Origin of the sequence: Bradyrhizobium betae (assembly GCF_050632175.1) — a bacterium.
Taxonomy (GTDB): Bacteria; Pseudomonadota; Alphaproteobacteria; order Rhizobiales; family Xanthobacteraceae; genus Bradyrhizobium; species Bradyrhizobium betae_B.
The window spans coordinates 2,092,430-2,207,772 of record NZ_CP192576.1 but is presented as its reverse complement, the minus strand read 5'-3'; the positions used below and the strand labels follow the sequence as shown (position 1 = coordinate 2,207,772).

Below are 115,343 nucleotides of genomic sequence, written 5' to 3'. Positions count from 1 at the left end.
TACGGGAGAGGGTGGATCGCCGCAAAGCGGCGAGCCGGGTGAGGGGTATCCATCCTTACGAGTAGTCGTGCAAGTGGTGAGAACCCCTCATCCGGCGCCTCGCGCCACCTTCTTCCGCAAGGGGAGAAGGACGAGAGCAGCGCGCGGAGAACAACCTACGATCCCCCGCCCGCCGTCCCCGAATTCACCGGCGCCAGTTCGTCTTCCCGGCAGCGCCAGCCGTCGGCGGCTTTCACGAAGGCGAAGGTCCGCTGGATCCTGAGGCGGCGCGTGACATTGAAGGCTTCTCCCGAGCGCTCCCTGCCGCCGATGCCCGGCCGCGGAAGTCCGGTCCTCGGGTCCCAGCAGGTGCCGGTGCAGGTGGATGCAATCTTGCTGCACGTCGTGAACGGCGCCAGCACGACCATCTCGATCTCGCCGGTGACCTGCGCCTCCTGGTCGGAGACCTGGCTGTCGAGCGCGTAGACGCGGTTGATGCGGAGGAAATTGCCGCAGGAATTGGCGGCGTGAATCCGCGCGGCGCAGAAGTCGACGGCGTCGGTGTCGGGGATGCGGGCCGCGACCTGCCGGCCGAACACTTTCTTCGGATCGCCCTTGGCGGCGGCGATGTCGTTGGCCTTGCGCTTGAGATAATCGGCAAGACATTCCTCCGCCGACTCGAGCTCGGCAAGCGGAACGTTCTCCTTGCCGACCAGATTGCACTTGCGATCGCGCTCCCGCGTCCACCTTCCGTATTCGGCGAAGGCAAAGCGTGCCGCTGTCGAGTCCAGCTTGCCGATCAGGCCGAGCACCTGGCCATTGAGCTCGGTTTCCGCAAGCGCCAACGACGGGTCCGCGCAGATCACCCCGCCCGCAGCGGTGTTGGCTGCCAGACAGTCGAAATCCGGATCCCGCAGGATCGCGGCGCGCTCCTCGGTGACCTTGAGCAGGCACGCCTTGACCCGTTCGACATCGTCGATGCGGATCGCGGTTTGGCCGATGATGCCGCAGCCGAGATTGCGCTGGCGGATCCAGATCGCATTTTCCTCGATTCCAGGCAGGCGGTCGGGCAGGCGGGCCAGCCGTGCCTCGATCGCGGTGTTGAGCTTGTCGGCGGCGGCGGTCAGTTCGGCATCGCCGCAGAACAGTTGATTGCCGGGGTCGCGGATCTGCTGGCAGTTGTTCCTGGCGAACAGCGGCAGCTTGTCGGCGATGGAGCGGTCGGATTGCGCGAAGCCTGGTGCCGCCGGGAATGCCAGCATTCCCGGGAATGCCAGCATTCCCGGGAATGCCAGCAGCGCAAGCACAGTCAGCACGATGAACCGCATTCCAGTCGCCCCCGCATCGAAGACGCCATGCTAGCGTTCCGGCCCGCGCGGTGGAATGGCCTTGTGGCGGGTGTGAGGGCTACAAGAAACCTAACGTGCCTCTGCGGTCGCCATCGACATCCGCACGGGCTCGTCGACATATTTCATCACGGCCGACTGGTAGAGCACGAACAGCGGCTGGTAGGTCTGTGCGGCCTCGTCCTCGACCATCGCCATGCGGCGGTTGTCGAGCATCAGCCAGTGGCCGTCGAGCTTTGCGGCGGCGACCGCGTGCTCTTCGCCGGCCCTGACGTCGCGGACCACGACGATGCGGAGATCCTCAGCCGCGACGCCCGCGAGCCGCAGTGCGGCCAGCTTGGCGATGGCGTAGTCTTCGCAGTCGCCGGCGCCTCGCGCAAAGGTCGCAAGCGGCGAGCTCCAGATATCGTCGGTGCCGTCATTGGCAGCCCGGATGGCAAGGTTGATGGCGCGGTTGGTCTCGCCCAGCCGCGCGCGGCCGTCGCGGCCGCGGGCCTGGTCGACGATGGCGAGCAGCTTCAGCGCCGCGGGCGACGCGCAATTGTCACGGTCGCCGTCGCAGAGCGCCAGCTGCACCATGTCGTCGTCGAGCTTGTGTGTCAGCGCGAGCCATTTCTGCTGCAGGCCGCCGGCGGAGATGGCGAAGGCGAACACGCCGAACGGCTCGGCGGATTTGCGCACGAGCAGGCCTGCCCCCGGCGACAGCAGCGTGCCGGCGCGAAGCTCGGCGGCCGATCCGAACAGGATCACTCCGCACAGCACCAGGATTGCGCGCCAGGCGCGCGAGCGAGCAGCGGTCTCCATCTGACATCCCCTTCCGGCTTCGCCTGGTCCTTCTTTGACCTCGACGTGCCGGGCTTTGTTGCTTTCGCGGAGATAGTGCGAGGCGGGCCGTTTTGTTCTGCTTAACGCGCCCGGCAGGGGGCCCGAAACCGCGGGACAGGCTGAAACGGGCCTGCCCAAATTGCGTAAAATTTTACGATTCGGGGGCTAGGGAGGGTCCCGGCTGCCGTGAAATGGAACCGATTGCAGGCGCAGGTTGTGGGGGCGCTGATTCTGCGCCTCATGGCTAACAACCCGCTATTTCACGGGTTCTGTTAGTTAGGTCACAGATTTAGCTCCGTATTTGCCGCAGGATGCTGCGGGGCACTCCGAACAGAAGATGACACAAGTATCTGCTGTCTTAATGGTGGTGGATATGACTTTGGATGACTTGAAATGCGTGCAGGTTGGACGAATTCAACATCGGTTTATTTGAAGGATTACTTCATATCATCTGTGAGGGTACCGCTCCATGGGGCTCCCCATAGCCAAGTGACGCGAAATCACACAAGCAATAGATGGTTTCGCTAAGGACTTGGTAATGCTATGCAAGCTTAGGCGGTCGATACTTACTTACATTTTAACCCTTTTTACGGTGCCCGGTTGAATTACGCTGGCAAATTTGACGCCGCGATCTCCTTGGACGGCCAGGGTTTCCGCTCGCCCGCCGATGGCCATGTCGATTCCTTTACCGCCAAAGCGCACGGCCACGTGCCTGATGGCGCTTTCGTTGTTCCCGACCCGAACCTGATCTTCAACGGCGAGTTCAAGCGCGCAGGTCTCGACCTCGTGCTGTCTCACGACGGCCACGAGTTCGTCGTTCACGATTATTTCCGGGGCGACAAGCGCGCGGCGATCGCCTCGCCCGATGGCGCCCACCTCACCGGCGACATCGTCAACGCGCTCACCGGCCACGTGCAATATGCGCAGGCCGCAGGCGGCATCGCCGCGGCCCAAATCATCGGCCACGTCACCAAGCTGTCCGGCAGCGCGACCGCGGTCCGCAACGGTGTCGCGGTCATCCTGAACAATGGCGACAACGTCGAGAAGGGCGACGTCGTCTCGACCGGCGGCGACTCGACGCTCGGCATCACCTTCATCGACGGCACCGTGTTCGGCCTGTCCTCCAATGCGCGGATGGTGCTGAACGAGATGGTCTACGACCCCAACGGGTCGAGCAATTCTTCGCTGCTCAGTCTGGTCGCGGGCACCATCACCTTTGTCGCCGGCGAGACCGCCAAGCACGGCGACATGAAGATCGACACCCCGGTCGCCACCATGGGCATCCGCGGCACGGCGGTGCTGACCCAGATCAACTTCGTCGTTCCCGCCGGCGGCGGCGATCCGCAGCCGCAGGCGAGCTTCCAGGTGCTGGTCGAGCCGAACGGCACGACGGGTTCCTACATCCTGTTCGACAAGGTCACGCTGCTGCCGATCGCGACGGTCAACCAGGCCGGCCAGATGATCCAGATCAGCGGCGGCAACGTCTCGATCACCAATGCGCTGATGTCGCCGGACATTCAGAAGCTGATCAGCGACGTGTTCACGCTGAAGTTCACCGACAACAACACCAACACCAAGCTGACCACGAACTTCACCGACACGATCACGCCGACCAGCGACGGTCTCATGTTCAAGACCGCGGGCGGCTACAGCGCGACCGCGGTCTTCACCAACACCACTCAGCAGGGGACGGACCCTGGCCACAATCCGTCGACCAGCAACCGCATTCCCGGTCCGCCGCAGGCGCGCAGCCTCGACGCCAACGGCAATGTGAGGTCGGCGTTCGCGCTGACCGAGCGCGTGGACAAGACCGGCGACACCGTGGATCTCGACACGGTCTCCGGCCGGATCACCTTCGTCGATCAGAACCTGGGCGACCGGCCGACGGTGGGCGTGAATCTCGCCGGCGCGCCGAACTACGTCTACAAGAGCGCCGGCCAGCAGGACGTCACCGGCTCGCTCACCGACCTGCAGAAGCAGGACATCGCGGCAACGCAGATCCAGATCAGCGTGGTCCCGGACGGCGGCAACGCCAACAATGGCTCGGCGGTCTGGACCTACACGATTCCCGACCACGTCTTCGACTTCCTCGCGGCCGGCGAAACCCTGACGCTGACCTACATGGTCCGCGTCGACAACAATTTCTCGGTCAACCCCGAAACGACCTTCATCCCGATCACCATCACGATTACGGGGACGAACGACAAGCCGGTGATCACCACCAGCGTGCCGGTCATCACTTTCGAAGGCGGCACCAGTATTCCGGGTGGCCCGCTGACCAGCGATGTGCCGACCTCGGGGGCGCTGAACTTCGACGACGTCGATCTCACCGACAAGCATACGGTGTCGGTGGTGCTGACCAGTGCGACCCTGCCGGATGGCACGGTGCCGCCGGGCCCGCTCGCGGCGTTCCAGAGCGCGATGTCGGTTGCCATCGCGGCGGGCGCCGACAGCACCGGCGACGGCACCGGCACCATCAACTGGTCGCTGGCCAATCTGCCGGTCTATCTCGCCGATTTCATTCCGGAAGGCGCGGTGCTGACGCTGGTCTACACCGTGACGCTCACGGATGCGCAGGGCGCCACCTCGCAGCAGACCATCACCGTCACGATCACGGGCACGGACGCGCCCGCGGTGGTGTGGATCGCGACCGACAAGCCGGGCGTGCCCTCCGGCGGGTTCTGGAAGGATTCGGGCAACTGGGCGACCGGTACGGTCCCGACCATCAACGACGACGTCATCGTCATCACCGATCAGCTGCGCGGCCTGACGCCGTCCTATCCGGCGACGATCGACGCGGCCGCCTATGCGAAGTCGCTGACGATGAACGATTTCGGTGGCCCGCCGCCGAAGGTGATCGTCCAGGCCTCGCTGACGATCGCGGGCGCGCTCAACATGGGCGCCGATTCGATCCTCAACGTCGCTGCCACCGGGACGATGTCGGTTGGCGGCAAGGCCGAAATCCTCGACACGAGCGTGCTCACCAATGCGGGCTATGTGACGCTCGCCGGCGGAGGCGATCTCGCTGCAGGCACCGCGATCACCAATTCCGGCACGATCGAGCTGTCCGGCGGTACGCTGAAGACGCTGGCCACGATCCACAATGCCGGCGGCACGCTGAAGGCCGATGCCGGCACGACGCTGATCGTCGATACCGGGACGATCGACGGCGGCACCGTCACCATTCTGGGCACGCTCGAGCTCGACGGCACCAGCTTGGTCGAGAACGGCACGCTGAACAATTCCGGTACGGTCAACGTCAAGGGCACGGCCGAGTTCGCCCACGAGACAGTCTCCAACACCGCGAGCGGTTTGATCGAGGTGTTGGCAAACGGCTGGCTGACGATCGACCAGGGCTCCAGCATCACCAATGCCGGCCAGATCACGGTCGATGCCAGCGGCAGGCTCACCGTCAACGGCGCGACGATCGGCGGTCCCGGTGTGGTGATCGACACTGACGGAGGAAATGACGACGAGGGCCCCATCTTCAACGCCGCACTTTTCGTCGCGGGAGGCGTGATCACCAACAATGGTGAGATCGATCTCACCGGCGCAGCCATCCTGAGCGGCGGCACCCTGAACAACAACGCGATCTTCAAGGCGAGCGGCGCAGGCAATGCGCTCAGCGACGAGACCGTCACCAATGCCGGGACCATCGAAGTGCTCGCCGGCGGTGCGCTCGCGATCGACCAGGGCTCGACGGTCGATAATTCGAGCGGCCATGTCGTTGTCGATGATGGCGCCGTGCTGACGCTCAACGGCGCCACGATCAGCGGCGGTTCGATCGACAATTACAGCTTGCTGGGCGGCACCATCGACGTCACCGGCAACAGCACGATCGACGGCGATGCGACGCTGACCAAGGGCACCGTCACGGTCGAGAGCGGCATCGCGCTGACGCTCGACGACGTGACCGTTGCGGAAGCCACAATCACCAATCATGGCACGGTCAAGGTCGATGCGGGCACGCAACTGACGCTGGCAGGCTCGAACCTGACCGGCGGCACGCTCACTCTTATCGGCACGCTGGAATCGACTGGCACGAGCGCGATCCACAATGCCGATCTCGACAATACGGGAACGATCTCCGTCACCAGCGGCACGCTGACGATCGATCTCCACGCCATCACCAATCATGGCCTGATCGAGGCGACGGGCGGCGGCACGCTGAAGCTGACAACCACCACCGTCGCCAACACCGGCGGCACGATTTCGGTCGACGGGACCTCGAAGCTCTATCTGACCGACGTCACGATCAACGGCGGCAGCCTGACCAATGCCGGCAATCTCTACAGCGCCGGCCTGAACACGGTGACTGGCGGTGTTGCCAATACCGGCACCATCGAGGTCCAGAGCGGCATGCTCGACCTGTCCGGCGGCATCACCGGTATCGGTGCGCTGATCATCGACGATACGGCGACGCTCGCGCTTGGCGGCGCGGAAGCACAGACCGTTACCTTCGCCGGCGGCACCTCCACGCTGGAGCTCGACAAGACCAGTCATGCCTTTACCGGCACGATTGCCGGCACGTCGTCGAAGGACGGCACCTTCACGATCACCGGCGCTGCCAATATCTCGACATCGAGCGGCGACGCACTCGACTTCACCGCATCGGGCGGGACCAGCGGCGGCAACATCGTTCTGACGCCGACCGGCGCGCTAACGGGTCACGACAACGGCATCGTCGTCACCCAGAATGGCATCGGCGACATCTCGTTGACGACGGTTGGCGCTGTCACCGGCCAGACCGGCAACGGCATCGTGCTGCACGACGGCGCGACCGGCGCCGGCGATATCACGGCGACCATCGGCGGCGATGTGTCCGGCGCGATCGGTCTTGATATCGTGTCCCATGGTGATGGCGACGTTACCATCACGAATAACGGGCACATCACCGGCGCGACCTCGTTCGGCATCCACGTCGACCAGGACGATGCGGGCGCGACCGGCTCGACGCACATCACCAATCACGGAACGGTGGTCGGCGCCAATGGCGCTGCCGCGATCTCGATCGAGGAGAATGCCGAGGGCACGGCGACGATTGACAATTCGGGCGCCATCGGCCCGAGCGTTACCGGCGCCGTCACTTCCTCGATCTCTGCGATCGTCGAGACCGGTGGTCACATCACGATCAACAACACCGGCGACATCAACGGCAATGTTTCGACCGCCACCGCCACGTTCAACAACGAGGCGGGCGGCACCTGGACTGTCGCCGGCAGCGGCGTGTTCGGCACGCTGTCCACGCTCGACAATGCCGGCACGATCAACCTGCATGGCGCCTCGATCTCGAGTGCGGACGGGCTGACCTTCGACATCACCAATTCGGGCGCGATCAATTCGTGGGGCACGGCGACGATCACCGGCACCATCACCAATACCGGCACCATCGAGGTCCATACCGGCGAGCTGTCGCTGTTTGGCTCGCTGTCCGGCACGGGCTCGGTCACCGTCGATGTCGGCGCGCTCTTGACGCTCGAAGGCGCGGTCACGCAGACGATCACGCTTCACGGCGACGGCGCCAAGCTTCACATCGACACGGCTACCTTTGACGGGTCGATCGCAGAGCTGTCCGCGGATGACACGATCGACCTGTCCACGATCAATTATGGCCTCGGCACCAGCGCGGTCTATGTCGCCAATGCCGATCCGGCAACGGGCGGCGTGCTGACGGTCACCGACGCCGACAACAATCACATCAGCTTGAACCTGACCGGCGCCGACTATCGCAACGCGCATTTCGCTGGCAGCGATGACGGTACCGGTCATACGCTGATCACGATTCACGCAGACGACGACGCGCCGGCGTTCGACGTGGCCCATGCATCGCTGACCGCGAGCTTCTCCGAGCGCGAGAACACCACCGGCTCCGGCGATTCCGACCCGGTGCCCGCCGCGACCGGCTCGATCGGCTTCACCGACATCGACCTGACCGACCGCCCGACGGCGGCGATCACGCATCAGGCCGCGACATGGCTGGACGCCGACGGCCACACGGAATTGAATCTGACCTCCGGTCAGGCGTCGGCGCTCGAGCAAGCCCTGTCGATCCTCGGCACCGGGAAGAACAACGGCACGGTCGATTGGGGCTATTCGATCGTCGACAACACGCTCGATTTCCTCGGTGAGGGCCAGACCGCGACGGTCGTCTCCACCGTCACGCTCACTGACGATTACGGCAAGGCTGCCACCGCCGACGTCACCATTACGATCGCCGGCAAGAACGACGCACCGACGCTGGCGAATGTGACCAAGGGCGGGCTGGTGGACACGGCCGCGAACGACAGTTTCGCGGATATCGAGGGGACGCTGGCCGGGACCGACATCGACAGCGGCGAGCAGGCGATGCTGAAATATGCCGTGCTCGATGGCGCGAGCGCAGTGACGTCGCTCGCGGGTGACTACGGCACGCTGAACGTCAACGAAGACGGCAGCTACAGCTATGTCCCCAACGCGGCGGCGATCAACGCCCTCTCTGGAGGCAATCACCAGGACGTTTTCACCGTCCAGACCACGGACGCGCATGGTGCGACCGGCACGGCGTCGTTCACGGTGAACGTTACCGGCGCCAACGACGCGCCGGTGTTGGTCAATGGCAGCCTCGGAGCGATCGTCGATACGGCTGCGGCGGATCGCTTCTCCGATCTCACTGGCCTCCTGGCCGCGACCGATGCCGACACCGGCGACACGTTGACCTATGCCGTCGTAAATGCGGATGGTCATGGGGCCGCTGCGGGCCTTTATGGCTCGCTCACGGTCAATGCTGACGGCAGCTACACATACGTTCCCGATGCAGCCTCGATCAACGCGCTGCCAGCGGGCTCCTATTCCGATAGCTTCACGGTCCAGGTTTCCGATGCGCATGGCGCCGTCACGACGGCGACGTACACAGTGGACCTAACCGGTGCCAACGACACGCCGACGCTCGGCAATATCAATATCGGCAAGCTCGTGGATACGGCCGCGGCCGATACCTTCGCCAATATCACAGGACAGCTATCGGGCACTGATGCCGATACCGGCGAGACGACGACGCTGGCCTACTCGATCGTGAATGCGGACAGTCCTGGAATAAAGGCCGGTCTCTACGGCTCTCTCACGGTCGATGCCCACGGCAATTACACCTACATTCCCAATGCGGCCGCGATCAACGCGCTGCCGGAGGGGGCTCATCCGTCGGATACATTCACGGTCCAGACCACGGACTCGCATGGTGCGAACGCCACGGCCATGCTCACGGTCGACGTGGATGGCGCGAACGACGCGCCTGTCATCAATACCGACCAGGTCAGCGTCGCGCAGGTCGAGAACCAGGTAACGGTCAGCGGCCTGTCCGTGACGGACGCCGATGCCAATGACACGTTCACCGTCAGTGCTGCCGCCGAATCTGGCAGCGAAACGAGCGCCTCATTGAATTCCGGCGCTCTGACTGTGAATTATTCCGAGCCAAGTGATGCCGCCCCTGCGATCGACAAGGTCGCGGTCATCGTAACCGACAGTCACAATGCAATCGACACGGTCAATCTGATCTTCAACCTGACCGAGACCGGCGTCAATTTCGTGGGGACGACAGGCAAGGACGTGTTCTTCGGGACCGGGGACGATTATCAGGACCAGTTCGCTTTCGCCGCCCACTCCGGTCACGACACGGTATTGAATTTCAAGCCCATGGAAGACCTTCTCGACCTGAGGGCCGTTGTGCCGACCGATATCGACGCCACATGGATCGCGCAGCACGTGGCCGCGTCTCCGGCAAACTCTGCGGACACCCTGATCACGATCGACTCCGCTGACACCATCCTTCTGAAGGGCGTCACGGCAGCCAATCTCCACGCGAACGACTTCATCGTTCATTCCGGATGATCGCGCGGGCGATGCCCATCCGCCCGGTGCTGCCAATCGCCGCCAAAGCGTGATATCCCACCACCATGAAACGTCTCAAGATCCTGCGGCGGTGGTTTGCGCGGAAGCTCGGCTTCGCCCGCGTGATGTGCCTTGCGCTGCTGGTGCTGTTTGCCGGCGCGCGGCTGTGGGATCCGCCGCCGATCCAGGAATTGCGGCTGCGCACCTTCGACATGTTTCAGCTGATCGACCCGCGCCACAAGGCGGCGCGGCCGGTCACCATCGTCGATATCGACGACAAGAGTCTTGCCAAGCTCGGCCAATGGCCATGGCCGCGGACGCGGATCGCAGACCTGATCAAGAACCTCACCAGCAACGGCGCGGTGGTGATCGGCTTCGACGTGGTGTTCTCGGAAGCGGACCGGCTCAACCCCGATCTGGTCGCGGGCCAGATGCGCGATCTCGACGACGCCACCCGCGCCAAGCTGCGCGAGCTGCCGAGCAACGACCAGATCCTCGCCGACGCGATCAAGCGCTCGCGCGTGGTGCTGGGCGAGACCGGACAGCGGGCGATCGCAACCGAGATCGACAAGTCGCTCCCCTTCACCGGCGTGGCGACCGTCGGCGAGGAGGGCGCTGAACGCTTCCTTTTCGAATTCCCCGGTCTGCTGCGCAACGTGCCCGTCATCGAGAAGGTCGCCGCCGGGCGCGGCTTGTTCACCATCCGAACCGAGCGGGACGGCCTGATCCGCAGGGTGCCGATGGTGATGCGCGCCCAGGGCAACATCATGCCCTCGCTCAGCCTCGAGATCCTGCGCGTCGCCACGGGCACGCCGACCCTGCTGGTGCGGACCGACAAGACCGGAATCAGGGCCGTGCGCCTCAAGGGCGTGGAAATTCCGACCGACAAGAACGGCCAGCTCTGGGTGCATTACGCGCGCCAGGATCCGTCGATCTACGTGTCGGCTGCCGACGTGCTCGACAACAGCGTGCCGCCGAACAAGATTGCCGGCAAGCTGGTGCTGATCGGCACCTCCGCGGTCGGACTGAACGACATCAAGACCACGCCGGTGTCCTCGACCATGCCGGGTGTCGAGATCCACGCCCAGGTGCTCGAAAGCGTGCTGAGCGGCGCGATCATCTCGCAGCCGAACTATGCGCTCGGCGTCGAATTGCTCGCCGCGCTGATCATCGGGATTCTCGTCATCATCTTCACGCCGAACCTCGGTCCCGTGCGGCTGGTGCTCGCAGGTGCGACCTTCGCCGCGATCCTGATCGGCGTGTCCTGGTTCTTCTATGCGCAGTACCGCTACCTGATCGACTTCACCTATCCGCTGCTCTCGACCACGGCGATCTACCTGACGCTGATCTTCGCCAGCTTCGTGCGCGAGCAGCGCCAGCGCGTGCAGATCCGCGGGCAATTCGCGCAATACATGTCGCCGGTGCTGGTCGAGCAGCTCGCGCAGTCGCCGGAAAAGCTCGTGCTCGGCGGCGAGGAGCGCGTGATGACGATCATGTTTTCCGACGTGCGCGGCTTCACCACGATCTCGGAGACCTACAAGCACGATCCGCAGGGGCTGATCGCGCTGATGAACCGGTTCCTGTCGCCGCTCACGGACGTGATCATCGATCAGAAGGGCTACATCGACAAATACATGGGCGACGCCATCATGGCGTTCTGGAACGCGCCGCTCGACGATGCCGCGCACGAGATCAACGCCTGCGAGGCCGCGATCCAGATGCTGGAGCGGATCGACGCGGTCAACAAGGAGCGCGAGCAGGAGGCCGCCGACGGCGGCCATGTCTACATCCCGCTCAATGTCGGCATTGGCCTCAACACCGGCATCGGCGTGGTCGGCAACATGGGCTCAGACCTGAAGAAGAACTATTCGGTGCTCGGCGACAGCGTCAATCTCGCGTCGCGTCTCGAGGGCCAGTCGAAGGAATACGGCTTCCCCATCATCGTGGGGTCCCGGACCGCGCTCGCGGCCAAGGACAAGTTCGCGATCCTCGAGCTCGACTTCATCATGGTCAAGGGCAAGACCGAGCCGGAGGTGATCTATGCCATCGCCGGCCGCGACGACGTGATGCAGTCTGCGGCGTTCCAGCGCCTGCGCAACATCACCATCGAGATGCTCGGCTGCTACCGCAGCCGCGACTGGCAGGGCGCGCTCGACGCCATCGAACGCGGCCGCCGCAGCGAGGATGCTGACACGCTGGAAAAGCTGTTCAAGCTCTACGAGATCCGCATCAAGGATTTCCAGGTCAATCCGCCGGCGGAAGGCTGGAGCGGGGCGTATGCGCTGCTGACGAAGTAGGGGCTCCGCTGCCGCCCACACTCCGTCATTGCGAGCGCAGCGAAGAAATCCAGACTGTAGCTGCGGAGAGATTCTGGATTGCTTCGCTGCGCTCGCAATGACGAGTCTGTTGAGGCGATCGTACTCAATAACTCCAGGTGGTCGTCCCGGCAAAGGCCGCGACGACCACCTTCATTGGTGCAGGTACTCGCCGCCTCACTCCACCCCGATCGTCGTCAGGTCCTGGAACCAGTGCTGCGCCTGCACGAACTGCTTGATCTTCGGCGACAGCGCATGCGGGTTGGTGTCGTGCACGACCCACACCAGTGCGGCGTCGTCGACGATCAGCGCGTGCGCCTGGGCCAGCAATTCGTCCTGCTTGGTGGGATCGAAGGTCTGCTTGGCCTCGTCGATCAGCGCGTCCACCTTCGGGTTCTTGTAGCCGCCCCAGTTGACGCCGACCGGTGCGATCTGCCCGGAATGGAAGAAGCGGACGATGGCGTAGAGCGGGTCGGAGGTGACATAGGCGATGTTGTTGGCGGTGATGCCGGCGTTCATCTCGTCGGCCGCGCCCTTGCGCCAATGCGTATAGAGGGTCTCGAGCTCGACCACCTTGAAGTCGATGTCGATGCCGATCTCCTTGAAGCTCTGCTGCAGGAATTCGTTCATCGGCAGCGACAGCATCTGGCCGGTGCCGCCCTGCGCGATGATGAAGGTGGTCTTCAGCGGCTTGGCCTTGGAGTAGCCGGCCTCCTCGACCAGCTTCTTGGCGGCGGCGAGATCATACTTGATGTCGAAGGTGGGCTTGCCGAACCACGGGCTCGACGGGTCGACCTGGCCCTTGGCGGGTTTTGCGAGGCCATTCATCAGCCCGACGACCTCATCGCGGTTGATGGCGAGGTTGAGCGCCTTGCGCAACCGGATATCGGTCCAGGGCGAGCCGGGGAGCACGCTGAGATGATAATTCCAGACGTGCGGGGTGACGTTGTCGACCAGCTTCATGCCGGCGGCCTTGAGCTGAGGCACGGCGTCCGGCGCCGGCGTCTCGATCAGGTCCACCTGTCCGGCGAGCAGCGCGTTGGTGCGCGTCAGCGCTTCGGGCATCGGCACCAGCACGAGCTTGTCGACCTTGGGAATCCGCTTCTTGTTCCAGTAGTCCGGATTCTTCGTCAGCTCGGCGAGCTCGCGCGGCACCAGCTTGGTCAGCTTGAACGGGCCGGTGCCGGAGGGCTGGCTGGCGAACTTGTCCCAATCCTTGCCGAGCTTCTCATATTGAGTCGGGCTCGACACCAGGAACCAGAGCATCTGATAGGGAAAGAAGGAGTCGATCGTCTTGGTGGTGATCTCCACCGTGGAATCGTCGATCTTGGCGTAGCTCGCGACGGACGGAAGCCGCGTCTTCACCTGCGCGCTCTGCCGCTTGTCGAATTGCGGCGCCTTGTCGTTGAGCACCTTGTCCAGATTCCAGATCACCGCGTCGGCGTTGAACTCGCTGCCGTCGTGAAACTTCACGCCCTTGCGCAGCGTGAAGCGCCACTTGGTCTTGTCCTTGTCGTCCACCTTCCACTCGGTGGCGAGCCCCGGCACCAGCTTGCCCGGGCGGTCGGCGACGTCCATCTCCCAGGCCACCAGCGGATCGTAGATCGTGTAGGCGGTGAACTGATAGGCGCCGGCGCCGCGGTCGGGCTGGCCGGTCGTCAGCGGAATGTCCGCCATCGAGATGCCGTAGCGCACCACGGTTTCGGCGCGCGCCGAGATTGCGGAAACCGCCAGCGCAAGCACGGCGAGACAAGTCGATAGTCGGGTACGCATGGCCCAAGGCTCCAGGGGAAAATTCGGGGCGAAGTCAGGGCCAAACTTGCAATCTTGATGCCAGAATAGGCATCGCCGCGGCTTTGCGCCTCGACAATCACAAAGACTTGTCGTCGCAGGGGCAATCTGCAGAAAAAGTTTCTCCTTGGCATAGCCATTGCATACGATTGCATCAAAATTAGTCATCGTAAGCCGGAAAGGAATTGAGGCGATGTTTATCAAGACAACGACGCGCGCGGCGCTGATTGCGGCGCTGGCTCTCGACGACGGCGGCCGCATGGCCGCGCGCCGCGAGCGCAGAGACCGTGCTGCGCATCGGCATGACGGCTGCCGATATTCCGCGCACGCTGGGCCAGCCCGATCAGGGTTTTGAAGGCAACCGCTTCACCGGCCTGACCATGTATGACGCGCTGACCGGCTGGGACCTCTCGTCCGCCGACAAGCCGAGCGTGGTCATTCCCGGCCTTGCCACCGAGTGGAAGGTCGACGATGCCGACAAGACCAAATGGACCTTCAAGCTGCGCCCCGGCGTCACCTTCCATGACGGCTCGCCGTTCAATGCGGACGCCGTGGTGTGGAACGTCGACAAGGTGCTGAAGCAGGATGCGCCGCAGTTCGACGCCAGCCAGGTCGGCGTTACGGCGTCGCGCATGCCGACGCTGGCCTCCGCGAAGAAGATCGACGACATGACGGTCGAGCTCACCACCAAGGAGCCCGACAGCTTCCTGCCGATCAACCTCACCAACCTGTTCATGGCGAGCCCGGCGAAGTGGCAGCATTTCTATGACAAGGCCGAAGGCGCCGATGCCAAGGCGAAGTCGCAGGCCGCATGGACCGCCTTTGCCAAGGACGCCGCGGGCACCGGGCCGTGGAAGATGGCGAGCTTCACGCCGCGCGAACGGCTCGAACTGGTGAAGAACGCAAATTATTGGGACAAGGCGCGCGTGCCCAAGGTCGACAAGATGGTGCTGCTGCCGATGCCGGAAGCCAACGCCCGCACCGCGGCGCTGCTCTCCGGTCAGGTCGATTGGGTCGAGGCGCCGGCGCCGGACGCGCTGCCCGAGCTCAAGCAGCGCGGCTTCAAGATCTACGCCAACGAGCAGCCGCATGTCTGGCCGTGGCAGTTCTCGCGCATCGAAGGCTCGCCCTGGAACGACATCCGCGTCCGCAAAGCCGCAAACCTCTGCATCGACCGTGAAGGCCTCAAGGACGGCCTTCTCGCCGGCCTGATGGTGCCGGCGACCGGCACCTTCGAGCCCGGCCATCCCTGGCGCGGCAAGCCGACCTTCGAGATCAAGTACGACAAGGCGGCTGCGCAAAAGCTGATGCAGGAGGCAGGCTTCGGTCCGAACAAGAAGCTGACGGTGAAGGTCCAGACGTCGGCGTCGGGATCGGGCCAGATGCAGCCGCTGCCGATGAACGAATATCTCCAGCAGGCACTCGCCGAGTGCTATTTCGACGTGAAGCTCGACGTCATCGAGTGGAACACGCTGTTCACCAACTGGCGCCGCGGTGCCAAGGATCCTTCGGCCAACGGCTCGAACGCGACCAACGTCACCTATGCGGCGATGGATCCGTTCTTCGCGCTGGTGCGCTTCCTGCAGTCGAGCATGGCGCCGCCGGTCTCGAACAATTGGGGTTTCATCAACAATCCCAAGTTCGACGAACTGGTGAAGAAGGCGCGGCAGACCTTCGATCCCGCCGCGCGCGACGCTGCGCTCGCCGAACTGCACGCGGCCTCCGTTGACGACGCAGCCTTCCTCTACGTCGCCCACGACGTCGGCCCGCGCGCCATGAGCCCAAAGGTCACGGGCGTGATCCAGCCGAAGAGCTGGTTCATCGACTTCTCGCCAGTGTCGATGCAGTAGTTCAAGCGACACGCTCAGTGCACCCTCTCCCCTTGCGGGAGAGGGTGGCTTCGCCAGAGCGAAGCCGGGTGAGGGTCTCTCTCCGCGGATTCCCCTCGCGCATTAGCAACGATTGTGCCCGCGGACAGATACCCTCATCCGGCGCTTCGCGCCACCTTCTCCCACAAGGGGAGAAGGGAAGAAAGAATCCGACGTGCTCGCCTATATCGCCAGACGCATCGTCTACGTCATCCCGATCGTCATCAGCGTGGCGCTGGTGTGCTTTCTGCTCGTGCACATCACGCCGGGCGATCCGCTCGTCGCGGTGCTCCCCGCAGATGCCTCGCAGGAGCTCGCGGCACAGCTTCGCACCGCCTACGGCTTTGACCGTCCGCTGCCGGTGCAGTTCGGGCTTTGGCTGCTGCGTGCCCTTCACGGCGACCTCGGCAACTCCATCGCCACGGGGCGTCCCGTCCTCGCGGAGGTCATGCGCGCAGTCGGCAACACCGTCACGCTCGCGATTGCCGCGGCCATCATCGGCTTCACCATGGGCATTCTGCTCGGCCTGATCGCCGGCTATTTCCGCGAGACCTGGATCGACAAGGTCGCGACGTCCTTTGCCATCGCCGGCGTCTCGGTGCCGCATTACTGGCTCGGCATGGTGCTGGTCATCATCTTCTCGGTGCAGCTCAACTGGCTGCCCGCGGTCGGCGCCGGGCCGAACGGTTCCAACTCCTGGGCCTGGGACTGGGCGCATCTGAAATACCTGGTGCTGCCGGCGATCACGACTTCGGTGATCCCGATGGGCATCGTCACCCGCACGGTGCGTGCGCTGACCGGCGATATCCTCTCGCAGGACTTCGTCGAGGCGCTCCGCGCAAAAGGCCTGCACGAGACCGGCGTGTTCCGCCACGTCATCAAGAACGCCGCGCCCACCGCGCTTGCGGTGATGGGACTTCAGCTCGGCTACATGCTCGGCGGCTCGATCCTGATCGAAACCGTGTTCTCCTGGCCGGGCTCCGGCTTTTTGCTCAACTCGGCGATCTTCCAGCGCGACCTGCCGCTGCTGCAAGGCACCATCCTGATCCTGGCGCTGTTCTTCGTCTTCCTCAATCTGCTGGTCGACATCGCGCAAGCCGCGATCGATCCGCGCATCAAGCGGGGCTAGCCGATGAGCCGAGCTGTAGCCACCAAGGCAGTGCGCTCCCTCCCCCACCTGCGGGGGTGGGTTGGGGAGAGGGTGTCTCCTCAATCGAGAATCCCCCAGAGGAGAAAGCCCTCTCCCGGCGCTGCGCGCCGACCTCTCCCGCAAGCGGGCGAGGTGCACCGCGTCCTTGGCAGGCATCCTTTGACCCAATATCCAGGCGGAACTGGCCGATGAGCGAGCTTCCGTTGGCCGCCACCGCCGAGGCCGCGCTGCAGGCCGCGCCCGCCACCAGGGCGCGGGGCTATTGGGCGACCGTCGGCCGCCGCATCGCCCGTGACAAAGTCAGCATGGCCTGCGCGCTGGTGCTGCTGCTGATCTTTCTCTCCGCGATCCTCGCGCCGTGGCTGGGACTCGAAGATCCCTACAAGGGCTCGATGATCCGCCGCCTCCGCCACATCGGCACCGTGGGTTATCCGCTCGGCACCGACGAGCTCGGCCGCGACATGCTGGCGCGGCTGATCTATGGCGGGCGGCTGTCGCTCCTCATCGGCATCCTGCCTGTCATCCTCGCCTTCTGCATCGGCACCTCGCTCGGCCTCGTCGCGGGTTATGTCGGCGGCAAGCTCAACACCGCGATCATGCGCACGATCGACGTGTTCTACGCATTCCCCTCCGTGCTGCTGGCGATCGCGATCTCCGGCGCGCTCGGGGCCGGCATCCTCAACTCCATCGTGTCGCTGACCGTCGTGTTCGTGCCGCAGATCACCCGCGTCGCCGAAAGCGTCACCACCGGCGTGCGCAACATGGACTTCGTCGAGGCCGCGCGCGCCTCCGGCGCGGGGCCGTTCACCATCATGCGCGTGCACATCCTCGGCAACGTGCTGGGTTCGATCTTCGTCTATGCCACCAGCCTGATCTCGGTCTCGATGATCCTGGCCGCCGGTCTTTCCTTCCTCGGTCTCGGCACCAAGCCGCCGGAGCCGGAATGGGGACTGATGCTCAACACGCTCCGGACTGCGATCTACGTCAATCCGTGGGTCGCAGCATTGCCGGGCGCGATGATCTTCGCGGTCTCGATCTGCTTCAACCTGCTCTCGGACGGCCTGCGCAGCGCCATGGACATCAGGAACTAGCCCATGAGCGAAGCCAACACCCCCGTCGCGATGCTGGAACCGATCGAGGACCTTGGCGGCGCCGCGCAGCCGCTGCTTCAGGTCAACGGCCTGACCAAGCATTTCCCGGTTCGCGGCGGGCTGTTCGCCGCCAAGCGCACCGTGCGCGCCGTCGACAACGTCTCCTTCTCCGTCGCCAAGGGCGAGACCGTCGGCATCGTCGGCGAGTCCGGCTGCGGCAAGTCGACCACCGCGCGTCTCCTGATGCATCTGATGCCGCGCGATACCGGCGACATCATCTATGACGGCATGACCGTCGGGCAGTCGCTGAGCCTGCGCGAACTTCGCCGCGGCATGCAGATGGTGTTCCAGGATTCCTACGCCTCGCTCAATCCGCGCCTCACCATAGAGGAATCCATCGCCTTCGGCCCGAAGGTGCACGGCATGGCGGACGGCACGGCGCGGGCCCTGGCGCGCGAGCTGCTCGGCAAGGTCGGCTTGCGGCCAGAGAATTTCGCCAACCGCTATCCGCACGAGATCTCCGGCGGCCAGCGCCAGCGCGTCAACATCGCCCGCGCGCTCGCGCTGTCGCCGCGCCTGGTGATCCTCGACGAAGCGGTTTCCGCGCTCGACAAATCGGTCGAGGCGCAGGTGCTCAACCTGCTCGCCGATCTCAAGCGCGAGTTCGGCCTGACCTATCTCTTCATCAGCCACGACCTCAACGTCGTCCGCTACATCAGTGATCGCGTGCTGGTGATGTATCTCGGCGAGGTCGTCGAGCTCGGCCCCGTGGACCAGGTCTGGGACAGCCCCGCGCATCCCTACACGCGCGCGCTGCTTGCGGCGATGCCGTCGTCCGACCCGGATCGTCGCACCGAGAAGCCGCCGATCTCTGGCGATCCGCCCAACCCGATCGATCCGCCGCCGGGCTGCCGCTTCCACACCCGCTGCGCGTTTGCGGAGCCGCTCTGCGCAAATGCCGCACCAAAGCTCACGGCCGTCGATACAATGGGCCACGAGGCGGCGTGCTACATGGCGATCCCGGGTTCAGGCCATAGCCGCGCGCCCGCAGAGGAAACCGCATGACGAGACCAACACCCAAAGAGATCAAGCCGATCGCGCAGATCGCCGGCGTCCCCGTCGATGACGAGATCGCAACGCGCATCTCCAATTCGATCGGACCGGCCTTCGAAGGTTTTGAAGCCATCGCCGGCACCTTGCCGTTCGACCTCGAGCCCGCGCTCTATCCGATCGCGCAGACGCTGAAGGTGTCGAAATGAGCACTGAGCCTGCATTGATGACGCTCACCGCGGTCGCGCGTGCGATCGCGATGAAGCAGGTGTCCTCGCATGAGGTGACGCGCGCGCTGCTGCATCGCATCGCGCAGTGGCAGCCGCATCTCAACGCCTTCATGTCGATCGAGGCGGAGGCTGCATTGAAAGCGGCCGAGGCCGCCGACGCCGAGCTCGCCAAGGGCAAGGTGCGCGGTCCGCTGCATGGCGTGCCGCTCGCGCACAAGGACATGTATTACGATGCCGGCAAGGTCTCGACCTGCGGCTCGCTGATCCGCCGCGATTTCGTGCCGACCGTCACCTCCACCGCTTTGCAGCGCCTGAAGGACGCCGGCCAGGTTCGCCTCGGCACGCTGCATCTGGCCGAATTCGCCTACGGCCCGACCGGGCACAACGCCCATTACGGTCCGGTGCGCAATCCGTGGAATGTCGCGCACATCACCGGCGGCTCGTCGTCCGGTTCCGGCTCGTCGGTCGCCGCGCGCCTGACGTTTGCCGCGCTCGGCTCGGACACCGGCGGCTCGATCCGCATGCCCGCGCATTTCTGCGGCGTCACGGGCCTGAAGACCACCGTCGGCCGCGTCAGCCGCGCCGGCGCGATGCCGCTGTCGCAATCGCTCGACACGGTCGGCCCGCTCGCGCGGACCGCGGAGGATTGCGCGCTGCTACTGGCCTTGATGGCGGGTCTCGATCCCGCAGATTCGACCACCAGCCACGAGCCGCTGTCGGACTATGTCGCGGCGACCAAGGGCTCGCTGAAGGGCCTCAAGATCGGCGTGCCCACGTCCTTCTATGTCGACGATCTCGACAGCGAGGTCGCGCGCGTGCTCGACGAGACCATTGCGGTGCTCAAGCGCGAAGGCGTCGACATCGTCAAGGTCGAGCTGCCGGACCAGCGGCAATTGTCCTCGGCGAGCCAGCTCGTGCTCGCGGCGGAAGCTGCCGCCTTCCACAAGCGCTGGATGATCGAGCGGCCGCAGGACTACGGCCCGCAGGTCCTGATGCGGCTTCAGAATGGTCTCGCCGTGCCCGCCATCACCTATCTCGAAGCGATGCGCTGGCGCGGGCCGGCGCTCGCCGCGCACAATGCCGCGACATCAGGCGTTGACGCGATCATCGCGCCGGCCTCGCCGGTGCCGGCACCGACGATCGAGGAGAGCGACGTCGGCGGCGGACCGAGCGCGCCGGCCATGGTGCAGCGCCTGACGCTGTTCACCCGTCCCGTGAACTATCTGGGCCTGCCGTCGCTCACCATTCCCTCCGGCTTCACCAGGAGCAGCCTGCCGGTCGGCATGCAGCTGATCGGCCGCTCCTTCGACGAGGCGACCCTGCTCACCATCGGCGCTGCGTTCCAGCGCGTCACCGACTATCACGACCGGATACCCAAGCTGCCGTCATGACAAAGCTCGTCGATATCGCAGGTCTCAACATCCGCTTCACCGGCGAGCGCACGGTCTATGCCGTGAACGATCTCAGTCTCTCGCTCGGCGACGGCGAGGTGCTGGGCCTGCTCGGCGAGTCCGGTTCCGGCAAGAGCGTGACATTGCGTGCGCTGATGCGGCTATTGCCGAAGAAGCGCACGCAGATCACGGGCAAGGTCAACGTGATGGGTCGCGACGTGCTGGCCATGAACGACGAGGAGCTCTCGTCATTCCGCGGCCAGACCGTATCGATGATCTTTCAGGAGCCCGCGCTGGCGCTCGATCCGGTCTACACCATCGGCGCGCAGATCGCCGAGAGCGTCGTGCGTCACGAAGGCAAGTCTCAAGCCGAGGGCAGGGCACGTGCGCTCGAGATGCTCGAGGTCGTGCGCATCCCCTCGGCCAAGCGGCGCCTCGACGCCTACCCGCACGAGATGTCCGGCGGCATGCGCCAGCGTGCGATGATCGCGCTGGCGCTGGCCTGCCGGCCAAAAATTCTGCTGGCGGACGAGCCGACCACCGCGCTCGATGCCACCGTGCAGATCCAGATCCTGCTGCTGCTGCGCGAGTTGCAGCGCGAGTTCGGCATGTCCGTCATCTTCGTCACCCACGACATTGGTGTGGCGATCGAGATCTGCGACCGCGTCGCGGTGATGTATGCCGGCCAGATCGTGGAGCAGGGCACGTTGCGCGATATCGTCCGCAGCCCGGTTCATCCCTACGCCAGGGGCCTGCTCGCCTCGACCATCCACGGCGCGAAGCGAGGGCAGCGCCTCGAAACCATCCCCGGCACCCCGCCCTCGCTGGCGGAGAAGCCGAACAGCTGCTCCTTCGCCCCCGCTGCAAGCTCGCCGAACCGCGCTGCCTGGAGCAACTGCCTCCCAATGTGGAGGTCGGACCGGGCCGGGCGGCAAGGTGTGTGCTGGCGGAGCCGGTGGCCGCAACGTAGTCCGTTGGCCGTAAAGATTAGTGGTAGCCCAGAACACGACTCCCCCACCCTCCCCCTTGTGGAGGAGGGTGGGGGAGAGGGGTAGCCACGCACTCAGACCTCGCCTGTAGCCACCCCTCTCCCTGCCCCTCCCCCGCATGGGAAGAGGGAATGAGAGAGAAGCGCGTCACTCACTTCGTAATCGCGCGCGGCTTCAGAATTCCTCCACGACAACACCGACTTGTCACAGTTCACCGCGCGCCAAGTGCCGAACCCGTTTCTACTGTGCATGGGGTTGTTTTCGACATTTTTGTTTCCGCAGGCGCAACCAGCCGATGGGGAACCGCATTCACACCCCGTTCATGCCGGTTCCCGTTCCATGCGGGGCATTCACGCCAGAGGGACGTCACTTATGTACATTTCCAACGAAGGCCTGCTCGTCATCCTGTTCGTCGGCCTGGTCGCCGGCTGGCTGGCCGGCAAGATCGTGCGGGGCGCAGGCTTCGGGATCATCGGCGACATCGTCATCGGCATCTGCGGCGCACTGGTCGCGAGCCTGTTGTTTCCGAAGCTCGGCATTCGCATCGGCACGGGCCTGGTGTCCGAGATCGTCTATTCCGCCATCGGCGCGGTCATCTTGCTGCTGGTAGTGAGGCTGGTGCGGGGCGGCGGCCGGCTCTAGCAGCCGTTTCGGTTCAATCGGAACTTTCGCCGCTCCCCGGCTGGGGAGAGGCCGCCATGTCTGCTATAAAAAGCCGCAAAGACTGTGAAATACCGGACTTGTGTGCGGGGCTGTCAGGGGGTGATGTATCCCATCAGGGTCCGGATTAAATCGGCTGCGCGGAGCGCAGCGGGAAGATCATGTTAATCCGGTTCGCTTACCCCTGAACTGCCTGTGAACTCAGGGGCTCCGGCCCCTCACCTGAAAGAGATCAGACTGATGGCAGCCGTACCTGGCGTCCGCCGTTCAGAGCTCGGTGACGCCTTGCGCGCCTGTCGCACGGCGTTCATCGGCGTCGGCTTGATGAGCTGCATGATCAACCTGCTCTATCTGACCGGGTCGATCTTCATGCTGGAGGTCTACGACCGGGTGCTGCCGAGCCGCAGCGTTCCGACCCTGATCGGGCTGATCGTCCTCGCCAGCTTCCTCTACATGGCGCAGGGCGTGCTCGACATGATCCGCAACCGGATCCTGGGGCGGATCGGCACCGCGCTCGATGAAGCCCTCAACAAGCGCGTGTTCGACACCATCGTGCGGCTGCCGCTGCTGGTCGGCAACCGCAACGAGGGGCTGCAGCCGCTGCGCGACCTCGACAATGTCCGCTCCTTCCTCGGCAGCATGGGGCCGAGCGCGTTCTTCGACTTGCCCTGGCTGCCGCTCTATCTCGCCATCTGTTTCGCCTTCCACGTCATGATCGGCGTCACCGCCTTGGTCGGCGCCATCATTCTGGTCGGGCTGACACTGGTCACCGAGTTCATGTCCCGCCAGCCGGCGAAGGAGGCGATGGGTCTCGCGGCCCAGCGCAACGACATCGCCCAGTCCAGCCGCCGCAATGCCGAAGTCATGGTGTCGATGGGCATGACCGGCCGGATGAACCAGCGCTGGAGCGAGGCCAACGAAAAATATCTCGACGGCAATCAGCGTGCGAGCGACGTCGCCGGCGGTCTCGGCGCGGTCGCCAAGGTGCTGCGCATGATGCTGCAATCGGCGGTGCTCGCGGTCGGTGCCTATCTCGTCATCCACCAGGAGGCGACCGCCGGCATCATCATCGCCGGCTCGATCCTGTCCGCCCGCGCGCTGGCGCCGGTCGATCTTGCGATTGCGCACTGGAAATCCTTCGTCGCGGCCCGCCAGAGCTGGCAGCGCCTCACGCGCCTGCTGGAGCAGATGCCCGCGCAGACGATGCCGACCCAGTTGCAGGCGCCCACCAGCCGCCTCTCGGTCGAGGGCATCGCCATGGTGCCGCCGGGCGACCAGCGCCTCATCGTGCAGGACGTCACCTTCGCGCTCGCCGCCGGCAACGGCCTCGGCGTGATCGGGCCGAGCGGCTCCGGCAAATCCTCGCTGATCCGGGCCCTCGTCGGCGTCTGGCAGCCCGTCCGCGGCAAGGTGCGGCTCGACGGCGCTGCGCTCGACCAATGGTCAAGCGACATGCTGGGCCGCCACATCGGTTATCTGCCGCAGGACGTCGAATTGTTCGGCGGCTCCATCGCGCAGAACATCAGCCGTTTCGACCCTGCGGCCACCTCCGACGGCATCATTGCCGCGGCCAAGGAAGCCGGCGTGCACGAGATGATCATCAAGATGCGTGAGGGCTATAACACGCAGGTCGGCGAGCAGGGCACCGCGCTCTCCGCAGGCCAGGCCCAGCGCGTGGCGCTGGCGCGTGCCCTCTACGGCAATCCGTTCCTGATCGTGCTCGACGAGCCCAATTCCAATCTCGACACCGAAGGCGACGAGGCGCTGACCCGCGCGATCCGCGGCGCACGCGACCGCGGCGCCATCGTGATCGTGGTGGCGCACCGGCCGATCGGCGTCGAGGCGGTCGACCAGATCCTGGTGCTGCGCGACGGCCGGATGCAGGCATTCGGACCGAAGGAGCAGGTGCTCGCCCAGGTGCTGCAGCCGCGCGTGACGCCGCCGGCACCGATCAAGATCGTCAGCGAAGGCGGGAAGTCATGAGCACGATGACGATCGGCGGCGTGAAGCCCGCCGTGAAGCGGACCGTGAGCCAGTCGATCAGGTTCCACCTGATGCTTGGCCTCGGAATCGTGCTGGTCCTGGTCGTCGGCCTCGGCGGCTGGGCGTCGACCGTGCAAATCTCCGGCGCGCTGATCGCCCCGGGCCAGATCGTGGTCGAATCCAACGTCAAGAAGGTGCAGCACCCGACCGGCGGCGTGGTCGGCGAGGTGCGCGCCCGCGATGGCGACGTCGTCAAGGCCGGCGACATCGTGGTGCGGCTGGACGACACCGTCACCAAGGCGAACCTCGCCATCGTCACCAAGAATCTCGATGCCGCGCAGGCGCGCGCCGCACGACTCCAGGCCGAGCAACGCGGGATCGACACGATCGACTTCCCGAAATCTCTGCTCGATCGCGGCAACGATCCCGACGTCAAGGCGCTGCTCTCCGCTGAAACAAAACTGTTCGACGTCCGCGTCAACGGCCGCGCCGGCCAGAAGGCGCAGCTGCGCGAACGCATCCAGCAGCTCAACGAGGAGATTGCGGGCCTGTCGGCGCAGGAGAAGGCCAAGGACAAGGAAATCTCGCTGGTGCAGCAGGAGCTGGTCGGCGTGCGCGATCTCTATGAGAAGCATCTGGTGCAGATCTCGCGCCTGACCACGCTGGAGCGCGACAGCGCCCGTCTCAACGGCGAGCGGGCGCAATACATCGCTTCGCGGGCGCAGGCCAAGGGCAAGATCACCGAGACCGAGCTCCAGATCATCCAGGTCGACAAGGACATGGTGAGCGAGGTCTCCAAGGATCTGCGCGAGACCAATGACAAGATCGGCGAGATGATCGAACGCAAGGTCGCCGCCGAGGACCAGCTTCGCCGCGTCGACATCCGCGCGCCGCAGGCCGGCATGGTGCTGCAATCGACCGTGCATACGGTCGGCGGCGTCGTCACCGCCGGCGACGCCCTCATGCTGATCGTGCCGCAGGCCGACGATCTCCAGGTCGAGGCCAAGGTCAATCCGGTCGACATCGACAAGCTGCAGATCGGCCAGAAAACGTTGCTGCGCCTGTCCGCCTTCAATCAGCGCACCACGCCCGAGCTCAACGGCGTCGTCAGCCGTGTCTCGCCCGACGTCACCACCGACCAGCGCACCGGCCAGAGCTACTACACCATCCGCGTCTCGCTGCCGGCGGACGAGATCGCCCGCCTCGGCGATTCCAGGATGATCCCCGGCATGCCCGTGGAAGCCTTTGTCCAGACCGGCGACCGCACTATGCTGTCCTATCTGATGAAGCCGCTGCACGACCAGTTGATGCGGGCGTTCAGGGAGAAGTGATAAGCGATGGCGCGGTATGTTCGCCCGTCATTGCTTCGCGGCTCTCGCAATGACGGAATGACCAAGATCTTGCTATAAGGCTGCTTGTTTCAATCAGCCCGGCGTTCGCACAATGCAATCTCCACCCTCCATCGCCACCGAACCCTTCTCCGACGCATCAGCGGCCGTCGCCCGTCTTGAAGAGATCTACGAGCGCAACACAAAGTTTCTGCGCGACAGGTTCGAGGCTTACGTCAACGGCGAAGCGATCACGACGCGCGCGCGGGCTTATTATCCCTTCGTGCGCATCACCACGGCGACGCATGCGCGGCTGGATTCGCGCCTCGCTTACGGCTTCGTCGCCCGGCCCGGCGTGCATGAAACCAGCGTGACGCGGCCGGATCTGTTCCGGACCTATCTCACCGAGCAGATCGGATTGTTGATCCAGAACCATGGCGTGCCCGTCGAGATCGGCGAATCCGTCGAACCGATTCCGGTTCACTTCGCCTATCGCCGCGACATCAACATCGAGGCCGCCATCACCACCAGCGAGAATTCGCCCGTGGCGCGGTCGCTGCGCGATGCGTTCGACGTGCCGGATCTGGCCACCATGGACGATTCCATCGCCGACGGCACTTTCGAGCTTCAGCCCGGCGCGCCCGAGCCGCTGTCGCTGTTTCGCGCCGCGCGCGTCGATTACTCGCTGCGCCGGCTCTATCACTACACCGGCACCGATCCCGAGCATTTCCAGAACTTTGTCATTTTCACCAACTACCAGTTCTATGTCGACGCCTTCGCGCAACTCTGCCAGCAGCGTCTTCAGTCCGGCGAGGTTGGCCTCGAAGCCTTCGTTGCGCCCGGGAATGTCATCATGCGCAGTGGCGGGGCGACCAGCGGGACGGCGCCCGCGCGCGTGCCGCAGATGCCGGCCTTCCATCTGGTCGCGCCGGGTTACCGCGGCATCACCCTGATCAATATCGGTACCGGTCCGTCCAACGCGCGCAACGTCACCGACCACGTCGCCGTGCTGCGCCCGCATGCCTGGCTGATGCTCGGCCATTGCGCCGGCCTGCGCAACACGCAGCGGCTCGGCGACTACGTGCTCGCCCACGGCTATGTCCGCGAGGATCATGTGCTCGATCGCGAGTTGCCGCCATGGGTGCCAATTCCGGCGCTGGCGGAAATGCAGGTCGCACTCGAAGAGGCGGTCGAGGACGTCACGGGTCTCGAGGGTTTCGAGCTCAAGCGCCTGATGCGGACCGGGACGGTGGCCAGCGTCGACAACCGTAATTGGGAGATCAGCGGGCCCGAGGTGATCCGCCGCCTGTCGCAGTCGCGCGCCGTCGCGCTCGACATGGAATCGGCCGCGATCGCCGCCAACGGCTATCGCTTCCGCGTTCCGTACGGCACGCTGCTGTGCGTCTCCGACAAGCCGCTGCACGGCGAGATCAAGCTCGCCGGCATGGCCAGCGAATTCTACCGCCAGCGCGTCGGACAGCATCTCGAAATCGGCCTGAAAGCATTGGATCGGCTCAAGCAGCAGGAGTCCGAGCGTCTCCATTCGCGAAAACTCCGCAGTTTTGCCGAAGTCGCGTTCCAGTAGAGCGCTTCAACCTCTTTGCGGCTGACAAGCCCGGCAATCCCAAGCATTGTCGGCGCGGGGGCCGACCGGACCGCTTCCATGCCGCTGATGCGTGACAAGATCATTGGCCATGATCTCGAACGGCTGGCCTTTCGCTTCACCATGTCGAGCGAGGGCGACATCGTGCAGTGCCAGATCAGCGACGCCGCGATGGACGAGCTCGCGGGCATGCAGGGCACCGAAAGCAGCGCGCGCCAGGCGCAATTCTTGTCCCTGCGCGAAACCATCGAACGGATCGCGTCGGATATCTATGACGAGGCGCCGCGGGTGCATGGCTATGTGGTGCGGATCTTCATGCGGCATTTGGGGCGGTAAGCCTCCACATATCCCGCTGTCATCGCCCGGCTTGACCGGGCGATCCAGTACGCCAAGGCCGTCGTGATTGATCGATGGGCCGCGGCGTACTGGATGCCCCGCCTTCGCGTGGCATGACAGCGGTGTTTGTGGCGAGGCTGCCCCGACGCACGCGAGCGGCGAAGCAGCTCAACTCTCCAATTTCCTCAGCAGCAACTTCAACGCCGTCGCCGCAAACACCTGCATGTTTTCGAATCGGTCGCCGCTGCCCGTCTCCAGCGTGATCACCTCCGCCGTGGGGCCCGACACCGCCATGCAGCTGTGGCCGGCGGCGTCGCCGTAGCGGTTGCCGGTGGGGCCGGCGGCGCCGGTCTCGGAGAGGCCCCAGTCGGAGCTGAAACGGCTGCGCATCTGGTCGGCCAGCAGTTTGGCGTAGGGCTCGGACGAGGAACGAAAGCCCTTCATTCCTTCGTCCGAAATATCCATCAGCACGCCCCTGGCATCGCGAGTGTAGACCACCGCGCCGCCGAGGTAATAGGCGGAGGCGCCGGGGACCGCGAGCAGGCTCGCCGAGATAAGGCCGCCGGTCGAGGATTCGGCTACCGCTATGGTTTGTTTGCGCGCGATCAGTTGGGCCGCGACCTGTTCCGCAATGCCGACGAGCTCTTTCATCCCTTGATCCTCTCATTCCTCGCAACCGAGCTGCGCCTTCCTAGCATATGCCGGTCGCCTTGGCCGAGTTGCGGACGACGGGCAGGCCTGCTTGAATGGCAGGCGCAAGACGGCGCGGTGAAGCGCTGCGCAAGTAACGTCACGAGGAAACGCAAGGAGACGTGATGGCGTCCCTGATCGCCGGCGGGGTGGATTGCGACGTGCATCCGGCCGTGCCGCATCTGACCAGCCTGCTGCCGTATCTGAACGACTATTGGCGCGATCAGGTGACGACGCGTGGCATGGTCGACCTCGTCTCGCAATCCTATCCCGAGCATTCGCCGATCACGGCGCGGCCCGACTGGCGGCCCGAGAGCGGCAAGCCGGGCGAGAGGTTGGAGGACATGCAGCGCCATGTGCTCGATCCCTTCCAGCTCGAGCTCGCCATCTGCAATCCGCTCTATGGCGTGCAGATGGTGTTTTCGGAAGATTTGCAGGCCGCCTTCTGCCGCGCGCTGAACGAGTGGCTCGCGAAGGAATGGCTCGATCGCGATCGGCGGCTGCGCGGCTCGATCGTCATTCCCACGCAAAGCGTCGACAAGGCGGTCGCCGAGATCGAGCGCTGCGCGCAGGACAGGCGCTTCGTACAGGTCTTGATGCTGGTCATGGGCGACACGCCGCTCGGTAAGCGGGCGCTGTGGCCGATCTATGAGGCCGCCGAACGGCTGGACCTGCCGGTCGGCATCCACGCCGGTTCCGCCTATCACAATCCGCCGACTGCTGTGGGGTGGGGTTCCTACCACATCGAGGATTATGTCGGTCAGGCCCAGGCGTTCCAGACCCAGCTCACCAGCCTGATCGTCGAGGGCGTATTCGTCAAATATCCTGGGCTGAAGATGGTGATGCTGGAATCCGGCGTCTCCTGGATCTCGCCCTATCTATGGCGGCTGCACAAGTTCTGGCGCGGGGTTCGGATGGAAACGCCCTGGGTCGATCGCGCGCCGCTGGAAATTGTGCGCAGCAACATCCGCTTCTCGTTACAGCCATTTGATGCGCCGCCGGAGGCCGAGACATTAATTCGCCTGTTTGATCATATGCAGTCGGACGAATTGGTCCTATTCTCCACGGACTATCCGCACTGGCAGTTCGACGGCCAGGACGCGCTGCCCGAGGGTCTGTCTCCCGGTCTCGTGCGCAAGATCATGATCGATAATCCGCATGCGACCTATCCCCGCCTGAAAGAACTCCCTCCCAAGGAGGCAAGGCCATGAACATCCAGTTCCGCGAACAAACGGATTCCGTCGCTCCCCTCACCGTGAAGACCGCGATCGCGGACTGCGACATCCATCCGGCACGCGCGACCCGCACCGAGCTCTATCCCTACCTCGCCAAACGCTGGCAGCATCATCTCGAAGTCTACGGCGTCCACGCCTATCAGGGCATGATGGAAGGCCCGCCCTATCCAAAGGCACAGCCCAACGCCTCGCGCCGTGATGCCTATCCGCCGGAGGGAGGCCCGCAGGGCTCCTCGCTCTCCTTCATGCAGAAGCAGCTGCTCGATCCCAACAATGTGCAGCTAGGCGTGCTCAATCCGCTCAACACCGGGCAGGGCATCCGCAACCACGAGCTCTCGGCTGCGCTGTGCTCGGCGATCAACGACTGGCAGATGGACAAATGGACCAGCAAGGACAAGCGGCTGAAGGCGTCCATCGTCGTCGGCAATGAGGACGGGCTGTCCGCCGCCGCCGAAATCCGCGAGCGCGCCGGCGACAGGAATTTCGTCCAGGTGCTGCTGCTCAGCCGCAATGTCGAGCCGCTCGGGCAGCGCCGCTACTGGCCGATTTATCAGGCCGCGGAAGAGGCGGGCCTGCCCGTCGGGGTCCACGCCTTCGGCTTCGGCGGCAATCCGATCACGCCGTCGGGCTGGCCGTCCTATTACATCGAGGAGATGGTGGGCCATTCGCAGTGTCAGCAATCGGCGCTGGCGAGCCTCGTCCTGGAAGGCGTATTCGAGCGCTTCCCGAAACTGAAGATGGTGATGATCGAGGCCGGCTTCGGCTGGGCGCCGTCACTGGCCTGGCGGCTCGACAAGGTCTGGCAGCGCCTGCGGAGCGAGGTGCCGCATGTCAAACGGCCGCCGTCGGAATATATCCGCGAGCAGGTGTGGTGGACCACGCAGCCGATGGAGGACCCGGAGCGGCGCGAGGATCTGTTCGACGTCATCAAATGGATCGGCTGGGACCGCCTGCTGTTCGCGACCGACTATCCGCACTGGGACTATGACGAGCCGTCGCGCGTGTTGCCGGCCGGCGTCAGCGAGGCTAATCGCGAAGCGTTTTACCTCGGCAATGCGAAGAAGCTTTACGGAATTGCCTGATGGCGCGTCATGTCATTGCGCCAGTGGATGAGCTTCCGCCCGGCACGCGAAAATTCCTGGAGATCGAGGGACGCCCGATCGCGGTCTTCAACATCAAGGGCGAATATTTCGGATTGATGAACCGCTGCCCGCATCAGGGCGCGGCGCTGTGCGAGGGCCCGTTGATCGGGCTCGCGCAGTCCAGCGACCCCGGCGAGATCGAATACACCAAACTCGGCGAGATCATCCGCTGCCCCTGGCACGGCTGGGAGTTCGACATCCGCACCGGCCAGTCCTACTGCGACCCCCGTCGCTTCCGCGTGAAAGCCTATCCGGCCCATGTCGAGCCGGGCGCGAGCGTGGTGAAGGGGCCGTATGTCGCTGAGACTATCGCGGTGAAGGTCGAGAGTGATTACGTGGTGGTGGAGCTGTAAGTGCCGCCGCATCGCAGGCGCGCTCCCTCTCCCCGCTTGCGGGGAGAGGCGAAGAGCCATCAATGCCCCGCAACCGGCTCGGCCGCCGCATCATACGTCGTCACCGCCTGGCGCCCGCCGCGATAGACGATCGATGCGGCGATGATGCCGAGCACCGCACCGAACATGAGCCAATACGCTGGCGAGGCCTTGTCTCCGTTGGTCATGCTGATCAGTTTGGTTGCCACAAAGGGGGTCGACGTTCCGAAGATGCCCGCAGCCAATGCGAACGCGATCGAGAAACAGGTGGTACGGACGTGTGCCGGCACGATCTCGACCAGGCACCCCAGCATCGTGCCGCTGTAGACGCCAAAATAGAACGAGAACATCATCTGGACTGCCAGCAGTTTTCCGAAGGTGGGGGCCGCCGCGAGCCAGGAAAGTGCCGGGTAAGCCGTCAGGAAAGCCAGGATCGCGATTGTCAGCAGCACAGGCTTGCGGCCGATCCGGTCGGAGACCGCGCCGCCCACCGGATTCCAGATGAAGTTCGTCACCGCAACCAGAAGGGTCACGAGCAATGTCCCTGTCGGCGAAAGGTTGAGCTGCTTGCCGAAACCGGGGGCGTACACCGTGATGAAGTAGAACGTCGTCGTGGTCAGCACCGCAATCATCATCCCGAGAATGACGATGCGCCAGTTCGCGATCGCCGAAGCGAACACCTCGCTTGCGGTCGGATGTTTCTTCATGGCGAGGAAAGCCGGTGTTTCCTCGAGCGATCGCCGCAGCATGAAGATCACGGGGATAATGATGCAGCCGATGAAGAACGGGATGCGCCACTTCGCGATTCCCCCGAGTGAATCCAGGAAAGTATCGCTCGGAATGGCTTCCCTCAGGATGAAGCCGATAATCGCCGCGACGAAGATCGCGACCTGCTGGCTGGAAGACTGGAACGAGGTGTAAAAGCCGCGATTGCCAGGCGTTGCGATCTCGGACAGATAAACAGAGACGCCGCCCAGCTCCACGCCGGCCGAGAACCCCTGTATCAGCCGGCCAATCAGCACAATGACCGGCGCGACAACGCCGATCGCGGCGTAAGACGGACAAAAGGCAATTACCACGGTCCCAAGAGCCATGAGCGCAAGCGTGACGATCAGGCCTTGGCGGCGGCCGATGCGGTCGATGTAGGCACCCAGCACAATTGCGCCGACCGGACGCATCAGCGCACCGAGCCAGAACACGCCATACGCATTGAGAAGTGCTGCGGTGTCGTTTGCGGCGGGGAAAAACGCCTTCGCGATATCCTGCGCATAGAATCCGAACAGGAAGAAGTCGAACTGCTCGAGGAAATTGCCAGACGTGGCGCGCAGGATCGCGCCGAGGCGCGACTTGATCTCGGGCGGAGTGGTTGCTGGTCCAGCCATGACGTTGCTCCCTTAAAGACGCGGCCGGACCGGAACTCGTTTCACGGCAAGGCGACAGATCGATGCTGCGACAATCTGTCACCTGTCTCGCGCGAGCGGGGGTGAGTCAACCCATTTTGCCGGGGAAGCTGATGATTTTTCAGGCTTTATTCTGCGTTGCAGCAATCATCCAGGTGCGAAACGCGGCCAGCTTCGGCGCTTCGCGGCGTCCCTCCGGCGCGACCAGGTAGAAGCCGGCATCGGCTGGCAGCGCGATCTTGAAGGGCACCACGAGCCGGCCCTTGGCGATGTCGTCCTGGACGTAGGAGGTCCGGCCCATCGCCACGCCGATGCCATCGATCGCGGCCTGGATGGTCATGAAGATCATGTCGAAGGTGATGCCCGGCTGCCGTGCGATATCGACCGGCAGGCCCGCCGCGGTCAGCCATAGCCGCCAGTCGTCGCTGTTCGCATTCGAGGTGTGGAGCAGCGGATAGCCTCGGAGATCCTCGGGCCGGTTCAGCGGCTTGTCGCCCCGAAGGAGAGAGGGCTGCACACTGGAAACAGCTCGTCCGCCATCAGCCAGTCGGCGCGCAGGCCCGGCCATTGGCCGCGGCCGTAGCGGATCGCAGCATCGACATTGTCACGCTGGAAATCGACGAGGCTGGTCGACGTGGTGATGCGGACGTCGATGCCGGGATGCTGCTCCTGGAAATCGGTCAGCCGCGGCAGCAGCCATTTTGCCGCGAGCGAGGCCAGCGTCGAGACCGTCAGCACCTTGTCGTCGTCCTTGCGCAGCAGCCGGTCGGTGGCGAGACGGAGGTCGTTGAAGGCGGCGCGGACGCCCGGCAGATAGTCGCGCGCCTCCGGCGTCAACGCCAGCGCGCGGTTCTGCCGGATGAACAGGCGGATGCCGAGCTCTTCCTCGAGCCTGCGGATCTGATGGCTGATCGCGGTCTGCGTCACGTTCAGCTCGCTTGCGGCCAGCGTGAAGCTGAGATGGCGCGCAGCGGCCTCGAACGCCCGCAATCCGTTCAGCGAGGGCAATCTGGCAGTCATCTGGCAGCAGGATGCATGAGGTTATTTCATGCGAAGGAGTACAAATTGTCGTTTGTCGCAGTGCACTAAGAAGCAGATATTAGTGCCCAGATTAGCTCAGGGAGCTTAAAATGTCTACTTTGACCCAGAATTCAATGACAAATGATCATGCGTCCGGACTGTTCACCCAGATCGGGGACACCTTGCATGTCTGGCACGAGCGCTATCGCACCCGGCGTGAACTGACCCATTGGACAGCCCGCGATCTTCATGACGTCGGCCTGTCCTGGAGTGACATTGCGTACGAGGCTGACAAACCCTTCTGGCGGGCCTGATTGGCCGCCAGGCCGGCGCCGCCTGACTGCGGGGCGCCGGCGGTTCCTTTTCCTCTTGGGAACGTGTCATGAGCACTCTTCGCCTGGAAGATCTGAAGCAATATTCGGACACGCTACGCACCCGACACGGCGAGGCGCTCAACGTCCGTTTCGTCGAGCCGCGCGACACCGAGGAGCTTCAGCATTATTTCCGCTCGCTCACGACGCGGTCCCGCTACAACCGCTTCTTCGGCGCGATCAGCGAATTGCCGAAGGGCCTGCTGAGCGAATTCCTGGATGTCGGCGGGCGCGAACGCTTTACTGTGGTTGCGACCAAGTTGGTCGACGGCTTCGAGACCATCGTCGCCGAGGAGCGCTATGCCTTCCATGCCGAGACGTCGACGCTGGAGTTCGGCCTGTCCGTCGATGACCGCTGGCAGGGCCACGGCATCGCCACCAAGCTCATGAAGAATCTCGAATGCCGCGCCGCTGCGCTCGGCGCCGAGCACATGTTCGGTGACACGCTGCGCTCCAACGACACCATGATCTCGCTTGCACGCAAATCTGGCTTCGCCTTCGTCAACCATCCCGATGATTGGAAGCTGGTGCGCTTCGACAAGGAAATCAGCGTCGCACCGAAAGACATTCCCTGCGCGAGCTGGCGCCTCGCCGCCCTTTCCCGTCAGGCCGAAAGCCCCTCAGCCTCGGCCTGACGTTACTGCGAGCCCGGTTCTGGCGATCCAGAGCCGGGCATTTTTTGCGAGACGAGCCAGCTGCACCTCGCGAAGGTGCTGGCCTATTCCTCAGTGATCCAAATACCCCGGTCGCTCAAGGCTGCGAGCACGGCTTCGATGTCTTCCGGCTCCGTCTTGGTGGACGGCATTAACTCGTTCAGTTGATCGAAAGTGACGTAGCCCGTTTTCTCCGCAAGGATAGCGGCCTTCCGCACCACCTCAGTCCAATCCATTCAGCCCTCCTGAAAATGGGGTACCTACTATATGGAATGAGCTGATAGTCGCGGCCGCTTAGCACGAAGCGAGCGCTGACCACAGGGCGTCTTACTTTCCCGTGAACACCGCTTTCCGCTTCTCGATGAACGCCTGCACCGCCTCCTTGTGGTCGGCCGTCGTGGTCAAGCGGATCAGCCGCTCTGCCTCGTGGTCGCGGGCGGTTTCGAAATCGAACAGCAGGGCCTCGTCGAGATTGTCCTTCATGTAGCGCAGCGCGAGGCGCGGGCCTTCGGCGAGCGACTTTGCCAGGGCGAATGCTTCGGCTTGCAATTTGTCGTCGGGCACGACGCGGTTGACGAGGCCGATGGCTTCGGCCCTGATCGCATCGACGCGATCGCCGGTGAACAGCAGCTCGCGCGCCCGGGCGGTGCCGACGAGGCGCGTCAACAGCCAGGCGATGCCGTAGTCGCCGGAGAGCGCGATGCGCGCGTAGCCGGTGGCAACGAAGGCCGATTGCGCGGCGATGCGGATGTCGCAGGCCATGGCGATGGCAAGCCCCGCGCCGACCGCGGGGCCGGGGAGGGCGGCGATGGTCGGCTTGCGCACCGACACCAGCGCCCCTGTCAGCAGCCGCTGCCGTTCCTGGAGGTCGGCGACCTTGTCGTCAAAGGACATGTCGAGCTTAGCCTTGTCGCGATGCGCGCCCATGCCCTTGACGTTGCCGCCGGCGCAAAAGCTTCGCCCGTGCCGGTGAGCAAGAGCGCACCGACATCGGGGCTCTCGCCGCAGGTCCGGATCATCGTGCGCAGCGCCGGCGTCAGCGTGTCCGACAGCGCGTTGCGCGCCTCCGGCCGGTTCAACGTGATCACCGCGACGCGGTCGCGGATGACGCATAGCAGTTCATTGGTGCCGGTATCGATCGTGGTGTCGGTGGTCATTGTCGCTACCTTTCTTCGTCATTGCGAGCGAAGCGAAGCAATCCAGGCTGCCTCCGCGGAAAAGTCTGGATTGCTTCGTCGCTTCGCTCCTCGCAATGACGGTTGTTGTTGTATTGTCGCCTCAGAACTTCTCCACCCAGGGCCGCAGCTCCAGCTCCCAGCTCCAGGCACTGCGCGGCTGCTGCAGCACGTTCCAATAGCTCTCCGCGATCGCATCGGCATCGAGCATCGAATCCGGCTTGTCCGTGGGCTCCGTGCGCGTTGCGCTCTTGATGCCGCCGTCGATGACGAAATGCGCGACATGGATTCCTTGCGGCGACAATTCGCGCGCCAGGCTCTGTGCGAGGCCTCGCAGCGCGAACTTGCCCATCGCGAAGGATGCGGATTGTGCGTAGCCCTTGACGCTGGCCGAAGCACCGGTGAACAGGATGGCGCCATGCTTGTTCGGCAGCATGCGCTTGGCGGCCTGCTGCGCCACCAGGAAGCCGCCATAGGCGCTGATCGCGATCGCGTTCGCAACATCGGCCGGTACGAGGTCGACGAACGGCCCCGCGTGCGGCCGCTGGCGTTGTAGACGACGAGATCGGGCGTGCCGATCTCGCGCTCGACCAGGCCGAACAGGCGCTCGACTTCCTCCGGCTCGACGGCGTTGCAGGCATAGGCCTTGGCGCCGGTCTCGCTGCAGAGCGCGCCGAGCTTTTCGATCTTGCGCGCGGCCAGCGCGACGCGGATGCCTTGCGCGGACAGCAGCCGCGCCAGCGAGGCGCTCAGGCCTTCGCCGGCACCGACGATGAGTGCGATCTTGTATTTCGGATGTTCCATGATGTGGTCCCTCGAGGATCAGGAGTCGCTGATCTATGCATGGCGCGTGCGAACAGCCAGCAGGGGTATCGGGAGGATGATCACATTCCGCAGAGCGAATTGCTCCCTCGCGGCGATCATGCCTCTCTGACAATTTGCGGCTTTATCCAATCTGTCGGCTGGAGCATGATCGACATCATCCCAAGCGGCAAGCGCTAAACAGCGTCAAATGGCGGCGGGACGCGGAAACCAAGAGGACGATCATGCACAAGCCGGTCACAGCGCAGCCAAACAATGTCGCGGCGGCACCATCCGGCCTGCTGGCGCCCGATACATCGGGCATGAATTTCTACCGCGCCGATCAGGCGCTGACGGATCTCCTGCGTATCCATCTGCCGGAGACACTATTCCGTCACATCGAGCCGCATCTCGATCGCCTCGGGGAGCTCGCCGGCGGTCCGCTCGACGATTATGCCCGGCTCGCCGACCGTCACCCGCCTGTGCTGCATCAGCGCGACAAGTTTGGCCGCGACGTGCAGTGGATCGAATACCACCCGGCCTATCGCGAGCTGGAGAACGCCGCGTTCGGCGAGTTCGGCATCCATGCGCTCTCGATCCGCAAGGGTATCATGGGCTGGCCGGACAAATATCCGGTGGTGGCAAAACACGCCTTCACCTTCCTGTTCAACCAGACCGAGTTCGGCATGGGCTGCCCGATCAACGTCACCGATGGCTGCGCAAAACTGCTGGCGAATTTCGGCAGCGAGGCGCTGAAGGCGAAATATCTCGACGGCCTCACCCAGACCGACATGAGCAAGCTGACGCAGGGCGGCCAGTTCATGACCGAGAAGGAGGGCGGCTCCGACGTCGGCACGCTTACGACGACGGCGGTGCAGGAGGGCGACCATTGGCGCTTGTACGGCGAGAAATGGTTCTGCTCGAATGCCGACGCCAAGGTCGTGATGCTGCTGGCGCGCCCAGAGGGCGCCGGTCCCGGCACGCGCGGCGTCGGCCTGTTCCTGATGCCGCGCTTCCTCGACGACGGCTCGCAGAACCACTACCGGATCGTGCGTCTCAAGGACAAGCTCGGCACCCGCTCGATGGCCTCGGGCGAGATCAAGCTCGAAGGCGCGATCGCATATGCGGTCGGCAAGCTCGACCGCGGCTTCGTGCAGATGGCCGAGATGGTGAACTCGTCACGGCTCTCCAACGGCGTGAAATCCACCGCGCTGATGCGCCGCGCCTATCACGACGCGATGACGGTGGCCAAAAATCGCGTGGTGTTCGGCAGCCGCATCATCGATCTGCCGCTTGGCCGAAGGCAGATGCTGAAGATCATGCTCCCGGTCGAGCAGGCGCTGTCGATGAGTTTTCTCACCGCCGACGCGCTCGACCGCGCCGAAGCGGGCAGCCAGGATGCAGCCGCGCTGCTGCGCATCCTGACGCCGACGCTGAAATTCCGTGCCACCCGCGATGCGCGAAAAGTCTGCGGCGATGCGCTCGAGATGCGCGGCGGCATCGGCTATATCGAGGAATTCGCCACCGCGCGGCTGCTGCGCGATGCGCATCTCGGTTCGGTCTGGGAAGGCACCGGCAATATCGTTGCGATCGATGCGCTCCGCCGCGCGGTCGGCCGCCACGGCGCCGAATCCGCGCTATCGGCCGATCTGCATGCCCGCCTGGACGACAGCGCCTCCGTGCCGCAGGCCTGGCGCGACAATTTGCGCGGCCTCGTCGATCGCGCCGTCGGTTTCGCCCGCGAGGTCGCGGGGACATCCGAGAACGAGGCCGATGCGCGCCGCGCCACCAGCCTGCTTTACCATGTCGCCAGCGCCGTGGCGCTTGCCTGGGAAGCGCATCGCATCCACGACATGCGCGGCGACGCGCGCCGGCTGCTGCTGTCGCGTCTGGTGATCGATCATCGCGTGGCGCCGAACGATCCGTTCCGGCTGACGGAAAATGCGGTGCAGCAGAAGATCGCCGCGCTGCTGCTCGGCGATCGCGATGCCGGCATGAGCGAGGTTGGCGAACTGGTTCTGGCGGCGTAGGCTGCGCTCGCGTCCAAACCAATAAAAACGACAGGGAGTGCTCGATGAAGGCCGCCGTCCTCTATGAAGTCAACAAGCCGCTGGTCATCGAGGATGTCAGCCTGCCCAAGCCCGGCCCACGCGAGGTCCTGATCCGCACGACGGTTGCCGGTCTCTGCCACTCCGATCTGCATTTCATGGAAGGGCTCTACCCGCATCCGCTGCCCGCGGTGCTCGGGCACGAATCCGCCGGCGTCGTCGAGCAGGTCGGCTCCGACGTGACCTATGTGAAGCCCGGTGACCATGTCGTCACCTGCCTCTCGGTGTTCTGCGGCACCTGCGACAATTGCACCACGGGTCGCACCGTGCTCTGCACCGACACCACCGTAAAACTGCTGCCGGGAGTCTCCAACCGGATGCAATGGTCGAGGCCCGAGAAGCTGCACCAGTTTCTCAACCTCTCGTCCTTCGCCGAGCAGATGCTGGTGCACGAGAACGCCATCGTCAAAATCCGCAAGGAAATGCCGCTCGATCTCGCGGCGCTGATCGGCTGCGGCGTCATCACCGGATACGGCGCTGTCGTGAACACGGCAAAGGTGACGGCCGGCGAGACCGTTGCGGTGATCGGCTGCGGCGGCGTGGGCATGGCCGCGATCAACGGTGCGCAGATCGCGGGCGCGGGCCGCATCATTGCCATCGACACCAATCCGGCCAAGCTCCAGCTCGCCACCAAGCTGGGCGCCACCGACATCATCAATCCCGCCGACGGCGACGTCGTCAAGCAGGTGCGCGACCTCACCAATGGCGGCGTGCATCATTCCTTCGAGGTGCTTGGCCGCAAGGAGACCGCCGAACAGGCCTTCGGCATGCTCGCCTCGGGCGGCACCGCGACCATCGTCGGCATGATTCCGTTCGGCCAGAAGATCGAGCTGCACGGTTTTGATTTCCTGCGCGAACGCCGGATTCAGGGCTCGTCGATGGGCTCCAACCATTTCCGTGTCGACATGCCCCGGCTGGTCGATTTCTACCTGCGCGGACGGCTGCACCTGGAAGACTGGATCTCCGCCAAGCTGAAGCTCAGTGAGATCAACGAGGGCTTTGCCAACATGAAGGCAGGCAAGACGCTGCGCAGCGTGATCGTGTTCGATAGCTGATTCTTTCACCTCTCCCCGCACTGCGGGGAGAGGTGAGAGCTCAATCATCGAACATCTTCGGCGGCACGAACCCGCCGAATTCGCGCTCGATCAGCTCGGCGAGCTTGAGCGGCGTACGGTCCTCCAGCCACGGCCCGACGATCTGCACGCCGATGGGCAGTCCATCCGGAGCAAAGCCCGTGGGGATCGCGGTCGAGGGCAGGCCGGGCAGCGTGGCGATGCCGGGCCAGGCGAGCTGGTCGGAATAGACGTGTTCCTTGCCGTCGATCAAGATCCGGCGCTTGTCCTGCTCCGGCGAATGGTCGTGCGGGTAGGCCGCAATCGGCATCACCGGGCAGATCACCGCGTCGAACGTCTTGAACAGCTCGCGCCATTGTGCGCGCAGGCGCGTGCGTCCGCCGTTCGCCATTTGCCAGTCGCGATGGCTGAGCGCGATGCCGCGCAGCCGCTCGGCGCCGAGGCTGGTGTCCCCCTCCGGCAGCGCCTCGGCCGCTTTCTTCGCGCCGGCATAGACGTCGGATGGGAAGCCTGCCCCCAGGAACGACAGCAGCATGCGCATATAGAGCCGCGACGATGCCGCGAAATCCGGCAGCAGAGGACTGCTGCGCTCGATCTTCACGCCAACCCTGGCAAGGTTGTCGGCGAGCGTGTTGATGGTGCCGCGCACGGCAGTGTCTGTCGGCAGCACCGGATCGGTGTCGATCACCAGCACGCGGAAATCCTTGAACGCTTCGTGGCGCGCGGCCGGCAGCTCGAGCCGGTAGGCGAGGCCCGCATCGATCGGATCCGGCCCGGCCATCACGTCGAGCACCAGCGACAGGTCGGCGGCGCTGCGCGCCATTGGACCGATCACCGAGAGGTCGCGCTCGAACGGCAAGGGCGGCAACGGCGGTGGCGTGTGGCCGCGCATCGCGGCGAGGTTGAAGGTCGGCTTGTGCGCGTAGACGCCGCAATGGAATGCTGGCACGCGCAACGAGCCGCCGATGTCCGAGCCGATCGACAGCGGTCCATAGCCCGCCGCGAGCGCGGCCGAGGAGCCGCCGGAGGACCCGCCCGGCGTCCGGCCGAGATCGTAGGGATTGTTGGTGGTGCCGTAGATGTCGTTGTAGCTCTGCCAGTCACCGAGCCCGAGCGGCACGTTGGTCTTGCCGACAATGACGGTGCCGGCGTCCTTCACCCGCGTCACCGGCAGCGCATCTTCCCCGGCAATGAAATCCTTCTGCGCGGGAATGCCCCAGGTCGTCGGCAGGCCCGCGATGTTGTAGGATTCCTTCACCGTCATGGGCAGGCCGAGCAGCGGCTTTCTTTCGCCGCGCGCCAGCGCCGCGTCCGCCGCGCGTGCGGCGTCAAGCGCACGATCGAAATCCCGCACGCAGATCGCGTTGATCTTGCCGTCGTGCCGTTCGATGCGGTCGATCGCATCCTGCGTGAGCTCGACCGACGAGACCTTCTTCGCGGTCAACGCGGCCGACAGCTCGACCGCGCTCTTGAAACTCCATTCCGACTTGGCCACGACATGCTCCTGCGTTTCACCGATGAGATGATGCGCAGTTTGGCCGAACGTCGCAACCGCCGTTTGACGGGGATTGCCATGCAGGACGCTGAACGCCTACGCCGCCCCGATCAATATGCCCACCGCCAGCACGATGGCGCCGCCGAGCACGATCTGGAAGACGGCCTGGAGGAACGGCGTGTCCATGTAGCGCGCGCGGATGAAGGCGATCGCCCACAATTCGAAGAACACGACGACACCGGCGATCGCGGTTGCGATCCAGAACGCATTGGCCCAATGGTCCGGCACGAGGTAGGGCATGGTGTGGCCGAGGCCGCCGAGCGTCGTCATCGCTCCGCAGGTGAGACCGCGCAGCCACGGCGAACCGCGGCCGGTCAGCGAGCCGTCGTCCGAAAGCGCTTCCGCAAAGCCCATGCTGATGCCGGCGCCGATCGAGGCGGCGAGACCCACCAGGAAGGTCTGCCAGTTCTGGTGGGTGGCGAAGGCCGCCGCAAAAAGCGGTGCGAGCGTCGAGACCGAGCCGTCCATCAGGCCGGCGAGGCCCGGCTGCACATATTGCAGCACGAACATGCGGCGGTTGGTGCGATCCTCCTCCGCGCGCACACCGGGGCTGAGAATCTGGTCCGTCAGCTTTGCGGCCATTTCCTCATGGCCTTTCTCGGCTTCGGCGAGATCGCCGAGCAAACGGCGAACGCCGACGTCCTGCGCCTGCTCGGCCGCCTTGACGTAAAAGCGCTCGGCCTGCATCTCCATGGTCTCGACCTCCCTGCGGATGGTCTCGAGCGACAGGTTCTTGGTGAGCCAGACCGGGCGGCGGCGCAGGAAGCCCTTGACGTCCTCGCGGCGGATGGGGGGCAGATGCGGACCGAAGCGCTGCTCGTAGGTTTCCAGCAGCATGTGGCGATGTCCGCGCTCTTCCTCCGCCATCTGCTCGAAAATTTTCGCGGAATCCGGGTACCGCTCCCTCAGATCCTCGGCGAAGGTCATGTAGATGCGGCTGTCTTCCTCCTCGGAGGAAATCGCGACCGCAAGCACCTCGCGCTCGGTCAGATCGGCAAAATTCTTCACAACGGCCCTGCTTCAATAGTTTAGAATAGTTCTAAACTATATAGGGTGCCCCGGTTCCTGGGTCAAATCAGGCGGCGAGGCGTGATCAGCACGCTTTGGCCAGGAAATCGAGCAGCAAACGGCTCACCTCGCCCGGTTGCTCCTGTTGCACCCAATGTCCGGCGCCATCGACGAGATGGCAGCCAAGCATCTTGCTGCACCCACGTCCCTGCATCGCCTCGAACACGCCGGGACGCTGATAGGTGCCCCAATCCTGCTTGCCAGAGATGAAGCACGAGGGCACGTCGATGCTGCGGCCGGAGAACAATTGCATCTCGTCGTTGAGCATGCCGGTCGTGCCGTAGCGGTACCATTGCAGCCCACCCTGGAATCCGGTGCGGCCATATTCGGCGCTGTAGAAAGCGAGGTCGCTCTCCGGCAACCATTGGTTGGCGGCGATCGCAGCGGGCGAGGGCATTTCCTTCGCGACTGTCTCGGCCATGGTCTCGCCGGCGTCCATCACGTAATAGGTCGGCAGTTTTGCAAGTTCATTCGCCGACCACGATTTGAGCGGATAAGGCTTGTTGCCGGTCCAGTCCGCGCTCTTGTGATGATAATAGGCGCGCAGGAAATCATGCAGGCCCTGCGGCGCGTGCTGCATGTCGGAATTGGCCGGCCGTGTCGCGTAATACCATTGATAATGCTTTCGCGGACGCGGCAGCGCGGCGAGCTCGCGATGCACGGGGTCTTCGACCGCAGGCTTCGCCGGCCGATCGACCGTGTCGAAAGGCAAGGGTGGCGCGCCACCGAACGGTGCGCTCATCAGCGTCACCGAACGAAAGACATCCGGCCGGATCAGCGCGCACCACGCGGCGACCGGGCTACCGAAATCATGCCCGGCGAGATCGACCTGCCCGTAACCGAAGGCTGTCACCAGAGCGAGCGCGTCACGCACCAGGTTGAGGAGCGAGAAGGGCGTGAGATCGCCGTCGTAATCCGCGCTCCATCCCGTGGTCCGGCCATAGCCGCGCTGGTCCGGCGCGATCACGTGATAGCCGGCGGCCGCAAGCGCCGGCATCACTTTTCGCCAGGAGAAGGCGAGCTCCGGAAAGCCGTGCAGCAGCAGGATGCACCGCCGCCCTCTGGTCTCGAAGCCGGCTTCGAGCACATGCATGCGCAAGCCATTGATGCCATCGACGTAACGGGAGCGGATGCCGGCGGGCAGGGGGATGTCGGGGAGCGCGGTCATCGTTTCCTCCGTGAGGGCCGTTTCTTACCCTCCAGGGGAGGATGGGAGTTCGCGGGACGAGCAGCGCTGGATCACACCGCCGCGCAGACGAACCCGTTGCCCTTGCGCCGGATCTTCCCCACCGAGGGCGAGGGAAAATGCGCGGTGCAGCACAGCGTGTCGGTGTCGCAATAGCGATCGAGGAAGCCGCGCCGCGTCGTTGCCGCCGCGGCCGGGTCGACGTCGAACTTCACCGACATCTCCGGATAGAGCGTCTGGATCGGCGAGTGCATGAGGTCGCCGGAGAAGACGGCGTCGTCCTTGCCGCGACCAAAGGTGAATGCGACATGGCCGGGCGTGTGGCCCGGCGTCGGCAGGATGCGGACGTGATCACCGATCTGATGGTCGTTGCCGACCACTTCGTGGCGCTTGGCTTCGACCACCGGCAGCACGCTATCGACGAAGGGCGGCACGGGCGCCTTCGCGTTCTGCTCGGTCCAGTAGTCGAATTCCTGCTTGCCGAACACGTAGCGCGCCTTGGCGAAGGTCGGCACCCAGCGGCCGTTCTCCAGTCGCGTGTTCCAGCCGACGTGATCGACGTGGAGATGCGTGCACATCACGAAATCGATGTCGTCAGGTGAGAACCCGGCAGCGTTGAGCCCGCGCAAGTACGTGTCGTCGGTCTTCATGTTCCATTTCGGCCGCTGCGGGCGGGGCTTGTCGTTGCCGATGCAGCTATCGACCAGAATGGTGTGGTGCGGCGTCTTGATCACGTAGGACTGGAAGCACAGCAGCAGTACGTCGTTGTCGTCGAGCGCCTTGGCCTGCCGCATCCATTCCCGATTCTCGGCGAGTACCTCGGGCGTCAGTCCCGGCAGCATCTCCAGCGCCGGGACGAACGAGGTTTCCTGCTCGATGACGCGATGGATGGTGAGATCGCCGACGGAGAATTTCAAACTCATGAGAACTCCCGCTATTCGATTACGCCGCCGGCGGCACCGAGATCTTCACGGAGGGCCGCTCCAGCATCTTCTGGTGGAAGGCGTCGAGCTTCGGATAGGCCTTGCGCCAGCCGCAATCGGCGAAGCGGAAGTCGGCATAGCCGAGCACGCAGACGAGGCCGATCTGCGAGATGTCGAACGGGCCGTTCAGAACATCAGGCATGTTCTCGAAGTGCGCCATGCCTGTCCAGGCCCGGTTCCAATGGTCGTCCGACCAGGCCTGCCATTGCAGGCCCTGCGGCCGCACCATCTTCTCGTAGCGGCACAGCAGCATGGAATCGAGCATGCCGTTGATCAGGGAATGATTGGTCTTGGCCTGCCAGCGCCGCGGACCGTAGTCCGGGATCAGGCTGCCGCCGGCCATCTCGTTGAGATATTCGACGATCACATAGGAATCCAGAATCACGTCGCCGTCATTGGTGATCAGCACCGGCAGCTTCTTCAGCGGCGTGATCTTCGAATAGTCTTCGTTGGCCGTGCCCGGCGCTACGGTTGCGGACGTGAATTCGATCTTGTCGATCAGCCCGAGCTCGATCGCGGCGATGCGCACCTTGCGGGCGAAGGGCGAGGCGGCGGAGAAGGAGAGTTTCATGGGAATATCCTACGGCGTGACCGGCAGATTGGTCTTTCGTCATTGCGAGGAGCGAAGCGACGAAGCAATCCAGGCTGCCTCCGTAGGACGATCTCTGGATTGCTTCGCTTCGCTCGCAATGACGGCGTGGTGACAATTATGGCCGCAGCTTACGCCGCTACGATCTCCTGGCGCTGCTCGCCGAGACCCTCGATGCCGAGCGTGATGACGTCGCCGACATTGAGGAAGGTCGGCGGCTTCATGCCGAGGCCGACGCCGGGCGGCGTGCCGGTGGTGACGATGTCGCCGGGCTCGAGCGTCATGAACTGCGAGACATAGGAGATGCACTTGGCCATGGAGAAGATCATGGTCTGGGTCGAGCCGGTCTGGCGGCGCTGGCCGTTGACGTCGAGCCACATCGACAGGTTCTGCACGTCCTTGATCTCGTCCTTGGTGGCGAGCCACGGTCCGACCGGGCCGAACGTGTCATGCGACTTGCCCTTGGTCCACTGGCCGAGGCGCTCGGTCTGGAAGTTGCGCTCGGAGACGTCGTTGCAGACGCAGTAGCCGGCGACGTAGTTCAGCGCATCGGCTTCCGAGACGTATTTGGCGCGGGTGCCGATGATGGCGGCGATCTCGACCTCCCAGTCGAGCTTGGTCGATCCGCGCGGCTTCTCGACCGCGTCGTTCGGGCCGGACAGCGAGGTGTTGGCCTTCAGGAAGATGATCGGCTCGGTCGGGATCGCAGCGCCGGTTTCCTTGGCGTGGTCGCTGTAGTTGAGGCCGATGGCGACGAATTTCGAGATGCCGGTCACGGGCGCGCCGAACCGCGGCTTGCCGGAGACGGCGGGCAGCGAGGCGGGGTCGATCGCCGCCAGCTTCTTCAGCGACTCCGGCGAATAGGCCTCGCCGGTGAGGTCCTTCACATGCGCCGACAGGTCGCGCAACTGGCCGGATTTGTCGATCAGGCCGGGCTTTTCCGCACCCTTTTCGCCGTAACGAACAAGCTTCATTCTCGTTTCTCCCTGAAAGATGGACCGATCGGTTAAATAGCTTCATGGAACAGGGCGGCGGGAAATTCAACCGTTCAAACGGGGCGCATTGCAGCCCTTACTTTGTGGGGTGGGCAAAGGTGCGAAGCGACGTGCCCACCGATGCTCTTGATCGACTGATACTGGTGGGCACGCTTCGCATTGCCCACCCTACGATTGCAGCGCCACAAACCTGAACGCATCCCCATCCCGCTTGATATGCCCCGCCGAGAAATGTCCGCCGATGACCAATGTCGGCGTATCCGCAAACCGACCGAACAGCGCGGCCCGCGTCGCCGCCGATTGCGTCTGGTCGGAATCCGCCGTCGAGGACCAGCCGAGATGCTTCATCTGGCAGGGATGATGGGCGACGTCGCCGGTCAGCAATCCCTGCTCGCCGTCCGACTGGATCAGGATGCTCATATGGCCGGGGCTGTGGCCCGGGGTCGGGATCATGCTGATGTCGTCGGACAGACGATGATCGCCCGGGATCAAATCGGCCCGGTCGGCATCGACGATCGGTTTCACGGAATCGGCAAACACCGCCTGCTTGTCAGGCTCGGTCGAATGGTCGCGCCAATGCTCGTATTCGGTACGGCCAAAGACATAGCGCGCCTTCTGAAAGGTCGGCACCCATTTGCCGTCGACGAGCTTCGTATTCCAGCCGACGTGGTCGACGTGAAGATGGGTGCACAGCACGGTGTCGATGCTGTCCGGGGCAAAACCCGCCGCAGTCATCGTCTCCAGGAACGGCGTGGTGCGGTTGTTCCAGGTCGGGACGTTGCGGCCCTGCTTGTCGTTCCCAAGGCCGGTGTCGACCACGATGCGCTTGTTGGGCGTCTCGACCACCAGCGAGTGGATCGACATCTTCAGCCGGCCTTCTTCGGTCGCAAAGTGCGGGATCAGCCATGGCAGCTTCTGGATTTCCTCGTTGCTGGCCAGGGGCAGGATGAAGCGGGTCGAGCCGACCGTCTCCAGCTCCACGATTTTCGTGATTTTGACTTTGCCGACCTTCCACTGCATGCGGCGTGTCCCCATGTTCTTGCTTTGGCGCCGAAACATGCTGGTTTCCGCCATGAAGTGCAATGGATCATCTGATGGCGTGCCGCGTTATCGCGGGAACCCAGGACAAGCCAGAGGGGAGCATATGCCAGAGCTTTCGATTTCCACCGAGAAGGTGACCTTCATCATCGAGAAGGCGCGCGAATTCGACGTCAAGGAGGCGGCCTCCGATCCCGACTCGGGCTCCAATCCCGCAGACGATGGCGAGACCGACGTGCTCGAGGATACCGCGTCCGACCCGGTCGCCGGCGAGCTTTCGGGTTTCATCCTGGCGATGAACGAGGACGAGCAACTCGACCTCGTGACGCTGATGTGGCTCGGTCGCGGCGACGGCACGGTGGAGGAGTGGGACGATTTGCGCGCCCGCGCCATCGAGGCGCGCGCCGAATACAAGAAGCCCAGGCATGAAGCGGTGCAGTACCTGCTGGGCGAGCCGATGCTGGGCGATCTCCTGGCCGACGGCATGGACGAGCTAGGCATCGACTGGACCGACGAGCGGACCACGCCGGTTCCGTAGTCCTCACCGCGCGCAGTCGACGATCACGGTGCCGAGCTTGTCGCCCTTTTCAACGGCGAGATGCGCCTGCGCCGTGTCCGATAGCGCGAACTGCGCCGCGATAGCGTGAATGCGCCGACCTGCCGCAAGCCATTTCGAGATGTCGGCCTGCGCTGCGCCAAGCAGCGCCGGCGGCAGCGCGAACAGCACCAGCGCGCGGAGCGTAATGCACTTCTCCATCAGCTCGCGCATGGGCAGGGTTGGCGTGCGGTTGCCGTTGGTGGCGTAGACCGCGATGGTGGAATTCATCGCCATCAGCTTCAGCGTGGTTGCAATGTTGCCGCCGAAATCCACATCGACGACATGGTCGACGCCGCGTCCGCCGGTGAAGGCCATCGCCTTGGCGACGACGTCTTCATCCCTGTAGTTGACGACGAAATCGGCGCCCGCGCGCCGGGCATGTTCGCCCTTCATCGCCGAGCTGACGGTCGCGATCACCCGCGCGCCGCCCCATTTGGCGAGTTGCACGGCGTAGTGCCCGACCGCGCCGGCACCGCCGGTGACGAGCACCGTCTTGCCGACGATCGGGCCGTCCGCGAACAGCGAGCACCACGCCGTCATGGCGGGAATGCCGAGCGTCGCGCCTTCCGCAAAGGAGAGATGGTCCGGCAACGGCGTCACCAGTTGCTCGGCGAGCGCAATATACTCGGCCGCCGTGCCGAAGGCGCGGCCGTTGCGCTGGCCGTTGAACAGCCAGACGCGGTCGCCGGCCTTGAAGCGCGTCACGCCATCGCCGACCTGATCGACGAAACCCGCGCCGTCGCTATTGGGGATGACGCGCTCGTAATCCATCGCGCGATAGCTGCCGCCGCGCCGGCCGACATCGGCCGGATTGACGCCGGAGGCTTCCAGGCGAATGCGAACTTCGCCTGGGCCCGCGACCGGCGTCGCCATCTCACCATAGGTGAGAACGTCCGCCGCCGGTCCTGTTTGCTCGTACCAGACCGCTCTCACAGCGTTCCGGGGAAGGCGCCGCCGTCGAGCAAGATGTTCTGACCGGTGATGAAGCCGGCCTTGGCGCCGCACAGGAAGGCGCAGGCATAGCCAAACTCGTCGGGCTGGCCGAACCGGCCGGCCGGGTTGAGCTTGGCGCGCTCGGCCAGGACCTGCTCGGGCGTCGTGCCCCGCTTGTCGGCCTCGCCCTTCGCGGTGCTCGTCAGACGATCGGTCTCGAACGGGCCCGGCAGCAGGCCGTTGATGGTGACGTTGTTGATCACGGTCTTGCGCGACAGGCCGGCAATGAAGCCGGTGAGGCCGGCGCGCGCGCCGTTGGAGAGGCCGAGGATGTCGATCGGCGCCTTCACCGCGGCCGAAGTGATGTTGACGATGCGGCCGAACTTGCGCGCCATCATGCCGTCCACGGTCGACTTGATCAGCTCGATCGGCGTGAGCATGTTGGCGTCGATCGCCTTGATCCAGTCGTCACGGGTCCAGTTGCGGAAATCGCCGGGCGGCGGACCGCCGGCATTGTTGATGAGAATGTCCGGCTCGGGGCAGGCCTTCAGTACGGCCTCGCGCCCTGCTGATGTCGTGATGTCGCCGACGATTTCGGTGACCTTCACGCCCGGATAGAGCTTCCGGATCTCGTCGGCCGTCTTCTTCAGAGCTTCGGCGCCGCGCGCGGTCAGCGTGACGTCAACGCCGGCTTCGGCCAGCGAGAAGGCGCAGGCGCGGCCGAGGCCCTTGCTGGATGCGCAGACGATGGCGCTGCGACCTTTGATCCCAAGATCCACTGTTTCACTCCCGTAATGTCAGGCAGGTTTTTCGAGGGCTGCACTCTAGCCAATCGTGGTGCCGCTGATAAGGGAGGGGCTCGCACCAAAATGCATGCGCGCCCGCGCGGCGATGCAAATGTGCCTGATCAGATGCGCCGCTCCTGCTTGAGGCGGTCGATGGCGGCGGCGGCTTCCGGCGGCAGTGTCTTGAAGCCCATCTGTCCCATGGCCGAGAACAGCGGCCGCAGATGCGAGCCGGCGAGAAATGGCGGCTGACGGTTGGCTGGCACGATCTGGTCGAACACCAGGACCAGCGTGGTGGCGACGAGGCCGACCCTGATGGCGCCGAGCGCAGCGCCTCCGAGCCGGTCGCCGATGCCGGCCTCGCGGACCGTGTCGTCCAGCACGAAGCGGCCGATATATCCCAGCAACATGCCGACGACCAGGAAGATGCCGAAGAACCAGATCCAGTTCTGGAGCAGCGGTGAATTCGGATCGCCGGCGATCTGCGGCACGATCATCGGCATCAGCGAAACCGCGATGGGGGCGGCAAGCAGATAGGCGAGGATGGTCATGGCGCTGCGGAGCAGGCCGGTCCGGAAGCCGAGCCCGACAGCGATGACGAGCGCCGCACAGACCGCGAGATCGAAGCTGTTCATGAGCGAGAGCCTGCCATGGAACGAAGGAACGTCCCAACGATCATTCCGGTTTCAGATCGCTAAAATCGTCTGTATTGATAGCCGCAAAGTTCTACGGACTGCGCCCAAGCAAGGCGTAAAGCAAGCGTCAAGGAAACCGTCATGTCAGACCTATTCGACGTCAGTCAAGAAACCATCCTCGTCACCGGCGCAAGCCAGGGACTGGGGCGGAAATTTGCCCGGGTTCTGGCAGCCAACGGCGCGGCCGTCGTGCTTGCGGCGCGGCAAACCGACAAGTTGAAGAGTCTTGAACAGGAAATCCGCGGCGAGGGCGGCCGCGCCGCGGCAGTCGCGCTCGACGTCACCGATATCGCTTCGATCGCCGGGGCGGTCGATGCGGCCGAAGCCGCGCTCGGTCCGATCACCGTGCTGATCAACAATGCCGGCATCGCCATCGAGAAGCTAGCGATCGAGCAGACCGAATCCGACTGGGACGCGGTGATCGGCGCCAATCTGAAGGGCGCCTATTTTCTCGCGACCGAGGTTGCGCGGCGCATGATCGCGCGCAAGCAGGAGGGCAACATCGTCAACATCGCCTCCGTGCTCGGCACCGGCGTGTTGAAGGCGGTGTCGCCTTACGCGATCTCCAAGGCCGGCATCATCCAGGCGACCAAAGCGATGGCGCTGGAGCTCGCCGGGCAGAACATCCGTATCAACGCGCTTGCGCCCGGCTATATCGACACGGAAATGAACCACGCGTTCTGGTCGACACCGCCGGGCGAGCGCCTGGCCAAGCGCATCCCGCAACGCCGCGTCGGCGCCGAGTCCGATCTCGACGGCGCCATCCTGCTGCTGGCCTCGAAGGCGTCGCGCTACATGACGGGGAGCGTGATCACCGTCGATGGTGGCTTCCTGCTGAATTGAGCGCAACTGTCGTCCCGGGGCGCGCGCAGCGCGAGCCCGGGACCCATAACCACAGGGAGCAATTTGGCGAAGACTCGGAGTGACCATCTCGCGCCGCAACTACTCCATGTGGCTATGGATCCCCGCTTTCGCGGGGATGACAACGGAGGATGATGCGACAGCTTCATGCTACCGCATCTCCGTCCTGATCATGTCCGCCGCCTTCTCCCCGATCATGATGGTCGGCGCGTTGGTGTTGCCGCCGATCAGCGTCGGCATGATCGAGGCGTCGACGACGCGCAAGCCTTCGACGCCGTGCACCTTCAGCTTCGGGTCGACCACGGCCATCGCATCCGTGCCCATCTTGCAGGTGCCGACAGGGTGATAGACGGTGTCGACGCGGTTGCGCAGCACGGCGCGGATGTCGTCGTCGGTGCGGACATCGGACGTGAACATGTCCTTCTTCTGCAACGCGCGCATCGCAGGCGTCTCCATCAGCCGCCGCGTGGTCTTGAAGCCCGCGACCATCGTCTCGAGATCGGCTTCCTCGCCCAGAAAGTTCGGATCGATCATCGGTGCAGCGAACGGATCGGCGCTCTTCAGCCAGACGCTGCCGCGGCTCTTCGGCCTGAGCAGGCAGACATGACATGAGAAGCCTGCTTCCTTGTGTTTCTTGCGGCCATGGTCGTCGAGCATGGCGATGATGAAGTGCAGCTGAATATCGGGCACGTCGAGATCGGGGCTGGTCTTCAGGAAGCCGCCGCACTCGGCGAAATTGGTGGTCATCAGGCCGCGCCGCTTGCTGCGGTATTGCTGGATGGCGCGGAGCAGGGACGGCAATCGGCCGAGCGAGGCGTGAACGAAGTGCGGATAGTCCGAGGCGTAGACGAATACGAAATCCGGATGGTCCTGCAGATTGCGCCCGACCCCCGGCGAGATGATGCACGACGCCGATGCCGTGGGCGCCAAGCGCCTCGCCATCGCCGATGCCCGACAGCATCAGGAGCTGAGGTGACTGGAAGGCGCCGCCGGCGAGAATCACCTCGCGGCGCGCGCGCAACTGCCTCGTCTGCTTGCCCTGCAGATATTCGATGCCGACCGCGCGCCCGCCTTCGAACAGGATCTTCGTGGCATGCGCGCCCGTCTCGACCCGCAGATTCGCGCGCTTGTCGATGTGGGGCTGCAGATAGGCGCGCGCCGCGCTCCAGCGCTCGCCATTGTGCTGGGTTACCTGATAGCTGCCGAGGCCTTCGTGGTCCTCGCCGTTGAAGTCCTCGCGGATGCGGAACTGCGCCTCGCGCGCGGCCTGATGGAAGACGTCATGGATCGGATTGTCCGAGCGCAGTCTGTTGACATGCAGCGGGCCGCCCTTGCCATGATAGTCGCCGTCGAAATCGGCGTTGTTCTCCGACCGCTTGAAATAGGGCAGCACGTCGGCATACGACCAGCCGGCATTGCCAAGCGAGGCCCAGTGGTCGTAGTCCCATTTGTTGCCGCGAATGTAGACCATGGCGTTGATCGCCGAGGAGCCGCCGAGGCCCTTGCCGCGCGGTTGATAGCCGATGCGGCCGTTCAATCCTTTCTGCGGCACGGTATCGAAGGCCCAGTTGGCCGCGCTGTAGGGCAAGGCGAGCCCGAACGGCGTGGTGATCCGCCAATTGTCGTTCCGTCCGCCGGCATCGAGCAGCGCCACGGATGTCCCTGCATCCTCCGACAGCCGCCCCGCCACCGCGCAGCCGCCCGAGCCCGCGCCCACGACGACGAAATCGAATGTGTCAGTCACTGATATTTCCCCCATTGTATTTTCTTCTCGTCATTGCGAGCGCAGCGAAGCAATCCAGAATTCCTCCGCGGAGACAGTCTGGGATTGCTTCGCTGCGCTCGCAATGACGGGTGTTGAGACTTACGACATGAACCGCATCAGCTTCTCCAGCCGCGCGATCTTGCCGCCATAGGGCGGATAGAGGTCGGCGAGGCGGTTGAACTTCGAGCGATAGAACACCGGCTTCAGCTTGCTGAAGGTGCGAAAACCCCATTCGCCGTGATAGGCACCGGTGCCGGATGCGCCGACGCCGCCCATCGGCTGGTTGGCCTGCGCGAAGTGGAACAGGCAGTCGTTGACGGTGACCCCGCCGGAGACGGTGCGCGCCAGCACCTCGTCGCGCGCGGCATTGTCCTTGCCGAACCAGTACAGCGCCAGCGGCCGGTCGCGGGCGTTGACGAAGGCGATCGCGTCGGCCGGCGAGCGCGTGCCGAGCACCGGCAGCAAGGGGCCGAAGATTTCCTCCTGCATCACCGCCATGTCTGCGGTCGCACCGACGATCAGCGTCGGCGGAAATTTGCGATGCGCCTTCCAGTTGGGATCGTCGGCCTTCGCCGGCTGCAGGATCTTGGCGCCGCGCTGAGCCGCATCGGCGACGAGGCCTTCCAGGCGCGCGTAATGCCGGTCGGAAATGATCGAGGTGTAGTCCTTGTTGGCGGGATCGGTGCCGAACATGCGCCGCATCTGCGCGCGCACCTTCTCGGCGAAGGCCTGCAGTGCGCGCTCCGGCACCAGCACGTAATCGGGCGCGATGCAGGTCTGCCCGGCATTGAGCAGCTTGCCATAGGCGATGCGCTCGGCCGCCTCGTCGAGATCGGCGGAGGGATCGATGATCGCGGGCGACTCGCCGCCGAGCTCGAGCGTGACAGGCGTCAGATTGCGCCCCGCGGCTTCCGCGACCAGCCGCCCGACCCGCGTCGAACCGGTGAAGACGAGATGATCGAACGGCAGCGAGGCAAAAGCCTTTGCGATCTCGTCCTCGACGCCGGTGACGAGCAGCTCTGTCGCCTCGAACCTCGCCGCGACCGTCTCCTTCAGCAGACCGGCGAAGTGCGGCGCGAGCTCGCTCGGCTTGATGATGACACGGTTGCCGGCGGCGAGCGCGCCGATCGCGGGCGCCAGCGTGAGCTGGAGCGGATAATTCCAGGGCGCGATGATGCCGACCACGCCGAGCGGCTGCGGCATCAGCCGGTTGCGCGCGGGCAGGAATTGCAGCGCGGTGGCGATGCGCTGCGGCGCCATCCAGTTCTTCAGGTGCTTCGTGGCGTGCCGGATCTCGCCATAGACCATCATGGTCTCGGCAATGGTGGTCTCGACCGCCGAGCGGTGGCCGAAATCGGCCGAGATCGCCTGCCGGAAGCGCTCCTCGTTGTCGGCGACCACGGCGCGCAGCCGCGCCAGCCGGTCGAGCCGCTCGGCGAGGTCTGGCGCCGGCTCCGTCCGCGAGCGCAAGACCATGGCACGGAAGCCATCCTCAAGAGCTCGCGGCGGGACGCTCATTGGGGCTCGATCCAATGCATTGCCCACTGACAAGGCGTTGCTCCCTGACATGGCGTTTCCCTTCGCTTTTTGTTGCCGCAAGCTGGCCCTTTGTGGAACTTCTGGCAAGAGCCGGCCAAACCGGCCGGAATTTGGTCCCGCGGCTGTCATAAAGTCGAAAAAACGTCCGCGCAGCCCTTTCCAAAGCCAGCCCGGGTTGGTACATACCCCCGCACCCAATGGGCTTTGCCCGGGGTTGCCTTCCAAGGAAGCCTTTGGGACGGGACAAGCAAGCCGCGCGAACAGCGTCGGCCCTTCATCCACCGTCCCCGGCCTTTTCGCGAAGGCGTGCAATGGTTTAACGCGGGGTGGAGCAGCCCGGTAGCTCGTCAGGCTCATAACCTGAAGGTCATAGGTTCAAATCCTATCCCCGCAACCAATGTTTTCAATTGCTTGGTCGTCTGACCTTTTAGGCCGTCAGTTTTCTTAACCTGACGGCCTAAATAGCTTCCTCATAAAAAACAGTCTTCGGGTTGATCGAAGAGCGGCCATTAGCATTTTCAAAGGCCATGGAGACCAGCGCCGGTTTGACACACCTCGCGCGAAGGTCTGCTTCAGGTCAATTCGGCTCCGGCGCGGAAGCCGGCGCAAAGCGTGCGCACGACGTTGCGGGCCATTTTTTCGCTTGGCAGACCGGCCGCGACGGCGGCTGCCACATGAGCGGGGTGGACAAACACGGTGACTGCGTCGCGCGCAACGCCCGCCGCAGCCTCGATCAACTCGAATCTCGCCGCGCTTCTTTGCATCATCCAGAATGCGAGCGATGAGAGCAGTCATTGCTTGCGAGCGTCTGACCGACGGAGGTTACGATGAACCTCCCCGAGAATTGGCTTCAGCGCTTCGACGCGCCGGGCTGCATGCACGATCGTTCGTAACGCTCATGCCGGGCTCCATCGTCAATCCCACCGGATGAAGGGCCGAGAGCTGATGAGATGAATGACCGTCCTCCCCAGCGAGTGGATCGCTGGCAGGAGGACGGGTAAGCTGCCGATCGATTGCAGCGTGAGATCCTGGTCGAGATTGGCGTCGATGAAGGCACAGGCGCGCCGCACCCCACGTTGATCGCGACGACGAATATTTCTCGATGCTGCGCCAGCATCATCATGGGCAACCGGGATAGGCCTTGCGTTGCGCGCATGGTCCGGCGACGTCACTGAGGTCGGCCTCGGCCATTCGTGAGCCAAACGAATAAGTGCATGCCGATTTAGGCACCTAATCGCATGATCCTCCGTGCCCTATCTTACTGGGCAACAACGGAGGTCCGTCATGCGCATCGCACGGAGCGGGTCGCAGGCATCGGCAAGGGGCCCTGCCAAATATTGGCGCGTGCCCCCGAGACGTACACCACTCGACAAATAAGGATTTGCACGTGAAAAACATCGTTCTCAACAATGGCGTCGAAATGCCCATTCTGGGCTTTGGGGTCTTCCAGGTGACAGACCTCGCTGAATGCGAGCGCAGTGTGCGGGACGCGATAGACTCAGGGTATCGTTTGCTCGATACCGCGGCCTCTTACGGAAACGAACAGGCCGTCGGCAAGGCCATCCGCGAGCATGGCATCGACCGCAGGGAGTTGTTCGTCACCACCAAATTGTGGTTGGAAGACGCCAGCTATGAGGGCGCCAGGAAGGCATTCGAGCGGTCGCTCAACAAGCTCCAGCTCGACTATCTCGACCTCTATCTCATCCATCAGCCCTACGGCGATGTCTACGGCGCCTGGCGTGCGATGCAAGAGCTGTATGCCGCCGGCAAAATCCGCGCGATCGGCGTCAGCAATTTCTATCCCGACCGGATTGCGGATTTCGTCATTCACAACAAGATCACGCCGGCCGTGAACCAGATCGAGACCCATCCGTTCCATCAGCAGGCCGACGCCCAGAAGATCCTGCAGGAACTCAATGTGCAAATCGAATCATGGGGGCCATTTGCCGAGGGCAAGAACGATATCTTCAGAAATGAAATCCTTGCGGGCATTGCAAGGATGCATGGCAAGAGCATCGCCCAGGTCATTCTGCGCTGGCTCACTCAGCGCGGCGTGATCGCCATTCCCAAGTCGGTCCGCAAGGAACGAATGGCGGAAAACATCGCCATCTTTGATTTCGAGCTGGGCGATGGGGAGATGGCGCAGATCGCTACGCTTGACCGCAAAGCCAGCAGCTTTTTCGACCATCGAGATCCTGAAATGGTCAAATGGCTGGGCAATCGCAAGCTGGGCCTATGACCATGGAGGCGGCCTGGATGCCGCCCCGCCTCCACCGCATCAACTGATAAAGGCACAACGAGATATGGCTACAGATCGCATGTTGAAGATCGCGCGGCGCGCTTTCCTGGGAGCTGCGGGCGGCGTTGCTGCAACTCCGCTGCTCGGCGGATTTGGCCGGCGCGCGTCCGCGCAGACAGGTGCCCTCGAGGTCAGGACAATCGGGCGCCGCAAGCTCGGGTCACTCGAGGTTTCCAGCGTCGGCCTCGGCGTCCAGAACATGAGCCGGACCTACCAGACGACCATTCCCTCGCGCGCGGAAATGTTGAACATCATCCATGCTGCGTTTGATCGCGGCGTGACGTTCTTCGATGCGGCTGAGGCCTATGGGCCGCATGAGGTCGAGCGAATCCTCGGCGAGGGAGTGGCGCCGTTTCGTGACGATGTCGTCATCACCTCGAAGTTCGGCTGGGATATCGATCTCGAAACGGGCGAGCGGCGACCGGGCCTCAATAGCCGGCCTGAACATATCAAGCTCGCCGTCGAAGGCATGCTGAAGCGGCTGCGCACGGACAGGATAGATCTGTTGTATCAGCACCGCGTTGATCCGCAGGTGCCGATCGAGGATGTGGCGGGTGCAGTGAAGGACCTGATTGCGGCGGGCAAGGTGCGGCATTGGGGCCTGTCGGAGATGGGCTTGAAAACGCTGAGGCGCGCGCATGCGACGCTGCCTGTCACTGCCGTGCAGAGCGAATATTCGATGCTCTGGCGCGGGCCGGAGAAAGCCGTGCTTCCCTTGTGTGAGGAGTTGGGTATCGGGTTTGTCCCATGGAGCCCGTTGGGTGTAGGCTTCCTCACGGGGGCCATCGATGCGAGGACACGGTTTGCCGACGGCGACATTCGCGGGATCGAGACCAGGTTTTCACCCGAGAATCTTCCCAACAATATGAAGCTCGTCGCACTGATCAAAAGCTGGGTCGAACGCAAGCAGGCAAGGCCGTCCCAGATCGCCCTGGCTTGGCTGCTGGCTCAGAAGCCGTGGATCGTTCCCATCCCAGGCACGACCCAGATGCCGCATATGCTCGAGAATATCGGGGCGACGGCGGTTCAGTTGACGCCGAGCGAGATTGCCGAACTGAGCAAAGCGGTTGCGTCGATCGAGATAAGGGGGCGCGCCTTCCACCCGCCGTTCAGGCATTCTCCGAAGTCGAGGCTGCTCCAAAAACGTGACATCACTGAAAATGGCCCGCATCACGCGGGCCATTTGTTTAATGCTGGCGCGGGCGATTGCCTCAGTCCGGATAGCTCAGGATCATCTTCAACAATTTCGGAAACCGCGCGTTGATGTCGTCCTCGCGGACGACGTTGCGGTGCTGGACGCCCTGCTTCGAGGTCCGGATCAGGCCGGCCTCGCGCAGGATGCGGAAATGGTTCGACAGGGTCGACTTCGCCATGTCGGGGCAGGGCGCCGCCTCGGTGCACGACATGCAGGCGTTTTCCGCGACCAGGCTCTTGACGATGCGCCGCCGCATCGGATCCGCGAGGGCTGCGAGCACCCCGGCCAGCGTGATCTCGTCCCGCGATGGGTGAACGAACTGCACCATGCCTAAAATATAACACCTCCCTTGAACTCCTTCAATAGTTCACTAGTATTGAACTATTGAATATTGGCGGCCTCGCCGAACAACGGAGACATGCGATGACCAAGAGACTCCAAGGTAAAGTTGCGCTGGTGACCGGCGCGTCCAAAGGCATTGGTGCCGAAATCGCCGCCCGGCTCGCGGCCGAGGGCGCGGCGGTCGCCGTCAATTACAGCTCCAGCAAGGAGGCCGCCGACCGCGTGGTCGCCGCCATCGCTGCCAAGGGTGGCAAGGCCGTCGCGGTCCACGGCAACCTCGCCGACCCCAAGGACGCGAAGAACGTCGTCGCGGAGACCGTGAAGGCGCTCGGTGCGATCGACATCCTGGTCAACAACGCGGGCGTCTACGACTTCGCCCCGCTCGAGGCCATCACGCCCGAGCATTTTCACCGGCATTTCGACCTCAACGTGCTTGGCCTGCTGCTGGTCTCCGGCGAAGCGTCGAAGCACTTCAACCCCAATGGCGGCAGCATCATCAACATCAGCTCCGGTGTCTCGACCCTCGCGCCGCCGAACACCGCCGTCTACACCGCGACGAAGGCCTCGGTGGATGCGATCTCCGCCGTGCTGGCAAAGGAGCTGGCGCCGCGCAAGATCCGCGTCAACGCCGTCAATCCCGGCATGATCCAAACCGAAGGCGTCGTCTCGGCCGGCCTGCACGAAGGCGACATGCGAACCTGGATCGAATCCACCACCCCGCTCGGCCGCATCGGCAAGGTGGAGGAGATCGCCGCCGCGGTGGCTTTCTTCGCGTCGGATGACGCATCCTACGTCACCGGCGAGACGCTCCATGTCACCGGCGGCCTGCGCTGACGGCCTGCGTGATTGGACTTTACCGTCCCGATGAGAAAATGGCCCGCATCACGCGGGCCATTTTGCTTTGACCGGGCGCAGCAGAGAGAAGGTCTGGCGCAGATCGTTACTTCTGCTGAATGCGACCGAGGTAATCGACGACAGCCAGGATGCGTTTTCGCACGACGACTTCGGGGTTCTGCTCAGGCCCCGCCATCTTCCAATAGGAGGGATCGACATAATGGGGCAAGTTGACGATGGGATTGAATCGGTCGCCCCAAATCGGCATTTCACGAATGCCGTGCGCGGGAGGTAGTTTCGATCCGTCGATGGCCTTGTAGACAGCGTCCGCGGGAAAGACGCCGTTGTTGTTCCTGGCCAGCATGGTCAGGTCGGGAGGCGCTATCCTGAGTTGGTCGCTGACCGGTCCTTTGCCCCTTGCGTCGGCACCGTGACAACTCGCGCACGAGGATTGAAACTCTCCTTTGCCGACGTCGAGGTCTTCAGCCTGGGCGACAACGGCGAACCCGGCGGTCAGGCCGGAAATCATCAACCATTTCACGCCGTATTTGACCATCTCGCGCTCCGACGCCGTCTGGAAAGACCCCAATGGTAGCGGCTTGGCTCTCCGGCAGATTGACTCACGTCAAGACGCGCGCCACGTTTCGAATTACGCAGGCGATCGCCTCGATCAGATCGTCTGTAAGCATGGGTTTGACGTCGCTTGGTCCGGATCCGCGCGGCGGTGACTGCTATTGGAGGCTCCGAATGCGATCGGCGGAGAATGGCGTTCGCTTTGCAGTCGTTCCGGCAAGGAGAACCGAACTGGCTCATCTCCGCACGCCGCTGACGCTTCTTCTGACGTCACTGGGCGTCATTGCCACGGTGTGGTGGTGGCTTGGCATGTCCGTGGATCTGGTACGCGCACCGATCGATCCGAACGACAAGGTGCAATGCATATCATACGCTCCTTTCCGCAATCATCAGACGTCGCTGTCGCCGGCGACGCAGGTGTCTCGGGAGCAAATCGCGGAGGACCTGGCGCAGCTTGCCAGGATCTCCGACTGCATCCGCACCTACGCAACCGATCTTGGCCTCGATCAAATTCCCGGCCTTGCAGCGCAGGCTGGCCTCAAGGTCATACAGGGCATCTTCCTCGACAAGAACAGGCAGAAGAACCAGACGCAGATAGCGACGGCCGTGCGCCTCGCCAGGGAATATCCCGAAACGATCATCGCGCTCGTCGTCGGCAACGAGACACTCTTGCGCAAGGACATAACGGCTTCCGACCTGGCCGCGACGATCCGCTCTGTCAAGGCGCAGGTCGCCGTTCCCGTGACTTATGCCGACGTCTGGGAGTTCTGGCTCGACAATCGCGAACTCTACGATGCCGTCGATTTCGTCACGATTCACATCCTGCCATATTGGGAAAACGAGCCCGTCCGGGCGGAGTTGGCGGCCGCTCACGTCGACACGATCCGTCGTCGGGTCGCAGCGGCCTTTCCGGGCAAGGAAATCCTGATCGGAGAAATCGGCTGGCCGAGTGAAGGGCGCATGCGTCAATCGGCGCTGCCGTCGCGCGTCAATCAGGCCCGGGTCGTTTCGGAGATTCTCGACCTTGCCCGGCGCGAGAACTTTCGCGTCAATTTGTTCGAGGCCTATGATGAGTCGTGGAAGCGCGAGATCGAAGGCACGATCGGCGGCTACTGGGGCCTGTTCGATTCCGTGCAGCGTACGCTGAAATATCCGGCGGGTACCCCGATCAGCAATTTTCCGTCCTGGAAATTGCAGATGTGCAGCGGATTGGTGTTGGCGATCCTGGTGTTCGGCGCCGCATGGCTGAGCTCACGCCGGACGCTATGGCAACCCACGCTGGCCTCATGGCTTGCAGTTTGGATATCGGCGACAACGGCCGGAATCCTGTTGGGGGTGGCTGCCCAGAAGATGCTCTATGAAAGCTACGGAATAGTCGGCTGGCTCCAGTGGGGTTCACTTCTGCTGGCGGCGACCGCGTCGCCCGTTTTCGGTGCGATTGCGCTGATATCGGGGCGCCCGTTGCCCAGTTTTCTGGAAGTGCTGGGTCCTGAGGGTTACCGCACCGAGTCCGCGCTGGTGACCATGCACGGACTGGCGTGGATCGCGATTGTCGTGATCGGCACCGGGACGGCGATCGGTCTCGTGTTCGACCCCCGCTTCATTGATTTTCCTTTTGCGGCCCTCACCATGGCGGTGATCCCCTCTGCCGCCATGGCGGTTCTCAATTCCAGTAAAAAGGAAGCCCGTCCGCTCGCTGAGTCGATGTTTGCCGGTGTCTTCTTGATGGCGGCGATCTATGTGGGGATCAACGAGGGGCCGGCCAACTGGCAGTCGCTATGGACCTGCGCTGCCTACGTGCTGCTTGCCGGCACGCTGTGGCGGACGCGGGCATGAGCATGGGACTTTGCGAAAATGGCCACATTGCGCGAGCCCGCCATTCATGAGGAAAACTAATAAGTATATGCCGATGTCAACGTCTAATCGCATGATCCGCCGCAGCGTATGGTCCTGTTCAACCATGGAGATCCATCATGCGCATCACACGAAGCGGGGCGCAGGCTTCGGCGAGAGGCCCTGCCGAATATTTCACCGGGACCGTGCGGATCGACGCGCCGTTCGCCGGTGAAGATCCCGCGCGCATCGGCGGCGCGACCGTCACGTTCGAACCGGGCGCCCGCACGGCCTGGCACACCCACCCGCTCGGCCAGACGCTGATCGTGACGTCGGGGCTCGGCTGGGTGCAGCGGGAGGGCGGCCCGATCGAGGAGATCAGGCCGGGAGACATCGTCTGGTTCGCGCCGGCGGAAAAGCACTGGCACGGCGCCACGCCCGCGACCGCGATGACGCATATCGCCGTCGCCGAAAAGCTGAACGGCAGTCCCGTCGACTGGCTGGAGAAGGTGACCGACGCGCAATACGCGGCCGGCGCTCCGGCAAGCCGGTCATAGCGACGTCAACCAGGAGAGACCGCATCATGCTCGCAACAGTCTTGCACGGCCCCCGCGACATCCGTTGCGAACAGGTGCCGGAGCCGAAAATCCTCAAGCCCACGGACGCCATCATCCGCCTGGCCGCCACGTGCATCTGCGGCTCCGATCTCTGGCCGTACCGCGGCTTGAACGAAACGACCTGGCCCCAGGCCATGGGCCACGAATATTGCGGCATCGTCGAGCAAGTCGGCAGCGCGGTCAAAACCGTGCGCCCGGGGCAGTTCGTCGTCGGATCGTTCTGCCTGTCCGACAACACGTGTCCCCATTGCCGGTTCGGTTTCCAATCGTCCTGCGAGCAGCGCGAGTTCATGACGGGCGCGCAGGCTCCGCTGGCGCGAGTCCCCCTGGCCGACGGCAGCCTCGTTGCGACGGCCGAACTGCCGCCGGCCGATCTGATCCCCAGCCTGCTGGCGACGTCGGACGTGCTCGGCACCGGCTGGTATGCGGCCGACGCGGCGCGCGTGCAGCCGGGATCGACCGTCGCCGTCGTTGGCGACGGCGCCGTGGGCTTGATGGGCGTGCTCGCCGCCAGTCAGATGGGTGCAGCCCGCATCATCGCGATGAGCCGCCACAAGAAGCGCCAGGAGCTCGCGCTCGAATACGGCGCGACCGACATCGTGTCGGAGCGCGGCGAGGAGGGCATCGCAAGGATCAAGCAGCTGACCCAGAACGTCGGCGCCGATTCGGTCCTGGAATGCGTCGGCACAAGGGAATCGATGGATCAGGCGCTCGCATGCGCGCGGCCGGGTTCGATGATCGGCTATGTCGGCGTCCCGCATGGCGTGACCTTCGACGGGCAGCAGCTGTTCTTCTCGCAACGCGGCCTGATGGGCGGACCGGCTCCGGTGCGCAGATTCCTGCCGCACCTGTTGGACCTCGTGCTCCAGCGCAAGATCGATCCCGGCAAGGTGTTCGACCTCGAACTGCCGCTCGCCGACGTCGCCGAAGGCTACCGCGCGATGGACGAGCGGCGCGCCGTCAAGGTGCTGCTGCGCCTGTGATGGCGGGACGGCGGAAAGTGTGTTGGGCAGGCGAGGTGCCTGCTTGAAACGCGATCCGCCCCGGCATCATCATGACCTCGCTTGCCAAGGATGAGCTCGCAGGACCCTGGGCTGCTACCGGCTCCCATGAAGAACGGCCCGCCTCGCGCGGGCCGTTTTTGCCTGGCGATCCGAAGTCCTCACAATCCGGTATCGCCTTCCTGCCAAGGTCAGGATCTGTGCGGGCACACCATCGTCAGATTGAGCAGGGTCGGCTTGTCCGAGCCCTTCTTGTACTCCCATTCCAGCCGGATCTCGTGCCGGTGGGCATAGGCATCGCTGGCCGCGTGGGTGATGATGTTCGTCTTCATCGGGATCGGCGGCTCGGAATTGAAGCATTTCCGGACACAGGCATCGAGCAGATCGCACCGCGTCAGCGGTATGACGCCGGGCTCATCCCTGGAGAGCGGGACCGTGTTCGGCTGGGTGGCGAGGTCGAGGCGGGCCCGGCCCTTCTCTTTGTGCCAGTACTTGGCGCTGCCCTGCGGCCACCTCGAGGCCGGCGTCAGAATCAGATGGTACTGGCCGTATTCGAGGGTTGGCAGGTCGATGTCGTCCGACGCCTTGAGCTTGGCCACGCTCTTTTTCATGTTGGCCAAAGGGTAGTAGTTGCTGTTCATCAAGTCTCTAAATGACTTGCCGCTGTAAGTTGCCGCGCCCATTGTCTTAACTCTCCAAAATCTGGCTGCTGGCCGGGCAGAATATTTGTTTCTGGTAGCATCGCCCGCCCCATAGCGCGCCTTGCGCAGAATCAGGCTACCATTCGGAATCGCATTCCGTCCATCCAAGTACCTATTCGCCAACCGCGATTGGTCGGCTTGCAGCTTGCTTGGCAATCCCTACCGAATAATCCTACATCTCCCAGATCGCAGCCCTTGCAGGGGCTGCAGTCCCTCGAAGGCGCTGGAATGCACTGCCTCGCATGCCAATCCACGATCACCCCGGGCGAGAATTCGTGCGCCAAGTGCGGTGCGGCCGTGGGCCACCCCGTCGATCCGGCTAGCGAGCGAAGGTTTGTGACGATCCTCCGTGCGGACGTCATCGACTCCACCGGTCTTGTTGCCGAGCTGGAGCCGGAGGATGCCGTATCGCGCCTGGAGCCCGCCCTGGCGGCCATGAGGGGCGCTGTGCGTCAGTTCGGAGGCATCGTCAGCAAGGAGCTCGGCGACGGGGTGGCAGCGGTTTTCGGTGCCCCGATCGCCGACGACAACCATGCGCCGCTCGCGTGCCACGCGGCGATTGAGCTCGTCCGGAGGGTTGCCAGCCTTGGGGATGCCGGACTTCAGGTCCGGGTCGGCCTGCATTCCGGGCACGTCGTCGCCTATATGGTCGCCAACGAATTCTCCAAAGTTTACGAGATCGGGGGCGCCGCACAGCATCTGGCCGCGCGGCTGGAGGCGGCGGCCGAGGCAAACCAGATCTATGTGTCGGAAGCCTGCCAGAAGCTCGCGGACGGACACGTCCGCTTTGACTTTCTGGGACGCAAGGCGTTGCGCGGCTTCGCAGCCCCCTGCCGGTCTACCGACTCATGGGCGCGAGCGATGTTTCTAGCTGGAGAGTGCGACGGGCACGGAGTATTTCTCGTTTTGTCGATCGAACGACCGAGCGTGCACTGTTGAGACGCACAGCGGAAAGTGCCGCGGCGTGCCGGCAGACCGTTCTTTTGCTCGGGGATGCTGGCATTGGAAAGTCACGACTCGCGCACGAATTTGCTCAGGACCTGAAGGCCGCGGGGTGGCGTCTGATCGACGCTGAGTGCAGTCCGAATTTGCAGGGAGCGCCGTTTAGCACGCTAAAACGTGTGCTGCTTTCGATTTTTGAAACGACAGCAGCGGATATGGGTAGCGCGATCGATCCTTGGTCCGATTTGTCAGTAATCGAGCGCTGCGCCATCGAGGCTGTGCTGGACCTGCCAATTTCGCATCCGCACTGGGATGAACTGGAGCCCCCTGCGCGAGGACGTGCGATTTCCGACGCGAGCTGCGCCATTGTCGGGAGTTTGCCGCGTCGGCAACGTACCGTGCTGTTGATCGAAGACCTGCATTGGATCGATCGGGCCAGCGATACGGTGGTGGCTGCCTTGTCGTCACTTCAGGCTACTGATTTTCTTGTACTCCTTACGAGCAGGCCGGACGGCATGCCACTCTGGCTCGGGCGTTGTCAGGCCGAAGTCGTTGGAATGCGTCCACTGGACGATGATTCGAGCCGGGTCATGTTGGGCGACATGCTCGGCTCGTCCGACAATGCGGATCTGAAAGACCGGATCATTTCCCATACAGCCAACGTCCCTCTGTTTATCGAAGAGGTCTGTCGTGGCCTCAAGGACAGCGGCACGCTCCGCGGCCAGTGGGGCGACCTTGCGCTGGTCCGTCCGATCGAAGAGCTTGGAATTCCGACGAGTATCCAAGGAGTTATTGCGGCGCGACTTGACCGCGTGTCGAAACCGGAACGTCAAATTTTGCAGATTGCGGCTGCTCTGGGACGGAGATCTAGCGAGGACATATTGCGGAGTGCTGCGGCACTTCCCGAAAGCGTTTTTCATGCCTCATTGACGGCTCTCGATCGAGTCGAATTGCTCGTCAGGATCGATAGCGAATTGAAGACCGCGCTCGAGTTTCGGCACGAGATGGTCCGCCAAGTGGCCTACGAATCAATGACCGAAAAAGTACGTGAAGGAATACATTCGCGGATTTTGTTGGCGCTAGAGTCCGACGGACGACAATCCCGGGATTCTGATGAGCTCTGCTATCATGCGATCCGTGCAAAGGATTGGGACAGGTCATTTGTCTACGGCCGCGCGGCAGCGCAAAAGTGTCTCGCTCGTTCTGCATTTGCAGACGCCGTCAGCTACTTCGAAACCGCGATGAAGTCGTTGGATATGATTCCGACGGCTCATTCGCGCGAAGTTCGCGCCATAGATGTTCGAATCGAGGCGCGCTCAGCCTTCATGGCGTCTGGACGCGTTGCCGAATGGTTTGAACTTGGAAGGGAAGCCGAGCGGCGGGCCAATATTATAAATGATACCGGAAGAAAGATCGCCGCTATGACTGTCAAAGCGGCCGCTCAGAACTTCCACGGTACGCCGATCGAGGCGGTTGCAACCGGTGAGCAGATTGTCGGCCTTGCGGAGCACGGGGGAGATCTCGGATGGCTTAACGTTGCGCTGTATGGTTTGGGGCAGGCGTATTTTCTCGCGGGACGCTACCGGGAAGCGGAGCAGACGTTTGGGCGAGCCTGCTATCGCCTGGCGGGGCCAAATGCTGACGCCCCCAAAAGCACCTCGCCTAAATACGTGCTCCTGCTCTGCTGCATGATGAAGAGCTTGACTCACACCGTCATGGGCGAGTTCGACGTCGCCGAACAGCTCCAGCGGCAGGCTGAGGCGATCGCGGAGGAGACCGGCCGGCCCTACGACCGCGTCGCCGCCGCCTATAGCGGCGGCTGGCTGCTGGTCGGGCGTAACGAGCCTGCGGCAGCTGCTGCCGTACTCGAAGAGGGCTACAGGCTCGCGCAGAAGCACGGCATCCGGCTGTTCGTGCCGGTGCTCGCCTGTCACCTCGGCATCGCCTATCTGGAGCAGGGGCTGTTCGACCGGGCGCGCGGCATGCTGACTGAAGCGCGAGAGGAGGCGAAAGCCGTCGGCTACACTTCGGCGGAGCTGCGCAGCTCGATCTACCTTGCGCTCGCCACCCACCGTCTCGGCGACGTCCAGGCCGCGCAGAACATGCTGCGCGAGGCGCGCAACACCGCCCGCCAGCAGGGCTTTGCCGGCCTCGAGGCCGAGGCTCTGTTCGGCGAGGCCGTCGTGACGCCGGCCTCCGGCACGGCGAACCAGGCAGCCATCCTCGCGGCCTTGCGCGCCGCCATCGCGATCGCAGCCGAGAGCGGCGCAAGGCCGCTCCAGCACAAGGCCGAGGCGATGCTGAACGAGGCGCTCGCCCGGGGCGACGAGTTCACCTGACCTTTGCGCCCGGGCGTGCGATCGTACCGCTGCGGCCAGGCCCTGCCCGACGGGTCAATTGGATTCCGCAGGTGAAGCAACGGCTTGGCTACTGTGCATGGGGTTGTTTTCGACGTCTTTGACGAGAGCCCCCTGCGGTCATGATGACCAAGCCCCTTGCAAGGGCGCCAAGGTCGGCTACCGTTGCCGATGGCCGCGGGGCCAGGCGACTTTTGATTTAACTGCATCCTATTTTGCCGGCGCCGCACAGGCGCGACGCCCAGCGGAAGAGGCGGGGCCATGATCACACGGGACCAGTCAGCTCTGTTGGCGCCGGTCGAGCGCGATCTGCGGCTCGATCTCTTCCGCGGCATCGGCCTGTGGATGATCTTCCTCGACCACATCCCGCACGACGTCGTCGCCTGGCTGACGCTGCGCAATTACGGCTTCAGCGACGCCGCCGAGTTCTTCGTCTTCATCTCCGGCTATCTCGTCGGCTGGATCTACGGGCCGATCGTCGCCGGCGGCTGGTTCATCGCGGCGCTCAAGCGGCTGTGGCGGCGCGCGGCCGAGCTGTACGTCGCCCACATCATGCTGTTCCTGCTGTTCACCGCGCAGATCGCCCGCACGGTCAGGAGGTTCGACAACCCGATGTATGCGGACGAGTTCAACGTTCACCATTTTCTCGACCGTCCGGACATCCTGATCGGGCAGGCGCTCTCGCTGCGCTACAAGCCGGTCAATCTCGACGTGCTGCCGCTCTACATCACGCTGGTCGCCGCCGCGCCGTTCATCGTGTGGGGCATGGTGCGCCGGCCGAACCTGACGCTCGCCGCGTCAGTCGTGCTCTATGTGCTGTCGCGCTGGTTCAACTGGAACATCGCCTCCTATCCGCCCGGCACGACCTGGTACTTCAACCCGTTCTGCTGGCAGCTGATGTTCGTGTTCGCAGCCTGGTGCGGCATCGGCCAGATCGACAAGGTCGCCAGGTGGGTGTGGTCAAAGGCGGCGCTGGGGCTGGCCGCGGCGTGGCTGGTGTTCGCACTCCTGATCGTGATGACCTGGCACGTCCCCGCGCTCGAGGCGATGATCCCGAAATGGATGATCAAGGCGATCTATCCGATCGACAAGACCGATCTCGACATGCTGCGCTTCACGCACTTTCTGGCGCTGGCGATCTGGGTGACCCATTTCGTTCCGCGCCACTGGAGGGCGCTGCATTCGAAATGGTTGCGGCCGGTCATCCTCTGCGGCCAGCATTCCCTGCCGATCTTCTGTCTCGGCGTGTTCCTGTCATTCTCCGCGCACTGGATCCTGACGCAATACACACGGGGCGTCTGGGAGCAGCTCGCCGTGTCCTTCGCCGGCATCCTGATTCAGATCGGCGCCGCGTGGTTGCTCGACCGCGCCCGCCAGGTGCCGGAGCTCTTCGTGAAGGTGACGGAGGAGGAGGAGCCTGACGAAGTCACGCCGGACAGCGCGGCGGCGACGGCCGCCATGGCGCCTGCTGGCCGTTGATGAGACGCGCCGCCCGCCTTCTCGTGGAGAGTTTCATGTCCAGACGTTTGTTGATGATCGCCGGCCTGCTTCTGCTCCTCGCCGGCGGCGCGTCCGCCGAGCCGCCGTCGCCGGAGGCGATGACCGCGGCGCGCAAGCTCGTGGTCACGCTGAGGATCGCCGACCAGTATCGCACGGCGCTTCCGCAGCTCCTGCTCAAGCTGCGGCCCGTGGTCGCGCAGGACCGACCGGAGATCGAGCGAGACTATGACGCGATGACAGCGCCCGGCGCCGAGATTTACGCCCCCTACGTCGCCGCGATGACCGACCAGATCGCTGCCGTCTACGCTGCGACCTTCACGCCGGAAGAGCTGCGCCAGATCGAGGCGTTCTATGCCCTGCCTGCCGGGCAGAAATATCTGGAGAAGGCGGATGCGCTGGCGGTGGCCAGCGCGCAGATCGGTCAGGATGTCAGCCAGAAGGCGGGCGATGAACTGAAGCAGCGCCTCATCGAGGCGCTACGCCAGAAGGGGCGCAAGCCCTAGGCGAGAAACGCGCGGAACCGGCGCAGCGCGATCAGGAAGAAGACGACGCCGATCAGCGTGAGCGCGACCAGCTGCGGCCATACGGCCTCGAGCCCCGCGCCGCGAAACAGGATGGCTTGTGCCAGCATCACGAAATGCGTGTTGGGCGCCGCCAGCATGATGTCCTGGACGAATTGCGGCATGCTCTCCCGCGGCGTCATGCTGCCGGACAGGGTCTGCAGCGGCAGCAGGATCATGATCAGCAGCAGCCCGAATTGCGGCATCGATCCGGCGACGGTGGCGAGGAAGATGCCCATGCTGGTGGTGGCAAAGAGCTGCAGCGCCGCGCCGACGAGGAACAGCGCCACCGAGCCGTCGATCGTGACCGCCAGCCATCCCTTGACCACGAAGGCGATCGACAGGGCGGAGGCGACCAGCACCACGGCCCCCATCGACCAGACCTTGCTCACCATGATCTCCAGCGGCGTGACCGGCATCACCAGCAGGTGCTCGATCGTGCCGTGCTCGCGCTCCCTGATCAGCGCCGCGCCGGTCAGGATGATCGAGAGCATGGTGATCGAGCTGATCACGTGGTCGATGGCGCCGAACCACGACTTCTTCAGTTCCGGGTTGAACCGCGCGCGCAGCGCCAGCTCGATCGGCACGGCCTGCGCGGCGCGGGTATGGGCCAGGAACTCGGAAATCTCCGCGCTGACGATCTGTTCGACATAGCCGCCGCCGTTGAAGGCTTGCGAGATCCGCGTCGCATCGATGTTGAGCTGGATCGTCGGCGATTTCCGTGCCAGCAGGTCGCGCTGGAAGTCCGGTGGAATGTCCAGAGCGAAGGTGTCGAGACCCGCATCCATCCTGCGGTCCATCTCATATTGCGAGATCAGGCGCGGCTCGGAGAAATAGGGCGCGGTGAACGCCACCCCGATCCGGCTCGAGACCGGCGAATGATCCTCGTCGACGATGGCGATCGCGGCGCGGTTCAGCGTCTCAGGCTGCGCCTTGGCGCCGCTGTAGACCGCCAGCGTGAAGGAATAGACGATGAGCACGAGCAGCATCGGGTCGCGCGCTACGCCGCGCAACTCCTTGATGCCGAGCTGGAGCACGTTGTCGATGCGCATGGTCAGCGGGCCTGTTTCTTCAGCAGCATTGCGCCGGCTGCCACCAGCACCGGGATCATGATGGCGAGCGCCAGGAGATCGTTGTGGAGGGTCTCGAAACCGAGGCCCTTGGAGAAGGTGCCGCGCGAGATCGTGACGAAATAGGTGGTGGGATAGACCCGTCCGATCAGGGCGCCCAGTCCCTGCAGTGACGGGACCGGATCTATCAGTCCGGAATACTGGATCGCGGGGATCAGCGTGATCAGCACCGTGCCGAACAGTGCCGCGATCTGGCTGTTCATGAACGCCGAGATCACCAGCCCCATGCCGGTCGTGGCCGTGACATAAAGCAGGGCAGCGAGCGCGTAGGTCGGAAAGCTGCCGGTGAAGGGCACGCCGAAGACGGCGAGCGCGAACGCGACGAGGAGGAGGAAGTTACCGAATGCAAGTACGACATAGGGAAGTTGCGTGCCGAGCAGGAATTCCAGCCGCGTCACCGGCGTCACGTAAAAATTGACGATCGAGCCGAGCTCCTTCTCGCGCACCACTGCGAGCGCCGCGAGCACAGCCGGAATCATGATCAGCAGCAGCGGGATGATTCCGGGCGCCATGGCGACGACGCTCCTGATGTCCGGATTGTAGCGGTAGCGCATCTGGAGCTGGTAAGAGCCGGCGATCGCCGCTTCGCCATAGAGCTCGCGGCCCTTCTGCGCGAGCCAGGTGGCGTGAATCGCCTGGGCATATGAGCGCAACGTCTCGGCACGCGTCGGGTTGGCGCCGTCGACCCAGGCGCCGATTTCGACATGCCGGCCTCGGCTGACGTCGCGGCCGAAGCCGGGTGGCAGTTCCATGGCGAGCCCGATCTCGCCGGCCCGCATGCGGCGGTCGAGATCGGCATAATCCGTGATCGGGGGCTTTTCGGTGAAGTAGCGCGACCCCGAGATCTGGAGGCTGTAGTCGCGGCTGATCGCGCTGTCGTCGCGGTCGAGCACGGCGAAGGTCAGGTTTTCGACGTCCATGCTGATGCCGTAGCCGAGCACGAACAGCAGCAGCACACTGCCGAGGATCGCGAGCGTGGCGCGGATCGGATCGCGGCGCAGCTCCAGCGTCTCGCGCCGGGAATAGGCGAACATGCGGATCGGATTGAACGTCATGCTGCGCCTGCGCGGAGGCGCGGCCGTCGCAGCCGGCTCGGACGATGCGGCGGCCGGCTGGCTGGTTTGATCCGCCGCGTCCGCGACCGCCTGTTCCAGGCAGGCGATGAAGGCCTGCTCCAGCGTCGCGGCGCCGTGTGCGGCCACGATCGCGGCAGGCGTGTCCGACGTCAGCAGCTTGCCGGCATGCATCAGCGAAATGCGATCGCAGCGCTCGGCCTCGTTCATGAAATGGGTCGAGACGAAGATGGTGACGTTGTCCTTGCGCGCGAGCTCGGCCAGAATCTGCCAGAAGCGGTCGCGGGCGACCGGGTCGACGCCGGAGGTCGGCTCGTCGAGGATGAGGATGTCGGGCGCATGGATCATGGCGACGGCCAGCGAAAGCCGCTGCCGCAGGCCGAGCGGCAGCGCATCGGGCAGGGCAGCGGCCACGTCGGCAAGATCGAACCTCGTGATCATCTCGTCGATACGCGCGGGGATGGTCTCCGCCGGCAATTCGAACAGCCTTGCATGCAGATCGAGATTCTGGACGACCGTGAGTTCCGAATAGAGCGAGAAGCCCTGCGACATGTAACCGATGCGGCGGCGCACCGACATGTCGCCGGCATCGATCGTCTTGCCGAACAGCCGAGCGCTGCCCTCGCTTGCGGGCAACAGGCCGGTGAGCATCTTCATGGTGGTAGTCTTGCCGCATCCGTTCGAGCCGAGAAAGCCGAAGATCTCGCCCTTGCCGATGCGGAAGCTCACATCGTCGACGGCGACGAAGCCATTGAACCGCCGGGTCAGGTGGTCGGCTTCGATCGCGATCTCGTCCTGGTCGCCGCTGCGCGGCGGGATGACGATTCCGGTATGGTTGCCGCGATCCTCCTCCGGCAAGAGACGGATGAAGGCATCATCGAGCGTGTCGGTGCCGGTCTGGCTCTTGAGTGAGGTCGGCGTTCCGGTCGCCAGCACGCGTCCCGCGTTCATCGCGATCAGGAAGTCGAACTGCGCGGCCTCTTCCATATAGGCGGTCGAGACGATCACGCTCATGCCGGGCCGGCCGCCTCGGATCGAGGCGATCAACTCCCAGAACTGGCGCCGCGACAATGGATCGACGCCGGTCGTCGGCTCGTCCAGAATCAGCAGCTCGGGATCGTGGATCAAGGCGCAGCACAGGCCCAGCTTCTGCTTCATGCCGCCGGAGAGCTTGGCCGCCGGGCGGTCGGCGAAGGGGTTAGGCCCGTGTCGCGCAACAGGCCTGCGATCCGCCGCGTTCGTTCCGCCTTCCCGTGTCCAAACAGGCGGCCGAAGAAGTCGATGTTCTCGAACACCGACAGCGTCGGATAAAGGTTCTTGCCGAGCCCCTGCGGCATAAAGGCGATGTCGGGACAGACCGTGCGGCGATGGCGCGAGCTCGCCATGTCGCCGCCGAGTACGTGGACCTGTCCTTCCTGAATTTCGCGCGCGCCGGCGATCAGCGCGAGCAGGCTGGATTTGCCGACGCCGTCGGGGCCGATCAATCCGACCATGCAGCCGGACGGCAAGTCGAGGGTAATGGCGTCGAGCGCCCGGGTCTTGCCGTAGCTCAGGCTCACGCCTTCCAGATGCACCACGCTGCCGGGCCCGGCCGGGGCGTCGGTTGCGGCCGTCGTGCTCATCGGGTCAGCTTGATCTTGAGATTGTCGGGCCATGGCGTGGCCGCATCGAGCTGCACATAGGCCATGCCGGGCAGGCCGGTCTTCACGTGCTCGACGTGCTGGCGCAGCAGTTCGGGCGCGATATGGGCCTTGATGCGGAACATCAGCTTCTGGCGCTCCTCCTCGGTCTCGACGGTCTTGGGCGTGAATTGCGCGACATCGGCGACGAAGGTGGCCCTGGCCGGGATCACGTATTGCGGAATGGCGTCGAGCACGAGGCGGACCTCGGATCCGATCGCGACGCGGCCGGCAGCCGCCGTCGGCAGGAAGAACGTCATGTAGACGTCGCCGAGATCGACCATGTTGAGGACGCGCCCGCCGGCCGCGAGCACCTCGCCCGGCTGTGATACCCGATATTGCACACGGCCCTCGCGCGGCGCCTTCAGCACGCTGTCATTGAGGTCGGCGTTGATGCTTTCGATCGCGGCCTTGGCCGCGTCAACCGATGCGCCGGCATCGATCACCATCGCACGGGCGGAGCTGATCGCGGCCTCGGATGCGGCGACCTGGGCCTGGGCCGCGGCAAGGGCCGCCTTCGCCGTGGCGTTGGCCGAGCGGTCGTCGTCCAGCACCTGCTGTGACACTGCGTTCGTCCTGATCAACTGCTCGGAGCGATCCAGCTTGCGGCTCGCGCTGTCGAGCTGCGCGATGCGCTGGTCGACCACGGCCTCGGCGGCCCTGCGCTCGGCCTCGCGCTGGTTCACCAGGCTCTTTGCGGTCTCGACATTGATTGAAGCGCGCTGGAGTTGCGCTTCGGCCTGGCGGCGTTGCGCCTGCAATTGATCGGTGTCCATCCGCGCCAGAACCTGGCCGGCTTTCACGAAATCGCCTTCGTTGACCAAGATCTCGCGAATCCGGCCCGGCGTCTTGGTGGCGATGTCGATCTCGACCGCTTCAATGCGGCCGTTGCCGCGGGCAAAGCCTGCCGGCAACGGGTTGGAATCGCGGTGCAGCCAGTAGTAATAGCCGCCGCCCGCGACGAGGATGGCGATCGCCGCGGCGATGCGACCCGGTGTGAAGTTCATCTGTTCATAACGCCGCCAGCGGCGCCCACATGTTGCGACACGAACGCCCGGCCGCTCATCGTGCGGAAGGGCCGGCGCAACATGGCAGCGATTTTTGCAGCCCAACTTGATGCAGATCAGACCGCGCGAACGGTCCCTCTGCTCAAGGTTCCGGCAGTCTGCCGGCCTGGAAAGCTCGGGAGGCGCCTAGTGGATAGCCGCGTACATGATCCTCTCCTCCGTCGCGTCGAGCGCGGAGAACTCCTCCACCACCTTGCCCTGCCGCGAGACCAGGATGCGGTCGGAGAGAGCCATGATCTCTGGCAGGTAGGATGAGATGACCACGACCGCCTTGCCCTCGTCGGCGAGCTGATTGATCAACTCGTGGATCTCGACGATAGCGCCGACGTCGACGCCGCGCGTCGGCTCGTCGAAGATGATCAGGTCCGGCTCCTGCACCAGCGATTTGGCGATCACGACCTTTTGCTGATTGCCGCCCGAGAGCTCGACCACCTTGCCGTGGTCGCCGATGGCGCGAACCCTGAGCTTCTGGATCCAGGTCTTGCCCACCGCATCGGTCTCCCGCCGCGACAGGATCATGCGGCCCTTGGGAAATTTCGACAGCAGGCCGAGATAAATGTTGCGCGCAATCGAGGACGTTTCGAAGAAGCCTTCGACTTTTCGATCCTCGGTGACATAAGCGATGCCGGCCTTGACCGCCGGCGCCGGCACCCGGTAACGCACCGGCTTGTCGTGCAGCAGGATCTCGCCGCCGTGGAAGAAGTCGCGCTTGAGCACGCCGGAGACGATTTTGAACGTCTCGGTGCGGCCCGCGCCGACGAGGCCGAACACGCCGGTGATCTGGCCTGCGAACACTGACAGCGAATTGTTCTTCACCATCGGCGCCATCTTCAGGTTCTGCACCGTGAGCACGCGCGCGCCGGCCGGCCGCACGGTGCTCTTTCGGGCGCCGTAGAGCGTGTTGGAGAGGTCGCGGCCGACCATGGCCTGAATGATGGCGGCGCGATCGAATTTGGCGGCGTCGTCGGTCACGACATGCTTGCCGTCGCGCAGGACAGTGATGCGGTCGGCGAGCAGCAGGGCCTCTTCCAGGGCGTGCGAGATGAAGACGATCGAGACACCGCGCTTCTTGAGATCGCGGACGAGGTCGAAGAAGTACTTCTTCTCCTCCGGCGTCAGCGATGCGGTCGGCTCGTCGAAGATGATGACCTTGGCGCGGTGCAGGACCGCGCGCGCGATTTCCACCATCTGCTTCTTGGCCGCCCCGAGACCGCCGACGGTCGCGGTCGGCGTGACGTCGAAATTGAGCGATTGCAGGAACTGCTGTGCGGCGATGTAGATGCCGCGCAGACGGTTGTAGAACTTCTCCTGCCCGAGAAACAGGTTCTGCGCGACCGTCATGGTCGGCACCAGGCTGTTCTCCTGGAACACCATGGCGATGCCGAGATTGCGCGCTTCCAGTGGGGTCCTTGGCGCGACGTCGGCGCCGTCGACCGTCATGGTGCCCGAGGTCAGCGTCACCACGCCTGCCATCACCTTGGTCAGAGTCGATTTGCCGGCGCCATTCTCACCGACCAGCGCGTGGATCTCGCCGCGGCGCAGCTCGAAGTCGACCCCGTCGATGGCGGGGACGCCGGCGTAGAGTTTGGTCGCCTTGCGCAGCGAAAGTGCGATGTCGCTCATGAGCCAAACTCCTCGGCAAGCCCGGCGAGCGGCAGTCGCAGCACGCGGCCCGGTCCCTTCGCGATCAGGATGAGATCGCCGCCCATTTCGACGGCCGCGACGACGCCGTGATTGACGCCATCGACCCGGCTATGCAGCGAATAGAGCGGCTGTCCTTCGGCATCGAGGCGGATGACGAGGCCGTAGGAGCGGGGCGGCGCCCACGGCTTGATGACGCCCATCGTCTTGATGTGCGCGCCCTGCATCGGCTCCTTGAAGGAGATGCCGGAGCGCAGGCGCGGCGCGACCCAGTACGCCGGATCGATCTCGGCCATCATGCGGCGCCGATAGGCCGGCTCGCGCAACACGAACTCGACGAGCTGGGTGCGCGCAGTGAAAGCCGTGAGCCAGTAACCGCCGCCCGAGGCCTTCGCGAGACGCGACGGATAGACGGGCAGGTGAGCGAGCACGGTCCGCGGCGGTGCGTCCGGCGCCACGAGCACGAGGCGATGACGCCAGCTCTCGCTGACCAGCACGCCGTTGCCATGCGCGCACGCGCCGAAGGCATAGCCGAGCCCTTGCGCCAGCGGTGTCACGGTCTTGGCTCCCGGGTCCAGCTTGAACACGCGGCCGGTGCGATTGAGCTCCATCAGGTCGCGCGCCCAGTCGTCGACGCCACACGTTACTGAGCCATCGGCTGCGATGAGCGTGTTGTCATTCGCCAAGGCCAGCGCGTTAACTGCGTTGAAGGCGGCATCGGCAAACGTCACGGTGGGCTGCTCGGCCGAGGGGCTGGAATAGAGCCGAACCTCGCGTCCCCCGAGCGCGACCGCAAGTCCCCCGCCAGGCAGGGCACACAGCGCCGAGATCGGCCGCTCGAAGCTGCGAACCTCCGAAGCCGCGCCGCCGCCCAGCCGCATCAGCCGCGCGCCGTCCGCGATGAAAATATTGCTTCCATCGGTGGCGAGATCTTCCGGTGCCTCGCATGCCAACAATGTCTCGGCGGATTCCAGCTTCTGGTTCGGCTTCAGCGCGCCGTCGAAGGACGGCACGGTGATGGTGGCGTCGCCGCGCCCGAGAACACGGTTGGCGAACTCCCTGACGGCTGCGATCACGACTGCTTCCCCCACCGCTTGTCATACTGGACGAAGTCCGGATCGGCGTTGTCGAGTTTGTAACGGCCGATCCGGTTGTTGAGGATGCCGCCGAGATAGAGATAGCCGCGATGCTCGCGCATCGAGGTGATCATCGGATGGTTTTCGCCATGCAGGTCCCAGAACGATTCGACGATCTTGCCCTGCTCGTTGAACTTGACCACGCAGCCCGTGTTGATGTTGGGGAACAGCCATTCATCGACCGGCACGCGTTTGGCCATGCGGCGCCGGAAGCCCGGCATCTTCCAGGCGAGGTCGAGCGAGGGGCTGCGCATGCCGACCAGCGCGAGCCAGTAATTGCCGTCGGAGGCGAGGTTGATGTTGTCGGGGTAGCCCGGCAGATTGTCCATCACGACCTCGACGTTGCCCTTCTTCGGTCCCGCAAACCAATAGCGCTTGATCGAGCAGCCGAAGGTCTCGGCGAACAGGATCGACTGGCCGTCGGAGGCCACGCAGATACCGTTGGGGAATTTGAGGCCGCGCAGCTCGGTGCGCGTTGTGCCGGTCCTGGTGTCGTAGGAGATGATGCGGCCGTTGCCGCGTGCCTCGAGGCCATCGATCGGCCACTCGTCCATCTCGTAACGCACCGTGGCTTCCGAGAAGAAGATCAGGCCGTCGTCGGTGATGTCGAGGTCGTCGGCAAGCCGTAGCCGGCTGTCGTCGTTCACCGAGCGCATGCTGCGGTTGGTCTCGTCGGTCGCCTTCTCCACCGTGCCGTCGGGCTTGATACGGTAAAGTCCCATGCCGCCGATGCAGACGTAGAGATTGTCCTCACGGTCAAAGGCCATGCCGAGCGGCTGGCCGCCGATATGGGCGAACACCTCCATCTTCTGATAGTCGGGCGCCAGGAAGCGCATGATGTCGCCATGGCGCGAGCCGGCATAGAGATTGTCGTGACGATCGAGGATGACGTCCTCCGGCGCCTCGATGCGGCCGAGGCCGATCGATTCGACGTTGCGCAGCTTGTCGTTCTGCTCGAACGGGCCGCCTTGTCCGATCTCGGTCGGTGGTGGCGGCGGCAGCGAATGATAGGTCGGCGCGACATAGACCTTGCTGATGATGCGGGTCCGATTCTTCTGCCAGCGGATGTCGACCATCGCGGCGACCAGCAAAATGCCGGCAAGCGCCATCCGGTTGACGCCGCCGCGTGCGTTCATGGTGGTCAGGCCGTTGGTGACCAGCAGCACGATCAGCACGCCGACGGCTGATTTGGCGACCGAGCCCTTGCCGCCACCGAGCGTGATGCCGCCCAGCACCGTCGCGGTCAGCACGATCACCTCGAGGCCGACGCCGATATCGCCGCCGACGGTGCCGAGCCGGGATGCGAAGAACAGCGCGCCGATGCTGGTCAGTACGCCGCTTGCGACGTAGCAGAGCGCGATGGTGCGGCGGACGGGAATGCCGGAATTGTACGCCGAGCGGCGCGAGCCGCCGATCGCCGTGATGTGCCAGCCGGGCCGGAGCCGGGTCAGGAAGATGTGGCCGAAGATGGCGATGACGATATAGACGAGCGCGACAGTGGGGATGCCGAACACGCTGCCGCCGCCGATGAAATCCCACGAGGGGATGTCGGGGAAGGCCGACGCGATCGCGTTGGAATAGCGCTGGATCAGCAGATCGTAGGCCGAACGGTAGATGATCAGGGTGATCAGCGTGGTGATGAAAGCGCGCAGCCGCAGATACCCGATCAGCACGCCGTTGACGGCGCCGAGCAGGGCGCCGCAGAGCAGCGTGGCGGCGATCACCGCCGGCACCGGCCAGCCCAGAACGTCAAGGCAGTAGAGCGCGCAAAAATCGGTCAGGGCGAAGATCGAGCCGACGGAGAGATCGATGCCGCCGACGATGACGACCAGCGCCAGCCCGAGCGCGATGAAACCGATCTCTCCGGCCTGCCGTGCGGTGTCAGCGAAGCTCGCAGGCGACAGGAAGTTGTCGATGGATCGGCTGAGCGCGAGGCCAACGATCAGGAGAAGGATCACCGGAATCGCCGTCTCCGTCCATCGCTTGGACAGGATTTCGCCGAGGAGATGATCGGGCCAGTAGCGGTAACGCAGGCTTGTCAGGGTATCGCGCATCGGCATTCCAGGACCTTGCAAGTTTCGGGACCGCGTCCCGGACGTGAGATCGTCCGGGACGCCTTGGTCTTGCGTCGCGACGACTATTTCTTGAGGTCGCTGAGATTCCAGCAGGTCATCTGGTTATCTGCGTTCTCCTTGGTGATCGGAATCAGCGTGGTGTATTCCGAACCCTTGACCGAGCCGGGCTTGACGCCCGACGACAGCAGCCACTTGATGGTGCCGGCCATCTGCGCCGCCTGGGTCGGAACGTCGTAGCTCATGTTGAGATCGAACGCGCCGGACTTGACCAGCTCGCAGGCGCCCTTGCGCTCGCCGCCGCCCGAGGTCGCCACGAACACCTTGCCGGTGAGACCGGCTTCCTTGACCGCGGCGGCGGTGCCGATGTCCATGCCGTCCCAGAAGCCGACGATGCCGCAGAGATCCGGATTCTGCTTCAATACTGTCTGCGTGATGGCCTTGGCCTTGGCGGCGTCCCAATCGGCGGCCTGGCTGGACACCACCTTGATTTCGGGGTGCTTGGCGAGCACGTTCTCGACGCCCTTCAGCGTGTAGGCGCTCGCGGCGGCCGACAGGGCGCCCTGGATGATCGCGATCTTGTTCGACTTGCCTTGACAGGCCTTGACCACGCCCTCGGTCTGGCGTTCGCCGATCTCGACCCAGTTGGCGCCGACGAAGGCGGAGCTGCGATAGGCCGATCCCATGTTGATCTGGATGACGTAGATGCCCTCGTTTTCGGCGCGCTGCAGCAGTTTGGCGTAAGTCTGCACGTCCGGATTATGGACGACGATGACCGCCGGCTTCTCGGAGATCAGCGACGTCACGGCCTGAGCGCCGGCATTGGTGTTCCAGTTGGCGTCGCGGATCACGAACTTGACGCCGAACGGCTCGAGCTCCTTCTTCAGGCCGGCATACCAGCCCTCGGTGAGGTCGAAGTTCATGGCGACCGGGACGTAGGCCACGGTCTTGCCAGCCAGCGCCTCCTTGAACGGCTTCTGGAACGGCTCGTCCAGGCCCTGCTGGGCGAGTGCTGGCGCGGTCATGGCCGCAAGGCCCAGTGTGGCGACGATGACCTTTGTCGGGCTGCCGAGATACTTCATTGTTTCCTCCTTGGTTGTAATTATCGTTATGGTCGGTGGCTCAGATGTCGCCCTGTTGTGCCGTTTCTTCGTTGCGCGGATTCAGGAAGGAGTCCGTGATGACGGCGAGCAGCAGGACGACACCCTTGATGAGATTCTGTCCGGCGTAGGAGATGTCCATGATGGTCATGCCGTTGAGCATCGTGCCGATCACCAGCGTGCCGATGACGACGTTCAGCACGCCGCCGCGTCCGCCCGACAGGCCGATGCCGCCGAGCACGACGACCAGGATGACGTCGTAGATCAGCGTCGAGTTGAAGATGCGGGTCGGCATCGAATTGACCGATGCCGCCATCACAAGGCCGGCGAAGCAGCCGATCAGGGCGGTGATCACATATTGCAGGACGACGATCGGGCGGGAGGGAATGCCGGTTACGCGAGCGGCGTAAGGATTATCGCCGATCGCGTAGATATAGGCGCCCCAGCGCGTCTTCCGCAGCAGGAAGGCGACCACGACGCAGGCGATCGCGAACATCCAGATCGACGTTGGAATGCCGAGAATGGTGCCCTGTCCGAGCCGCTCGAAGCCGTCCATGCCCGGGCTCCACTGCACGACGTCGAGCTGGAACAGCGCGGCCTGCCCGAGACCTGCCAGCAGAAGGCCCGTCGCCAGCGTCGCGAACAGCGAAGGGACTTCGGCGTAGGCGATCAGCCAGCCGTTGACGAGGCCGAAGGCGATCGCGAGCAGCACGGCGGTCAGCAGCGAGGCCGGCAGCGAGTGACCGTTCTGCACCATCTGCAGGACCAGTCCCGGCGGCACCGCGAGCGCCGCGATCAGCGAGATGTCGATGCCTCGCCCGATCACGACGATCGCCATGGCGAGGCCGAGGATGCCGAGCACGGAGACGTTCTGCAGCAGCGTCAGCATGTTTTCCGGCGTGAGAAAGCCGCGCAGGAAAATCGAGAACAGCAGGAACAGCAGCGCAAAGACCGCGAAGACGATTTCCTGCTGATTGAACCGAATACGCTTCATCCCAGTGTTGCCTTTCTTCGACGCCGGCCTCTGCGGGTCCGTTATGACGATCGGGTCTCGATGCGATAGGTCTGTGGAAGCGGCGTCAGGCTCTCGGCGAGTGCTTTCCCCCGATCCTGATCATTGGAGTTCACCGTGACGTGGACCTGCGTATTCAGCCTCGCATCCTTCTCGACGCGAATCTCCGCCGCGGTGTCCGGGCCGAAGATGCGGTCGATCTCGCTCCTGACCTTCTCCTGAACGGCGAGGTCGCGGAGCGTGGGCTTGAAGATCTTGCCGACCGCGGTGACCGGAAGGCTTTCGAGCAGCACGACGCGCTTCGGCTTCGCGGGAGGTTCATTGACGTTGCGCTCGAGATGCTCGCGCAGCCCTGCGAGGTCGATGGTCTGTCCCGGCGACGGCACCACGAAGAGAATCGGCACTTCGCCGGCATAGGCGTCCGGCATGCCGACTGCCGAACTCATCTGCACGCCCGGAAAGGCATTGGCGACGTCCTCGATGGCGGCGGGATCGATGTTGTGACCGCTCCGCACGATCAGGTCCTTTTCGCGTCCCGTCAGCACCAGGCGCTGGTCCGGCGTGAGATAGCCGACGTCACCGGTGACGATCCAGTTGTCGTCGGTCAGCACGCCCTTGTTCTGCCGGGGATCGAGATAGCCGGGAAACACCTGAGGGCCGCTGACAAGGACGAGCCCGCTGGTGAGCGGCGGACATTCCGTCTTCCAATCGGCATCATCAAGAGCGACGATCTTAGTCTTCGCGAACGGCGCCCGGAAGCCGACGCTGCCCTGCACCGGCGCTCCGCGGCCCGGATTGAACGCGATTGCAGCCGCGGTCTCCGTCATGCCGTAGGTCTCGAACAGCGTGATGCCGGTGCGTGCCTGAAACCGCTCGCTGACCGCCTTCGGCGCCACGGCGCCGCCGGTGAGCGCCATGCGGACGGTGCTGATGTCGGAGGATCCGACCGGCACTTCTGCAAGCGCGGCGATCGACGTCGGCACGCCGCTGACGATGGTCGCGCCGAACCGCTCGACAGTGTGCCAGTAATCGCGGATCGCATCGGGGCTTCGGAGGCTGTAGGGCGAGGGTATGATCACGTGTCCGCCGGCCGCGAGGATCGACAGGCCGAGCGTCATGGTGCCGCCAACGTGAAACAGCGGAAAGCCGTTCACGGCGGCATCCAGCTCGTCCAGTCCGTGCACCTGCGCAAAACTCCAGGCGGCGTGGATCTGGTTGCCGTGCGTCAGCCGAACCAGTTTCGGCCGCCCGGTGGTCCCGCCGGTGTGGAAGAGCGCACAGATCGCGGCGCGATCGGTCGAGGGCTCGAAGTCCGGCGTGTCGTGCGCGCGCGCGACCGCCTCGTCGTAGTTCAGAAAACCTCCAGGCAGGAGACCATCCGCGCCGATCACCAAGATCGTCTTGAGCGATGGGACGCGCTGCGCGACATTGGCCGCCTTGGTCCAGATGGCGCGATCGGCCGCTTCGGCCGGGATCACCAGCACGGTCGCGTTCTGCGCCTCGAGCAGGTCGGCGATCGCGTCTTCGTTGAGGAGATAGTTGATCGAGCTGGCGATGCCCGCGACCTGGGTGCCGAGCAAAGCCGGAAACAGCGGCGGCAGGATCGGGCAGAGAAACGCGGCCGTTCCGCCGCTTTTCCCGATCCCGTGCGACCTGAACAGATTGGCGGCGCGAATGATGTCCGCAAGCAATTGCCGATGCGTCAGCGTGACGGCATCAGGCTCGCGCGATCCCCTGGTCAGTACCGTCAGCGCGGGACGGTCGGGATGCAAGCGCGCCGTGGCCTCGAACAGGTTCAGGAGATTGCGGGCAGGGATGAGGGAGTCGTAAGGCCGCTGCTCCAGCGCCTCGATATCGGCGATGGTCTTGACCGGCCGCGTGAACCGCGTTGTGATTTGCGACGACGAGGCGTTGCTCACGGGCATCGCCATTCGGGCGGCACGGCAAGCTGTGCAGCAGTTGACTGGACCTGACGCAAGCGAACGTTTCCCGCCTATTTTTGTGTACTGCTTTTTGTTCTTCATAGGCCACATGCCGGAACGCGGCTTGCTCCGGAGCGCAAAGCTTTTGCTTCTCCGCGCAAACCGGTCTTGCGTGTAGGCGGCGGCGATCTAGAATCTCGGAGCTTGGCCGGCTTGTGCGATGCACAAACGACGTTCATCATGGCCTTGCAATTGATGGGCGGACGATGAACCTGGTATTTTCGACCGACGATCTGGAGCCGGCCAAACGCTACGCTGCGTGGCAAGGCGCGATCTGCGATGTCTACGTCCATGTCGACGTGAATGCCGAGGAGCGCTCCGACTATCACGGCTTCATTCGCGAGGCCCGCTTCGGTGCCGTTACGATGACGGATGTCCTGTTGTCGGAGCAGCGCATCTCGCGCCGCGAGCGGCACATCGCAAAACTCGACAAGGATTGCTATTACGTCGAATTCGTCCAGCAGGGCCGGGTCAACGTGCTGCAGGCGGGTCAGACCCTGCTGTCGAATCCCGGTGTCAGCGCGATCTTTTCGGCCTCCGAGGCCTACGATCTCGAATGCGTCGGCAGGGTGCGATCGCTCTATCTCGAAATCCCGCGCAAGGAATTTTCCACGCGTTTCAGTGACGGGCGCCTGCCTGTCGTCACGACGATGGCGACCGGCCGCGGCCTCGGGCGGATCGCCGCCGAATTCTGCGCGACGCTTGCGGCAGAAGGCGGTTCGCTTGACGAGACCGCACGCGCGCGACTCGGTGGTGAGTTGATGGACGTGCTGGCGCTGGCGCTCGACATGGGCGAGCGGGACGAGTTCTCGGAGGATGCCAGCGCGCAGCAGGCCCGCCTGCGCTCGGTCAAGGCGTGGATCGAAGCGCACCTTGCCGATGCCGATCTGTCGCTGGAGAAGATCGCGAAGAGCAATGGCGTCTCGCTCAGACATCTACATTATCTCTTTCGGCTGACGGATGTCTCGGTGTCCGAATGGATCCTGGATCGCCGGCTGCAGCGCTGCTACGACGTGCTGACCCGACCGGAGTTGCGGTCGCTGTCGATCACTGAAGTTGCCTATCAGCTCGGTTTCAGCAGCTCGTCGTATTTCAGCACGGCGTTCCGCAGGAAGTTCGGCCACAGCCCGTCGGACCTGCGACGGCGCTAGAGGGCGACATCTGCGGACCTGCACCGCGCGCGGCGATGCAGGTCCGTCGTCGTCAGTGTTACTTCACCAGTGGGCAGCCGCCGTCCTTCAGCGGACGGAAGGCCTGGTCGGCGGGCACTTCGGCGAGCAGCTTGTAATAGTCCCATGGACCCTTGGACTCTTCGGGCTTCTTCACCTGGAACAGGAACATGCTGTGCACCATGCGGCCGTCCTCGCGCAGGATGCCGTTGTCGGTGAAGGCATCCTTCACCGGCAGCTCGCGCATCTTCGCCATCACCGTCTTGGTGTCCTTGGTGCCGGCGGCCTGCACCGCCTTGAGGTAGTGCAGCGTCGCGCTGTAGGTGGCGGCCTGGTTCATCGTCGGCATGCGTTTGACGCGCTCCATGAAGCGTTTGCCGAAGGCGCGGGTCTTGTCGTTGAGGTCCCAGTAATAGGCCTCCGTAATGATCAGGCCCTGCGCCAGCTTCAGCCCGACGCTGTGAACGTCGGAGATGAACATCACGATCGCCGCCAGGTTCTGGCCACCGGCGACGATGCCGAACTCGCCGGCCTGCTTGATCGCGTTGATGGTGTCGCCGCCGCCATTGGCGAGCCCGATGATCTTGGCCTTGGAGGCCTGGGCCTGCAGCAGGAAGGACGAGAAATCGGCCGTGTTGAGCGGGTGCTTGACGCTGCCGAGCACCTTGCCGCCGGCCGCTTTCACCACGTCGCCGGTATCACGCTCGATCGAATGGCCGAACACATAGTCCGCGGTGAGGAAGAACCAGGTGTCGCCGCCGTTCTTGACGATGGCGCTGCCGACGGTGTGGGCGTTCGAATAGGTGTCGTAGGTCCAGTGCGCGGTGTAGGGCGAGCAGGATTTTCCGGTGATGTCGGAGCTCGCCGCGTCCGTCACGATCATGATCTTCTCATATTGCTTCGATAGCTCCATCACCGCGAGCGCGGTGGCGGAGGTCGGCAGGTCGATGATCATGTCGACGCCTTCGGTCTCCCACCATTTGCGTGCGATGGTTGAGGCGACGTCGGGCTTGTTGAGCACGTCGGCCGCAATCATGTCGATTGGCTTGCCGAACATCTGCCCGCCGAAATCCTCGATGGCCATCTTGGTGGCCTCGACATTCCCCTGTCCGCCGATGTCGGAATAGACCGAGGAGAAATCGGAGAGCACGCCGATCTTGAGCGGCGTCTGCTGGGCCAGAGCCGGTTCGATGGCGAGCCCGGCCAGCAGCCCGGCCGCAATAGCGGCGCGCGCAATTCGATGCATGGATACTTCCCCCGTTCTTATATTTTGGTGCGCGAGCCTAGAGTTGCTTCTCCAAAGCGTCAATTCTTGCGTAACGGCGCCGCGGCTTCGGATGATTTGACGCGGCAGGTTACGCCGACTACCCTTTGGGCAAACGCGAAATGCGTAAGCGATGTGGTCTGACGAGCGTTGAGTCGGCCGTCACGCAGATTGAAATTCCCGGGGGACGGAAATGCCGAACGATACCGCAGCCACCATCTCGAAAGCGCGCGAGCACTCCATCGGCGATCTCTTGCGCCGCTCGGCAGGTCGCGAGCCGAACAAGCTTGCGGTGAGCTGCGGCAATGTGAGCTGGACCTTTGCCGAGATGGACGCGATCTGCAACCGGCTCGGCCGTGGCCTGCTCGGCCTCGGCGTCAGGAAGGGCGATCGCGTTGCCGTGCTCTCGCGCAATTCGCATGCGTTCGCCGCGCTGCGCTTCGCGTTGGCGCGGATCGGCGCGGTGCTGGTGCCGATCAACTTCATGCTCAATCCGGACGAGATCAATTTCATCCTCAAGAGCTCCGGCGCAAAGCTGCTCGCGACCGGCCCCGATTTCGTCGAGCCGGCGAAGGCCGCAAGCGCCAGGGATTGCGCGGTCGAGAAGATGATCTGGCTGCCGGGCGAAGATCTTGCCACGGCGCCGGCGGGGCTCACCACCTTCGACGGTCTCCTGGATGCCGATAGCTCGTTTCTGGAAGCGTCCGTCGACAGCCGCGATCTCGCGCAGATCGTCTACACCAGCGGCACGGAGTCGCTGCCCAAGGGCGCGATGCTGACCCATGAAGCCGTGATGTGGCAGTATGTCAGCTGCATCATCGACGGCGGCATGAGCGTCGACGACAAGTTCCTGCACGCGCTGCCGCTCTATCATTGCGCGCAGCTCGATGTGTTCCTGGGACCGCAAGTGTATCTCGGCGCCTCCGGCGTCATCACCGGCAAGCCGGCCGCCGACAACATCCTGGCGCTGATCCAGACGCACAGGATCACGTCGTTCTTCGCGCCGCCGACGATCTGGATCGCGATGCTGCGCTCGCCGAACTTCGACAAGAGCGACCTGTCGACGCTGCAGAAGGGCTATTACGGCGCCTCGATCATGCCGGTGGAGGTGTTGCTCGAACTGCAGCGCCGCCTGCCCAACGTCAAATTCTGGAATTTCTACGGCCAGACCGAGATCGCGCCGCTCGCGACCGTGCTGCGGCCCGAGGACCAACTGCGCAAGGCCGGCTCGGCAGGCAAGCCCGTGCTCAATGTCGAGACGCGCGTGGTCAACGCGGCGATGGAGGATGTGAAGGTCGGGGAGATCGGCGAGATCGTGCACCGCTCGCCGCATCTCTTGTCCGGTTACTACAATGACCCGGTGAAGACAGCGGCTGCCTTCACCGGCGGCTGGTTTCACTCCGGCGATCTCGCCACCGTCGACGACGAAGGCCACATCACCGTGGTCGACCGCGTCAAGGACATGATCAAGACCGGCGGCGAGAATGTCGCCAGCCGCGAGGTCGAGGAGATGGTCTATCGCATTCCCGCGGTCTCCGAGGTTGCCGTCGTTGGCCTGCCCGATCCGCGCTGGATCGAGGCGGTCACCGCGATCGTCGTGGTCAAGGCCGGCGAGACGCTCGACGAGGAAGCGGTGGTGAAGCACTGCGCCGGCCAGATGGCGCATTTCAAGGTGCCCAAGCGCGTGATCTTCGTAGATAGCCTGCCGAAGAATCCGAGCGGCAAGCTGCTCAAGCGCGAGCTGCGCCAGCGCTTCGTCGGCGGCGAGACGCTCGACAAGGCGGTCCAGAAGAGCTTTGGCACCTGAGACGGAGCGATCGTCATGAAGGTCTGGCAGGTCGCGCGCGACTGGTCGATCGAGGGGATGGAACTCGCCGATCTGCCCGAGCCTGTGCCCGGTCCGGGCCAGGTCGCGGTGCGGATGAAGGCGGCATCGCTGAACTACCGCGATCTGATCACCGTGCAAGGCAAGGGCGGCGTCACGAGATTGCCGCTGATCCCGTTCTCGGATGGCGCGGGCGAGGTCATCGCGGTCGGCGACGGCGTGACCCGTGTCGCAGTCGGCGACCGCGTCTGTCCGATGTTCTTCCAGTCCTGGATCGACGGCAAGGTGTCTGCGGCCAGCCGCCGCTACGCGCTTGGCGGTACGCGGCCGGGTGTGCTGCAGCAGGTGATGGTGCTCGACGCCGAGGGTGTCAGCCGCATTCCCTCGCATCTCTCCTACCAGGAAGCGGCGACGCTGCCCTGCGCCGGGCTCACGGCGTGGCGCGCGTTGTTCGAGGAAGCCAACGTGCGGCCCGGCGATACCGTGCTGGTCCAGGGCACCGGCGGCGTGTCGATCTTCGCACTGCAGTTCGCAAAGCTCGCCGGCGCGAGTGTGATCGTGACGTCGTCGAGTGACGAGAAGCTCGAACGCGCGCGTGCGCTCGGCGCCGACCACACCATCAACTATCGTTCGGTGCCGGAATGGGGCAAGGCGGCTTCGGAGTGGAGGGGCGGCGGTGTCGACCATGTCGTCGAGGTCGGCGGCAAGGACACCTTCGCGCAATCGCTCGAGGCTGCGCGGGTCGGCGGCAATATTCTGGTGATCGGCGTGCTCTCCGGCGTCTCGCAGCAGATCGCGATCCCCACCCTGTTTTCCAAGAACCTGCACGTCACCGGCCTGTCGGTCGGCAGCCGCCGGATGTTCGAGGATATGACAGCCGCGGTCGGACGCAACGCCATGAGACCGGTGATCGACCGTGTGTTCGGGTTCGACGCCGTGCCCGACGCGCTACGCCTGATGCAACGGGGCGGGCACTTCGGCAAGATCGTCGTGGAGTTTCCGTAGCAAGCGCTCGGTTGGTTGGAGGCGAAAGACCCTGGATGGCTCGTTGCATCGATTTAATAACTGTACTATAGGTACATTATTAAATACGACGCAACGATGCGTTTGCTGGACCGGCACGATCGATGCATCGTTGTTTCGGCGGGCATAGTTTGCGGCCGCGTGAGCAGGGTTGATCGATGACGGCACAGCGCGACTACGAAATCTTCGAGGCCGGCGACGTCGCGCTCCAGTCCGGCGCTGTCTTCCCCGCGCTGAAGCTGGCGTACCAGACCTACGGCACGCTCAGCCCGGCCAAGGACAACGTCATCCTCTACCCGACCTCGTTCAGCGCGCAGCATTTTGATACCGAGTGGCTCATTGGGCCCGACGGCGTGCTCGATCCCGCGCGTTATTTCATCATCATCCCGAACCTGTTCGGCAACGGGCTGTCGTCCTCGCCGTCGAACTCGGCCGTGCCGTTTCCGCAACTAAGCTATCACGACGCCGTCGCGGTTCAGCATCGGCTGCTCATCGAGCGCTTTGGCATCACAAGGCTGGCTCTTGTCTATGGCTGGTCGATGGGCGGCATGCAGGCCTATCACTGGGCAGCGCTGCATCCTGACATGGTCGCGCGCGCCGCAATCGTTTGCGGCAGTGCGCGATGCGCGCCTTACAACTACGTTTTCCTCGAAAGCGTGAAGGCCGCTCTGACTGCCGATCCCGCCTTCCGCGATGGCCGCTTCGTCGAGAAGCCCGTGGCCGGCTATCGCGCCATGGGGCGCGTCTATGCCGGCTGGGCGATGTCGCACGGGTTCTATCGCGACGAGGTCTGGCGCGAGGCCGGCTTCACCTCGCTGGAGGACTATCTCGTCCGTGCCTGGGATGCCGCGTTTGCACGGCGTGACGCCAACGATCTGCTGGCACAGGTCGGGATCTGGCAGGGCGGCGACATCAGCCGCTGCGCCGCCTTTGGCGGCGATCTCGACCGCGCGCTCGCGGCGATCAAGGCGCACATGCTGTTGATGCCGGGCGCCACCGACCGCTATTTCGACGTCCGCGACAACGAGGACGAGCTTGGCAAGCTGGCCAACGCGAAATCGGCCGTGCTGCATCCGATCCCGTCGCTGCACGGCCATCGTGCCGGCAATCCCGTCAACAATCCGCGCGACCAGGCCTTCATCAAGGCCGAGATCGCAGCGCTTCTGAGCAAGTAGGGCAGGCATCCGACCATGAGCGACGCGAACGTTTCGGAACCCGGACACCGCCTCAAGCCGCTGACGCCGGCGATGCTGCGCGAATTGTCGGTGCGCTCGAATCTCAGGGGGGCCGCCCAAAGCCTCGGCCATTACGGCATGATCGTGCTGGTCGGTGCGCTGATCTGGAAGATCACGTCGAGCTACGGCGTGCTCTGGGCGCTGCCGCTGATGGCGGTGCAGGGCTATCTGGTCGCCTTCCTGTTCATGGCGGTGCACGAGACCGCGCACAAGACTGCGTTCAGAAGCCGTGGCCTCAACCTCGCGGTCGGCAATCTCTCGGCCTTCATCATCGGATTGCCGTACGAATATTACTGCCTGTTTCACTGGGACCATCACCGCTACACCCAGGATCCGGACAAGGACCCGGAGCTGATCGTCGGCGTGAAGCCGGCCACCGATACGCAGCTCGCGATCGCCTATAGCGGCCTGCTTCAGGTCGCCGGCCGCCTCCGGCTGATGCTCGGCCATGCCGTCACGGGCAGGGTCGTCGTGCCCTGGATTCCCGAAAGCAAGCGCGCCACCATCGTGACCGAATCGCGGGCCTATGTCGCGCTCTATGCGCTGATGCTCGCGCTGTCGCTGTGGTTCGGATCGGCGCTGCTGCTCTGGATCTGGATCGTGCCGCTGATCATCGGGCAGTTCTTCCTGCGGCCCTATCTCTACGCCGAGCATACCGGCTGCGACACGACGCGCAGCGCGTTCCAGAACACCCGCACCACCTATACCGGCGCGATCGTCAAATGGTTCGCGTGGAACATGCCCTATCACGTCGAGCACCACGCCTATCCGTCGATCCCGTTTCATGCGCTGCCGAGGCTGAACGAGATCGTCGACGGCGAGATCGTCTATCGCGGCCGTGGCTACATCAGAACGACACGCGAGACCTGGGCCTGGTTTCGCAAGCATCGGCCGGCGGTCAGGTGACGGAGCGCCGGTGATGCCGGCTCCGTAGTTTGTCGTGCTTCTGCCGGCTTCCGATAGGCTGCTTTACGGCGTGTTCATCGCATCTTCGGATGGGACGGAACATTCCGATACCGCTCCGTCCAGCGGTTCATAAATCTCGATCAAAATCAACGGCTTGGACGCTCCAGAAACGTCCTTAACGAATCCTTCCGGATCGAGAAAGTTTTAGCGATCTGGCATTCACGCCCCGTCGATGCCGCCGCTCTAACGTTCGCACCATCAACGCGACCGACATCGGGGAGAGATTGGTGATGAACGCGACGAGAGACCGTCTTCTGGTGGTCGATGACGATCTGATGCAGCGCGTCCTGATCGGCAAGATCGGCGCGAAACTCGGCTACGACACCGTCGTGGCTTCTTCGTACGAGGCCGCGACCGAACTCCTGGCCCGCGACACCTTCGAAGTCATGGCACTCGACCTGTCGCTCGGCGAGCGCGACGGAGTGGAGTTGTTGCGTTTCGTGGCGGAGCGAGATCTTCGCGAGATGTCGATCGTGATCATCAGTGGCTGCGACGATCGCATCATGAAGGCAACGCGCAGGGTCGTGAACGGGCTGAAGCTCTCGCTCGGCGGCTGCCTGACCAAACCGCTCGATCTCAACCGCCTGCGCAGTGCGCTGGAGTTGCCGCAGCGGTCGCCGCCGGTGGCGACCTCCGCCACGCCGTCACTCCAAATCACGCCGGAGAGAATTCTGCGCGGCCTTGCCGACAACGAGTTCTTCGTCGAGTTCCAGCCGAAGATCGGGCTTCAGACCGGAAAGGTCGTCGGCGCCGAAGCGCTCGCACGCTGGCGTACACCCGAATTCGGCATGATCTCGCCACTGGTCTTCATTCCAATCGCCGAGGAATCCGGTCTCATGCGCGAAGTGACGGACCGCGTTCTCTCGTCGGCGATGTCGCAGGGCCGCAAGCTGATCGAACGCACTCCCGGCTTCACTGTCGCCGTCAATATCTCCGGCTCCTTGATGTCGGATCTGACCCTGCCGGACCGAATCGAGGAGATCCTGCGGCGCGAAAACGTTTCTCCATCGTCCCTGACGGTGGAGATCACCGAGACCTCGGCGATGGCCGACGTCGATCGTGCCAACGACATTCTGGTGCGGCTGCGGATCAAGAATATCGGGACGGCGATCGACGATTTCGGCACGGGCTATTCGTCGCTCGCAGCGTTGGCGCGGCTGCCGTTCAGCGAACTGAAGATCGATCAGTCCTTCATCAAGGGCTGTGAATCCGATGACGACATGATGAAGATCGTCGATGCCTCCGTGGCGCTTGCGAAGGCGTTCAACATGAAGGTCGTTGCCGAGGGCGTCGAGAGTTCGGAAGCGCTCGAGATCATACGCCGGATAGGCTGCGACGTTGCCCAGGGCTTCTTCTTCGCGCCGTCGCTGCGGCGATCGAGCGCCGAAAGGTGGATATCGCAGCGTAATTCTCTCGTAGAGGAGCAGGCGGCTTCCGCGGCGCTGCCACGACGCGGCGAGCCGGGGCTGACGGCTCTCGCGAACTGAGGTGACGAACCCCGGTCGCTGGGCGACCGGGGCTGCGCCAGCCGATGCAGGGCGTGCTCAGTAGATCCCGTACGCGCAGACATTCACCACGCGGACGCGAAGGCCATGGCGGGTGCGGACGACGCGCTCCTGGTAGCAGTTGTTGACGCCGGTGTTGACGTAGATGCCGCCATAGCCCCAACCCGGGCCCCAACCATGGCCCCAATGCGGGTGGATGCCGTGCGCCGACGCGGCCGTGGGCGCGAGAGCGGCAGCGCCGAGCGAAGCGGCGGCGATCAGACCAAGTGCAAGCTTACGAAACATTGTCATTCTCCAGTGTGGCGCGGGGCCGTTGTTGTGTCCCTGCATCTCGGTCGAGCCGAAGCGCGAACGCGTTCACGCGGGGAGAGGAGAATCGTGTTTCAGGATTGTTTCGTGGACCTCGGCGACATGCGCCGATATCAGGCTTTCCGCGCCACTCGCTTCGCGTCAGGCGTCGATGCGCGATAACGCGCGGTCATGGCCTGCGTCAGCTCCGCCATCTTCTGGCGCAGATCGGCCGGCTCCAGCACTTCGGCCTCGGGCCCAAGCCGCAGCAATTCGGCCGCGGCATGCCATGACGTCTTGCCGGTCGGCACTCTGGCGATGCGCCAGCCGTCAGCGTCAGCGGTCTCTTCGAGCTGCGTGCGCGACTTGACGTAAGGTTGGCTCAGCGCATCGAGCAGTTTCACACCGAACGGCGACAGCCGGACGATCGCGACATTCGGATGCATCTCGGCTTCGAGGCGAAACGTCGCGGCCTGCCAATAGGCGGCGAGGTCGAAATCGGCGGGGCGGTCGAATCGATCGTCGAGCGCGGTGCAGTCGAGCACGCGGGCAACGCGATAGGTGCGCACGCTGCCGTCGACCAGGCCCGCGATATACCAGCTGCCGCCCTTCAGCACGAGGCCGAGCGGCGCGACGCGGCGCTGCTTCTCGGCGCGCCAGCTCTGGTAACGAATCTGGACCAGTGTTCCGCGCAGAGTCGCGCCGGCGATGGTGCGCAGATGTCGGGGTTCTTCCGCTTCGCCGAACCAGCCGGGCGCATCGAGGTGAAAACGCTCCTGCATCCGCCCGGCATCTTCGCGCAGATTCGCCGGCAGCGCCGCCATCACCTTGTTCTGCGCGGCGATCATCGCGGCATCGAGGCCGAGCGCCGCGGCCGGGCCCGGCAATCCCGCAAGGAACAGCGCGCCCGCCTCGCTCTGCGACAGACCGTTCAGCCGCACACGATAGCCATCGAGCAGGCGATAGCCGCCCTCGGCGCCACGATCGGCATAGACCGGAACGCCGGACGCCGCGAGCGCGTCGATGTCGCGGTAGATCGTGCGCACCGAGACCTCGCACGCCTCCGCGAGCTCGGGCGCGGTGACCCGCCCTCTGGCCTGAAGGGTGGTGAGGATCGACAGCATCCGGCTCGCGCGCATGGTCCCTTAAAGCATACCTGACACAAGATGTCAGGTATGCTCGGCTACAAGCGCGCCATCGCCAGTCGGCCAGATGGAGAGCTGCCATGACCGATTCCCGCCGCGTCACCCTGTATTATTCGCCGCAAAGCCGCGCCACCGGCACGCGGGTGCTGCTGGAGGAGCTGGGCGCGCCCTACGATCTCCATGCCCTCAACATGAAGGCCGGCGAGCAACGGAAGCCGGCCTATCTCGCCGTCAATCCGCTCGGCAAGGTGCCGGCGATTCGCCACGGCGAAGCGCTCGTGACCGAGCAGGTCGCGATCACGATCTATCTCGCCGATCTGTTTCCGCAGGCGGGTCTGACGCCTGCGCTGGACGATCCGCTGCGCGGTCCCTATCTGCGCTGGATCGCCTATTACGGCGCGTCATTCGAGCCGGCCCTGATCGACAAGTTCATGCAGCGCGAGCCGGCGCCGATCACGCAATCGCCCTATGCCGATTACGACACCATGCTGGGCGCGCTGGAGACGCAACTGTCGAAGGGGCCGTATCTGCTCGGCGAGCGCATGACCGCAGCCGACGTCCTGTGGGGCGTCGCGTTCAGCTGGACCATGATGTTCGGCATCGTGCCGAAGAAAGACGTTTTCGTCCGCTATGCCGAGCGCATGACGTCTCGGGAAGCGTTCAAGCGCATCAATGCGGCAGATGACGAGATGGCGGCGCAGCATGCGGCCGCGATCGGGGGTAGGAGGCGCGTCTTTGGGCTCTCAGATTGCGCCCTTCAAAACCGCGGCGCTCGCTTCTCTCCGAACGCCTTGATGCCTTCCTTGATCTCGTCGCCGCGCATGCTGTCGCGGTGGCGCTGGTCGGCGGCGGGCTCGTCGAGCTCGCCGCGGGCGAACTCGTTGATGGCGCGCTTCATGCCGCGCATTGCCTGCGGCGCGTTGCCGGCGAGGATTCCTGCGAGCTTGTCGACCTCCTCGTCGAGCGTCTCCTCCGGCACCATGGCGGTGAGATAGCCGATCCGCAGCATCTCCGGCGCGCCGATCTTTTGTGCGGTCAGGAACAGCTTCTTCGCATTATCGACGCCGAGCCGCGTCACGTAGCGCTTGATGCCGCTCCTGTAATAATGCAGCCCGAGCCGCGCCGCCGGCATGAACATCTCGGCGGTGTCGACGCCGATGCGGAAGTCGCAGGCGAGCGCGAGGTCGGTCGAGCCGCCATAGACGCCGCCATTGAGCCGGCAGATCGTCGGCACGCCGAGATCCTCCAGCCGGTTGACGACCACTTCGAACGCGGAGCCCGCGCTCTGCTGCTCGTTCGCGCTCACTGCGCGTTCGGCAACCGAGTTGAGGTCGTAGCCGGCGGAGAACGCGCGCCCGGTGCCGGTCAGCACCAGAACGCGGATGTCGGGATCTGCCTCGACCCGGTCGAACAGCTTGACCAGGTCGCCGAGATCCTCGGCCTGAAGCCGGTTGAGATGCTTTGGCCTGTTAAGGCGGATGGTGGCGCGCGCGCCGGTGATGTCGAGCACGGGGCCGGAGGCCGCGTCGGCGGTATCGGACATTGTTGTCTCCATTTACTTGTTTTCGAGTGCGCGGCGTTTGGCTTCGGCATCGATGGTCTCGGCGAGATCCGGATGCCGTGCCATCAGCACGCGGAAATCGACGAGGTCCAGCACCAGCAGTCGCGTCACCTTGGTGGTCGAGACATTGGCGCCGCGCGAATTGTTGCCGAGCAGCGCCATCTCGCCGAAGAAGGCGCCTTCACCGAGCCGGACCTTCTTGCCGGGCAGGTCGACCTCGACCTCACCGGCGGCGATGAAATACATGCAGTCGCCCTGCGCGCCCTTGCGGATGATCATGGTGCGCGCCGGCAGTTCCATGGTGCGCAGCATGTGGGTGACGTCGGCGATGGCCGCCGGCCCCAACGCTGCGAAGAAGGGCACCTTGCTGACGGATTCCCAGGTCTTGAGGAAGTTGTCGCGCCGGGTCTCGGCGGCAAAGCCGGTCGCCAGAATGCCGGTCCACAGGCCGAACACGCCGAGGCCGGAGATCATCACCATCGCCGCCACCATGCGCCCGAGCGGCGTCACGGGCACGACGTCGCCATAGCCGGTCGTCGTCAACGTCACCACTGCCCACCACAGCGCGGCGGGAACGCTGCCGAACGTCTGCGGCTGCACGTCCCGCTCCAGGAAATATTCGGCGACGGAGGCGAGGAAGACCACCATCAGGAAGATCACGAGCACGCTCACCAGCGGCCCGGATTCCAGCACCAGCACCCGGCGAAGCTGCCGCAGACCGGGAATGCCCGGCACCACTTTCAGGACCCAGAGCACGCTGAGCAGCCAGGCTGTCTTGGGCTCGACGCCGAGAAGGAGTGCAACCGGTACGGCCAGGGCGCCGACGGCGTCGACCAGCCCGGCGGAGGAGGACATGTAGAGCGACAGGCGCCCCGTGCGCGCCATGTGACGCAGCCGGACCACCCATTCGAACACGAAATAGACGAGGCAGGCCCAGAGCAGGGCATCGACCCAGCGGTGCGTCGTCTCGTAGGCCGGGCCGACCGTCAGCAGCACCATGCCGAGCACGCCGACGCCGACCGCCACATAGGCCGCCTTGGTCATGTTGCGGCCGGCTGTGGCGGCCACGAATTGGGCCAGAGCGGGAATCAGCGGCTTGGACATGCGGGGAGGCGGGCTCGGTCTTGGCTTTTCCGGTCCCGGCTGGGACGTCAGCGCCAACCTGCCTGCCCGGGCGTAAGCCGTCAACGACAGGCGCCGATTCTGCCATCTCTTCAAACGGGAGCAGCGCGGCGACCGATCGGGCAATGCGACGAAGACCTGCCCGGTGTGTACCAAACGGCCGGTCAGGCGCTCTGAGCCGTCTTGACCACCACGACATTGCTGTCGTCGTGCTGTGGTGAGGCGGCCTCGCGAACTGCTTTCTCGGCCTCGCCGGCATGGCGCTTGAGGTAGTCGCGGCGCATGCCGATCTCGTCGCGGACGAACTCGTAGCCGAGCTTGAAAGTGTCGAGCCCGTCGGTGCTGATCGTGCCGTCTCGGAGGCCGATGACGGCACCGCGCAAGATGCCTTCCAGCTCATCCTGGAGACATTCGAGCTGATCGAGCGAATGGGCGTGCTCGATGCGTTCGCCGATGTCGAGGATGGCTGTGGAGAGCTCGCTGGCTTTCTCCGGCGCGATCCGGGTGATCTTGGCGTAAATTGCCGCGAAGATCGAGCCGATGACGCTGAGCGCGGCGGCGCCCAGATACATCAGGTCGCTGTACTTGTCGATGAACGATTTGGTGTCGTCGTTGATGTAGTCTGCCGCCCCCTGATGCGCCATCACGAAGGCGTCCTTCTCGACGGAGGCCGGCTCGATTCTGCTGGCAAAGCCGTTGTCGAGCCCAAGCGCGGACTTGTTCTCGTAGATGGTGCGCGCGAGCTCCCCCGCCGTGCTCGCCGACATCCTGGATTGCGCGACCAGCAGCCATTCCAGCCCGATCGTATCGAGGTCGTCGTCTGGAATTCTAGGGGAGGCCGACAGCGTGCCTGATGTCAGCGTCTCGTTCGAGAGGCCGGGAAATTTGCGCGCCAGTGCCTTGGCCTCGTCGATCGCGTTCAGCGTGAATCCGCCGCGTCTGGCGACCTGCTCATAGGCCTTGTCGCGCACCGCCCGGGAGGCGTGCACGATGGCGATCACCGCACCGAAACCGCCGGCCGGCGCAAACAGCTTGTCGAGCGTTGCGCCCTGCGGCGCCATCTGGATCCTGGCAGCGTCAGGACCGTCGGGGATGTCGAGGATGCTGCGCACGAAGGCGAGCGAGGATTCGCTCTCGGCGACGACCGCGACCTTCTTCTTCTTCAGTTCGGCAAGCGACTTGATCTTCTTGTTGCCGGGACCGAGCAGGAGCACGAGATCGTGCTCGAGGATCGCGAGCGTGCGCGCCCGCAGCGGCACCTTGGCGTCGGTGCGCAGCACCGTGAGGTCGGCCTGCTTGCGGTCGAACTGTGTAAGCGCCTTGGCGTTATCGCCGTTGTTGACGACCTTGATCCGGAAGCGCGAGGCGTTGTTCTTCAGGACAGCGGCAAGCTTGGCGGCGAACAGCGCCTCGTCGCTGTTGGGTGCACCGACGGAGAAGGTCAGCGTCTCCGAATTGTCCAGCAAGGCGCGTCCGCCCCAGACGGTGGCGAGCGACAGAAGCAGGGTCAGAACGACGTAGAGAAACACCTGCTGCTGATTGGTCTTGATCACCTTGGGGCGCCGCGGCGGCGGCTCTGTTGGTGACGTCGGGGGGCCTTCAGCACTCATGGCAGCACTCTGGCCTTGTATCTGGATGGCGGTGGCTCGCGGGATGCGATCGCGGCGGGCGCCCTGTAATTCCTAAATGCCTGAAAAAAGAACGTTATTCTCTATCTTCAATGATAGCGCGTCGATGCCGGAAAGCAAATTTCGAGCCGAAGGTAACCTTACTCAACTCAGGCGCGGCGATTGGTCATCCTATCACCAGTTAGCCACAGTTGGCGATTTTCCGGTTCCCCCGGCTGCATTCCGCCGCGGGAGATGTCATAAATCAGGGGTCCCGGCGATTTGACCGGTCCAAGAAGAAGTTGCGCTGAACGCTCCAATTTTTCTTGTCACCTCAATGAGGGCGTCAGCTTGTCGTTTCCACCCATGTCATCGGCGATTCCGGTCGAAGCGCTCATTGGCTGGATGTTGTTGCTCACCTTCAAGCACATCATCGCCGATTTCGTCCTGCAAACCGCGTGGATGGCGCACGGCAAGGATCAGAAGCATGGCTGGGCGCTGCCGCTGCTCGTGCACTGCCTGATTCACCTCGCGGTAGCGCTGCCCCTGATCCTGATCGTCGCGCCCAAATTCTGGTTCGTGGCGTTGATCGACTTCGTGATCCACATCACGATCGACCGCGCCAAGGGACTGGTTTCGGCCAATTTCGGCGTCGACCTGCAGCATCCCTGGTTCTGGACCCTGATCGGCGTCGACCAGGCGCTGCATCATCTCACCGGCTTCGGACTCTCGATCTTCATGGCGGCGAACTGAGGCGGGCGGCCTCGGCGCTGGGCAATCGCTTATCGGCATTCACGAGAACTCGTCATGCCCGGGCTTGTCCCGGGCATCCACGTTCTTCGCGTCTCGTGGCTATGCGTGGATGGCCGGGACAAGCCCCGGCCAAGACGCTGTGGAGACATTTGCGCCGTCTGATTCGCGGCTGGCGCGCAAGCACCCCGGGTGACTACCGGCGGGGTTGGTTAACCTTTCATTAGAGAATTGCGCTGCATCTTCGGCGTCGAGGGAGAACTGCAATGTTTTCAAGCCGCGACGCCTTTGAAAGCGATTTCTGCCCGGTTCAGGACGAACTCCTTGGCGAGATGTATCGCGCCAGCGAGAGTGGCCTGCCGAGGCTGGTTGAGAGTGTTTCCCCAGACGCACGCGCGAAGCTGGCGCTGTTCTGCTACCGCCGCAGCCATCTGCACTCGCTGGCCGTTGCGATCGCAGGCAGCTGCAACGAGCGCGACCTGATCGAGAATGGGGGCCGTGTCGGCTCGACGCTCTACGCGCTGTCGCGCGAAAGCTCGGCCAAGACATCGCCGTCACTGTCGGGTGGCCGCAAGCCGATCACGCTGTCGACCAAGCCGCTCTCGGTACTTGCACCGCTCGATGACGAGCTCGACGACGAGATCGGCGAAGCCGTTCCCGCTTAAACGGCCTCTATTACCGGCAGCCCAAACTTCCGCCGCGCCATTGCGCATTCGGCATCGCCCGGCATGCAGGTGCGGCACACCTCCGGCCGCACTTCATAAATACCGCAGGCTGTCTGCTTTCCGATCTCTCCCTTGAGCGCCGAACAGCGATCGCCCTCGCAGCGCATGCCGGATTGGCGTGCGTTGACGAACGCTTCCGGGATTGCCGCAAGTTCCTCGTCACTCTCGATCGAGAAGCGCGGCCAGTTCTCCGAATAGCCACAGCAGGCGCCGCAATTCTGGCAGCAGGTCGACAGGTCGATGGGGGAGGTCTCTTCCATCGTCGTCACGTGTCCTTTGGCGGGCCCCAGACCAGGCTCTGCCGCCATCGTGCGCGCAGCACGTCGCGCCTTTCCGGGTATTTATCGTCGAGATAGGTGGCGTCCACCACGCGGTCGGTGCGGAAGCTGCGGAAGTCGCTGCGCAGTTCGCACCAGGCCGCGAGCAGGCGCACGGCTTCGAGATAGCCGACCGAGATCGGCCAGATCATGCGCTCGCTGGGGCGGCCCTGCTCGTCGCGATAGCGCAGCATGATCTTCTTGCCTTCGTGGATCTGGGAGCGGGTGCGCGCCATGTCCAGGCGATCGGGCTCCCTGTTCCAGCTTGGCCGCGCGCGGCTCGCGGGCTCCAGTACGAAGGGGCGCAGGCGTTCGGGCACGGTGTCGGCAATCTTGGCCATCAGATCTTCGGCCGCGCGTGCCAGCGTGGAATCCGCATGGCCCGCGACCCATTGCGCGCCCAGCACCGCCGCCTCGATCTCGTCGGGTGTCAGCATCAAGGGCGGCAGGTCGAATCCCTTCTCCAGGATGTAGCCCATGCCGGCTTCGCCGCGGATCGGCACGCGCTGGCCCATCAAGGTCGCGATGTCACGATAGATGGTGCGCTTCGAGGTTTCGAGCTCGGCCGCGATCGCATCCGCGGTCAGCGGCTTACGCGTGCGCCTCAGCACCTGGATGATCTGAAACAGCCGGTCGGCGCGTCTCATGACGATTCTCTCATCGGGGGCGGATCAGACAACGGCGCGTGGATGCTGACAGGATGTTGGCAGCAGGGGAGTTCTATACCGGGACAACACATCGACTGAAGAGGATTTGTCCATGATCATTCCAACCCATTTCGGCTCGGCGGCGCCGCTGTGGCGAGCGCAGTTGTGGCACTCTTGGGCGTTCGGCCGCCTCGTTTCGCTCGATCTCATGGCCGCCGACCTCCGATTTACAGTCGCAAACGTGGTGGCACGCTCGCTGGTCCAGGCCGCGGACGCGCTGGTCCGCCATGTGATGGGCCGCGCCTGGCGGGGAGCCCGTTTCGCAGAAGATATCACGGCTGCTGCCACCATGGTGGCAGCAGCCCGGCACTAGGTTCCGTCAACTCTTTCGGTCGTTCAGGAGAGCTTTCATGATCACGCTTTATGGCTTTGGCGCGGGCTTCGGCCTGCCGGAAATCAGCCCCTTCGTCACCAAGACGGAGGTGCAGCTGAAAATGGCGGGACTGCCCTACCGAAAGGAACGCGCGATGCCTCCCGCTTCGCCCAAGGGGCAATTGCCGTTCATCGACGACGGCGGCGAGGCCGTGGCCGATTCCACCTTCATCCGCGCCCATATCGAGCGTCGCTACGGTTTCGATTTCGACGCCGGCCTCTCGCTGGCCGAGCGCGCGCAGGCCTGGGCGTTCGAGCGCATGATCGAGCATCACGTCTATTGGGCGCTGGTCGGCGCGCGCTGGGTCGATCCGGTCAATTTTGCCAAGGGCCCTGCGCATTTCTTCGACGGCGCGCCGGAGCACAATCGCGAGAAGCTGCGCGAGGACGCGCAATTCCGTGTCGCCGAGAACTATCTGCTTTCCGGCCTCGGCCGCCACGGGCCGGATGACGATATCGATCTCGCGGTGCGCTCGCTGTTCGCGCTGTCAGTGCAGCTCGGCAACAAATCCTACCTGATGGGCAACAAGCCCTGCGGCGTCGATGCCACGGCCTTCGGCGCGCTCGCCGGGATCCTGACGCCGTTCTTCGAATCCGGACTGCGCCAACGGGCGGAGGGGTTTGCAAACCTCACCGCCTATGTCGACCGCATGATGGACGCGTACTATCCAGAATTCGCGTGGGCCCCGCTGCGGCAGGCGGCCTGAGAAGCAAAGAGCCGGCCCGTCGGGCCGGCTCTCGTCGTCTCAAACCTGTGGCTGCGGCTACTTCACCAGCGAGTACTTGCCGTTCTTCACGGTGAGCAGGATGCGCGAGCGCTCGTCGAGGCCGTAGCGGTCCTTCTCGGTGAAATTGTAGACACCCTGGCTCGCGGCCATTTCCTTTTCCGACAGCAGCGCCTTGCGGATCGCTTCGCGGAATTCCGGCGTGCCGGGTTTGGCCGTCTTCAGTGCCACCGGGATCACGCGCTTCAGGATCTCGAACGCATCGTAGGAGTGACCGGCGAACTGGCTGCGGCTGTTCGGGCCGTACTTGCCCTCATACGCCGTGTTGAGCGCGAGGCCCGGCTTCTTGGTGGCGGCCTCGTCCGGCTGGTCTTCGGGATCCATGACCGGACCCGACGCCATCAGCACGCCTTCAGCAGCCTTGCCGGCGATACGGATGAAATCCATGCTGGCTGCGCCATGGGTCTGGTAGATCAGGCCCTGATAGCCGCGCTCGCGCAGCTCGGTCTGCGGCAGCGCGGCCGCGGTGCCGGAAGCGCCGACCAGGATCGCGTCGGGGTTGGCGGCGACGAGCTTGAGCACCTGTCCGGTCACCGACGTGTCGGGGCGGGCGAAGCGCTCTTCGTCGGCGATGGTCATGCCCATCGGCCCGGTCTGGGCCTTCAGATCGTTGAACCAGAGGTCGCCATAGGAGTCGGAATAGCCGATATAGCCGATCGTCTTCACGCCCTTTGACTTCATGTGGTCGTACAGCACCTTGCCCACGATCGGGATCGGCTGCGGCATCGCCACCGACCACTTCATGCGCTCCGGTGTGATCGGGAACGGCGCGAGGCCGAAATGCGGAATGCCGGCTTCGTTGGCGACGTTGGAGACGGCGATGGTCGGTGGGGTCAGCGCCGAGCCCATGATGATGTCGGCCTTGGATTCGGTGACGAAGCGGCGGGCGTTGGTGGTCGCGGTGGTGGGATCGCCGCCGTCGTCGAGCACGATCACCTTCAGCGGCACGCCGCCGATCTCCTTCGGCACGAATTCCAGCGCGTTGCGCTCGGGAATGCCGAGCGCGGCGCCGGGGCCGGTCGTGGTGGTGGTGATGCCGATGGTGACTTCGGCGGTCTGGGCCAGTGCGGGCAGGGCCGGCAGGGCAAGCGTCGCGGCAGTGATGGCGGCGGTCAGGTAAAAGCGTTTCATTTATTCCTCCCTTGACGTGTTTGTTTGAAAGCAGAAATCGGGGGTAATTCAGCCCCCTCTTTTGGCGATGCGGCGATTTAGCTTGGGGCCTCACTCCCCGTGAATTTGGCTACCATTTCCGCCGGGAACGGTGCCGATTTCAGCTTGTCGGGGTTAACGGGGTCGCGGCCGACCAGGACGCGGGTCTCAAACCCCTCGATCGCCAGCGCCTCGCCCTTGTAGACGTTGTGCTTCACCTCGAAGCTCGAGCGCTTGATGCTTTCGATCCTGGTTTCGATGGTGATCCAGTCGCCATAGGTCGAGGGGATGTAGAACCTGGACCGCGTGTCGACCATGGGGATGCCCACCAAGCCGTATTTGCGGACCAGGTCCTGCTTGGAGAAGCCGGCGACCTCGAACAGGGTCGAGGTCGAATCGTCGAACATCGCGAAATAGCGCGGGTAATAGACGATGTTGGCGGGGTCGCAATCACCCCACTGGATCTGGACGTCGCGCCGGTTCACGAACATGCGATTCTCGCCTTACTTCGGCGCCATGCGCAGCGAACCGTCGAGACGCACCACTTCGCCGTTCAGGTACGAATTCTCGACCATGTGCAGCGCCAGCGCCGCGAACTCGTCGGCGTGGCCGAGCCGGCGCGGGAAGGGGATCGCGGCCGCGAGCGAATCCTGGGCTTCCTGCGGCAGGTTGGCAAGCAGGGGGTGAGGAACAGGCCCGGCGCGATCGTCAGCACGCGGACGCCGAACTGCGCCAGCTCGCGCGCGATCGGCAACGTCATGCCGACGATGCCGCCCTTGGAGGCCGAATAGGCCGACTGGCCGATCTGGCCGTCATAGGCGGCAACGGAGGCGGTGTTGATGATGACGCCGCGCTCGCCGGTCGCCTGCGGCTCCAGCTTGGACATCTCGGTCGCGGCGAGGCGCAGCATGTTGAAGGTGCCGATCAGATTGACCTTGATCACCTTGTCGAAATCGGCGAGCGCCATCGGGCCGTCGCGGCCGACGACGCGCTTGGCAACGCCGATGCCGGCGCAATTGACCAGCACGCGCGGTGCGCCAATGGCCTTGGTCGCCTGCGCGATCGCGGCTTCCGCGGAAGCGGCGTCGGAGACGTCGCAGGTCACGGCGACGCCCTTGATCTCGGCCGCAACGGTTTCCGCGAGCTTGGTATTGAGGTCGAACACCGCGACCTTGGCGCCCTGCGCCGCCAGTCTTCGCGCGGTGGCCGCGCCAAGCCCCGATGCGCCGCCGGTGACGATGGCTGGCTGATCTTTCAACAACATGGCGTTCTCCTGAGGTGCGATGTTTCTTAGCCGACCGATATCACACGGTCCGATGGATTGGCAGCGTAGAGCTCGTCGATCAATTCGCCACGATGCTCCAGCACCGCGCGCTGGTTGATCGAGCCCTTGTCGGTGACCTCGCCCTTGTCGATCGACAGCGGCGTGTCCAGCAGGATCGCACGCGTAATCCGCGTCGACGAGCCGGTGGCCGACGAGAGGAAGCGCGTCAGGCGCTCGCGAAACGCTTCGCGCACCAGCCGGTCGCGGGCCGTGACGGTGAGATCGTCGGCCGGCAGCGTCGGATTGATCAGTCGGCAACCGTCGAGATCGAGCAGCACGAGGGCGGAGACCTCGTCGCGGTTGATGCCGGCGATGACGACGTCGCGCACCAGCGGCGCGCAGGCCGCAACCAGACGGGCGCGCAGCGGGCCGACGCTGACCCAGGTGCCGCTGCCGAGCTTGAAGTCCTCGCTGACGCGGCCGTCGAAGTCGAAGCCGGCATTGAGATCGTCGGGGTCGACCGCCTTCAGCGCATCGCCGAGCTTGTAAAAACCTTCCTCGTCGAAGGATTTCGCGGTGATGTCGGGCTGGCGCCAGTAGCCGGGCATCACGTTCGGGCCCTTGGCGCGTACTTCCAGCTTGCCGTTGTTCGGCACCAGCTTGGCGTCGTTGCCGGACACGGGCAGGCCGACATGGCCGGAGCGGCTGGTGCGCGGATTGACCGACATGAAGAACGGCGCGGTCTCGGTGGCGCCAAGGCCGGTCAGCATCGGCACGCGATAGCCTTTTTCCTTCACCGCGAGCTCATCGAGGCTGTTCCAGACGAAGGGCGAGAGCGCCGCGCCGGAGAAGAACATCGCGTGCAGCCGGTCGAAGAACTTCGCGCGCAGGCCCTGGTCGTCGCGCAAGTACGGCAGCAGCGTTTCATAGCCCTTGGGCACGTTGAAATACACCGTCGGCGAAATCTCATGGAGATTGCGCACGGTCTCCTCGATGCCGCCCGGCATCGGCTTGCCGGCATCGAGATACATCGAGCCGCCATTGTACAGCGTCAGCCCGATATTGTGGTTGCCGCCGAAGGTGTGGTTCCAGGGTAGCCAGTCGATGATGACGGGCGGTTCGTCCTTGAGGAAGGCGAGCGTCTCGCGCAGCATCACCTGGTTGGCGCAGATCATGCGTTGGGTGTTGATGACAGCCTTGGGATTGCCGGTCGAGCCCGACGTCAGCAAAAATTTCGCGATCGTATCGGGGCCGATTTTTTCGTGCACCGCGTCGAGATCGCCGCGGATCGGCGTCGCCATGAGGTCGGCGAGCAGCGTGACGTCGCGGCCCGGTACGTGGCCATAGGAAGCGGCAATCTCGGTGCCGAGCGAGACGTTTGCGGCGAGCGCATCGGCGAATTTGTCGGCATCCTCGGCGAAGACGAGACCGGGCGTCAGCAGCTTCATCAGATAAGAGAGCTTGCCGTAATCCTTCGACACCAGCGAATAGGCCGGCGACACCGGGCAGAACGGAATGCCGGCATAGAACGCGCCGAAGGCGAGCAATGCATGGTCGATCGAATTGCCGGAAAGGATGACGACCGGACGCTCCGCCGACAGGCCGCGCTGGATCAGCGCGGACGCGATATGCCGGCTCGCGGTGAGCAGCTCGGCATAGGTGATCTTGCGCCAACCGCGGCCGCCTTCGCGTTCCGCCATGAAGACGCGGTCCGGCGTGGTCGCCGCCCAATGATGCAGGCGGTCGGTGATGCGGACGGGATAGTCGCCGAGCGGCTGTTTGGGCCGCAGGTAAATCGTGCCGTCGTCGCGGCGATCGATGTCGACGACGGGATCGCCGAATGAAATGGGCCGCAGCGGGGAAGTGCTCGCGCCGCGCTCCATGCTGGAAGAGGACGGCTGCGCGCTCATGACTTTGGCTTCACCTTGGCGGTCTTGTGCTCGAGGAACTCGCGGATCCTTCGTTTTGCTTCCTTGTCGCTCTGCGCCACCGTCGCCATCAGTGATTCCATCAGCAGGCCGGTCTGCGGATTGGCCTCCGCGATCATCGGCAGCGCCTGGAGCACGGCGAAATTCGTCAGCGGCGCGTTGGAGGCGATCTTGGTGGCAAGCTCCAGCGCCTTGCCGAGCCCGTTGCCGGCTTCGGTCAGATATTGCGCAAAGCCGTAGGAGGCGCCTTCGGTCGCGGTATAGACGCGCCCGGTCAGCATCATGTCCATCATGCGGGCGACGCCGATCAGCCGTGGCAGCCGTACCGAGCCGCCGCCGCCCACGAAGATGCCGCGCTGCCCCTCCGGCAGCGCAAAATAGGTCGAGGGCTCGGCGACACGAATATGCGCCGCGCAGGCAAGCTCCAGCCCGCCGCCGATCACGGCGCCCTTCAGCGCCGCGATCACGGGCACGCGGCTGTACTGGATGCGGTCGAACACCCGGTGCCACATCTGGGAATGCAGCAGCCCGCCGGTGGCGTCATGGTCTTGCAACTCGGACAGATCGAGGCCGCTGGAGAAATGGTCGCCGATGCCGTGTATGACGACCGCGCCGATGTCCTCGGGCAGGGACGCAAAGCACTCGCCGATCTCCAGGATGATGCCGTCGTTGAGCGCATTGCGCTTGGCGGGCCGGTTCAGACCGACGGTCAGAACCCGGTCCGCCCGCTCGATCCGGAGCAGCCCTGAGGCGCCCGCGTCAGCGGTGTTGGCGTTTCCCTGTGTCATTTGCGTCCTTATCAGAATAGTTATGTTGTATAACGAATTCTGGGGGAGTCAAGGAGGGGACGGAGTGGTGGCTTCGGATGCTGCCGGTCAGGTAGCGAAATTTCTCTCCAAACTCGCTGTCGTCCCTGCGAACGCAGGGACCCATAGCCCCAGGGAGTGGTTTGGCGACGACTCGCCGTTCGGTACTCCCGCCGCCCAAAATCGATAGATCACGCGGTATGGGTCCCTGCGTTCGCAGGGACGACAGCGGAGTGTGTGCGTCACACCACCTGATGCACGTCGATCACCACGCGATCCGCATGACGCGCGGCGGAGCCGACGAAGATGTGCTCCATCAGCCAGCGATACTTCTCATGTCCCGTCTCGAACTTGGGGACCGTGCGGAAATAGATCAGCTTGGGATCGACGGCCTCACCGCGCTTGAGCTTCTGCAACAGCTCGACCGGACCGAAGCGCATGCCCTTGTTCTCGACATAGACGACGGCGCCGTCATCGGTCTCGAAGGCGTATTTCGCCTCGAGGTCGATCAGCTCGTTGGGCCGGATGGTCTGGAAGTCGGCGCCGAACGGCAGCACCTTGCCTGATATCGCGCCCGTCACCTCGCCGCCGATGATCGGGATGATGCGGCGGACCCCGATGCCGGTTTCGCCGGCGGTGACGACGTTGCCGATTTTGGCGGTGATGCTGAAGACGTATTTGGTTTCAAGAATCGGTGCGGTCATCGCTTCCTCATCAATGCGCCATCATGCGCGTCGGCAGCCACGTCGCCAGCAGCGGGAAGGCGATCAGGATCACCAGACGCACGAGGTCCGTCGCCACGAACGGGATCACGCCCCTGAAGATGGTGGAGAACGACACGTCCTTCACCACACTTTTTATGACGAAGACGTTCATGCCGACAGGTGGATGGATCAGGCCGAGCTCGACGGTCATCACGATGATGATGCCGAACCAGATCGGATCGAAACCAAGATGCATGATGACCGGGAAGATGATCGGCACGGTCAATATGATCATCGCCATGGCGTCCATCAGGCAGCCGAGCACGAGATACATCACCATGATCAGCGCCAGCACGCCGTAAGGGCCAAGGCCGAGGCCGGTGAGGAACTCGGTGACCTTCTGCGGCGTCTGCGTCACCGTAAGGAAATAGCCGAAGATCAGCGCGCCGATCAGCACGGTGAACACCGCGGCCGCGGTGCGCGTCGCCTGCAGCAATGACGCCAGGATCTTCTCGCGGTCGAGGCGCCCCGTCACCACGCCGATGATGAAGGCGCCGGTGGCACCGACCCCGCCGGCTTCCGTCGGCGTGAAGCGCGGCAGGAACGGCAGGCCGTAAAGGCCGCCGATGACGAACACGAACAGCAGCACCGGTGCCCAGATGTCCTTCAGGCCGGCAAAGCGCTCGCGCCACGGCAGCACCTTGCCCTTGGGCAGGAAGTCGGGGCGAAAATAGCCGATCAAAAAGATCGTGATCATGTACATGGTCATCGCCAGGATGCCCGGGATGATGCCGGCGATGAAGAGCTTGCCGATGTCCTGCTCGGTGATGATGCCGTAAACCGCGAGCACGGTGGAGGGCGGCAGCATCGCGCCGAGCGTGCCGCCGGCGGCAATCACGCCGGTGGCGAACGACTGCGGGTAGCCGAACCGGCGCATTTCCGGATAGGCGACGGCGGAGAAGGTTGCGGCAGTCGCCACCGACGAGCCGCAGATCGCGGCGAAGCCGCCGCAGGCGCCGACGGTGGCGATGCCGAGCCCGCCGCGCAGATGGCCGACGAAGCCGTTGGCGGCGCGGAATAGCTCGCGGCTCATGCCGGAGTTGCTGACGAAGGATCCCATCAGCAGGAACATCGGGATCACGCCGAATGTGTAGTCGGTGACCGTGCGCATCGTGACCTGGCCGACCAGCTTCAGGGCCGGCGTCGCGCCGACGAGATAGCTGAAGCCGGACACGCCGACGAGGCCCATCGCCATGCCGACCGGCACGCGCAGCAGCATCAGGGCGAACAGGGATACGAAGCCGAGGACGGCAACGGCGTCGGTACTCATGGTCACTCGGTCACCTTGATCTTGGGTTCATGCATGTCTTCGGGATGGAAGATCAGCCGGTATGTGCGGATCGCGATCAGCAGCACGGCGCAGACGTCGCCGATCCAGGCGACGAGGAAGAACGGCCAGGTGGGCATGTGCAGATCGAAGGTCTGCACATTGTCGTTGTAGGTCAGCCGGACCTTGTCGAACAGCGTCCAGGTCTGCACCGTCACGACGAACAGCAGGACCAGGGTCGCGAAGACGTCGATCATGCGCTGGTGGCGCGGCCCGACATTGCCCCAGACGAGGTCGACCGTGATGTGCGTGCCGCGATAGGAGGTCGCGGCGATACCCCAGAAAATGAGGATGCCGAGCAGCATGCGGCCGATGTCGAACGAATCGGGGATCGAGTAGTTCAGCGTGTTTCGCAGCAGCACCGAGACGAAGATGTCGAGAGCGACGATACCGACGAAGGCCGCCGCGATCCATTCGATCGAATCGATGACGCGGTCCATCCAGGAGCGCTTCATGGGTTGGTCCCGTTCAATAGCTTGATGAGTTCAAGGTGCGCCCGCGATCGAGCTGCGCTCCCTCCCCCGCTTGCGGGGGAGGGCTGGGGAGAGGGTGTATCCGCAATCGAGAACCCCCAAGACGAGAGAGCCCTCACCCGGCGCTTGGCGCCGACCTCTCCCCCAAGCGGGAGAGGTGCAGCGCGTGCGCGGCCACAGCTTGGCGTCATTCCGCCAGCGCGTTGTACTTCTTCAACGAGGCCTTCAGGTCCGCCATGGCCGCATCCGGATCGACGCCGGCCTTCTTGGCGCCATCGCCCCAGGTCTTGACCAGCGGTTGGGCGGCCTTCTTCCATGCGGCGGTCTGTTCGGGCGTGAGCTTGTAGACCTCCTGGCCGGCTTCGGCCTTGACCTTGTCGATGCCTGCGTCCTCGAACTTGCCCCAATGCTCGCCGACCACGCCCGCCATTTCCGTCGAGCAGTTCTTGTCGATGGCCGCCTTCTGCTTGTCGGACATCGAATTGTACTTGTCCTTGTTGATCACGAACACGAAGGTCGTGACATAGAGCGGCGCGTCCATGTGGAATTTGGTCACCTTGTCGACGCCGAACAGCACCAGCGAGCCCCATGGGAAGGTCACGCCGTCGGCGACGCCGCGCTCGATGATGTCGCGCACCTCAGGTGCGGAGGACTGCACATTGGTGCCGCCCAGAGCGGTGACGAAGTTCGCCATCGTGGCGTGAGCCGGACGGATCTTCATGCCCTTGACGTCCTCGGGCGTCACGATCTTCTTGGTGCGCACGTGGAAGGAGGAGGGCGAGTGCACGAAGGCGAGGCAGTATTTGACGTCCTTCATCTCCTTCTCGGCATATTTGCGATACCAGGCGTCCAGCCCCATCGAGCCGCCCTTGGCGTCCGAGATCAGGAACGGCAGTTCGCCGGCGCCGATGATCGGGAAGCGGCCGGGCTGATAGCCGGGATTGACATAGGTGACGTCGGCGATGCCGTCGCGCGCCATGTCGTAATGGTCGAAGGCCTTGCCGAGCTGCTGGGCGGGAAACACCTTGCCCGTGATGGTGCCGCCGGAATCCTTGTTCACCGCGGCGACCCAGTCTTCCAGCGACTTCTGCAGCGGATGCGAGGCCGGCACCCAGTGCGAGACCTTCAGGTCGAAGGTCTTGTCCTGCGCGAACGCAGGCGTCACGCTTGCTGCGAGCAGCAAAGCCAGACAGGCTTTCTTCATCGGTCGTCTCTCCCTGTTATCGACGGCGGGCTTCGATGGCCCGGTCTCTTTAATTAACATGTTATCTAATTGGCCGGCGCGTTCAAGCCGGAACTGGCCTCTCGTCCACGTCAGCCATGTTGCATGGATTTGTCGCAGCCAGCGGCGACGCGCACTCCCCTTTTGCCCAACCGTTATATGATATAATTATCGTGCGCGGACGGTCGCGACAAGCGAGCCCGCGACGAAAGCCTACAGGATCGGGAGGAGCAAGTATTGCGGACAAAAGTCGCAATCATCGGGGCCGGGCCGGCAGGATTGTTGCTTGGGCAACTGCTGCATCAATACGGCATCGACAATGTCATTCTGGAGCGGCAGAGCCCGGATTATGTGCTGGGGCGGATCCGCGCCGGCCTCCTGGAGGAGGGGACAGTCGGGCTGCTCGATCAGGTCGGGGCCGGCGCGCGGGCGCATGCCGAAGGCCTGGTGCATGAGGGCATCGAGCTTGCCTTCTCCGGCCGCCGTCACCGCATCGATATGAAGGGTGCGACCGGCAAGACGGTGATGATCTACGGCCAGACCGAGGTCACGCTCGATCTGATGAATGCGCGGCAGACCGCCGGCCTCACCATGGTCTACGAGGCCAGAGACGTACGGCCCCATGATTTTGACGGTGCTCACCCGCGCGTGACCTGGGTGAAGGACGGCGTCACCCACACGCTCGATTGCGACTTCATCGCCGGCTGCGACGGCTTTCACGGCGTCAGTCGTGCCAGCGTCCCGTCGTCGGCGATCGAGGAATTCGAGCGGATCTATCCGTTCGGCTGGCTCGGTATCCTGTCCGAGACGCCACCGGTCAGCCATGAGCTGATCTACTCCAACCACGCCCGTGGCTTTGCGCTCTGCACCATGCGCTCGCTGAAGCGAAGCCGGCACTATGTGCAATGTTCGCTCGACGACCATGTCGACCAGTGGCCGGACGACCGTTTCTGGGACGAATTGAAGCGCCGGCTCGACCAGGAGGCCGCCGACAGCCTCATCACTGGGCCCTCGATCGAGAAGAGCATCGCGCCGCTGCGCAGCTTCGTCGCCGAGCCGATGCGCTTCGGCAGGATGTTCCTGTGTGGCGATGCCGCCCACATCGTGCCGCCGACCGGCGCCAAGGGGCTGAACCTGGCTGCCAGCGACGCGCATTATCTGTCGAGCGCGTTCCGCGAGTTCTACGACGAGAAGTCCAGCGCCGGCATCGACGCCTATTCCGCGAAGGCACTGGCGCGCGTTTGGAAGGCCGTGCGCTTCTCCTGGTGGATGACCTCGATGCTGCACAAATTCCCGGACAATGGCAGCATCGGCGCGCGGATCCAGCTCGCCGAGCTCGACTACGTCACGCAGTCGCAGGCTGCGATGACGTCGCTATCGGAGAATTACGTGGGGCTGCCGTTTTAGGACGAAATCGGCGGTGCGGTAGGGTGGGCAAACCTAAGCGCGCCTATGAGCTTTGGCGGTTACCAGGAGATCGTGGGCACGGCGCCGTTGCGCCTTTGCCCTGCCTACGGCACTGCCGTTTTGGAGGAGCGTCGCTGCCACATACTCCGTCATCGCGGGCGCAGCGAAGCAATCCAGAAATCCCTCCGTGGAGACAGTCTGGATTGCTTCGCTGTGCTCGCAATGACAGTGGGGCTGTTTCAAACGCCTGCGCAAATTCCGTTTAAAACTTTGTAGGCGGTGAAACTGTCATCCACATCGCGTTCAATACCGGCGATACAGCAATGCGAGACAGTCATGACCAGCAGCGACATTCCCGCCGGCTTCGAGCCGCATTTTCGCGAGGCGCCGCTCACCGATCCCTGGGAGCCGCTCTATTCCAAAAAGACCGACAAGGCCGTAATCATCGGCCTGCGTCTGGCAACACCGCATACCAACGCGCGCGGGCTGATCCATGGCGGTCTGATCGCGGCGCTGGCCGATGCGGCCATGGGCTACAGCTGCGCGCAGGCGACGGGCTGGACGACATCCTTCGTCACGATCTCGCTGTCAGTCGACTACGTCGGGGCCGCCGAGATCGGCCAGTGGCTGGCCGTCGAAGGTGAGGCAATCAAGACCGGCAGCACGATCTGTTTTGCGCAGTGCATGGTGAAGGCCGACGATGTGGTCATCGCGCGCGCCAGCGGGACGTTTCGGGTGGTGCCGAAGAAGGGATAGCCGCGCCCTCTCCGTCGTCATGCCCGCGACAAGCCCGGCCATGAGGAAGAGGGAGATCTTATCCAAACCTCCACTCCGCCGTCTCCACCACGAGATCGACGAACGCGCGCACCTTGGCCGAGAGCAGGCGCGAGGTCGGATAGACGATGTGGATCGGCAGCGCCGGCGGCTCGTACTTCGCCAGCACGATTCTGAGCCGGCCGCCCTTCAGCCCCTCGGCGGCCTGATAGGCCAGCACGCGCGTGATGCCGCCGCCGGCTTCGGCGTATTGCAGGGCGGCGTCGGCGCTGTTGCTGGTAAAACGAGGCGTCGGCATCACTTCGACCTCGCGGCCATCCTGCATGAAGCGCCAATTGGCCGACGGACCGAACTGGATGGCCTGATGCGCGAGCAGCGCTTGCGGCGTCCTGGGCTCGCCGTGACGCTTCAGATAGCCCGGCGTTGCCACCACGATCCGCCGCATCTCGCCGACCTGGCGGGCGACCAGCGAGGAATCGGCGAGATGGCCGATGCGGACGGCGGCGTCGACGGCATCCTCAACGAGGTTGACGAGGTTGTCCGACAGCCGCAGCTCGCAGGTTACTTCCGGATAGCGTTTGAGGTAGGCGGTCATGACTGGCCCGACATGGAGCCGGCCGAAACCCACCGGTGCCGACACCACGAGACGCCCGCTCGGCCGATTGCGCTCCTCGCGCGCGGAGCCGTCGGCCTCCTCGACGTCGGCAAGGATGCGCCGGGCGCGCTCGAGATAGCGCGTGCCGACGTCGGTCAAGGTCACCTGCCGCGTTGTCCGCTGCAGCAGCCGCGCGCCGAGATGCTCCTCCAGCGCCGCGATCAGCCGGGTTACCGCCGAGGGCGACAGGTGCAGCTTGCGGGCAGCCGGCGCGAAGCCGCGCAGGTCGGCGACAGTGACGAAGACATGCATGGCTTCAAGGCGGTCCATGGATATTATTGCATATATTGCAATGATGAAGTGTCAATGAGCACAATTGTTTTAATCGTAGAAAGGGCCACTTTAGCCGTTGAAAGACGCAGAGATGCGCCGGAATTTTCAGGAGATGTTCCGATGACGACAGCAGCCCATACCTATGCCAGCGACGTGGCATTTACGCCCGCGGTGAAGGCGATCCAGGCGCGAAAAGGGTCGCGCGAGGCCTACGCCCGGGCCGAACAACACGGCTGGCGTACCGAGGTCGACGAGAAGCTGGCCGGCTTCCTCACTGAGGCCAACAGCTTCTATTTCGCCACCGCGGCAGCGGACGGCCAGCCCTACATCCAGCATCGAGGCGGCCCGAAGGGGTTTCTGAAGGTGCTGGACAAGCAGACGCTCGCCTTTGCCGACTACGCCGGCAACCAGCAATACATCACGCAGGGAAATCTGACGGAGAATCCCAAGGCCTACATCTTCGTCATGGACTACGCCCATCGTCGCCGGGTGAAGATCTGGGGCGAGGCGCGCGTGGTCGAGGATGACGAGGCGCTGACCGCGTCGATGATGCCGAAGGGCTATCGGGCGCGACCGGAGCAGGTGATCCTGTTCAAGATCGCAGCGTGGGACACCAACTGCCCGCAGCATATTCCGCAGAAGTTTGACGCGGCGGATGTCGCGGCTGCGCTGGCGGCGAGGGATGCGAGGATCGCGGAGCTCGAGGCGGAAGTAGCGGCGCTGAAGGGGGAGAAGGCGACTAGCGATTAAATAAATGCGATGTGATCGGTGCCCCCTCTCCCCTTTTTGGAGAGGGTGGCTCGCTGCGTAGCGACGAGACGGGTGAGGGATTCTCTTCTCGCGAAAATCCTTTTTTGGTGTCTCAGTTTGAAGTCAACTCTTCGGAACGCTGAAAATTGCTAACCGCATCTTACCCTTATTTATAGTGCCAACCAGCGAACCAACGAATACGCGCTTGGTGTTGACGTTGACTAATCGGTAAGGATGACCAGGGAGCATCTTTTCGCCTCTTCGACACTTGATGCCGTGGATTGTGACGCTTGTCTCCCGAGCGTTTGGCCTTCGTACCTTTTTGGCCTTCTTCATTTTCTGCCCTCCCTTGTGAAGCTTATCGCCAATCATTACCTCCTGCGTGGCAGGGCGCAAAGGAGGCGTCAATGGCAAGAGGCAATGACGGTCTCGGTATGGGTCCAGAGTTTTGGGCCCCTTTGCCTGGTCAGGACCGAAAGCATTTTCCGTTGGGAACATGCCCAGCTCCACCTGCGCGCGGTTATTGGGCGGCTCGTGCTGGCCTGTCTAACGACTATCAAGTCGAAGAGGCCATTGCAGGCCTTACAGACCCGTCAGAGATCAAAGCAAAACTGATCAAATTGGCGGGCTACAACTTCGCGCTCGACTACATGACGTACTACAAGATGGGTTGGAAATACTGAGGGGATCAGTTTTAAACTAAGACACCGCCGAGTCTTTTGGAATGGAGAGAGTCCCCATCCGGCGCTCCGCTTCCGTTATCCCACAGGGGAGAAAGGAAGCGTAGTGCGGGGTGAGATTATACCACACCCGCGCCCTCGTGCTGGAAGCCGAGATAGCTCGCGGCCACGCGCTCGTTCGCCGCGACGTCGCTGGCCTTGCCGCTCAGCACGAATTCGCCGAGCTCCATCACATAGGCCTGGTCCGCGATCTTCAGTGCGGCCTGCGCGTTCTGCTCGACCAGCAACACCGAAACGCCGGCGGCGCGCAGCTCACCGACGATGCGGAAGATGTCCGCGACGATGATCGGCGCGAGCCCGAGGCTCGGCTCGTCCAGCATCAGCAGCTTCGGCTCGCCCATCAACGCACGGCCCATTGCGAGCATCTGCTGC

Annotated in this window: 89 protein-coding genes, 1 tRNA gene and 11 pseudogenes (1 of these 101 cut by a window edge); 48 read left to right on the top strand and 53 right to left on the bottom strand. The window is 64.1% G+C overall.

Annotation, left to right across the window (positions count from 1 at the left end; genetic code table 11):
- Nucleotides 1-155 precede the first annotated feature (155 nt).
- Both ACQ86E_RS10770 and ACQ86E_RS10765 read right to left on the bottom strand, forming a co-directional pair.
- Complete coding sequence (locus ACQ86E_RS10770) at nt 156-1,307, bottom strand: lysozyme inhibitor LprI family protein (RefSeq protein ID WP_431205364.1); 1,152 nt, start codon at nt 1,305-1,307, stop codon at nt 156-158.
- A 90-nt stretch (nt 1,308-1,397) separates the two neighbouring features.
- On the bottom strand, nt 1,398-2,129 hold the full coding sequence (locus tag ACQ86E_RS10765; RefSeq protein ID WP_431205363.1) for a transglutaminase-like cysteine peptidase: 732 nt from the start codon (nt 2,127-2,129) through the stop codon (nt 1,398-1,400).
- Nucleotides 2,130-2,750: 621 nt separating this feature from the next.
- On the opposite strand from ACQ86E_RS10765, the gene ACQ86E_RS10760 reads away from it, so the two are divergent.
- Nucleotides 2,751-10,013: a VCBS domain-containing protein gene (locus tag ACQ86E_RS10760; protein WP_431205362.1), complete on the top strand. Its 7,263-nt coding sequence runs from the start codon at nt 2,751-2,753 to the stop codon at nt 10,011-10,013.
- 65 nt (nt 10,014-10,078) lie between these two features.
- Nucleotides 10,079-12,310 carry a CHASE2 domain-containing protein gene (locus ACQ86E_RS10755; protein ID WP_431205361.1) on the top strand — a complete coding sequence of 744 codons (2,232 nt, stop codon included), beginning with the start codon at nt 10,079-10,081 and terminating at the stop codon, nt 12,308-12,310.
- Nucleotides 12,311-12,505: 195 nt separating this feature from the next.
- On the opposite strand, the gene ACQ86E_RS10750 is transcribed toward ACQ86E_RS10755, so the two are convergent.
- Nucleotides 12,506-14,101 carry an ABC transporter substrate-binding protein gene (locus ACQ86E_RS10750; protein ID WP_431205360.1) on the bottom strand — a complete coding sequence of 532 codons (1,596 nt, stop codon included), beginning with the start codon at nt 14,099-14,101 and terminating at the stop codon, nt 12,506-12,508.
- A gap of 211 nt (nt 14,102-14,312) precedes the next feature.
- Here ACQ86E_RS10750 and ACQ86E_RS10745 point away from each other — a divergent pair.
- The 12 genes and pseudogenes from ACQ86E_RS10745 to ACQ86E_RS10690 all read left to right on the top strand — a co-directional run bounded on the left by ACQ86E_RS10745 (nt 14,313) and on the right by ACQ86E_RS10690 (nt 27,798).
- Nucleotides 14,313-15,969, top strand: a pseudogene (locus ACQ86E_RS10745) (ABC transporter substrate-binding protein).
- Nucleotides 15,970-16,162: 193 nt separating this feature from the next.
- The gene (locus ACQ86E_RS10740; protein WP_431205359.1) at nt 16,163-17,116 is read left to right on the top strand and encodes an ABC transporter permease; all 954 of its coding nucleotides are present in this window, start codon (nt 16,163-16,165) and stop codon (nt 17,114-17,116) included.
- A 209-nt stretch (nt 17,117-17,325) separates the two neighbouring features.
- Nucleotides 17,326-18,228, top strand: a complete 903-nt coding sequence (locus ACQ86E_RS10735; RefSeq protein ID WP_431205358.1) for an ABC transporter permease — start codon at nt 17,326-17,328, stop codon at nt 18,226-18,228.
- 3 nt (nt 18,229-18,231) lie between these two features.
- Nucleotides 18,232-19,293 carry an ABC transporter ATP-binding protein gene (locus ACQ86E_RS10730; protein WP_431205357.1) on the top strand — a complete coding sequence of 354 codons (1,062 nt, stop codon included), beginning with the start codon at nt 18,232-18,234 and terminating at the stop codon, nt 19,291-19,293.
- The gene (locus ACQ86E_RS10725; RefSeq protein WP_247507473.1) at nt 19,290-19,487 is read left to right on the top strand and encodes a hypothetical protein; all 198 of its coding nucleotides are present in this window, start codon (nt 19,290-19,292) and stop codon (nt 19,485-19,487) included. Before ACQ86E_RS10730 ends, ACQ86E_RS10725 begins: the two co-directional genes overlap by 4 nt.
- Nucleotides 19,484-20,899 carry an amidase gene (locus tag ACQ86E_RS10720; protein WP_431205356.1) on the top strand — a complete coding sequence of 472 codons (1,416 nt, stop codon included), beginning with the start codon at nt 19,484-19,486 and terminating at the stop codon, nt 20,897-20,899. Before ACQ86E_RS10725 ends, ACQ86E_RS10720 begins: the two co-directional genes overlap by 4 nt.
- Nucleotides 20,896-21,869: pseudogene (locus ACQ86E_RS10715) on the top strand (ABC transporter ATP-binding protein). The gene ACQ86E_RS10720 and the pseudogene ACQ86E_RS10715 overlap by 4 nt, the downstream one beginning before the upstream one ends.
- Nucleotides 21,870-22,260: 391 nt before the next feature.
- Nucleotides 22,261-22,530, top strand: a complete 270-nt coding sequence (locus ACQ86E_RS10710; protein WP_431205355.1) for a GlsB/YeaQ/YmgE family stress response membrane protein — start codon at nt 22,261-22,263, stop codon at nt 22,528-22,530.
- 258 nt (nt 22,531-22,788) lie between these two features.
- Nucleotides 22,789-24,531 (top strand): type I secretion system permease/ATPase, encoded by a 1,743-nt coding sequence (locus tag ACQ86E_RS10705; RefSeq protein WP_431205354.1) that lies wholly within the window; start codon nt 22,789-22,791, stop codon nt 24,529-24,531.
- On the top strand, nt 24,528-25,862 hold the full coding sequence (locus ACQ86E_RS10700) for an HlyD family type I secretion periplasmic adaptor subunit (protein WP_431205353.1): 1,335 nt from the start codon (nt 24,528-24,530) through the stop codon (nt 25,860-25,862). Before ACQ86E_RS10705 ends, ACQ86E_RS10700 begins: the two co-directional genes overlap by 4 nt.
- Nucleotides 25,863-25,974: 112 nt before the next feature.
- Entirely contained in the window at nt 25,975-27,444 is a 1,470-nt protein-coding gene (locus ACQ86E_RS10695; protein ID WP_431205352.1) for an AMP nucleosidase, read from the top strand.
- A 78-nt stretch (nt 27,445-27,522) separates the two neighbouring features.
- On the top strand, nt 27,523-27,798 hold the full coding sequence (locus ACQ86E_RS10690) for a DUF1488 family protein (RefSeq protein ID WP_431205351.1): 276 nt from the start codon (nt 27,523-27,525) through the stop codon (nt 27,796-27,798).
- A gap of 168 nt (nt 27,799-27,966) precedes the next feature.
- On the opposite strand, the gene ACQ86E_RS10685 is transcribed toward ACQ86E_RS10690, so the two are convergent.
- Nucleotides 27,967-28,449 carry a CinA family protein gene (locus ACQ86E_RS10685; RefSeq protein WP_431205350.1) on the bottom strand — a complete coding sequence of 161 codons (483 nt, stop codon included), beginning with the start codon at nt 28,447-28,449 and terminating at the stop codon, nt 27,967-27,969.
- Between the two features lie 164 nt (nt 28,450-28,613).
- Between ACQ86E_RS10685 and ACQ86E_RS10680 the strand changes: the two genes are divergently transcribed.
- Genes ACQ86E_RS10680 through ACQ86E_RS10670 form a run of 3 tightly spaced genes read left to right on the top strand, consistent with a single transcriptional unit; the run spans nt 28,614 to nt 31,218 of the window.
- Nucleotides 28,614-29,699 carry an amidohydrolase family protein gene (locus tag ACQ86E_RS10680; RefSeq protein WP_431205349.1) on the top strand — a complete coding sequence of 362 codons (1,086 nt, stop codon included), beginning with the start codon at nt 28,614-28,616 and terminating at the stop codon, nt 29,697-29,699.
- Nucleotides 29,696-30,805, top strand: coding sequence for an amidohydrolase family protein (locus ACQ86E_RS10675; protein ID WP_431205348.1), 1,110 nt, complete (start codon nt 29,696-29,698; stop codon nt 30,803-30,805). The genes ACQ86E_RS10680 and ACQ86E_RS10675 overlap by 4 nt, the downstream gene beginning before the upstream one ends.
- Nucleotides 30,805-31,218, top strand: coding sequence for a Rieske (2Fe-2S) protein (locus ACQ86E_RS10670; protein WP_431205347.1), 414 nt, complete (start codon nt 30,805-30,807; stop codon nt 31,216-31,218). The genes ACQ86E_RS10675 and ACQ86E_RS10670 overlap by 1 nt, the downstream gene beginning before the upstream one ends.
- 59 nt (nt 31,219-31,277) lie before the next feature.
- On the opposite strand, the gene ACQ86E_RS10665 is transcribed toward ACQ86E_RS10670, so the two are convergent.
- Together ACQ86E_RS10665 and ACQ86E_RS10660 are read right to left on the bottom strand one after the other, a co-directional pair.
- Nucleotides 31,278-32,618 carry an MFS transporter gene (locus tag ACQ86E_RS10665; protein WP_431205346.1) on the bottom strand — a complete coding sequence of 447 codons (1,341 nt, stop codon included), beginning with the start codon at nt 32,616-32,618 and terminating at the stop codon, nt 31,278-31,280.
- A gap of 139 nt (nt 32,619-32,757) precedes the next feature.
- Nucleotides 32,758-33,656: pseudogene (locus ACQ86E_RS10660) on the bottom strand (transcriptional regulator GcvA).
- 110 nt (nt 33,657-33,766) lie between these two features.
- Here ACQ86E_RS10660 and ACQ86E_RS10655 point away from each other — a divergent pair.
- Nucleotides 33,767-33,970, top strand: coding sequence for a DUF1127 domain-containing protein (locus tag ACQ86E_RS10655; RefSeq protein ID WP_431205345.1), 204 nt, complete (start codon nt 33,767-33,769; stop codon nt 33,968-33,970).
- 68 nt (nt 33,971-34,038) lie between these two features.
- Entirely contained in the window at nt 34,039-34,662 is a 624-nt protein-coding gene (locus tag ACQ86E_RS10650; RefSeq protein WP_431205344.1) for a GNAT family N-acetyltransferase, read from the top strand.
- Nucleotides 34,663-34,745: 83 nt separating this feature from the next.
- Here the strand turns inward: ACQ86E_RS10650 and ACQ86E_RS10645 are convergent, their stop codons facing one another.
- The 3 genes and pseudogenes from ACQ86E_RS10645 to ACQ86E_RS10635 all read right to left on the bottom strand — a co-directional run bounded on the left by ACQ86E_RS10645 (nt 34,746) and on the right by ACQ86E_RS10635 (nt 36,659).
- The gene (locus tag ACQ86E_RS10645; RefSeq protein ID WP_431205343.1) at nt 34,746-34,916 is read right to left on the bottom strand and encodes an RNA polymerase sigma factor region1.1 domain-containing protein; all 171 of its coding nucleotides are present in this window, start codon (nt 34,914-34,916) and stop codon (nt 34,746-34,748) included.
- A 91-nt stretch (nt 34,917-35,007) separates the two neighbouring features.
- Nucleotides 35,008-35,837: pseudogene (locus ACQ86E_RS10640) on the bottom strand (enoyl-CoA hydratase).
- A 121-nt stretch (nt 35,838-35,958) separates the two neighbouring features.
- A pseudogene (locus ACQ86E_RS10635) lies at nt 35,959-36,659 on the bottom strand (SDR family NAD(P)-dependent oxidoreductase).
- 242 nt (nt 36,660-36,901) lie between these two features.
- Here ACQ86E_RS10635 and ACQ86E_RS10630 point away from each other — a divergent pair.
- Together ACQ86E_RS10630 and ACQ86E_RS10625 are read left to right on the top strand one after the other, a co-directional pair.
- Nucleotides 36,902-38,686, top strand: coding sequence for an acyl-CoA dehydrogenase family protein (locus ACQ86E_RS10630; protein WP_431205342.1), 1,785 nt, complete (start codon nt 36,902-36,904; stop codon nt 38,684-38,686).
- 44 nt (nt 38,687-38,730) lie between these two features.
- Entirely contained in the window at nt 38,731-39,819 is a 1,089-nt protein-coding gene (locus ACQ86E_RS10625; RefSeq protein WP_014439514.1) for a Zn-dependent alcohol dehydrogenase, read from the top strand.
- Between the two features lie 40 nt (nt 39,820-39,859).
- On the opposite strand, the gene ACQ86E_RS10620 is transcribed toward ACQ86E_RS10625, so the two are convergent.
- The 7 genes from ACQ86E_RS10620 to ACQ86E_RS10590 all read right to left on the bottom strand — a co-directional run bounded on the left by ACQ86E_RS10620 (nt 39,860) and on the right by ACQ86E_RS10590 (nt 47,233).
- On the bottom strand, nt 39,860-41,332 hold the full coding sequence (locus ACQ86E_RS10620) for an amidase (protein ID WP_431205341.1): 1,473 nt from the start codon (nt 41,330-41,332) through the stop codon (nt 39,860-39,862).
- A gap of 96 nt (nt 41,333-41,428) precedes the next feature.
- On the bottom strand, nt 41,429-42,400 hold the full coding sequence (gene mbfA, locus ACQ86E_RS10615) for an iron exporter MbfA (protein ID WP_431205340.1): 972 nt from the start codon (nt 42,398-42,400) through the stop codon (nt 41,429-41,431).
- Between the two features lie 85 nt (nt 42,401-42,485).
- Nucleotides 42,486-43,628, bottom strand: coding sequence for an alpha/beta fold hydrolase (locus ACQ86E_RS10610; RefSeq protein WP_431205339.1), 1,143 nt, complete (start codon nt 43,626-43,628; stop codon nt 42,486-42,488).
- Between the two features lie 71 nt (nt 43,629-43,699).
- Complete coding sequence (locus tag ACQ86E_RS10605; protein ID WP_431205338.1) at nt 43,700-44,569, bottom strand: MBL fold metallo-hydrolase; 870 nt, start codon at nt 44,567-44,569, stop codon at nt 43,700-43,702.
- 19 nt (nt 44,570-44,588) lie between these two features.
- Nucleotides 44,589-45,200 carry a glutathione S-transferase family protein gene (locus ACQ86E_RS10600; RefSeq protein ID WP_431205337.1) on the bottom strand — a complete coding sequence of 204 codons (612 nt, stop codon included), beginning with the start codon at nt 45,198-45,200 and terminating at the stop codon, nt 44,589-44,591.
- A gap of 149 nt (nt 45,201-45,349) precedes the next feature.
- Nucleotides 45,350-46,192, bottom strand: coding sequence for a fumarylacetoacetate hydrolase family protein (locus ACQ86E_RS10595; RefSeq protein ID WP_431205336.1), 843 nt, complete (start codon nt 46,190-46,192; stop codon nt 45,350-45,352).
- A gap of 189 nt (nt 46,193-46,381) precedes the next feature.
- Complete coding sequence (locus tag ACQ86E_RS10590) at nt 46,382-47,233, bottom strand: MBL fold metallo-hydrolase (RefSeq protein WP_431206442.1); 852 nt, start codon at nt 47,231-47,233, stop codon at nt 46,382-46,384.
- 124 nt (nt 47,234-47,357) lie between these two features.
- On the opposite strand from ACQ86E_RS10590, the gene ACQ86E_RS10585 reads away from it, so the two are divergent.
- Entirely contained in the window at nt 47,358-47,789 is a 432-nt protein-coding gene (locus ACQ86E_RS10585) for a DUF3775 domain-containing protein (protein WP_431205335.1), read from the top strand.
- Nucleotides 47,790-47,792: 3 nt separating this feature from the next.
- Here ACQ86E_RS10585 and ACQ86E_RS10580 read toward each other — a convergent pair whose 3' ends face one another.
- The 3 genes from ACQ86E_RS10580 to ACQ86E_RS10570 all read right to left on the bottom strand — a co-directional run bounded on the left by ACQ86E_RS10580 (nt 47,793) and on the right by ACQ86E_RS10570 (nt 50,202).
- The gene (locus ACQ86E_RS10580) at nt 47,793-48,782 is read right to left on the bottom strand and encodes an NADPH:quinone reductase (protein WP_431205334.1); all 990 of its coding nucleotides are present in this window, start codon (nt 48,780-48,782) and stop codon (nt 47,793-47,795) included.
- On the bottom strand, nt 48,779-49,561 hold the full coding sequence (locus tag ACQ86E_RS10575) for an SDR family oxidoreductase (RefSeq protein ID WP_431205333.1): 783 nt from the start codon (nt 49,559-49,561) through the stop codon (nt 48,779-48,781). The genes ACQ86E_RS10580 and ACQ86E_RS10575 overlap by 4 nt, the downstream gene beginning before the upstream one ends.
- A 128-nt stretch (nt 49,562-49,689) precedes the next feature.
- Nucleotides 49,690-50,202, bottom strand: a complete 513-nt coding sequence (locus ACQ86E_RS10570; protein WP_431205332.1) for a CvpA family protein — start codon at nt 50,200-50,202, stop codon at nt 49,690-49,692.
- A gap of 141 nt (nt 50,203-50,343) precedes the next feature.
- On the opposite strand from ACQ86E_RS10570, the gene ACQ86E_RS10565 reads away from it, so the two are divergent.
- On the top strand, nt 50,344-51,105 hold the full coding sequence (locus ACQ86E_RS10565; RefSeq protein ID WP_431205331.1) for an SDR family oxidoreductase: 762 nt from the start codon (nt 50,344-50,346) through the stop codon (nt 51,103-51,105).
- Nucleotides 51,106-51,273: 168 nt separating this feature from the next.
- Here the strand turns inward: ACQ86E_RS10565 and ACQ86E_RS10560 are convergent.
- Nucleotides 51,274-52,867: pseudogene (locus tag ACQ86E_RS10560) on the bottom strand (GMC family oxidoreductase).
- Nucleotides 52,868-52,987: 120 nt separating this feature from the next.
- Nucleotides 52,988-54,406, bottom strand: coding sequence for a coniferyl aldehyde dehydrogenase (locus ACQ86E_RS10555; protein ID WP_431205330.1), 1,419 nt, complete (start codon nt 54,404-54,406; stop codon nt 52,988-52,990).
- Between the two features lie 341 nt (nt 54,407-54,747).
- Between ACQ86E_RS10555 and ACQ86E_RS10550 the strand changes: the two genes are divergently transcribed.
- Nucleotides 54,748-54,824 (top strand) — tRNA-Met (locus ACQ86E_RS10550).
- Nucleotides 54,825-54,999: 175 nt separating this feature from the next.
- Here the strand turns inward: ACQ86E_RS10550 and ACQ86E_RS10545 are convergent.
- Nucleotides 55,000-55,164 carry a hypothetical protein gene (locus ACQ86E_RS10545; protein ID WP_431205329.1) on the bottom strand — a complete coding sequence of 55 codons (165 nt, stop codon included), beginning with the start codon at nt 55,162-55,164 and terminating at the stop codon, nt 55,000-55,002.
- A gap of 650 nt (nt 55,165-55,814) precedes the next feature.
- On the opposite strand from ACQ86E_RS10545, the gene ACQ86E_RS10540 reads away from it, so the two are divergent.
- Nucleotides 55,815-56,666, top strand: coding sequence for an aldo/keto reductase (locus tag ACQ86E_RS10540; protein ID WP_431205328.1), 852 nt, complete (start codon nt 55,815-55,817; stop codon nt 56,664-56,666).
- 64 nt (nt 56,667-56,730) lie between these two features.
- Nucleotides 56,731-57,875: pseudogene (locus ACQ86E_RS10535) on the top strand (aldo/keto reductase).
- 62 nt (nt 57,876-57,937) lie between these two features.
- Here ACQ86E_RS10535 and ACQ86E_RS10530 read toward each other — a convergent pair.
- Complete coding sequence (locus ACQ86E_RS10530) at nt 57,938-58,249, bottom strand: ArsR/SmtB family transcription factor (RefSeq protein ID WP_431205327.1); 312 nt, start codon at nt 58,247-58,249, stop codon at nt 57,938-57,940.
- Between the two features lie 95 nt (nt 58,250-58,344).
- Between ACQ86E_RS10530 and ACQ86E_RS10525 the strand changes: the two genes are divergently transcribed.
- Nucleotides 58,345-59,097, top strand: a complete 753-nt coding sequence (locus tag ACQ86E_RS10525; protein WP_431205326.1) for an SDR family NAD(P)-dependent oxidoreductase — start codon at nt 58,345-58,347, stop codon at nt 59,095-59,097.
- A 106-nt stretch (nt 59,098-59,203) separates the two neighbouring features.
- Here ACQ86E_RS10525 and ACQ86E_RS10520 read toward each other — a convergent pair whose 3' ends face one another.
- Nucleotides 59,204-59,653 carry a c-type cytochrome gene (locus ACQ86E_RS10520; protein WP_431205325.1) on the bottom strand — a complete coding sequence of 150 codons (450 nt, stop codon included), beginning with the start codon at nt 59,651-59,653 and terminating at the stop codon, nt 59,204-59,206.
- Between the two features lie 191 nt (nt 59,654-59,844).
- Between ACQ86E_RS10520 and ACQ86E_RS10515 the strand changes: the two genes are divergently transcribed.
- From ACQ86E_RS10515 to ACQ86E_RS10505, 3 genes are all read left to right on the top strand, one after another.
- Entirely contained in the window at nt 59,845-61,506 is a 1,662-nt protein-coding gene (locus ACQ86E_RS10515; protein ID WP_431205324.1) for a beta-(1-6) glucans synthase, read from the top strand.
- A gap of 137 nt (nt 61,507-61,643) precedes the next feature.
- Nucleotides 61,644-62,060, top strand: a complete 417-nt coding sequence (locus tag ACQ86E_RS10510) for a (R)-mandelonitrile lyase (RefSeq protein ID WP_431205323.1) — start codon at nt 61,644-61,646, stop codon at nt 62,058-62,060.
- Between the two features lie 26 nt (nt 62,061-62,086).
- Nucleotides 62,087-63,103: a zinc-dependent alcohol dehydrogenase family protein gene (locus tag ACQ86E_RS10505; RefSeq protein ID WP_431205322.1), complete on the top strand. Its 1,017-nt coding sequence runs from the start codon at nt 62,087-62,089 to the stop codon at nt 63,101-63,103.
- A 209-nt stretch (nt 63,104-63,312) separates the two neighbouring features.
- Here ACQ86E_RS10505 and ACQ86E_RS10500 read toward each other — a convergent pair whose 3' ends face one another.
- Nucleotides 63,313-63,804, bottom strand: coding sequence for a hypothetical protein (locus ACQ86E_RS10500; protein ID WP_431205321.1), 492 nt, complete (start codon nt 63,802-63,804; stop codon nt 63,313-63,315).
- A 246-nt stretch (nt 63,805-64,050) separates the two neighbouring features.
- Between ACQ86E_RS10500 and ACQ86E_RS10495 the strand changes: the two are divergent.
- The 3 genes and pseudogenes from ACQ86E_RS10495 (at nt 64,051) to ACQ86E_RS10485 (ending at nt 69,124) form a co-directional block, all read left to right on the top strand.
- Nucleotides 64,051-67,103, top strand: a pseudogene (locus tag ACQ86E_RS10495) (ATP-binding protein).
- A gap of 279 nt (nt 67,104-67,382) precedes the next feature.
- Complete coding sequence (locus ACQ86E_RS10490; RefSeq protein ID WP_431205320.1) at nt 67,383-68,600, top strand: OpgC domain-containing protein; 1,218 nt, start codon at nt 67,383-67,385, stop codon at nt 68,598-68,600.
- A gap of 35 nt (nt 68,601-68,635) precedes the next feature.
- The gene (locus ACQ86E_RS10485) at nt 68,636-69,124 is read left to right on the top strand and encodes a DUF2059 domain-containing protein (RefSeq protein ID WP_431205319.1); all 489 of its coding nucleotides are present in this window, start codon (nt 68,636-68,638) and stop codon (nt 69,122-69,124) included.
- Here ACQ86E_RS10485 and ACQ86E_RS10480 read toward each other — a convergent pair.
- The 9 genes and pseudogenes from ACQ86E_RS10480 to ACQ86E_RS10440 all read right to left on the bottom strand — a co-directional run bounded on the left by ACQ86E_RS10480 (nt 69,121) and on the right by ACQ86E_RS10440 (nt 83,016).
- Nucleotides 69,121-70,233 carry an ABC transporter permease gene (locus tag ACQ86E_RS10480; protein WP_431205318.1) on the bottom strand — a complete coding sequence of 371 codons (1,113 nt, stop codon included), beginning with the start codon at nt 70,231-70,233 and terminating at the stop codon, nt 69,121-69,123. The two genes, ACQ86E_RS10485 and ACQ86E_RS10480, sit on opposite strands and share 4 nt — an antisense overlap.
- A 2-nt stretch (nt 70,234-70,235) precedes the next feature.
- A pseudogene (gene rbbA, locus ACQ86E_RS10475) lies at nt 70,236-73,006 on the bottom strand (ribosome-associated ATPase/putative transporter RbbA).
- Nucleotides 73,003-74,070 carry an HlyD family secretion protein gene (locus ACQ86E_RS10470; protein ID WP_431205317.1) on the bottom strand — a complete coding sequence of 356 codons (1,068 nt, stop codon included), beginning with the start codon at nt 74,068-74,070 and terminating at the stop codon, nt 73,003-73,005. The pseudogene rbbA and the gene ACQ86E_RS10470 overlap by 4 nt, the downstream one beginning before the upstream one ends.
- 186 nt (nt 74,071-74,256) lie before the next feature.
- On the bottom strand, nt 74,257-75,753 hold the full coding sequence (locus ACQ86E_RS10465) for a sugar ABC transporter ATP-binding protein (protein WP_431205316.1): 1,497 nt from the start codon (nt 75,751-75,753) through the stop codon (nt 74,257-74,259).
- Complete coding sequence (locus ACQ86E_RS10460) at nt 75,750-76,847, bottom strand: hypothetical protein (protein ID WP_431205315.1); 1,098 nt, start codon at nt 76,845-76,847, stop codon at nt 75,750-75,752. Before ACQ86E_RS10460 ends, ACQ86E_RS10465 begins: the two co-directional genes overlap by 4 nt.
- Complete coding sequence (locus ACQ86E_RS10455) at nt 76,844-78,967, bottom strand: ABC transporter permease (protein WP_431205314.1); 2,124 nt, start codon at nt 78,965-78,967, stop codon at nt 76,844-76,846. Before ACQ86E_RS10455 ends, ACQ86E_RS10460 begins: the two co-directional genes overlap by 4 nt.
- 77 nt (nt 78,968-79,044) lie before the next feature.
- Nucleotides 79,045-80,061 carry a sugar ABC transporter substrate-binding protein gene (locus tag ACQ86E_RS10450; RefSeq protein WP_431205313.1) on the bottom strand — a complete coding sequence of 339 codons (1,017 nt, stop codon included), beginning with the start codon at nt 80,059-80,061 and terminating at the stop codon, nt 79,045-79,047.
- A 40-nt stretch (nt 80,062-80,101) separates the two neighbouring features.
- The gene (locus ACQ86E_RS10445) at nt 80,102-81,073 is read right to left on the bottom strand and encodes an ABC transporter permease (RefSeq protein ID WP_431205312.1); all 972 of its coding nucleotides are present in this window, start codon (nt 81,071-81,073) and stop codon (nt 80,102-80,104) included.
- Nucleotides 81,074-81,114: 41 nt separating this feature from the next.
- A complete protein-coding gene (locus ACQ86E_RS10440) occupies nt 81,115-83,016 on the bottom strand; it encodes an AMP-binding protein (RefSeq protein WP_431205311.1) in 1,902 nt (633 codons plus the stop codon).
- Between the two features lie 263 nt (nt 83,017-83,279).
- On the opposite strand from ACQ86E_RS10440, the gene ACQ86E_RS10435 reads away from it, so the two are divergent.
- Complete coding sequence (locus ACQ86E_RS10435; protein ID WP_431205310.1) at nt 83,280-84,224, top strand: helix-turn-helix domain-containing protein; 945 nt, start codon at nt 83,280-83,282, stop codon at nt 84,222-84,224.
- Nucleotides 84,225-84,282: 58 nt separating this feature from the next.
- On the opposite strand, the gene ACQ86E_RS10430 is transcribed toward ACQ86E_RS10435, so the two are convergent.
- Nucleotides 84,283-85,488, bottom strand: coding sequence for an ABC transporter substrate-binding protein (locus tag ACQ86E_RS10430; protein ID WP_431205309.1), 1,206 nt, complete (start codon nt 85,486-85,488; stop codon nt 84,283-84,285).
- Between the two features lie 211 nt (nt 85,489-85,699).
- On the opposite strand from ACQ86E_RS10430, the gene ACQ86E_RS10425 reads away from it, so the two are divergent.
- From ACQ86E_RS10425 to ACQ86E_RS10405, 5 genes are all read left to right on the top strand, one after another.
- Nucleotides 85,700-87,313 (top strand): acyl-CoA synthetase, encoded by a 1,614-nt coding sequence (locus ACQ86E_RS10425; RefSeq protein ID WP_431205308.1) that lies wholly within the window; start codon nt 85,700-85,702, stop codon nt 87,311-87,313.
- Nucleotides 87,314-87,328: 15 nt separating this feature from the next.
- Complete coding sequence (locus ACQ86E_RS10420) at nt 87,329-88,336, top strand: zinc-dependent alcohol dehydrogenase family protein (RefSeq protein WP_431205307.1); 1,008 nt, start codon at nt 87,329-87,331, stop codon at nt 88,334-88,336.
- A gap of 176 nt (nt 88,337-88,512) precedes the next feature.
- Nucleotides 88,513-89,529: an alpha/beta fold hydrolase gene (locus tag ACQ86E_RS10415; RefSeq protein ID WP_431205306.1), complete on the top strand. Its 1,017-nt coding sequence runs from the start codon at nt 88,513-88,515 to the stop codon at nt 89,527-89,529.
- Nucleotides 89,530-89,544: 15 nt separating this feature from the next.
- A complete protein-coding gene (locus ACQ86E_RS10410) occupies nt 89,545-90,495 on the top strand; it encodes a fatty acid desaturase (protein ID WP_431205305.1) in 951 nt (316 codons plus the stop codon).
- Between the two features lie 290 nt (nt 90,496-90,785).
- Entirely contained in the window at nt 90,786-92,042 is a 1,257-nt protein-coding gene (locus ACQ86E_RS10405; protein WP_431205304.1) for an EAL domain-containing protein, read from the top strand.
- 57 nt (nt 92,043-92,099) lie between these two features.
- Here ACQ86E_RS10405 and ACQ86E_RS10400 read toward each other — a convergent pair whose 3' ends face one another.
- Together ACQ86E_RS10400 and ACQ86E_RS10395 are read right to left on the bottom strand one after the other, a co-directional pair.
- Complete coding sequence (locus tag ACQ86E_RS10400) at nt 92,100-92,345, bottom strand: hypothetical protein (RefSeq protein WP_431205303.1); 246 nt, start codon at nt 92,343-92,345, stop codon at nt 92,100-92,102.
- A gap of 137 nt (nt 92,346-92,482) precedes the next feature.
- A complete protein-coding gene (locus tag ACQ86E_RS10395; protein ID WP_431205302.1) occupies nt 92,483-93,487 on the bottom strand; it encodes a helix-turn-helix transcriptional regulator in 1,005 nt (334 codons plus the stop codon).
- Between the two features lie 86 nt (nt 93,488-93,573).
- On the opposite strand from ACQ86E_RS10395, the pseudogene ACQ86E_RS10390 reads away from it, so the two are divergent.
- Nucleotides 93,574-94,215: pseudogene (locus ACQ86E_RS10390) on the top strand (glutathione S-transferase family protein); the annotation flags it as partial.
- A 35-nt stretch (nt 94,216-94,250) separates the two neighbouring features.
- Here ACQ86E_RS10390 and ACQ86E_RS10385 read toward each other — a convergent pair.
- The 3 genes from ACQ86E_RS10385 to ACQ86E_RS10375 all read right to left on the bottom strand — a co-directional run bounded on the left by ACQ86E_RS10385 (nt 94,251) and on the right by ACQ86E_RS10375 (nt 97,786).
- Nucleotides 94,251-95,036, bottom strand: coding sequence for an enoyl-CoA hydratase/isomerase family protein (locus ACQ86E_RS10385; RefSeq protein ID WP_431205301.1), 786 nt, complete (start codon nt 95,034-95,036; stop codon nt 94,251-94,253).
- 12 nt (nt 95,037-95,048) lie between these two features.
- A complete protein-coding gene (locus tag ACQ86E_RS10380; RefSeq protein WP_431205300.1) occupies nt 95,049-96,158 on the bottom strand; it encodes a cyclic nucleotide-gated ion channel in 1,110 nt (369 codons plus the stop codon).
- 182 nt (nt 96,159-96,340) lie between these two features.
- Nucleotides 96,341-97,786 (bottom strand): TAXI family TRAP transporter solute-binding subunit, encoded by a 1,446-nt coding sequence (locus tag ACQ86E_RS10375; RefSeq protein ID WP_431205299.1) that lies wholly within the window; start codon nt 97,784-97,786, stop codon nt 96,341-96,343.
- Between the two features lie 402 nt (nt 97,787-98,188).
- Here ACQ86E_RS10375 and ACQ86E_RS10370 point away from each other — a divergent pair, with 402 nt between their 5' ends.
- Together ACQ86E_RS10370 and ACQ86E_RS10365 are read left to right on the top strand one after the other, a co-directional pair.
- Complete coding sequence (locus ACQ86E_RS10370) at nt 98,189-98,536, top strand: DUF3307 domain-containing protein (protein ID WP_051026641.1); 348 nt, start codon at nt 98,189-98,191, stop codon at nt 98,534-98,536.
- Nucleotides 98,537-98,799: 263 nt separating this feature from the next.
- Entirely contained in the window at nt 98,800-99,198 is a 399-nt protein-coding gene (locus ACQ86E_RS10365) for a hypothetical protein (RefSeq protein ID WP_431205298.1), read from the top strand.
- On the opposite strand, the gene ACQ86E_RS10360 is transcribed toward ACQ86E_RS10365, so the two are convergent.
- On the bottom strand, nt 99,195-99,518 hold the full coding sequence (locus ACQ86E_RS10360; protein ID WP_431205297.1) for a YkgJ family cysteine cluster protein: 324 nt from the start codon (nt 99,516-99,518) through the stop codon (nt 99,195-99,197). The genes ACQ86E_RS10365 and ACQ86E_RS10360 overlap by 4 nt on opposite strands.
- A 5-nt stretch (nt 99,519-99,523) precedes the next feature.
- Complete coding sequence (locus ACQ86E_RS10355) at nt 99,524-100,222, bottom strand: helix-turn-helix transcriptional regulator (RefSeq protein ID WP_014439563.1); 699 nt, start codon at nt 100,220-100,222, stop codon at nt 99,524-99,526.
- A 112-nt stretch (nt 100,223-100,334) separates the two neighbouring features.
- On the opposite strand from ACQ86E_RS10355, the gene ACQ86E_RS10350 reads away from it, so the two are divergent.
- Together ACQ86E_RS10350 and ACQ86E_RS10345 are read left to right on the top strand one after the other, a co-directional pair.
- Nucleotides 100,335-100,595 carry a hypothetical protein gene (locus ACQ86E_RS10350; protein WP_431205296.1) on the top strand — a complete coding sequence of 87 codons (261 nt, stop codon included), beginning with the start codon at nt 100,335-100,337 and terminating at the stop codon, nt 100,593-100,595.
- Nucleotides 100,596-100,632: 37 nt separating this feature from the next.
- Complete coding sequence (locus ACQ86E_RS10345) at nt 100,633-101,361, top strand: glutathione S-transferase family protein (RefSeq protein ID WP_375312485.1); 729 nt, start codon at nt 100,633-100,635, stop codon at nt 101,359-101,361.
- A gap of 57 nt (nt 101,362-101,418) precedes the next feature.
- Here the strand turns inward: ACQ86E_RS10345 and ACQ86E_RS10340 are convergent, their stop codons facing one another.
- The 9 genes and pseudogenes from ACQ86E_RS10340 to ACQ86E_RS10300 form a co-directional block, all read right to left on the bottom strand.
- Nucleotides 101,419-102,570: an ABC transporter substrate-binding protein gene (locus ACQ86E_RS10340; protein ID WP_431205295.1), complete on the bottom strand. Its 1,152-nt coding sequence runs from the start codon at nt 102,568-102,570 to the stop codon at nt 101,419-101,421.
- 77 nt (nt 102,571-102,647) lie between these two features.
- Nucleotides 102,648-103,079 carry an acyl-CoA thioesterase gene (locus ACQ86E_RS10335; RefSeq protein ID WP_431205294.1) on the bottom strand — a complete coding sequence of 144 codons (432 nt, stop codon included), beginning with the start codon at nt 103,077-103,079 and terminating at the stop codon, nt 102,648-102,650.
- Between the two features lie 12 nt (nt 103,080-103,091).
- A pseudogene (locus ACQ86E_RS10330) lies at nt 103,092-103,852 on the bottom strand (SDR family NAD(P)-dependent oxidoreductase).
- Between the two features lie 26 nt (nt 103,853-103,878).
- Entirely contained in the window at nt 103,879-105,762 is a 1,884-nt protein-coding gene (locus ACQ86E_RS10325) for a feruloyl-CoA synthase (protein WP_431205293.1), read from the bottom strand.
- Nucleotides 105,759-106,568, bottom strand: a complete 810-nt coding sequence (locus ACQ86E_RS10320; protein WP_431205292.1) for a crotonase/enoyl-CoA hydratase family protein — start codon at nt 106,566-106,568, stop codon at nt 105,759-105,761. Before ACQ86E_RS10320 ends, ACQ86E_RS10325 begins: the two co-directional genes overlap by 4 nt.
- A gap of 260 nt (nt 106,569-106,828) precedes the next feature.
- The gene (locus ACQ86E_RS10315) at nt 106,829-107,290 is read right to left on the bottom strand and encodes a DUF3237 domain-containing protein (RefSeq protein ID WP_431205291.1); all 462 of its coding nucleotides are present in this window, start codon (nt 107,288-107,290) and stop codon (nt 106,829-106,831) included.
- A 10-nt stretch (nt 107,291-107,300) separates the two neighbouring features.
- Entirely contained in the window at nt 107,301-108,620 is a 1,320-nt protein-coding gene (locus ACQ86E_RS10310) for a TRAP transporter large permease (protein ID WP_431205290.1), read from the bottom strand.
- 2 nt (nt 108,621-108,622) lie between these two features.
- Nucleotides 108,623-109,132 (bottom strand): TRAP transporter small permease, encoded by a 510-nt coding sequence (locus ACQ86E_RS10305; protein ID WP_431205289.1) that lies wholly within the window; start codon nt 109,130-109,132, stop codon nt 108,623-108,625.
- 205 nt (nt 109,133-109,337) lie between these two features.
- A complete protein-coding gene (locus ACQ86E_RS10300; protein ID WP_431205288.1) occupies nt 109,338-110,354 on the bottom strand; it encodes a TRAP transporter substrate-binding protein in 1,017 nt (338 codons plus the stop codon).
- Nucleotides 110,355-110,609: 255 nt separating this feature from the next.
- On the opposite strand from ACQ86E_RS10300, the gene pobA reads away from it, so the two are divergent.
- Both pobA and ACQ86E_RS10290 read left to right on the top strand, forming a co-directional pair.
- Complete coding sequence (pobA, locus tag ACQ86E_RS10295; RefSeq protein WP_431205287.1) at nt 110,610-111,779, top strand: 4-hydroxybenzoate 3-monooxygenase; 1,170 nt, start codon at nt 110,610-110,612, stop codon at nt 111,777-111,779.
- Nucleotides 111,780-112,115: 336 nt separating this feature from the next.
- A complete protein-coding gene (locus ACQ86E_RS10290; protein ID WP_431205286.1) occupies nt 112,116-112,535 on the top strand; it encodes a PaaI family thioesterase in 420 nt (139 codons plus the stop codon).
- A 58-nt stretch (nt 112,536-112,593) separates the two neighbouring features.
- Here ACQ86E_RS10290 and ACQ86E_RS10285 read toward each other — a convergent pair whose 3' ends face one another.
- Nucleotides 112,594-113,478 carry a LysR family transcriptional regulator gene (locus ACQ86E_RS10285; RefSeq protein WP_431205285.1) on the bottom strand — a complete coding sequence of 295 codons (885 nt, stop codon included), beginning with the start codon at nt 113,476-113,478 and terminating at the stop codon, nt 112,594-112,596.
- Between the two features lie 123 nt (nt 113,479-113,601).
- On the opposite strand from ACQ86E_RS10285, the gene ACQ86E_RS10280 reads away from it, so the two are divergent.
- Together ACQ86E_RS10280 and ACQ86E_RS10275 are read left to right on the top strand one after the other, a co-directional pair.
- Entirely contained in the window at nt 113,602-114,231 is a 630-nt protein-coding gene (locus ACQ86E_RS10280) for a pyridoxamine 5'-phosphate oxidase family protein (RefSeq protein WP_431205284.1), read from the top strand.
- Nucleotides 114,232-114,638: 407 nt separating this feature from the next.
- Nucleotides 114,639-114,914, top strand: coding sequence for a hypothetical protein (locus tag ACQ86E_RS10275; protein ID WP_431205283.1), 276 nt, complete (start codon nt 114,639-114,641; stop codon nt 114,912-114,914).
- 116 nt (nt 114,915-115,030) lie between these two features.
- On the opposite strand, the gene ACQ86E_RS10270 is transcribed toward ACQ86E_RS10275, so the two are convergent.
- Nucleotides 115,031-115,343: the 3' end of an ABC transporter ATP-binding protein gene (locus ACQ86E_RS10270; RefSeq protein ID WP_431205282.1), read on the bottom strand. Its footprint extends 419 nt past the window's final position; 313 of the gene's 732 nt are visible here — the last part of the coding sequence; the start codon falls outside the window, past its right edge — the gene reads right to left on this strand; its stop codon occupies nt 115,031-115,033.

Excerpts from the sequence above, each read along its gene's own strand:
- ACQ86E_RS10770 (WP_431205364.1), bottom strand. The coding sequence starts at position 1,307 with ATGCGGTTCATCGTGCTGACTGTGCTTGCGCTGCTGGCATTCCCGGGA.
- ACQ86E_RS10765 (WP_431205363.1), bottom strand. The coding sequence starts at position 2,129 with ATGGAGACCGCTGCTCGCTCGCGCGCCTGGCGCGCAATCCTGGTGCTG.
- ACQ86E_RS10755 (WP_431205361.1), top strand. The coding sequence starts at position 10,079 with ATGAAACGTCTCAAGATCCTGCGGCGGTGGTTTGCGCGGAAGCTCGGC.
- ACQ86E_RS10750 (WP_431205360.1), bottom strand. The coding sequence starts at position 14,101 with ATGCGTACCCGACTATCGACTTGTCTCGCCGTGCTTGCGCTGGCGGTT.
- ACQ86E_RS10735 (WP_431205358.1), top strand. The coding sequence starts at position 17,326 with ATGAGCGAGCTTCCGTTGGCCGCCACCGCCGAGGCCGCGCTGCAGGCC.
- ACQ86E_RS10730 (WP_431205357.1), top strand. The coding sequence starts at position 18,232 with ATGAGCGAAGCCAACACCCCCGTCGCGATGCTGGAACCGATCGAGGAC.
- ACQ86E_RS10725 (WP_247507473.1), top strand. The coding sequence starts at position 19,290 with ATGACGAGACCAACACCCAAAGAGATCAAGCCGATCGCGCAGATCGCC.
- ACQ86E_RS10720 (WP_431205356.1), top strand. The coding sequence starts at position 19,484 with ATGAGCACTGAGCCTGCATTGATGACGCTCACCGCGGTCGCGCGTGCG.
- ACQ86E_RS10710 (WP_431205355.1), top strand. The coding sequence starts at position 22,261 with ATGTACATTTCCAACGAAGGCCTGCTCGTCATCCTGTTCGTCGGCCTG.
- ACQ86E_RS10705 (WP_431205354.1), top strand. The coding sequence starts at position 22,789 with ATGGCAGCCGTACCTGGCGTCCGCCGTTCAGAGCTCGGTGACGCCTTG.
- ACQ86E_RS10700 (WP_431205353.1), top strand. The coding sequence starts at position 24,528 with ATGAGCACGATGACGATCGGCGGCGTGAAGCCCGCCGTGAAGCGGACC.
- ACQ86E_RS10695 (WP_431205352.1), top strand. The coding sequence starts at position 25,975 with ATGCAATCTCCACCCTCCATCGCCACCGAACCCTTCTCCGACGCATCA.
- ACQ86E_RS10690 (WP_431205351.1), top strand. The coding sequence starts at position 27,523 with ATGCCGCTGATGCGTGACAAGATCATTGGCCATGATCTCGAACGGCTG.
- ACQ86E_RS10685 (WP_431205350.1), bottom strand. The coding sequence starts at position 28,449 with ATGAAAGAGCTCGTCGGCATTGCGGAACAGGTCGCGGCCCAACTGATC.
- ACQ86E_RS10680 (WP_431205349.1), top strand. The coding sequence starts at position 28,614 with ATGGCGTCCCTGATCGCCGGCGGGGTGGATTGCGACGTGCATCCGGCC.
- ACQ86E_RS10675 (WP_431205348.1), top strand. The coding sequence starts at position 29,696 with ATGAACATCCAGTTCCGCGAACAAACGGATTCCGTCGCTCCCCTCACC.
- ACQ86E_RS10670 (WP_431205347.1), top strand. The coding sequence starts at position 30,805 with ATGGCGCGTCATGTCATTGCGCCAGTGGATGAGCTTCCGCCCGGCACG.
- ACQ86E_RS10665 (WP_431205346.1), bottom strand. The coding sequence starts at position 32,618 with ATGGCTGGACCAGCAACCACTCCGCCCGAGATCAAGTCGCGCCTCGGC.
- ACQ86E_RS10655 (WP_431205345.1), top strand. The coding sequence starts at position 33,767 with ATGTCTACTTTGACCCAGAATTCAATGACAAATGATCATGCGTCCGGA.
- ACQ86E_RS10650 (WP_431205344.1), top strand. The coding sequence starts at position 34,039 with ATGAGCACTCTTCGCCTGGAAGATCTGAAGCAATATTCGGACACGCTA.
- ACQ86E_RS10645 (WP_431205343.1), bottom strand. The coding sequence starts at position 34,916 with ATGGATTGGACTGAGGTGGTGCGGAAGGCCGCTATCCTTGCGGAGAAA.
- ACQ86E_RS10630 (WP_431205342.1), top strand. The coding sequence starts at position 36,902 with ATGCACAAGCCGGTCACAGCGCAGCCAAACAATGTCGCGGCGGCACCA.
- ACQ86E_RS10625 (WP_014439514.1), top strand. The coding sequence starts at position 38,731 with ATGAAGGCCGCCGTCCTCTATGAAGTCAACAAGCCGCTGGTCATCGAG.
- ACQ86E_RS10610 (WP_431205339.1), bottom strand. The coding sequence starts at position 43,628 with ATGACCGCGCTCCCCGACATCCCCCTGCCCGCCGGCATCCGCTCCCGT.
- ACQ86E_RS10605 (WP_431205338.1), bottom strand. The coding sequence starts at position 44,569 with ATGAGTTTGAAATTCTCCGTCGGCGATCTCACCATCCATCGCGTCATC.
- ACQ86E_RS10600 (WP_431205337.1), bottom strand. The coding sequence starts at position 45,200 with ATGAAACTCTCCTTCTCCGCCGCCTCGCCCTTCGCCCGCAAGGTGCGC.
- ACQ86E_RS10595 (WP_431205336.1), bottom strand. The coding sequence starts at position 46,192 with ATGAAGCTTGTTCGTTACGGCGAAAAGGGTGCGGAAAAGCCCGGCCTG.
- ACQ86E_RS10590 (WP_431206442.1), bottom strand. The coding sequence starts at position 47,233 with ATGCAGTGGAAGGTCGGCAAAGTCAAAATCACGAAAATCGTGGAGCTG.
- ACQ86E_RS10585 (WP_431205335.1), top strand. The coding sequence starts at position 47,358 with ATGCCAGAGCTTTCGATTTCCACCGAGAAGGTGACCTTCATCATCGAG.
- ACQ86E_RS10570 (WP_431205332.1), bottom strand. The coding sequence starts at position 50,202 with ATGAACAGCTTCGATCTCGCGGTCTGTGCGGCGCTCGTCATCGCTGTC.
- ACQ86E_RS10565 (WP_431205331.1), top strand. The coding sequence starts at position 50,344 with ATGTCAGACCTATTCGACGTCAGTCAAGAAACCATCCTCGTCACCGGC.
- ACQ86E_RS10555 (WP_431205330.1), bottom strand. The coding sequence starts at position 54,406 with ATGAGCGTCCCGCCGCGAGCTCTTGAGGATGGCTTCCGTGCCATGGTC.
- ACQ86E_RS10530 (WP_431205327.1), bottom strand. The coding sequence starts at position 58,249 with ATGGTGCAGTTCGTTCACCCATCGCGGGACGAGATCACGCTGGCCGGG.
- ACQ86E_RS10525 (WP_431205326.1), top strand. The coding sequence starts at position 58,345 with ATGACCAAGAGACTCCAAGGTAAAGTTGCGCTGGTGACCGGCGCGTCC.
- ACQ86E_RS10520 (WP_431205325.1), bottom strand. The coding sequence starts at position 59,653 with ATGGTCAAATACGGCGTGAAATGGTTGATGATTTCCGGCCTGACCGCC.
- ACQ86E_RS10515 (WP_431205324.1), top strand. The coding sequence starts at position 59,845 with ATGCGATCGGCGGAGAATGGCGTTCGCTTTGCAGTCGTTCCGGCAAGG.
- ACQ86E_RS10510 (WP_431205323.1), top strand. The coding sequence starts at position 61,644 with ATGCGCATCACACGAAGCGGGGCGCAGGCTTCGGCGAGAGGCCCTGCC.
- ACQ86E_RS10505 (WP_431205322.1), top strand. The coding sequence starts at position 62,087 with ATGCTCGCAACAGTCTTGCACGGCCCCCGCGACATCCGTTGCGAACAG.
- ACQ86E_RS10500 (WP_431205321.1), bottom strand. The coding sequence starts at position 63,804 with ATGGGCGCGGCAACTTACAGCGGCAAGTCATTTAGAGACTTGATGAAC.
- ACQ86E_RS10490 (WP_431205320.1), top strand. The coding sequence starts at position 67,383 with ATGATCACACGGGACCAGTCAGCTCTGTTGGCGCCGGTCGAGCGCGAT.
- ACQ86E_RS10485 (WP_431205319.1), top strand. The coding sequence starts at position 68,636 with ATGTCCAGACGTTTGTTGATGATCGCCGGCCTGCTTCTGCTCCTCGCC.
- ACQ86E_RS10480 (WP_431205318.1), bottom strand. The coding sequence starts at position 70,233 with ATGCGCATCGACAACGTGCTCCAGCTCGGCATCAAGGAGTTGCGCGGC.
- ACQ86E_RS10470 (WP_431205317.1), bottom strand. The coding sequence starts at position 74,070 with ATGAACTTCACACCGGGTCGCATCGCCGCGGCGATCGCCATCCTCGTC.
- ACQ86E_RS10465 (WP_431205316.1), bottom strand. The coding sequence starts at position 75,753 with ATGAGCGACATCGCACTTTCGCTGCGCAAGGCGACCAAACTCTACGCC.
- ACQ86E_RS10455 (WP_431205314.1), bottom strand. The coding sequence starts at position 78,967 with ATGCCGATGCGCGATACCCTGACAAGCCTGCGTTACCGCTACTGGCCC.
- ACQ86E_RS10450 (WP_431205313.1), bottom strand. The coding sequence starts at position 80,061 with ATGAAGTATCTCGGCAGCCCGACAAAGGTCATCGTCGCCACACTGGGC.
- ACQ86E_RS10445 (WP_431205312.1), bottom strand. The coding sequence starts at position 81,073 with ATGAAGCGTATTCGGTTCAATCAGCAGGAAATCGTCTTCGCGGTCTTT.
- ACQ86E_RS10440 (WP_431205311.1), bottom strand. The coding sequence starts at position 83,016 with ATGCCCGTGAGCAACGCCTCGTCGTCGCAAATCACAACGCGGTTCACG.
- ACQ86E_RS10435 (WP_431205310.1), top strand. The coding sequence starts at position 83,280 with ATGAACCTGGTATTTTCGACCGACGATCTGGAGCCGGCCAAACGCTAC.
- ACQ86E_RS10430 (WP_431205309.1), bottom strand. The coding sequence starts at position 85,488 with ATGCATCGAATTGCGCGCGCCGCTATTGCGGCCGGGCTGCTGGCCGGG.
- ACQ86E_RS10425 (WP_431205308.1), top strand. The coding sequence starts at position 85,700 with ATGCCGAACGATACCGCAGCCACCATCTCGAAAGCGCGCGAGCACTCC.
- ACQ86E_RS10420 (WP_431205307.1), top strand. The coding sequence starts at position 87,329 with ATGAAGGTCTGGCAGGTCGCGCGCGACTGGTCGATCGAGGGGATGGAA.
- ACQ86E_RS10415 (WP_431205306.1), top strand. The coding sequence starts at position 88,513 with ATGACGGCACAGCGCGACTACGAAATCTTCGAGGCCGGCGACGTCGCG.
- ACQ86E_RS10410 (WP_431205305.1), top strand. The coding sequence starts at position 89,545 with ATGAGCGACGCGAACGTTTCGGAACCCGGACACCGCCTCAAGCCGCTG.
- ACQ86E_RS10405 (WP_431205304.1), top strand. The coding sequence starts at position 90,786 with ATGAACGCGACGAGAGACCGTCTTCTGGTGGTCGATGACGATCTGATG.
- ACQ86E_RS10400 (WP_431205303.1), bottom strand. The coding sequence starts at position 92,345 with ATGTTTCGTAAGCTTGCACTTGGTCTGATCGCCGCCGCTTCGCTCGGC.
- ACQ86E_RS10395 (WP_431205302.1), bottom strand. The coding sequence starts at position 93,487 with ATGCGCGCGAGCCGGATGCTGTCGATCCTCACCACCCTTCAGGCCAGA.
- ACQ86E_RS10385 (WP_431205301.1), bottom strand. The coding sequence starts at position 95,036 with ATGTCCGATACCGCCGACGCGGCCTCCGGCCCCGTGCTCGACATCACC.
- ACQ86E_RS10380 (WP_431205300.1), bottom strand. The coding sequence starts at position 96,158 with ATGTCCAAGCCGCTGATTCCCGCTCTGGCCCAATTCGTGGCCGCCACA.
- ACQ86E_RS10375 (WP_431205299.1), bottom strand. The coding sequence starts at position 97,786 with ATGAGTGCTGAAGGCCCCCCGACGTCACCAACAGAGCCGCCGCCGCGG.
- ACQ86E_RS10370 (WP_051026641.1), top strand. The coding sequence starts at position 98,189 with ATGTTGTTGCTCACCTTCAAGCACATCATCGCCGATTTCGTCCTGCAA.
- ACQ86E_RS10365 (WP_431205298.1), top strand. The coding sequence starts at position 98,800 with ATGTTTTCAAGCCGCGACGCCTTTGAAAGCGATTTCTGCCCGGTTCAG.
- ACQ86E_RS10360 (WP_431205297.1), bottom strand. The coding sequence starts at position 99,518 with ATGGAAGAGACCTCCCCCATCGACCTGTCGACCTGCTGCCAGAATTGC.
- ACQ86E_RS10355 (WP_014439563.1), bottom strand. The coding sequence starts at position 100,222 with ATGAGACGCGCCGACCGGCTGTTTCAGATCATCCAGGTGCTGAGGCGC.
- ACQ86E_RS10350 (WP_431205296.1), top strand. The coding sequence starts at position 100,335 with ATGATCATTCCAACCCATTTCGGCTCGGCGGCGCCGCTGTGGCGAGCG.
- ACQ86E_RS10345 (WP_375312485.1), top strand. The coding sequence starts at position 100,633 with ATGATCACGCTTTATGGCTTTGGCGCGGGCTTCGGCCTGCCGGAAATC.
- ACQ86E_RS10340 (WP_431205295.1), bottom strand. The coding sequence starts at position 102,570 with ATGAAACGCTTTTACCTGACCGCCGCCATCACTGCCGCGACGCTTGCC.
- ACQ86E_RS10335 (WP_431205294.1), bottom strand. The coding sequence starts at position 103,079 with ATGTTCGTGAACCGGCGCGACGTCCAGATCCAGTGGGGTGATTGCGAC.
- ACQ86E_RS10325 (WP_431205293.1), bottom strand. The coding sequence starts at position 105,762 with ATGAGCGCGCAGCCGTCCTCTTCCAGCATGGAGCGCGGCGCGAGCACT.
- ACQ86E_RS10320 (WP_431205292.1), bottom strand. The coding sequence starts at position 106,568 with ATGACACAGGGAAACGCCAACACCGCTGACGCGGGCGCCTCAGGGCTG.
- ACQ86E_RS10315 (WP_431205291.1), bottom strand. The coding sequence starts at position 107,290 with ATGACCGCACCGATTCTTGAAACCAAATACGTCTTCAGCATCACCGCC.
- ACQ86E_RS10310 (WP_431205290.1), bottom strand. The coding sequence starts at position 108,620 with ATGAGTACCGACGCCGTTGCCGTCCTCGGCTTCGTATCCCTGTTCGCC.
- ACQ86E_RS10305 (WP_431205289.1), bottom strand. The coding sequence starts at position 109,132 with ATGAAGCGCTCCTGGATGGACCGCGTCATCGATTCGATCGAATGGATC.
- ACQ86E_RS10300 (WP_431205288.1), bottom strand. The coding sequence starts at position 110,354 with ATGAAGAAAGCCTGTCTGGCTTTGCTGCTCGCAGCAAGCGTGACGCCT.
- ACQ86E_RS10290 (WP_431205286.1), top strand. The coding sequence starts at position 112,116 with ATGACCAGCAGCGACATTCCCGCCGGCTTCGAGCCGCATTTTCGCGAG.
- ACQ86E_RS10285 (WP_431205285.1), bottom strand. The coding sequence starts at position 113,478 with ATGGACCGCCTTGAAGCCATGCATGTCTTCGTCACTGTCGCCGACCTG.
- ACQ86E_RS10280 (WP_431205284.1), top strand. The coding sequence starts at position 113,602 with ATGACGACAGCAGCCCATACCTATGCCAGCGACGTGGCATTTACGCCC.
- ACQ86E_RS10275 (WP_431205283.1), top strand. The coding sequence starts at position 114,639 with ATGGCAAGAGGCAATGACGGTCTCGGTATGGGTCCAGAGTTTTGGGCC.